Annotated in this window: 68 protein-coding genes and 2 pseudogenes (1 of these 70 running past the window's edge); 35 read left to right on the top strand and 35 right to left on the bottom strand. The window is 70.8% G+C overall.

Annotated elements, in window-relative coordinates:
• Positions 1–101, bottom strand: a 101-nt coding sequence (locus AMK33_RS45135; protein ID WP_443030904.1) for a transposase domain-containing protein, incomplete at its 3' end; no start/stop codon positions are given.
• Between the two features lie 111 nt (positions 102–212).
• Positions 213–1,550, bottom strand: a complete 1,338-nt coding sequence (locus tag AMK33_RS05110; protein ID WP_073931442.1) for a 6-phospho-beta-glucosidase — start codon at positions 1,548–1,550, stop codon at positions 213–215.
• Positions 1,551–1,651: 101 nt separating this feature from the next.
• On the opposite strand from AMK33_RS05110, the gene AMK33_RS05105 reads away from it, so the two are divergent.
• The 11 genes from AMK33_RS05105 to AMK33_RS05060 all read left to right on the top strand — a co-directional run bounded on the left by AMK33_RS05105 (position 1,652) and on the right by AMK33_RS05060 (position 15,151).
• Positions 1,652–2,422: an IclR family transcriptional regulator gene (locus tag AMK33_RS05105; protein WP_073931441.1), complete on the top strand. Its 771-nt coding sequence runs from the start codon at positions 1,652–1,654 to the stop codon at positions 2,420–2,422.
• A 527-nt stretch (positions 2,423–2,949) separates the two neighbouring features.
• Complete coding sequence (locus tag AMK33_RS05100; protein WP_073931440.1) at positions 2,950–4,146, top strand: sensor histidine kinase; 1,197 nt, start codon at positions 2,950–2,952, stop codon at positions 4,144–4,146.
• Positions 4,143–4,814, top strand: a complete 672-nt coding sequence (locus tag AMK33_RS05095; protein WP_073931439.1) for a response regulator — start codon at positions 4,143–4,145, stop codon at positions 4,812–4,814. Before AMK33_RS05100 ends, AMK33_RS05095 begins: the two co-directional genes overlap by 4 nt.
• Before the next feature lie 128 nt (positions 4,815–4,942).
• Positions 4,943–7,051, top strand: a complete 2,109-nt coding sequence (locus AMK33_RS05090) for an MMPL family transporter (RefSeq protein WP_073931438.1) — start codon at positions 4,943–4,945, stop codon at positions 7,049–7,051.
• A 462-nt stretch (positions 7,052–7,513) separates the two neighbouring features.
• On the top strand, positions 7,514–8,932 hold the full coding sequence (locus AMK33_RS05085; protein WP_073931437.1) for a glycoside hydrolase family 16 protein: 1,419 nt from the start codon (positions 7,514–7,516) through the stop codon (positions 8,930–8,932).
• A 368-nt stretch (positions 8,933–9,300) separates the two neighbouring features.
• Positions 9,301–9,480: a hypothetical protein gene (locus AMK33_RS42110; RefSeq protein ID WP_143203807.1), complete on the top strand. Its 180-nt coding sequence runs from the start codon at positions 9,301–9,303 to the stop codon at positions 9,478–9,480.
• Positions 9,477–11,099: a glucose-6-phosphate dehydrogenase gene (zwf, locus tag AMK33_RS05080; protein WP_073931436.1), complete on the top strand. Its 1,623-nt coding sequence runs from the start codon at positions 9,477–9,479 to the stop codon at positions 11,097–11,099. Before AMK33_RS42110 ends, zwf begins: the two co-directional genes overlap by 4 nt.
• Complete coding sequence (gene opcA, locus AMK33_RS05075; protein ID WP_073931435.1) at positions 11,096–12,031, top strand: glucose-6-phosphate dehydrogenase assembly protein OpcA; 936 nt, start codon at positions 11,096–11,098, stop codon at positions 12,029–12,031. Before zwf ends, opcA begins: the two co-directional genes overlap by 4 nt.
• On the top strand, positions 12,024–13,670 hold the full coding sequence (gene pgi, locus AMK33_RS05070; RefSeq protein WP_073931434.1) for a glucose-6-phosphate isomerase: 1,647 nt from the start codon (positions 12,024–12,026) through the stop codon (positions 13,668–13,670). Before opcA ends, pgi begins: the two co-directional genes overlap by 8 nt.
• A 6-nt stretch (positions 13,671–13,676) precedes the next feature.
• Positions 13,677–14,561 carry a phosphogluconate dehydrogenase (NAD(+)-dependent, decarboxylating) gene (gene gnd / locus AMK33_RS05065; RefSeq protein ID WP_073931433.1) on the top strand — a complete coding sequence of 295 codons (885 nt, stop codon included), beginning with the start codon at positions 13,677–13,679 and terminating at the stop codon, positions 14,559–14,561.
• A 5-nt stretch (positions 14,562–14,566) separates the two neighbouring features.
• A complete protein-coding gene (locus tag AMK33_RS05060) occupies positions 14,567–15,151 on the top strand; it encodes a histidine phosphatase family protein (protein ID WP_073931432.1) in 585 nt (194 codons plus the stop codon).
• 52 nt (positions 15,152–15,203) lie between these two features.
• Here AMK33_RS05060 and AMK33_RS05055 read toward each other — a convergent pair whose 3' ends face one another.
• Together AMK33_RS05055 and AMK33_RS05050 are read right to left on the bottom strand one after the other, a co-directional pair.
• A complete protein-coding gene (locus tag AMK33_RS05055) occupies positions 15,204–17,000 on the bottom strand; it encodes a bifunctional sugar phosphate isomerase/epimerase/4-hydroxyphenylpyruvate dioxygenase family protein (protein WP_073931431.1) in 1,797 nt (598 codons plus the stop codon).
• A 51-nt stretch (positions 17,001–17,051) separates the two neighbouring features.
• On the bottom strand, positions 17,052–17,939 hold the full coding sequence (locus AMK33_RS05050; RefSeq protein WP_107425010.1) for a shikimate dehydrogenase: 888 nt from the start codon (positions 17,937–17,939) through the stop codon (positions 17,052–17,054).
• A 146-nt stretch (positions 17,940–18,085) separates the two neighbouring features.
• Here AMK33_RS05050 and AMK33_RS05045 point away from each other — a divergent pair, with 146 nt between their 5' ends.
• The 3 genes from AMK33_RS05045 to AMK33_RS05035 all read left to right on the top strand — a co-directional run bounded on the left by AMK33_RS05045 (position 18,086) and on the right by AMK33_RS05035 (position 22,928).
• Positions 18,086–18,754 (top strand): TetR/AcrR family transcriptional regulator, encoded by a 669-nt coding sequence (locus tag AMK33_RS05045; protein WP_073931429.1) that lies wholly within the window; start codon positions 18,086–18,088, stop codon positions 18,752–18,754.
• Between the two features lie 285 nt (positions 18,755–19,039).
• Entirely contained in the window at positions 19,040–20,398 is a 1,359-nt protein-coding gene (locus tag AMK33_RS05040; RefSeq protein ID WP_073931428.1) for an MFS transporter, read from the top strand.
• A gap of 136 nt (positions 20,399–20,534) precedes the next feature.
• Positions 20,535–22,928, top strand: a complete 2,394-nt coding sequence (locus AMK33_RS05035) for an ATP-binding cassette domain-containing protein (RefSeq protein ID WP_073931427.1) — start codon at positions 20,535–20,537, stop codon at positions 22,926–22,928.
• A gap of 31 nt (positions 22,929–22,959) precedes the next feature.
• On the opposite strand, the gene AMK33_RS05030 is transcribed toward AMK33_RS05035, so the two are convergent.
• Positions 22,960–23,406, bottom strand: coding sequence for a PPOX class F420-dependent oxidoreductase (locus tag AMK33_RS05030; RefSeq protein ID WP_073931426.1), 447 nt, complete (start codon positions 23,404–23,406; stop codon positions 22,960–22,962).
• Between the two features lie 57 nt (positions 23,407–23,463).
• Between AMK33_RS05030 and AMK33_RS05025 the strand changes: the two genes are divergently transcribed.
• Positions 23,464–24,693: a serine hydrolase domain-containing protein gene (locus AMK33_RS05025; RefSeq protein ID WP_073931425.1), complete on the top strand. Its 1,230-nt coding sequence runs from the start codon at positions 23,464–23,466 to the stop codon at positions 24,691–24,693.
• A 13-nt stretch (positions 24,694–24,706) separates the two neighbouring features.
• Here the strand turns inward: AMK33_RS05025 and ribA are convergent, their stop codons facing one another.
• Positions 24,707–25,375 (bottom strand): GTP cyclohydrolase II, encoded by a 669-nt coding sequence (ribA, locus tag AMK33_RS05020; protein ID WP_073931424.1) that lies wholly within the window; start codon positions 25,373–25,375, stop codon positions 24,707–24,709.
• Positions 25,376–25,416: 41 nt separating this feature from the next.
• On the opposite strand from ribA, the gene AMK33_RS05015 reads away from it, so the two are divergent.
• On the top strand, positions 25,417–26,229 hold the full coding sequence (locus tag AMK33_RS05015) for a creatininase family protein (RefSeq protein ID WP_073931423.1): 813 nt from the start codon (positions 25,417–25,419) through the stop codon (positions 26,227–26,229).
• A gap of 230 nt (positions 26,230–26,459) precedes the next feature.
• On the opposite strand, the pseudogene AMK33_RS05010 reads toward AMK33_RS05015, so the two are convergent.
• The 5 genes and pseudogenes from AMK33_RS05010 to AMK33_RS04990 form a co-directional block, all read right to left on the bottom strand.
• A pseudogene (locus tag AMK33_RS05010) lies at positions 26,460–27,305 on the bottom strand (lysylphosphatidylglycerol synthase transmembrane domain-containing protein); the annotation flags it as partial.
• Complete coding sequence (locus AMK33_RS05005) at positions 27,302–28,276, bottom strand: class I SAM-dependent methyltransferase (RefSeq protein WP_073931422.1); 975 nt, start codon at positions 28,274–28,276, stop codon at positions 27,302–27,304. The pseudogene AMK33_RS05010 and the gene AMK33_RS05005, both read right to left, overlap by 4 nt.
• A complete protein-coding gene (locus AMK33_RS05000; protein ID WP_235617966.1) occupies positions 28,273–29,490 on the bottom strand; it encodes a glycosyltransferase family 4 protein in 1,218 nt (405 codons plus the stop codon). The genes AMK33_RS05005 and AMK33_RS05000 overlap by 4 nt, the downstream gene beginning before the upstream one ends.
• Positions 29,487–29,885: a 6-pyruvoyl trahydropterin synthase family protein gene (locus AMK33_RS04995; RefSeq protein WP_073931421.1), complete on the bottom strand. Its 399-nt coding sequence runs from the start codon at positions 29,883–29,885 to the stop codon at positions 29,487–29,489. The genes AMK33_RS05000 and AMK33_RS04995 overlap by 4 nt, the downstream gene beginning before the upstream one ends.
• 132 nt (positions 29,886–30,017) lie before the next feature.
• The gene (locus tag AMK33_RS04990; RefSeq protein WP_073931420.1) at positions 30,018–30,995 is read right to left on the bottom strand and encodes a zinc-dependent alcohol dehydrogenase; all 978 of its coding nucleotides are present in this window, start codon (positions 30,993–30,995) and stop codon (positions 30,018–30,020) included.
• A 108-nt stretch (positions 30,996–31,103) separates the two neighbouring features.
• On the opposite strand from AMK33_RS04990, the gene AMK33_RS04985 reads away from it, so the two are divergent.
• Positions 31,104–31,868, top strand: coding sequence for a CDP-alcohol phosphatidyltransferase family protein (locus tag AMK33_RS04985; RefSeq protein ID WP_073931419.1), 765 nt, complete (start codon positions 31,104–31,106; stop codon positions 31,866–31,868).
• A gap of 258 nt (positions 31,869–32,126) precedes the next feature.
• Here the strand turns inward: AMK33_RS04985 and AMK33_RS04980 are convergent, their stop codons facing one another.
• Positions 32,127–32,666 carry a hypothetical protein gene (locus tag AMK33_RS04980; protein ID WP_073931418.1) on the bottom strand — a complete coding sequence of 180 codons (540 nt, stop codon included), beginning with the start codon at positions 32,664–32,666 and terminating at the stop codon, positions 32,127–32,129.
• A gap of 311 nt (positions 32,667–32,977) precedes the next feature.
• On the opposite strand from AMK33_RS04980, the gene AMK33_RS04975 reads away from it, so the two are divergent.
• The 3 genes from AMK33_RS04975 to AMK33_RS04965 all read left to right on the top strand — a co-directional run bounded on the left by AMK33_RS04975 (position 32,978) and on the right by AMK33_RS04965 (position 37,861).
• Positions 32,978–35,833 carry an ABC transporter substrate-binding protein gene (locus AMK33_RS04975; protein WP_073931417.1) on the top strand — a complete coding sequence of 952 codons (2,856 nt, stop codon included), beginning with the start codon at positions 32,978–32,980 and terminating at the stop codon, positions 35,831–35,833.
• A 28-nt stretch (positions 35,834–35,861) separates the two neighbouring features.
• The gene (locus AMK33_RS04970; protein WP_073931416.1) at positions 35,862–36,461 is read left to right on the top strand and encodes an HD domain-containing protein; all 600 of its coding nucleotides are present in this window, start codon (positions 35,862–35,864) and stop codon (positions 36,459–36,461) included.
• A gap of 485 nt (positions 36,462–36,946) precedes the next feature.
• A complete protein-coding gene (locus AMK33_RS04965) occupies positions 36,947–37,861 on the top strand; it encodes a YceI family protein (RefSeq protein WP_073931540.1) in 915 nt (304 codons plus the stop codon).
• 37 nt (positions 37,862–37,898) lie between these two features.
• Here AMK33_RS04965 and AMK33_RS04960 read toward each other — a convergent pair whose 3' ends face one another.
• Positions 37,899–38,339 (bottom strand): hypothetical protein, encoded by a 441-nt coding sequence (locus tag AMK33_RS04960; protein ID WP_073931415.1) that lies wholly within the window; start codon positions 38,337–38,339, stop codon positions 37,899–37,901.
• Between the two features lie 109 nt (positions 38,340–38,448).
• Between AMK33_RS04960 and AMK33_RS04955 the strand changes: the two genes are divergently transcribed.
• Positions 38,449–38,784, top strand: a complete 336-nt coding sequence (locus AMK33_RS04955; RefSeq protein WP_235617965.1) for a hypothetical protein — start codon at positions 38,449–38,451, stop codon at positions 38,782–38,784.
• Positions 38,781–39,002, top strand: coding sequence for a hypothetical protein (locus tag AMK33_RS04950; RefSeq protein ID WP_073931414.1), 222 nt, complete (start codon positions 38,781–38,783; stop codon positions 39,000–39,002). The genes AMK33_RS04955 and AMK33_RS04950 overlap by 4 nt, the downstream gene beginning before the upstream one ends.
• 51 nt (positions 39,003–39,053) lie before the next feature.
• Here the strand turns inward: AMK33_RS04950 and AMK33_RS04945 are convergent, their stop codons facing one another.
• The 4 genes from AMK33_RS04945 to AMK33_RS04930 form a co-directional block, all read right to left on the bottom strand.
• Positions 39,054–41,156, bottom strand: a complete 2,103-nt coding sequence (locus tag AMK33_RS04945) for an Hsp70 family protein (RefSeq protein ID WP_073931413.1) — start codon at positions 41,154–41,156, stop codon at positions 39,054–39,056.
• A complete protein-coding gene (locus tag AMK33_RS43655) occupies positions 41,153–41,806 on the bottom strand; it encodes a hypothetical protein (protein ID WP_235617964.1) in 654 nt (217 codons plus the stop codon). Before AMK33_RS43655 ends, AMK33_RS04945 begins: the two co-directional genes overlap by 4 nt.
• A gap of 49 nt (positions 41,807–41,855) precedes the next feature.
• Positions 41,856–43,556, bottom strand: coding sequence for a hypothetical protein (locus AMK33_RS04935; protein WP_073931537.1), 1,701 nt, complete (start codon positions 43,554–43,556; stop codon positions 41,856–41,858).
• A 130-nt stretch (positions 43,557–43,686) separates the two neighbouring features.
• Positions 43,687–43,941 carry a hypothetical protein gene (locus AMK33_RS04930; protein WP_073931412.1) on the bottom strand — a complete coding sequence of 85 codons (255 nt, stop codon included), beginning with the start codon at positions 43,939–43,941 and terminating at the stop codon, positions 43,687–43,689.
• A gap of 107 nt (positions 43,942–44,048) precedes the next feature.
• On the opposite strand from AMK33_RS04930, the gene AMK33_RS04925 reads away from it, so the two are divergent.
• The 6 genes from AMK33_RS04925 to AMK33_RS04900 all read left to right on the top strand — a co-directional run bounded on the left by AMK33_RS04925 (position 44,049) and on the right by AMK33_RS04900 (position 56,559).
• Positions 44,049–44,912 (top strand): hypothetical protein, encoded by an 864-nt coding sequence (locus AMK33_RS04925; protein ID WP_073931411.1) that lies wholly within the window; start codon positions 44,049–44,051, stop codon positions 44,910–44,912.
• A 69-nt stretch (positions 44,913–44,981) separates the two neighbouring features.
• Complete coding sequence (locus AMK33_RS04920) at positions 44,982–46,106, top strand: hypothetical protein (RefSeq protein ID WP_073931410.1); 1,125 nt, start codon at positions 44,982–44,984, stop codon at positions 46,104–46,106.
• Positions 46,103–47,608, top strand: coding sequence for a hypothetical protein (locus AMK33_RS04915; RefSeq protein WP_073931409.1), 1,506 nt, complete (start codon positions 46,103–46,105; stop codon positions 47,606–47,608). The genes AMK33_RS04920 and AMK33_RS04915 overlap by 4 nt, the downstream gene beginning before the upstream one ends.
• A complete protein-coding gene (locus tag AMK33_RS04910; RefSeq protein WP_073931408.1) occupies positions 47,605–48,954 on the top strand; it encodes an AAA family ATPase in 1,350 nt (449 codons plus the stop codon). The genes AMK33_RS04915 and AMK33_RS04910 overlap by 4 nt, the downstream gene beginning before the upstream one ends.
• A 182-nt stretch (positions 48,955–49,136) precedes the next feature.
• Entirely contained in the window at positions 49,137–55,811 is a 6,675-nt protein-coding gene (locus AMK33_RS04905; protein ID WP_073931407.1) for a DUF3320 domain-containing protein, read from the top strand.
• A 178-nt stretch (positions 55,812–55,989) separates the two neighbouring features.
• A complete protein-coding gene (locus tag AMK33_RS04900; RefSeq protein ID WP_143203806.1) occupies positions 55,990–56,559 on the top strand; it encodes a hypothetical protein in 570 nt (189 codons plus the stop codon).
• Between the two features lie 73 nt (positions 56,560–56,632).
• Here the strand turns inward: AMK33_RS04900 and AMK33_RS04895 are convergent, their stop codons facing one another.
• Positions 56,633–58,840 carry a DEAD/DEAH box helicase gene (locus AMK33_RS04895; protein ID WP_073931405.1) on the bottom strand — a complete coding sequence of 736 codons (2,208 nt, stop codon included), beginning with the start codon at positions 58,838–58,840 and terminating at the stop codon, positions 56,633–56,635.
• Positions 58,840–60,189 carry a BREX system ATP-binding protein BrxD gene (gene brxD / locus AMK33_RS04890; RefSeq protein WP_073931404.1) on the bottom strand — a complete coding sequence of 450 codons (1,350 nt, stop codon included), beginning with the start codon at positions 60,187–60,189 and terminating at the stop codon, positions 58,840–58,842. The genes AMK33_RS04895 and brxD overlap by 1 nt, the downstream gene beginning before the upstream one ends.
• 196 nt (positions 60,190–60,385) lie before the next feature.
• Here brxD and AMK33_RS04885 point away from each other — a divergent pair, with 196 nt between their 5' ends.
• From AMK33_RS04885 to AMK33_RS04875, 3 genes are all read left to right on the top strand, one after another.
• Positions 60,386–61,105 (top strand): DUF4839 domain-containing protein, encoded by a 720-nt coding sequence (locus AMK33_RS04885; protein WP_073931403.1) that lies wholly within the window; start codon positions 60,386–60,388, stop codon positions 61,103–61,105.
• Positions 61,106–61,256: 151 nt separating this feature from the next.
• Positions 61,257–63,074, top strand: coding sequence for a DUF262 domain-containing protein (locus AMK33_RS04880; RefSeq protein ID WP_073931402.1), 1,818 nt, complete (start codon positions 61,257–61,259; stop codon positions 63,072–63,074).
• Entirely contained in the window at positions 63,071–64,123 is a 1,053-nt protein-coding gene (locus AMK33_RS04875; protein WP_073931401.1) for a CBS domain-containing protein, read from the top strand. Before AMK33_RS04880 ends, AMK33_RS04875 begins: the two co-directional genes overlap by 4 nt.
• Before the next feature lie 132 nt (positions 64,124–64,255).
• Here AMK33_RS04875 and pglZ read toward each other — a convergent pair whose 3' ends face one another.
• The 5 genes from pglZ to AMK33_RS43650 all read right to left on the bottom strand — a co-directional run bounded on the left by pglZ (position 64,256) and on the right by AMK33_RS43650 (position 74,363).
• Entirely contained in the window at positions 64,256–67,177 is a 2,922-nt protein-coding gene (gene pglZ / locus AMK33_RS04870; RefSeq protein ID WP_073931400.1) for a BREX-2 system phosphatase PglZ, read from the bottom strand.
• Positions 67,174–71,055 carry a BREX-2 system ATPase PglY gene (pglY, locus tag AMK33_RS04865; RefSeq protein WP_073931399.1) on the bottom strand — a complete coding sequence of 1,294 codons (3,882 nt, stop codon included), beginning with the start codon at positions 71,053–71,055 and terminating at the stop codon, positions 67,174–67,176. The genes pglZ and pglY overlap by 4 nt, the downstream gene beginning before the upstream one ends.
• A gap of 351 nt (positions 71,056–71,406) precedes the next feature.
• A complete protein-coding gene (locus AMK33_RS42770) occupies positions 71,407–72,375 on the bottom strand; it encodes a hypothetical protein (protein WP_073931398.1) in 969 nt (322 codons plus the stop codon).
• 503 nt (positions 72,376–72,878) lie between these two features.
• Positions 72,879–73,280, bottom strand: coding sequence for a DUF6281 family protein (locus AMK33_RS04855; protein WP_201262953.1), 402 nt, complete (start codon positions 73,278–73,280; stop codon positions 72,879–72,881).
• A 9-nt stretch (positions 73,281–73,289) separates the two neighbouring features.
• The gene (locus AMK33_RS43650) at positions 73,290–74,363 is read right to left on the bottom strand and encodes a peptidase M10 (RefSeq protein ID WP_235617963.1); all 1,074 of its coding nucleotides are present in this window, start codon (positions 74,361–74,363) and stop codon (positions 73,290–73,292) included.
• A gap of 395 nt (positions 74,364–74,758) precedes the next feature.
• Between AMK33_RS43650 and AMK33_RS04845 the strand changes: the two are divergent.
• Positions 74,759–75,091, top strand: a pseudogene (locus AMK33_RS04845) (Scr1 family TA system antitoxin-like transcriptional regulator); the annotation flags it as partial.
• 82 nt (positions 75,092–75,173) lie between these two features.
• On the opposite strand, the gene AMK33_RS04840 reads toward AMK33_RS04845, so the two are convergent.
• The 3 genes from AMK33_RS04840 to AMK33_RS04830 form a co-directional block, all read right to left on the bottom strand.
• Complete coding sequence (locus tag AMK33_RS04840; protein ID WP_073931395.1) at positions 75,174–76,052, bottom strand: hypothetical protein; 879 nt, start codon at positions 76,050–76,052, stop codon at positions 75,174–75,176.
• A 245-nt stretch (positions 76,053–76,297) separates the two neighbouring features.
• Entirely contained in the window at positions 76,298–76,501 is a 204-nt protein-coding gene (locus AMK33_RS04835) for a DUF397 domain-containing protein (protein WP_073931394.1), read from the bottom strand.
• On the bottom strand, positions 76,498–77,331 hold the full coding sequence (locus tag AMK33_RS04830; RefSeq protein WP_073931393.1) for a helix-turn-helix domain-containing protein: 834 nt from the start codon (positions 77,329–77,331) through the stop codon (positions 76,498–76,500). Before AMK33_RS04830 ends, AMK33_RS04835 begins: the two co-directional genes overlap by 4 nt.
• Positions 77,332–77,523: 192 nt before the next feature.
• On the opposite strand from AMK33_RS04830, the gene AMK33_RS04825 reads away from it, so the two are divergent.
• Complete coding sequence (locus AMK33_RS04825) at positions 77,524–78,087, top strand: ATP-binding protein (RefSeq protein ID WP_073931392.1); 564 nt, start codon at positions 77,524–77,526, stop codon at positions 78,085–78,087.
• Here AMK33_RS04825 and pglX read toward each other — a convergent pair.
• Together pglX and pglW are read right to left on the bottom strand one after the other, a co-directional pair.
• A complete protein-coding gene (gene pglX, locus AMK33_RS04820; RefSeq protein WP_073931391.1) occupies positions 78,014–81,610 on the bottom strand; it encodes a BREX-2 system adenine-specific DNA-methyltransferase PglX in 3,597 nt (1,198 codons plus the stop codon). The genes AMK33_RS04825 and pglX overlap by 74 nt on opposite strands.
• A complete protein-coding gene (pglW, locus tag AMK33_RS04815; protein ID WP_073931389.1) occupies positions 81,607–86,283 on the bottom strand; it encodes a BREX system serine/threonine kinase PglW in 4,677 nt (1,558 codons plus the stop codon). The genes pglX and pglW overlap by 4 nt, the downstream gene beginning before the upstream one ends.
• Positions 86,284–86,515: 232 nt before the next feature.
• On the opposite strand from pglW, the gene AMK33_RS42375 reads away from it, so the two are divergent.
• Positions 86,516–86,659 (top strand): hypothetical protein, encoded by a 144-nt coding sequence (locus AMK33_RS42375; RefSeq protein ID WP_158075111.1) that lies wholly within the window; start codon positions 86,516–86,518, stop codon positions 86,657–86,659.
• 173 nt (positions 86,660–86,832) lie between these two features.
• Positions 86,833–86,961, top strand: coding sequence for a DUF6408 family protein (locus AMK33_RS43645; RefSeq protein ID WP_107425008.1), 129 nt, complete (start codon positions 86,833–86,835; stop codon positions 86,959–86,961).
• 54 nt (positions 86,962–87,015) lie between these two features.
• Here AMK33_RS43645 and AMK33_RS04810 read toward each other — a convergent pair whose 3' ends face one another.
• The 6 genes from AMK33_RS04810 to AMK33_RS04785 all read right to left on the bottom strand — a co-directional run.
• Positions 87,016–89,130, bottom strand: a complete 2,115-nt coding sequence (locus AMK33_RS04810) for a DUF2075 domain-containing protein (RefSeq protein ID WP_073931536.1) — start codon at positions 89,128–89,130, stop codon at positions 87,016–87,018.
• Positions 89,131–89,340: 210 nt separating this feature from the next.
• Entirely contained in the window at positions 89,341–91,227 is a 1,887-nt protein-coding gene (locus AMK33_RS04805) for a DUF2075 domain-containing protein (RefSeq protein WP_073931388.1), read from the bottom strand.
• 207 nt (positions 91,228–91,434) lie between these two features.
• Positions 91,435–93,330 carry a DUF4041 domain-containing protein gene (locus AMK33_RS04800; RefSeq protein WP_107425006.1) on the bottom strand — a complete coding sequence of 632 codons (1,896 nt, stop codon included), beginning with the start codon at positions 93,328–93,330 and terminating at the stop codon, positions 91,435–91,437.
• A 108-nt stretch (positions 93,331–93,438) separates the two neighbouring features.
• Positions 93,439–99,513, bottom strand: a complete 6,075-nt coding sequence (locus tag AMK33_RS04795) for a hypothetical protein (RefSeq protein WP_073931387.1) — start codon at positions 99,511–99,513, stop codon at positions 93,439–93,441.
• Between the two features lie 64 nt (positions 99,514–99,577).
• Positions 99,578–101,815: a hypothetical protein gene (locus AMK33_RS04790; RefSeq protein ID WP_235617983.1), complete on the bottom strand. Its 2,238-nt coding sequence runs from the start codon at positions 101,813–101,815 to the stop codon at positions 99,578–99,580.
• A gap of 5 nt (positions 101,816–101,820) precedes the next feature.
• Positions 101,821–107,329, bottom strand: partial view of a DEAD/DEAH box helicase gene (locus tag AMK33_RS04785; protein WP_079194732.1) — the 3' portion only. It continues 431 nt past the right edge of the window; only the last 5,509 of its 5,940 coding nucleotides appear in the window; its start codon lies off the right edge, out of view — the gene reads right to left on this strand; it ends in the stop codon at positions 101,821–101,823.

Here is a 107,329-nt window from a genome sequence, read left to right as displayed (position 1 = left end):
ACCACCACCCGTGCCGGCAGCAGCCGCGTCCGCTGCTCAACCCTGCCGCACTCGGCGACCACCTCGTCGATCAGCTCCGGCGGAAACACCCGCGTCAGCACCCCCAACGCGATCCGATCCGAGAACCGATCAACCCCCGACGGCTTCACCTGACCCGGTCTTGGCACAACCCATCCAACGACCGGAACCCACCAAAGTCACCGGTATTGGGCCTAGCCGAGGTAGGCGAGGCCGGGGTGGACGGCGGTGTAGCCGTCGACGAGACGGCGGGCCACGTTCACGGAGTCGACGAGCGGATGCAGCGCGAACGCCTTGACGGCCGTCGCGCGGGAGCCCGACCGGGCGGCGGCGAGCACCTCGCGCTCGACGGCCTTGACGGCGCAGACCAGACCGGTGGCGTGGTCGGGCAGCGGGTCGACGGAGACGGGGTGCGCGCCACTGGCGTCCACCAGGCAGGGGACCTCGATGACGGCGTCCCCGTCCAGGGGTGACAGGGTGCCGCGGTTGCGGACGTTGAGGATCAGGGTGGTGCGTTCGTCGCGGGCGATCGCCCGCATCAGGGCGAGCGCCACGTCCTCGTAGCCGCCGGACAGGTCCTCGGCCTCGCGTTCGCCCGCGCCGGCCGCCTCCCGGTTCTCGGCCATGTAGGTGGCCTCGCGTTCGGCGCGGGTGCGGTTCCACAGGTCCAGGGCGGGGACGTCGGGGCCGGTCACCCCGGCGTAGAACCGTGCCTGCTGGTCGTGCAGGAACGCGCCCCGCGTCCGCTTCGCCTCCCGGTAGGCGCGTACGGCCTCACGGTTGAAGTAGTAGTAGTGCAGGTACTCGTTGGGGATCGCGCCCAGGGACCGCAGCCAGTCGGTGCCGAAGAGCCTGCCCTCCTCGAAGGAGCCGAGCAGGACGGGGTCGGCGAGCAGACGCGGGAGTTCGTCGCGGCCGGCGACCCGCAGACCGCGCACCCAGCCGAGGTGGTTGAGGCCGACGTAGTCGATCCACGCCTCCCGCGGCCGCGCGCCGAGCGCCCGGGCGACACGGCGGCCGAGGCCGACCGGTGAGTCGCAGATGCCGATGACGCGGTCGCCGAGGTGGCGGGACATGGCCTCGGTGACCAGGCCGGCGGGGTTGGTGAAGTTGATGACCCAGGCGTCGGGGGCGAGGCGGGCCACCCGCCGGGCGATGTCGACGGCGACGGGGACGGTGCGCAGACCGTAGGCGATGCCGCCCGCGCCGACCGTCTCCTGGCCGAGCACGCCCTCGGCGAGGGCGACCCGTTCGTCGTTCGCCCTGCCTTCGAGGCCGCCCACGCGGATCGCGGAGAAGACGAACGCGGCGCCGCGCAGCGCCTCGTCGAGGTCGGTGGTGACGGTCACCTCGGGCGCGTCGGGCACATCGGCGGCCTGTTCGGCCAGCACCCGGGCGATCGCGCGCAGCCGCCCGGCGTCCACGTCGTGCAGGACGACACGGGTCACCCGGCCCTCGGCACGGTCCCCGAGCAGTGCCCCGTACACCAGCGGCACGCGGAATCCCCCACCGCCCAGAATCGTCAGCTTCACATCCGCACCTTCCCACCACGACGAACCGGGACGACCCTACTCGCGGCGCGACCGCGCCGGGGTACGCTCCGCCGACCCGACCCGCTGGAGGACAGCCGGACATGACCAGCCGCTCCGCGCCCGACCGTCTGCTGTCCGTGCTCGCGGCCTTCGACCACGCGCACCCGGCGCTGACGTTGACGGACATCAGCCGCCGGGCCGGGCTCACGCTGACCACCGCGCACCGGCTCGTGGGCGAGCTCGCCCGGTGGGGCGCGCTGGAGCGGGACGCCTCGGGGACGTACCACGTCGGGCTGCGACTGTGGGAACTGGCCGCGCTCGCCCCGCGCGGGCCGGCGCTGCGGCAGGTCGCGCTGCCGTACCTGGAGGACCTGTACGAGGCGACGCACGAGAACGTGCAGCTGGCGGTGCGCGACGGGGGCGAGGTCGTCTACACCGAGTGGCTGTCGGGGCGCTCGTCGGTCGGTGTGCACATACGGGTCGGCGCCCGCTGGCCGCTGCACGCCACCGGGGTCGGCCTCGCCCTGCTCGCGCACAGCGACGCCGGCTTCCAGGAGGAGTACTGCGCGGGCCCGCTCGCCTCCTTCACCCCGTACACGATCACCGAACCGGAGCCGCTGCGCCGGGTACTGGCCGAGGTGCGGCGCTCGGGCGTCGTGGTGAGCGACCGCCAGGTCACCCCGGACGCGCTGTCGGTGGCGGCGCCCGTGCGCGGCCCCGACGGCACGGTCACCGCCGCGGTGTCGGTCGTCGTCCCCCACTCCGACGCCCGCGTCCCCACCCTGACCCCGGCCCTGCGCCTCGCGGCCCGCGGCATCTCCAGAGCCCTGGGCTGGCGCCCGCCCACTCCGGCCCCCGCCGGAGACACCTGATTCCCCACTCCCGGCCCGGCGCCCGGCCGCCCCGGCGCACACGGAGACACCTGCCGCTTCTCTCCCACGGCCCGACACCCGACTCCCGCCCGCGGGTCACCGACAGCCTCGGACCGGCAGCCGGGCCCGGGAAAACGGACGCGGCTGAGGAGCCAGCTCGTCACGTTCCCGCAGCCTCAGGACGGCAGTCGGGCGAGCCGGAGTCCGGGACGGCGTCCCTCCCCTCGGCCAGGGCAGCAGGTCATCCCGCCCCGCGCATGTCCGGACGCGGCTGAGAAGCCGGCACCTCACATTCCCGCAGCCCTGCCCCGGCCGGCCCCGCGGTCTCTCGCCCGCCGTTTCTCCGCAGCCCCGGAGCGGGAGTTGGGCGAGCCGGAACCCGGGACATCGCCCCTTCCTTCGGCCCGAGCGGTGGATCGTCCCGCCCCGCGCGTGTCCGGAGCCGCTCCGAAATCCCTCTCACCGGTGAGGACCAGGCTCCCGGTTCCTCGTGATACTGGTACGGCCCCCGCCCCGAGGAGCCGCTCATGTCCCTCCGGTCCGCCTTCGCGCCGGTCGTCGTGCGCTGGCGTACGGCGAGTCCGTACGCCCTCGACACGGCGCTCGCCGCGCTCGTGCTGTTCGCCGTCTCCCTGCAGTGGGTCTTCCCCGACGAGGGCGACGACCGGCTGACCTGGCAGGGCTGGCTGCTCGGTGCCGCCACGGCCGTACCGCTGGTCTGGCGGCGGCGGGCACCCTGCACGGCCGCATGGGCCGTGTCGGTCGCCACCCCGGCGCAGGCGCTGTACCACGCTCCCCCGCCGGACGTGATGTACGGCGGGATGGTCGTCCTGTACACCCTGGCCGCCCTGGGCAAACCCTGGCAGCGCCGGATGATGCTCACGGGCTGGGTGATCGGGGTCGTCGTGACCATGCAGCACCAGGCGGACGACGAGCCCTTCGAGTACGCCTTCCACCTGATGGGCCTCGTCTGCGCCTACGCCCTCGGGGTGCTCGCCCGGGTCCAGCGCGCGTACACCACCGAGCTGGAGGACCGGGCCCGCCGGCTGGAACGGGAGCGGGCCGCGGACACCGCGCGGGCCCGCGCCGAGGAACGCGCCCGTATCGCCCGGGACATGCACGACATCCTGGCGCACGCCGTGAGCCTGATGGTGGTGCAGGCGGAGGCCGGGCCCGTGGTGGTGCGCAAGGATCCGGAGCGCGCGGAGGCCACGTTCGACACCATCGCGGCGACCGGACGGGACGCGATGGCCCAACTACGGCGCATCCTCGGCGTGTTGAAGGAAGAGCGGCCGGACGGCGAGGCCGCGCGGCGGCTGCCGCAGCCGAACCTGGCGGCGCTGCCCCTGCTGGTCGGCCAGGTGCGGGACTCCACGGGGCTGCGCACCGAACTGCGCACCACGGGCGTACCCTGCCCACTGTCCTCGGACACCGAGGTCGCCGCCTACCGTGTGGTCCAGGAAGCTCTCACCAACACCGTGAAGCACGCCCGTGCCTCCCGCGCCGTGGTGCAGCTGGACTGGGCGGAGGACCAGGTGACCCTCACGGTGACGGACGACGGGCGGGGCACCCCCACGCCGGTCGGCGGACACGGGCTGATCGGCATCCGGGAGCGGGCCGCCGCCTGCGGGGGCAGCGCCGAGACCGGCAGCGGCCCGGACGGCGGCTTCCGGGTCGTCGTACGCCTGCCGGTGGCCGCCGACCGGGAAGGGGCCCTCGGATGAGCATCCGGGTGGTCGTCGCCGACGACCAGGAGCTGGTCCGGGCCGGCTTCGGCATGATCCTCGACGCCCAGGACGACATCGAGGTGGTCGCCGAGGCCGGGAACGGCGAGGAGGCCGTCGCCGCGGTGCGCCGGCACGCCCCGGACGTACTGCTGCTGGACATCCGCATGCCGGTCATGGACGGCCTGGAGGCGGCCCGCCTGGTGTGCGCGCAGTCGGGCTGCAAGGTGGTCATGCTGACCACGTTCGACCTGGACGAGTACGTGTACGAGGCGCTGTACGCGGGTGCCAGCGGCTTCCTGCTGAAGGACGTCCGCAGGGACGACCTCGTACACGCGGTGCGGGTGGTCGCGGCCGGTGACTCGCTGCTCGCCCCGGCCGTGACCCGGCGGCTGGTCGCGGACATCGTGCGGTGCCGCCGGGAACGGGCCGCCGCCGAGGCCGCCACCCCGCAGCGGCTGGACGCGCTCACCGCCCGCGAGGCGGAGACGCTGCGGCTGCTGGCCCGGGGACTGTCCAACGCGGAGATCGCGACGACCCTGTTCGTCAGTGAACACACCGTCAAGACCCATGTGAGCAACGTGCTGAGCAAGCTCGGTCTCAGGGACCGGGTGCAGGCGGTGATCTGCGCGTACGAGACGGGCCTGATCGCCCCCGGCTCCCCCTGAGGAGTGAGTGAGGGGGCCGTCTCCCCCGTACGGGCGAGGGCCGCAAACCGCTCCCTTGGGCGATCCGGCGCACCGCCCCACGGCACGAGTCTGGAAGGCGACGGAGAACCAACTCGCCGGGAGGGACCGTGCTTTCCGCACTCGCCCGGGCGGCCACCCGCCGCTCCTTGACCGTGATGCTCCTGTGGGGACTCTTTCTGCTGCTGGGATTCGGGCTGGGGACGGGCGTGTTCGCGCGGCTCTCCGACAACGTGCCCGAAGTGCCCGGAACCGAGTCGGAGTCGGCCGCCCGGTACCTGGACCGGGTGGACCCGGCGGGCGAGTCGATCACCGGCGTGGTGGCCGGCACCACCGTCTCGGACCCGGAGCTGCGCGCCGAGGTCGAGCGGGCCGTGGCCGACGTGCGGACGGTCGCCGGGGTCGCCGCCGTGCCCGACCCGTACACCACGCGCGGTCTGACCGCCGAGGACGGGCGGGCGCTGATCATCCCCGTCACGCTCGAGGGCGGTCTGGACGACGACGCCGAGGAGCGCACGCTGGACGCGGCGGCCGAGCGGATCAGGGAGATCGACGCCCCCGACGTCCATGTGAGCGGGGGCCCGCTGCTGGGGCAGCAGATCGGTGAACGGGCCCAGGAGGACGTGAAGAACGCGGAGTTGATCTCCCTGCCGGTGGTGCTGGCGCTGCTGCTCGTGGTGTTCGGCGGACTGCGCTCCGCGCTGCTGCCACTGGTCGTCGCGGTCAGCGGAATCGCGGGGGCGTTCCTCGCTCTGTTCCTCTTCAGCGAGGTCACGGACATCTCCGTGTACGCGATCCAGGTGACGACGATGCTGGGGCTCGGGCTCGCCGTGGACTACGCCCTGCTGATGCTGGTGCGGTTCCGGGAGGAGCGCCGGCACACCGAGGACGTCGTGGAGGCGGTGCACCGCACGGTCGCGGCGGCCGGGCGGACGGTGCTGTTCTCCGGGCTCACGGTGGCCGTCAGCCTGACCGGGCTGCTGGTCTTCCCGAGCGTGTTCCTGCGCAGCATGGGTCTCGCGGTCGCCGCCGTGGTCGTCATCGACATGCTGGCCGCGCTCACCCTGCTGCCCGCGCTGCTGACCCGGTTCGGCGGGCGGATCGCCCCGGCGAAGGACCGGCCGGAGGACGAGGAGGGCCGGCTCTTCGCCCGGATCGCCCGCTTCGCGGCCCGGCGCCGGATCGCCGTACTGGCCGTGGCCGTCCCGGTGCTGCTGGTCCTGGCGGTGCCGGCGGCCGGGATGAAGATCGCCCTCGGGGACGCGCGGCAGCTGCCCACGGACACCGAGGCCCGGCAGTTGCACGACATCGTGGGCGGCCACTTCCCACCGGGCACCGGGGTCACGCCGGTCACCGTCGTCGTCCGGCCCGGCGCCGACGGCGCGACCGTCGACGGGATCCGCGCACTGTCCCCGGCCACCGCGGTCCGTGAACTGCCGGGCGGCGCCACGGTGCTGGAGATCCGGCCGCCCGGCGCGGCCGACGGCGAGGAGGCGACCGGACTGGTCGAGCGGGTGCGGGAGGTACGCGGCGACGAACCGGTCGAGGTCACCGGGCCCGCGGCCCGGCTGGTCGACTTCCGCGAGATGCTCGCCGAACGGGCTCCGTGGGCGGCCGTGACCGTCCTGGCCGGCATCTTCGTACTGCTGTTCGCGTTCACCGGTTCCGTGCTGCTGCCGCTGCGCACCATCGCGACGACGCTGCTCAGCCTGGGCGCCGCGCTCGGTGCGGTGGTGTGGGTCTTCCAGGACGGTCATCTGGCCGGGTTGCTGGGCGCCGAGGGGCTGGGCGCGCTGAGTCTCACGGCGCCGCCGCTGATCGTGGCGATCGCGTTCGGACTGGCCATGGACTACGAGCTGTTCATCCTGGCCCGGATGAGGGAGGCCCGGGAGCGCACCGGTGACGACGCGGAGGCCGTGGTGGACGGGCTGCGCCGCTCGGGCAGGGTGGTCACCTGCGCGGCGCTGCTGCTGGCGGTCGTCTTCGCCGCGTTCATGACGGGCGGTTTCTCGCCCATCCTGCAGATCGGTCTGGGGCTCACCCTGGCCGTCCTCATCGACGCGACCGTCGTGCGCATGCTTCTGGTGCCGGCCACCATGTCCCTCCTCGGGCGCCGCGCCTGGTGGGCTCCGGCGCCGTTGCGGCGGGTCCACGAGCGCTTCGGACTCCACGAGGAGTCTGCGGAGGCGCCCCGGCCGCGGGTGCCGACGGGGGTGTGAGCGTCCGCCCACACCGACCGGCGCCGCCCACCCGACGGAGCGCCGGGAGTTCGCGCCCTCCGCCCCTTCCCTTCCCGTCCCTGGGGGCTTCGCCCCCAGACCCCCTTCGCGCAGTTCCCCGCGCCCCTGGCTGCAGCACCCCTGGAGGGGCGCGGGGAACTGCGCGAACAACCACGACTCACCCGCGGCCGCCCCACAACCACCCCTGCGTCCCCCTCCCGCCCCCGCACAGTCGAACGGATCGATGGGCTCGTCGCCCGGGACACTCCCCGGCGACGAGCCCATCCGACGCCCACACATCCTCTTGCCCGGATTCGCGTCAATTCGGAACGTGAACTCTTCCCGCCCGTAAGGACTTTCCCGGTTACACCTCTTGACGGCGCCCGAGGCGCAGAGCACATTGGCGTCACTTTGAGAGCGCTCTCAAGCCACAGGCATCCGAACCCGAGAGGGCATCCCCACATGAGTGACACCTCCGGCATCCCCCGCACGCTCCGCAGACCCCGCCCGCTGCGGCGGGCGGTCCTCGCCGTCGTCAGCACGCTCGCCCTCGCGGCGGGCGCCGCGACCGCGGCCGGTCCGTCCGCGAGCGCGTCCGTGCCACCTCCGCCGTCGGGCTGGACCCAGATCTTCGCCGACGACTTCAACGGTTCCGCGGGCAGCGGTGTCGACACCTCCGACTGGCAGTACGCGACCGGCAAGGGCTATCCGGGCGGCCCCGCCAACTGGGGCACCGGTGAGATCGAGACGATGACGTCCAACGCGGACAACGTCTCCCTCGACGGCAACGGCAACCTGCGCATCACCCCGCGCCGCGACGCCTCCGGCAACTGGACCTCCGGCCGCATCGAGACCAGGCGCACCGACTTCCAGCCCCCGGCCGGCGGCAAGCTCCGCGTCGAGGGCCGCATCCAGGTGCCGAACGTCACCGGTGCCGCCGCCAAGGGCTACTGGCCGGCGTTCTGGATGCTGGGCTCCCCCTACCGGGGCAACTACTGGAACTGGCCCGCCGTCGGCGAGCTGGACATCATGGAGAACACACAGGGCAACAACACCGTGTTCGCCACGATGCACTGCGGCACCTCACCGGGCGGCCCGTGCAACGAGACCAGCGGCATCGGCGGTTCGACCACCTGCCAGGGCACGACCTGTCAGGCCGGCTTCCACACGTACCGGATGGAGTGGGACCGCTCGACGAGCGTGGAGGAGATCCGCTTCTACCTCGACGGCAACAACTTCCACACCGTGCGGGAGAACCAGGTCGACGCGACGACCTGGACGAACGCGACGAACCACGGTTACTTCATCATCCTGAACGTGGCGATGGGCGGCGGCTTCCCCGACGCCTTCGGCGGCGGCCCGGACGCGGGCACCCAGCCCGGGCACTCGATGCTCGTCGACTACGTGCAGGTGCTGACCTCCGGTGGCGGAGAAGACCCGGGTGACCCCGACCCCGGCACCCCCGGCAGCCGCGACGCCTACGGAACCATCCAGGCCGAGTCCTACGACGGCCAGGGCGGCGTGATGACGGAGAACACCTCGGACTCCGGCGGCGGCCAGAACGTGGGCGCGCTGGCAGGCGGTGACTGGCTGCAGTTCAAGGGGGTCACCTTCGGTTCGGACCCGGCCCGGCAGTTCTCCGCGCGGGTGGCGAGCGGTGCCGGCGCCGGCATCAGCGGACTGGTCGAGGTGCGACTGGACAGCCGGAGCAACGCGCCCATCGGCAGTTTCGCGGTGGGCAACACGGGCGGCTGGCAGTCCTGGCGGACGATCCCGGCGAACATCAGCAACGTGACGGGCACCCACGACGTCTATCTGACCTTCACCAGCGGCCAGCCGTCGGACTTCGTGAACGTCAACTGGTTCACCTTCGGCCACTGATCCCACCCCCACACCGGCCCTCCCCGGCCGGGAACGAAAGAGGGCCCCGCGCGCGTGGGGCCCTCTTTCGCATGCCCCGGCCAGAGACCGCATGGTCATGGCGGTTCCGCGGTACCCGGCGCCGCGCGAGGAGTGGGGGGCCGCCGACACCGAGGGCGCCCCGCCGACCGGGAGGGGACCCGCCATCAAAAAGATCATACTTTTAAACTTGAACGCATGACGGCATCGATGTTGCCTAAACCGAGGACTTCTTGAAGTGATGCGGCGTGCCACCCGCCTCGTACGGCGTCACCCCGGCAACGTGACCGCCAGGGAATCACCGACCGCCGCGCACGGTTGACGTGACCGCGAGAAAGAAGATGAGCACTGTGAGTGAAACAGCCGTGAGGGTCCTCTCCGGTGAGCGCCGGGCGTCCGCCGGGGTGAAGGACCCGGCGGACGAGGACACCCTGGACAACGAGGGCGTCGCGAAGTCCGAGGACGCCTGGCAGGCGCTGCTCGACGCGGTGACGAAGTCGCTCGACAGCAAGGGAGCTGACGCGGAATGACCGACGAGACGACCGAACCGACGACGGACGCCCCGGAGGAACAAGAAGAACAGGAGGAACAGGAGGAGACCCTCGTGGCCCTCCCCGCGCCCCCGGCCGACTGGGCCAACCCGCTGCGCGACCCGCGGGACCGGCGGCTGCCCCGGGTGGCGGGCCCCTCCGGCCTGGTCATCTTCGGGGTGACCGGCGACCTGTCCCGCAGGAAGCTGATGCCGGCCGTGTACGACCTCGCCAACCGGGGCCTGCTGCCGCCGGGCTTCTCGCTGCTCGGGTTCGCCCGCCGGGACTGGGAGGACCAGGACTTCGCCCAGGTCGTGCACGACGCCGTCAAGGAGCACGCGCGCACCCCGTTCCGCGAGGAGGTCTGGCAGCAGCTCGCCGAGGGCATGCGGTTCATCCCGGGCGACTTCGACGACGACCACGCGTTCGACCAGCTGCGCAAGGCCGTGGACGAGCTGGACGCCCATCGGGGCACCAGCGGCAACTACGCCTTCTACCTCTCCGTACCGCCGAGGTTCTTCCCGAAGGTCGTCCAGCAGCTGAAGAAGCACGGGCTGACCGACGCCCCCGAGGGGTCCTGGCGGCGCGCGGTGATCGAGAAGCCGTTCGGACACGACCTGAAGTCGGCACAGGACCTGAACGCGATCGTGCACGAGGTGTTCGACCCGGAGCAGGTCTTCCGGATCGACCACTACCTCGGCAAGGAGACCGTCCAGAACATCCTGGCGCTGCGCTTCGCCAACCAGATGTTCGAACCGATCTGGAACCGGTCCTTCGTGGACCATGTGCAGATCACCATGGCCGAGGACATCGGCATCGGCGGGCGCGCGGGCTACTACGACGGCATCGGCGCCGCCCGTGACGTCATCCAGAACCACCTCCTCCAGCTCATGGCGCTCACCGCGATGGAGGAGCCGGCCTCCTTCGACGCGGCCTCGCTGCTGACCGAAAAGCTGAAGGTGTTCCGGGCCGTGAAGGTCCCGGACGACCTGGGCCGGCACACGGTGCGCGGACAGTACGAGGGTGCCTGGCAGGGCGGCGCGAAGGTGCGCGGTTATCTGGAGGAGGAGGGCATCGACCCCTCCTCGAAGACCGACACCTACGCCGCGATCAAGCTCGGCGTGGACAACCGCCGCTGGGCGGGCGTCCCCTTCTACCTGCGCACCGGCAAGCGGCTCGGCCGCCGGGTCACCGAGATCGCGGTGGTGTTCCAGCGGGCGCCGCACTCCCCCTTCGACTCCACCGCCACCGAGGAACTGGGGCAGAACGCGGTCGTCATCCGGGTCCAGCCGGACGAGGGCATGACGGTCCGGTTCGGCTCCAAGGTGCCGGGGACCTCGATGGAGCTGCGGGACGTGACCATGGACTTCGCGTACGGCGAGTCGTTCACCGAGTCCAGCCCGGAGGCGTACGAGCGGCTCATCCTGGACGTCCTGCTGGGGGACGCCAACCTGTTCCCCCGTCACCAGGAAGTGGAAGAGTCCTGGAGGATCCTCGACCCGATCGAGGAGTACTGGGCGTCGCACGGCCGGCCGGCGCGGTACACCTCGGGCAGCTGGGGACCCGCGGAAGCCGACGAGATGCTCGCACGAGACGGACGGAGCTGGCGCAGGCCATGAAGATCGACCTGACCGACACCACGGCAAGCAAGGTCAACAAGGCGCTGGTGCAGGGCCGCCGCGCCATCGGCACACCGGCCGTGGGCATGGTCCTGACGATGGTGATCGTCACGGACGAGGAGAACGCCTACGACTCGATCAAGGCGGCCGAGGAGGCCTCGCACGAGCACCCCTCGCGCACCCTGGTCGTGATCAAGCGGCACACCCGCAACCCGCGCGAGCGCACCCACCCCCGGCTGGACGCCGAGGTCCGGGTCGGCTCGGAGGCCGGCACCGGCGAGACGGTGGTGCTGCGGACGTACGGCGAGGTGTCCGACCACGCCGACTCGGTGGTGCTGCCGCTGCTGCTGCCGGACGCTCCGGTGGTGGTGTGGTGGCCGGCGGACGCGCCCGAGAACCCGGCGAAGGACCCGCTGGGCGCGCTGGGACAGCGCAGGATCACCGACCTGTACACGGCCGAGAACCCCATGGAGGTGCTGGAGGCCCGGCGGCGCACCTACGCGCCCGGCGACACCGACCTCGCCTGGACCAGGCTGACGCTGTGGCGCTCCATGCTGGCGGCGGCGCTGGACCAGGCGCGGGCGACGGTGACCTCGGCGACCGTGGAGGCCGAGGCCGACAACCCGGCCGCCGAGCTGCTGGCGCGCTGGCTTCAGGCGCGGCTGCGGGTGGCCGTCGACCGGGTGGTGAGCGCGGGGCCCGTCGTCACGGCGGTCCGCCTCGGCACCGCGGACGGCGAGGTCGTCATCGACCGCCCCGAGGGCCCGCTGGCCACGCTGACCCTGCCGGACCAGCCCCCGCGCCGGCTGGCGCTGAAGGTCCGTCCCACCTCCGAACTCATCGCCGAGGAGCTCAGGCGCCTCGACGCGGACGAGATGTACGCCGTCGCCCTGCGCGGCGAGGCCACCGAGGAGGTCCCCGCCCATGTCTGACGTCCCCGAGCCGACCCGGCGCCCCGAGTGGGCCGCCCTGGTCAACCACCGTGCGGACGCGCTGCCGCAGCCGGACCTGCGCGAACTGTTCGACGCCGACCCGTCCCGCGCGCAGCGGTACGTCGTACACGTGGGCGATCTGCGCATCGACTACTCCAAGCACCTGGTCAACGACGATACGCTCGCCCTGCTGCGCGAACTGGCCGAGGCCACCGATGTGTTCGGGCTGCGCGACGCCATGTTCCGCGGTGAGCGGATCAACGTCACCGAGGACCGGGCCGTGCTGCACACCGCCCTGCGCGCCCCGCGGGACGCGGTGCTCGAGGTCGACGGGGAGAACGTCGTCCCGGCCGTGCACGCCGTCCTCGACAAGATGGCCGACTTCGCCGGCCGCGTCCGCTCCGGGGAGTGGACGGGCCACACCGGCAAGCGCATCCGCAACGTCGTCAACATCGGCATCGGCGGCTCCGACCTCGGCCCGGCGATGGCGTACGAGGCGCTGCGCGCCTACAGCGACCGCTCGCTGTCCTTCCGGTTCGTGTCGAACGTGGACGGCGCCGACCTGCACGAGGCGGTACGCGACCTGGACCCGGCGGAGACGCTGTTCATCGTCGCGTCCAAGACCTTCACCACGATCGAGACGATCACCAACGCCACCTCCGCGCGCACCTGGCTGCTCAAGGGTCTGGGAGGCGACGAGAAGGCGGTCGCCCGGCACTTCGTCGCGCTGTCGACCAACGCCGAGAAGGTCACGGACTTCGGCATCGACACGGCGAACATGTTCGAGTTCTGGGACTGGGTCGGCGGGCGCTACTCCTACGACTCGGCGATCGGCCTGTCGCTGATGATCGCCATCGGCCCGGACCGCTTCCGGGAGATGCTCGACGGGTTCCGGATCGTTGACGAGCACTTCGTCAACGCCCCCGCGGAGGCCAACGCCCCGCTGCTGATGGGCCTGTTGGGCATCTGGTACAACAACTTCCTCGACGCCCAGTCGCACGCGGTGCTGCCGTACTCGCACTACCTGTCGAAGTTCACCGCCTACCTCCAGCAGCTCGACATGGAGTCCAACGGCAAGTCGGTGGACCGCCGGGGCCGTCCCGTCGTCTGGCAGACGGGGCCGGTGGTGTGGGGCACGCCCGGCACCAACGGGCAGCACGCCTACTACCAGTTGATCCACCAGGGGACGAAGCTCATTCCGGCCGACCTGATCGGCTTCGCCCGCCCGGTCGCCGAGCTGAGCGACGAGCTCGAGGCGCAGCACGACCTGCTGATGGCCAACCTGTTCGCGCAGGGCCAGGCCCTCGCGTTCGGCAAGACCGCCGAGGAGGTGCGGGCGGAGGGCGTGCCCGAGGAGCAGGTGCCGCACCGCACCTTCCGGGGCAACCACCCCACCACCACGATCCTGGCCACCGAACTGACCCCCTCGGTGCTCGGCCAGCTCATCGCGCTGTACGAGCACAAGGTGTTCGTCCAGGGCGCCGTCTGGGACATCGACTCCTTCGACCAGTGGGGCGTCGAACTCGGCAAGGTCCTCGCCAAGCGCGTCGAGCCCGCCCTCACCGAAGGCGCGGACGTCCCCGGCCTCGACCCGTCCACGGCCGCCCTGGTGGCCGCCTACCGCGAACGCAGGAAGTGAACTGACATGCAGATCGGTCTTGTTGGGCTTGGCAAGATGGGCGGCAACATGCGCGAGCGCCTCCGCAACGCCGGCCACACCGTCATCGGGTACGACACCAATCCCGAGCTCTCCGACGTCGACCACCTGTCCGACCTCGTCAACCGGCTGGAGAGGCCGCGCGCGGTGTGGGTGATGGTGCCGGCCGGCGCCGTCACCCAGCACGTCGTCGACCAACTGGGGAGCCTGCTCAGGCCCGGCGACACGGTCGTCGACGGCGGCAACTCCCGCTGGACGGACGACGAGAAGCACGCCAAGGAGCTGGGCGCCCGGGGCATCGGCTTCGTCGACGCGGGCGTCTCGGGCGGGGTGTGGGGCCTGAAGAACGGGTACGCCCTGATGGTCGGCGGCGACGAGGAGCACGTGGAGCGGCTGAAGCCGATCTTCGACGCGCTCAAGCCGGACGGTCCGTACGGTTACGTCCACGCGGGCAGGGTCGGCGCCGGGCACTTCGCGAAGATGGTCCACAACGGCATCGAGTACGCCATGATGCAGGCCTACGCCGAGGGCTGGGAGCTCCTGGAGAAGGTCGACTCGGTGGACAACGTCCGGGAGGTGTTCCGCTCCTGGCAGGAGGGCACCGTCATCCGTTCCTGGCTGCTCGACCTCGCGGTCAACGCCCTCGACGAGGACCAGCACCTGGAGCGGCTGCGCGGATACGCCGAGGACTCGGGCGAGGGCCGCTGGACCGTGGAGGCGGCCATCGACAACGCCGTACCGCTGCCCGCGATCACCGCGTCGCTGTTCTCGCGGTTCACCTCGCGTCAGGAGGACTCGCCGCAGATGAAGATGGTCGCGGCGCTGCGCAAGCAGTTCGGCGGCCACGCCGTCGAGTCGGCGGAGAAGGCGTAACGGCCGTGGGGGATCTGCTGCTGGCGCGGCACGGCGAGACGGAGTGGAGCAGGGCGGGCCGGCACACCGGCCGGACCGATCTCCCGCTGACACCGGCCGGTGAGGCCCAGGCCAAGTCCCTCGCGCCGCTGCTGGCGGGGCGGACCTTCGGGCTGGTCCTCACCAGTCCGCTGGTCCGTGCCCGGCACACCGCCGAGCTGGCGGGCCTGACCGGGGCGGTGGAGGAGCCGGACCTGCGGGAGTGGGACTACGGCGGCTACGAGGGGATCACCACCGCGGAGATCCACCGCACCCGGCCCGGCTGGGACCTGTGGACCGACGGGGTGCCGCCCGGCCGGGAGTTCCCCGGCGAGTCCCCGGAGCAGGTCGGCGAGCGCGCGGACCGGGTGCTGTCCCGGGTGGCCGGGGCGCTGGAGGAGGGGGACGTGATGCTGGTGGCGCACGGCCACCTGCTCCGCGTCCTGACGGCCCGCCGCCTGGGCCTGCCGCCGTCCGCCGGACGCCTGTTCCGCCTGGAGACGGGCACCCTGAGCCGCCTGTCGCTGGAGCACGACAGCCCGGTGATCGCGGAGTGGAACACGCGGCCGTGACCCATGAGCCGGCCCCTCCGGCAGGGCGACGGCCCGGCGCGGACCCGGGCGCTCAGCCGCCCGCGCGTGTCTGTGCCGCGTGCTGGGCGGCCAGGCGGACCGGGGCGTTGCGGGCGCCGTAGCCGCGGTGGGCGCCGTCGCGCTGGAGGAGTTCGAAGAAGACTCGGCCGACGGTGAGGGTGTAGCAGTGGCGCAGGGTGCCGTGCTCGTCGGCGTCGTAGAGGATGCCGAGGTCGCGGTAGGTCTCCAGCTCGCCGTCGGCGAACTCGTGGCGGGCGGCGAGGTCGTCGTAGTAGTTCGCCGGGATGGGCAGCAGCCGGCCTCCCGCGGCACGGAAGCGGCGGGCCGCGGCGACCACGTCGTCGGTGGCGAGCGCGATGTGCTGGGCGTGCACGGTGTCGTCCGTGGGCGCGGCACCGACACCGAGGGCGATGCGGACACCGCCGTCGGCGGTGCCGACCGCGCGGCTGCGCTGCAGGCCGTAGGGGTCGGCGAGGTCCACGCTCTCGTCGGCGCGCAGCCCGAGCACGCTGCGGTGGAAGAGGGCCGCCTCGTCGAAGTGGTGCCAGGGCTGGGTGAGGGCGAGATGGTCGATGTGCCGTACGGCCGTGGCGGCGGGGGCGTGCTCCACGTCCGCAAAGTCGGACCGCCAGTCGCCGCCGGAGGGCGGCCGGGTGTCGCAGAAGAACAGTTCCGTGCCGTCGGGCGCGGCCACCGCGTCGAGCGGGGCGTCCTCGGGGGCGCGGAGGCGCGGCAGTACGGGCGCCAGCAGGGCCTCGGCGCGGCGGGCGGCACCGGCGGCGTCGGGTGACTCGAGGCCGACGGCCGCGAGCCGGGTGCCGTCACGGCGTACGGCCGCCCCGGTGTTGACGAGGATCCGGGCCTCGCCCTGCTGCCACAGGTCGACGGGTTTGCTGCGGTGCCGGGCGGTGCGGGCGAAGCCCAGCGCGTCGAGCAGCCCCGCGAGGGGGTCCGCGTCGGGCGTGACGAGTTCGGCGAAGGCGAACCCGGTGGGGACGACGGGGGCCGGGAGTTCGGCCGCGCCCACCTCCTCCTGGAGCATCAGCAGGGAGCGGCGGGCGTCCACGGCGGTCGGTCCGGCCTCGGCCTGCCGGACGACGTCGTTGAAGACCTCCAGGGAGAGCGGCCCGGCGTAGCCGGTGCGCAGCACGTGCCGGACCAGTCCGGCGACGTCGAAGCCGCCCTGGCCGGGGAAGCAGCGGTGGTGGCGGCTCCACTGCAGCACGTCCATCGCGGGCAGCGGGGCGTCGGCGAGCTGGAGGAAGAAGATCTTCTCGCCGGGGATGTCCTCGATGCCCTCGGGGTCGCTGCCGCGCGAGAGGATGTGGAAGCTGTCCAGACAGGTCCCGAGCGCGGGATGCCCGGCCGCCTCGACGATGCGCCAGGCATGGTCGTACGTACTGACGTGCCGCCCCCAGGCCAGCGCCTCGTACGCCACCCGGATGCCGAAGTCGTCCGCCAGGTCGGCCAGGTCGCTCAGCTGCCGCGCGGCGAGGGCGTCGTCGTCGACGGCGGACGGGTCGACGCTGGAGCAGACGAGGACGGTGTCGGCGCCCAGCCTGCGCATCAGTTCGAACTTGTGCCGGGCGCGGCGCAGATTGCGGGCGAAGAGGCCCGCGGGCACGGCCTCGATGTCCCGCAGCGGCTGGTAGAGGTCGATGCCCAGGCCGAGGTCGGCGCAGCGGGCGCGGATCTCCTCGGGGGTGAGCGGCGCGGTGAGCAGGTCGTTCTCGAAGATCTCCACGCCGTCGAAGCCGGCCCGTGCCGCGGCCGTGAGCTTCTCGGTGAGGGAGCCGCTGAGGGAGACGGTGGCGATGGACGTACGCACGTCGGTACCTCTTGCTTCCGTGGGGCTTCTCGGTCTCTCGGGCTTCTCGGTCTACTTCGGCGCCCCGACGGCGCCGCCGGTCAGCTCGGTGAGGTCCGCGAGCATCCGCGTGCTGTCGGGTTCCCGGCCGGTGAACAGGCGGAACGCGTCGGCGGCCTGGAAGGCGGCCATGCCGCCGCCGTCGAGGGTGGCGCAGCCGGCCGCGCGGGCGGTGCGCAGCAGCTCGGTCTCCAGCGGGCGGTAGACGACCTCGGCGACCCACAGTCCGGGGTGCAGCAGTCCGGCCGGCAGGGGCAGGCCGGGGTGGGCGGCCATGCCGGTGGGGGTGGCGTGCACGAGTCCGCCGTGGCCGTCGGCGGCGCCGAGCAGCTCCGGCAGCCGGCCCGGGGGCGCGGCGGCGGCGCGGCCCGGTCCGAAGTTCCGGTTCAGCGCGGCGGCCAGGTCGGCGGCCCGCTCGGGCAGCGCGTCGACGACGGTGACCCGCTCGGCGCCGAGGGTGAGCGTGGCGTGCGCGACGGCCGCGCCGGCGCCGCCCGCGCCGAGCTGCACGACCCGTTCCAGCGGGGCGTCGGGCAGACCGCGGGCGAAGGCGGCGGCGAAGCCGGTGACGTCCGTGTTGTGGCCGACGGCGCGCCCGCCCTCGAACACGACGGTGTTGACCGCGCCGAGCGCCTCGGCCCGCGGATCGAGGGCGTCCAGGTGCTCGACGACGAGGCGCTTGCACGGGTGGGTGATGTTGAGCCCGTCGAAACCGAGCAGCCGGGCGGCGCGCAGCAGCTCGCCCACCGCCTCGGGCGGGACACCGATCGTGTCGAGGTCGAGGAGCCGGTACAGACAGCGCAGGCCCTGCCGGCCGGCTTCCCGCTCGTGCAGCGCGGGGCTGAGCGAGGGGCCGATGCCGGAGCCGATCAGCCCGACGAGATACGAGTCCTTGAGCACCGCGGACCTCCAGAGGCGGCTCACTAATGTACGAACCAGTACGTTAGCTATATCAGCCGTTCCGGGCCCGCGGGAAGACCCGCCGGGCCGGACGAGGGGCTGCTTCTAGAATCACCGGCACCGCACCCCCGGCCCGAAGGGACCCGATGACCAGCGTCGAAGAACCGGCACGGCCCGGCGAGCGCATCCGTGACGCCGCCCGCACCAGGGCCGAGATCCTCGACGTGGCGACGCGGGAGTTCTCCCGGGCCGGCTACGACGGGGCCCGCGTCGACGAGATCGCCGCCCGCACCCGCACCACCAAGCGGATGATCTACTACTACTTCGGCGGCAAGGAGCAGCTGTTCACGGCCGTGCTGGAGCGGGCGTACGGCGTGATCCGCGAGGCCGAGCAGCAGCTCGACGTGGACCACCTGGACCCGGTGGCGGCCATCCGGCGGCTGGCGGAGCTGACGTTCGACCACCATGAGCGGCACCCGGACTTCATCCGCCTGGTCGGCATCGAGAACATCCACGGCGCGGAGCACATCGCGGCCTCCGAGGAACTGGGCCGGATGGGCTCGCCCGCGCTGGACGTGATCCGCCGGATCCTGGCGGCCGGACAGGAGTCGGGGCTGTTCACGGCCGACGTCGACGCCGTGGACCTGCACGCGATGATCAGTTCCTTCTGCTTCTTCCGGGTGTCCAACCGGCACACCTTCGGCGCGCTGTTCGGCCGCGACCTGGTGGACCCGGGCCGGCGCGAGCACTACCGGGCGATGCTGGGCGACATGGTGATCGCCTATCTGACGGCGGAGCGCGCGGCGGACCGGTAGCCCCGGGCACCGCGGTCCGGTGACCCCGGGCACCGCGGTCCGGTGACCCCGGGCACCGCGGTCCGGTGACTCCGGACTTCGGACCGGTGCTACCGGCCCAGGGCAACCGGGCCGGGGCCACCGGGCCTGAGTCCGTACGACGCGACCCCTTGACAGTGCGGGCGGCCGGGCGCAGCATCCCTACCCAGCCGCTACTAACTACCCAGTGGGTTAATTAGCACATCGGCAACTCCCCTCCGCTCGTCCTCCGCGTACCGTCGTGGAGTCCCCCCGAAGGAGCACGCCGTGACCGTCCCCGCACCGCCCCGCGACGCCTCCCCGCCCGGACAGCCGAAGAAGGCGGCGGCCGCCGCCTGGATCGGCAGCGCCCTGGAGTACTACGACTTCTTCATCTACGGCAGCGCGGCCGCGCTGATCTTCCCGGAGATCTTCTTCGACGACTCCGACCCGGCCACCGCGACCCTGTTGTCGCTGGCCACGTTCGGTGTCGCGTACGCGGCCCGGCCGATCGGCGCGCTCTTCCTCGGGCACATCGGGGACCGGCTCGGCCGCAAGAAGATCATGGTCTTCACGCTGATGCTGATGGGCCTGTCGACCTTCCTCATCGGCTGTCTGCCCACCCGCGCCCAGGTCGGCTCCCTCGCCCCCGTCCTGCTGGTGCTGTGCCGGGTGCTGCAGGGCATCTCGGCGGCCGGCGAGCAGGCCAGCGCGAACTCGATGACGCTGGAACACGCGCCGCCGGACCGGCGGGGCTTCTTCACCAGCTTCACCCTCAGCGGCACGCAGGGCGGCCAGCTGCTGGCCACGCTGGTCTTCATCCCGATCGCCGCGCTGCCCGAGGAGCAGCTGCTCTCCTGGGGCTGGCGGGTGCCGTTCTGGCTGAGCGTCGCGGTCGCCGTCGTCGGGTGGGTCATCCGCCGCAGGCTGGACGAGACACCGGCGTTCGAGCGGCAGACCGCCGGCGAGGGGGTCGTGAAGCTGCCGCTGATGGTGCTGCTGCGCGAGCACTGGGCGGACGTCCTGCGGGTGGTCGCGGGCGCGCTGATCGCCTCGGTCAGCACCGTCTTCACGGTGTGGGCACTGGCGTACGCCACCAGTGACACGGTCGGCATGTCCCGCTCGTCGATGCTGTGGGTGGGCGCGCTGGCCAATGTCGTCGCGCTGGCCGCGATCCCGCTGTGGGCCGCGCTCTCCGACCGGGTGGGCCGCCGTCCCGTCTATCTGATCGGTGCCGTCGGCAGCGCGGTGACGATGTTCCTCTACCTGTGGGCGATCTCCACGGGCGACTACGCGCTCACCCTGCTCCTCGGGATCATCGCGTTCGGCGTGGTCTACAGCGCCGCGAACGGTGTGTGGCCGTCCTTCTACGGCGAGATGTTCCCGACCAGGGTCCGGCTCTCGGGCGTGGCGATCGGCACGCAGATAGGCTTCGCGGTGGCCGGGTTCGCGGTCACGTTCGCCGCGCGGATCGCGGGTCCGGACGGCGACGACTGGACGGCGGTGGCCCTCTTCACGGCCGCTCTGTGCGTGCCCCCGGTCATCGCGGCGGTCACGGCTCGCGAGACCCATCGTCTCCCCACCGGACAACTCGGCGAACGTGCCGTCGGGGAGAGCGCGGAGCGGCCGGCGAAGGTGACGGCCTGACCCGCGTCGAAGGCGTTCCCCGACCGGTCAGGAATCAAGAAGCGCAGGTGGGCACGGGCCGCCTAGCCTAGCCTTGCCGCGATGGGGACGCCGGCGGGGACCGCGCACGCGGTCCCCGCCCGACGGATGGAGAACGATGAACATGGCCACGAGGACAGAGCAGCAGCCGGCCGGACCGCACACCGCCGACAGCCACGATCTGATCCGCGTGCACGGGGCGCGCGAGAACAACCTCAAGGACGTCAGCATCGAGATCCCCAAACGCCGGCTGACGGTGTTCACCGGTGTCTCCGGCTCGGGCAAGAGCTCCCTGGTGTTCGACACGATCGCCGCCGAGTCGCAGCGGCTGATCAACGAGACGTACAGCGCCTTCCTCCAGGGCTTCATGCCGAACCTGGCCCGCCCCGAGGTCGACGTGCTCGACGGCCTGACCACCGCCATCACCGTCGACCAGCAGCGGATGGGATCCGACCCCCGCTCCACCGTCGGCACCGCCACCGACGCCAACGCGATGCTGCGCATCCTCTTCAGCCGGCTCGGCACGCCGCACATCGGCCCGCCCGCCGCGTACTCCTTCAACGTCGCCTCGGTCTCGGCGAGCGGCGGCTTCACCGTCGACCGCGGTTCCGACAAGACGAAGACCGAGAAGGTCAGCTTCAGCCGCACCGGCGGCATGTGCACGCACTGCGAGGGCCGGGGCACGGTCTCCGACATCGACCTCACGCAGCTGTTCGACGACTCCAAGTCGCTCTCCGAGGACCCCTTCACCATCCCCACGTACACCGGGGACGGCTGGGTCGTGCGGGTCATCACCGAGTCGGGCTTCTTCGACAAGGACAAGCCGATCCGCGAGTACACCAAGAAGGAGCGGCACGACTTCCTCCACCGCGAGCCGACCAAGGTGAAGATCAACGGGGTCAACCTCACCTACGAGGGACTGATCCCGAAGCTCCAGAAGTCGTTCCTGTCCAAGGACCGCGAGTCGATGCAGCCGCACATCCGGGCCTTCGTGGACCGGGCGGTCACCTTCGCCCAGTGCCCCGACTGCGACGGCACCCGGCTCAGCGAACTGGCCCGCTCCTCGAGGATCGACGGGGTCAACATCGCCGACGCCTGCGCCATGGAGATACGCGACCTGGCCGAATGGGTCCGCGGGCTGACGGAACCGTCGGTGACGCCGCTGCTCACCAAGCTCCAGCACACCCTCGACTCGTTCGTGGAGATCGGCCTCGGCTACCTCTCCCTCGACCGGGCCTCGGGCACGCTCTCCGGCGGCGAGGCGCAGCGCACCAAGATGATCCGCCACCTCGGCTCCTCGCTCACCGACGTCACCTACGTCTTCGACGAGCCCTCCATCGGCCTGCACCCGCACGACATCCAGCGGATGAACAACCTGCTGCTGCGGCTGCGGGACAAGGGCAACACGGTGCTGGTGGTGGAGCACAAGCCGGAGACGATCGCCATCGCCGACCACGTCGTGGACCTCGGCCCCGGCGCCGGCACGGCGGGCGGCACCGTCTGCTTCGAGGGCACCGTCGACGCCCTGCGCGCGAGCGACACCGTCACCGGCCGCCACCTCGACGACCGGGCCAGGCTGAAGGAGAAGGTCCGCGAGGCCACCGGCACGCTGGAGATCCGCGGCGCGAACGCCAACAACCTCCAGGACGTCGACGTCGACATCCCGCTCGGCGTGCTCTGCGTCGTCACCGGCGTCGCCGGCTCCGGCAAGAGCTCCCTCGTCCACGGTTCCGTACCGGCCCCCGAGGGCGTGGTCTCGGTGGACCAGACCCCGATCCGCGGCTCGCGCCGCAGCAACCCGGCGACGTACACGGGGCTGCTCGACCCGATCCGCAAGGCGTTCGCCAAGGCCAACGGCGTCAAGCCGGCGCTGTTCAGCGCCAACTCCGAGGGCGCCTGCCCCACCTGCAACGGCGCCGGCGTCATCTACACCGACCTGGCGATCATGCAGAGCGTGGCCACGACCTGCGAGGACTGCGGGGGCAAGCGGTTCGACGCCTCGGTCCTTGAGTACCGCTTCGGCGGCCGGGACATCAGCGAGGTGCTGGCGATGTCGGTGACCGAGGCCGAGGAGTTCTTCCGCGAGGGCGAGTCACGGATCCCGGCCGCGCACCGGATCGTCGAGCGGATGGCGGACGTCGGCCTCGGCTACCTCACCCTCGGCCAGCCGCTCACCACGCTGTCCGGCGGCGAGCGGCAGCGGCTGAAGCTGGCCGTCCACATGGCCGACAAGGGCGGTGTGTACGTCCTCGACGAGCCGACCACCGGTCTGCACCTCGCCGACGTGGAGCAGCTGCTCGGTCTGCTCGACCGGCTCGTGGACTCCGGGAAGTCGGTCATCGTCATCGAGCACCACCAGGCGGTCATGGCGCACGCCGACTGGATCGTCGACCTCGGCCCCGGGGCCGGTCACGACGGCGGCCGGATCGTCTTCGAGGGCACCCCCGCCGACCTGGTCGCCGCCCGCTCCACCCTCACGGGCGAGCACCTCGCGGAGTACGTAGGCGCCTGAGGCACTCGCTGTACGCGCCGGGGTGTTTCTCCTACGCCCCGGCGCGACGCGGGATGCCGTACGCCCGTTCCACGCGCAGCCGCAGCACCAGGCGCCGGTCGCGGACCATCGCGGCGCGGTAGTCGTCCCAGTCGGAGTGCTCGCCGTTGACGTCGCGGTACAGCCGGATCAGTTCCTCCACCGTCTCGTCGTACAGGTTCCCGGCGACGGGTGACAGGTCGGCGACGCCCTCGGCGACCGTGTAGGCCCACCGGTCGTCGCTGGTGACGTGGTAGGAGGCGCGGGGGTCGCGCCGCAGGTTGCGGGTCTTGGCCCGGTCGTCCGTGAGCGAGACGCGGATGACCCGCTCGTCGGGGTAGTAAGCGTGCATGACGTTCGACAGCTGGGGCCGTCCGTCACGTTTCAGGGTGACGAGCACTCCCCCGTGCCGCTCGGAGAGCAGGGCGAGCAGTGCGTTCTGTTCGGCGTCCTGGGTCATGACTCGTTCAACGGTCCGCACCGGGCCGGTGTTCCTCCGAGGGGAGCGAGGAGAACGATGACAGTGCTGCGGCAAGAGGCAGATCCCGCCGAGGCCGGACTGGACACGGGGGCGCTGGAGCGCCTGGACCGGCATTTCGCCCGCCGGGTCGACGAGGGGAGGCTGCCCGGTTTCCTGGTGGCCGTCGCCCGGGACGGGCGCGTCGCGCACCTCACGGCGTACGGGGCGCGGGACGTCGCGGCGGGCCTGCCCGTGGAGAGCGACACCTTGTGGCGGATCTACTCCATGACCAAGCCGGTGACGGCCGTCGCCGCGCTGATGCTGATGGAGGAGGGACGCCTGTCGCTGGACGACCCGGTCGGCCGCCATCTGCCGGCGTTCGCACAACCGCGCGTGTACGAGAGCGGATCGGGCGACGGGGTGCGGACCCGCCCTCCCGCCGGCCCCCTCCTCGTGCGGCATCTGATGACGCACACCGCCGGCCTGACGTTCGCCTTCTACCACTCCCACCCCGTCGACGCGCTGTACCGCGCGGCCGGACTGGAGTCGTCGGTGGCGCCGGGCGCGGACCTCGCGGGGACGACGGAGGTGTACGCGCGTCTGCCGCTGCAGTTCGATCCGGGTACTCAGTGGAACTACTCGGTCGCCTCGAACGTGCTGGGGCGGATCATCGAGGTGGTGTCGGGCCGCCCGCTCGACGTGTTCCTCGCCGAACGGATCTTCCGGCCGCTCGGTATGACGGACGCCGGTTTCGAGGTCACCGACGAGCAGGCGGAACGGCTCGCGGAGATGTACGGGGAGTCCGACGACGGCGGCATCGAGCCGATCGCCGGACTGCCGCTGCGGGGCCGGCCCCGGTTCCTGTCCGGCAGCGGCGGCATGGTGGCCTCCGCCCACGACTTCCACCGCTTCATGGAACTGCTGCGCCGGCGCGGCGAACTCGACGGTACGCGCCTGCTCTCCCCGGCGACCGTGGACCTGATGACCCGCAACCACCTCCCCGGCGGCGCCGACCTGCGCGCCTTCGGCAGCCGCCCCGCACACGACGTCCCCGGCAACGAGGGCGTCGGCTTCGGCCTCGGCGTCTCCGTCGTCGTCGACCCGTCCCGTACGCAGGCCCCGTCCGCTCCCGGCAGCTACGGCTGGAGCGGCGTGGCCACGACCACGTTCTGGGTCGACCCGGGCCGCGACCTGACCGTGCAGTTCTACACGCAGGTGCGGCCCGGGTCCTCCCACACCGTCTTCCGGGACCTCAAACGGCTGGTGCACGAGGCGGTGACGCGCTGACCGCGGGGCCGGGTCAGGACAGGTGCGCCACGGCGTCCAGATGGGGCAGGTGGTGGTCGAGCCGCTCCCGCTTGGTGCGCAGATAGGTGATGTTGTTCTCGCACGGCGGTATCAGCAGCGGCACCTGCTCGGCGACCTGGATGCCGTGCCGGACCAGCGCCTCGCGCTTGCGCGGGTTGTTGGACATCAGCCGCACCGAGCGTACGCCCAGGTCCTGGAGGACCCCGGCGGCGACACCGTAGTCGCGGGCGTCCACGGGAAACCCGAGCGCCAGGTTCGCCTCGACGGTGTCCAGGCCCTCCGCCTGCAGGGCCATCGCCCGCAGCTTGCCGAGGAGCCCGATGCCGCGGCCCTCGTGCCCCCTCAAGTAGACGACGACGCCCGCCCCTTCGGCGACGACCGCGCGCAGCGCCGACGCCAGCTGGTCGCCGCACTCGCAGTGCTGGGAGCCGAAGGCGTCCCCGGTCAGGCACTCCGAGTGCAGCCGGACGAGGACCTCGTCCGTGCCGATGTCGCCGTACACCAGGGCGACCTGCTCGTCACCGCGGTCGTGGTCCAGGTAGCCGACCGCCTGGAACTTGCCGTACACGGTGGGCAGCGGCGCATTCACGACGCGTTCCACGCCGGTCCGCCGCTGGGGCCGCTGGGGCTTCTTGCCGAGTACGCCTACTTTTTCTGTCATGATTCCCGAGTTCCTAAGCAGAGACGAAAGGCCGTGACGATATGGGTGGTTCACAAAAGCGGTCGGCGGCATACGGCCCGGTGCACGGTCTGTTGCCGGCGGATACTACTGAGGATGTACGGACGCGGGGAGCCGGCGTCTCACGGCAGATCGCGGTACTTCCGGTCGGGAGTTTCGAGCAGCACGGTCCGTTCCTGCCGTTGGCGACCGACACGCTGGTCGCCTGCGCGATCGCGCGGGAGATCGCCGACGCCTTTCCGGTGCACCTCCTCCCTCCGGTGACGATCTCCTGCTCCCACGAGCACGCGGCCTGGCCGGGGACCGTCTCCCTCTCCTCCGTCACGCTCCACGCGGTGATACGGGACATCGCCGACTCGCTCCGCAGGTCGGGCGTGGACACCCTGGTGCTGGTCAACGGGCACGGTGGAAACTACGTACTGGGCAACGTCGTCCAGGAATCCTCCGCCCGCGGTGAGCGAATGGCACTGTTCCCGGCCCCGGAGGACTGGGAGACGGCACGTGTACGGGCCGGCGTCGCCACGTCCCTCCTCACCGACATGCACGCGGGCGAAATCGAGACCTCCATTCTTCTCCACACACATCCCGAATCGCTCCGCCCCGGTTATGAGACCTCCGACCACACAGCGGACGACCGCCGTCATCTCCTCACTCTGGGCATGTCCGCCTACACCGATTCGGGCGTCATCGGCCGCCCTTCTCTGGGCTCGGCGGAAAAGGGCAAGGAAATCCTGGCGAGTTTGGCGGATTCGTTCGCGACGTACTTCTCGTTGCTGACGTCGGCGGACGGCGCCCTTTCCGGCCCGCCCGGCACATCCAGCCCGTCCGGCGTTTGAGGACGAGGCCGAAGGCCGACAGGAGGTCCGGGGGCAACGCCCCCGGGGACGATGGGGGTCCCCCCGCTCGAACGAAGCCGAGAGTGGGGGAGGGAAGGGGCGGCGGGGGCGAGAACACCAAGCCCCCCGCCCCGCACCCCCGCGTACCACCGACCGACCAGCACCACCACACCCGGCAGGCTGGCCACAAGACTGAGCACCCCGTAGACGACCGCGACGGTCAGCCCCCGCCCGGCCCCGAGCCCCGCCGCCCCGAACGCCCAGGCGGTGACCCCCTCCCGAGGCCCCCACCCGCCCACGTTCAGCGGCAACCCCATGGCCAACAACGCCAGCACGGCAAGCGGCAACAGCTCAGCCACGGACGCGTCCGCCCCCGCGACATCCGCAGCGAGAACGAACATCCCCACATACCCGGCCAGTACGACGACGGACGAAACAAGAACACCGGGCGCGTTACGCCGCGACAACAACCCCTCACGCACCCCGGCGAACACCCCACGGCCGGCCCCCCGCCCCGGCGCCCGATTCATCCGCACCGCCAGCACCACCGCACAGGCCCCCAGCACACCGAGCCCCACCACCGGCGCGGCCTGCCGCACTTCATCGAGCACCGGCGACGGCATGCTCACCAACACCACCGCCCCCACGGCGAACAGCGCGAGCTGCCCGGCGGTCCGCTCCAGCACCACCGCCCGCACCCCCCGCCCCATGTCCCCGGCGCTCTGCCCGTGCCGCACGGCCCGGTGGACGTCACCCAACACACCACCTGGCAACGCCGCGTTGAGGAACAGGGCACGGTAGTAATCGGCGACAGCCGCCCCCAGCGGCAGCCGGATCCCGATCCCCCGCGCCACCAGCGCCCACCGCCACGCACTGAACACGGTGGTCACCAGCCCGATCCCGAGCCCCGCGAGCAGCGCAGGCCCGTCGATACGGCGCAGCCCCTCCACCAGGACCCCTGTGTCGATGCGCCACAGCAGAACCGCGAGGATCACGACACCGCCGAGCGTGCCGAGACGGGTGCGCACGACAGGGGTGCCGATCCGGGCCGGAACACCGCGGAACCGCGCACTCATGCGGCCCCGTCCACCGGCCGGCACAGAGCGAGCAGATCACTGTGCTGGACGACGGCCCGCAACTCCCCCGCCGCACAAGCATCCAGCCGCTCGGCCAGATAACCGTCGGCACGCGACGCCAGTTCCGGCCGCTCCTCCACCGCCGCACCGACCCACCCCCGCAGCCACTGCTCGGTCAACGCGGCCTCCCCGGGACCCAGCCGCCAAGGGCTCGGGTTGATCCGTACCGTCGCACCGTGCTCGGCGAACGCCTCGGCGGCCACCGTGACCGCGTCCGGCCCGAGCAGCCCGCCACTCCGCTGGTGGGCGTTGAACGCCTCCGTGATCTCGCGGTCCAGCGGATGCGGCTCGGTCAGCTCCACCCGTCCGGCCACCGACAACGTCAGCAGGGCCGGACAGCCGGCTCCCGCGCAGGCGGCGGCGAGGGCGCCGACCTCCTCGCGGGTGAGGACGTCGAGCAGCGCGGACGCCGTCACCAGGGAGGCACCGGCCAGCGCGTCCGAGGTGATCCTGGCGACGTCACCGCGCCGGGTCTCGACGGTGACATGGCTGCCGTCGGCGGCGGAGCGCGGGGAGGCGACGGCGGCGAAGTGCAGCAGGTAGGGGTCCCGGTCGTGCAGGACCCAGTGCTGGGCGCCGTCGAGACGGGGGGCGAGCCAGCGGCCCATCGAACCGGTGCCGCAGCCGATGTCGTGGATGACGAGACCGTCCGCCCGGCGCGGCAGGTTGGCGAGCCGGACGCGCAGCGGATCCAGCAGATCGTACGACCGGGCGGCGGCGTCGGCGGGTTCCCGCAGTTGCAGCCACTCGGGCGCGTAGCGGGCCGGTTCGTCGTCGCCGGTGTCCCGCAGCCGCAGGGTGGCCCGCTCCCCGGGGCGGGGCGCGGGGCCGGCACCGGGAATGACCTCCCGGCTGCCGGGCGGGACCGGGATCGTCCCGCCGTGCTGGGTGGTGGTCGCCGATTCGGTCATGCGGCCCTCCGGGGTTCGGTGGGAAGCCGGCGCAGTACCGCCGCCAGGCTCTGTGCGGTGCTCGCCCAGCCGCCGAGTGCGGCCCGCCTGCTGCGGGCGGCGGCCTTGAGCCGGCGCCTCACGTCCGCCTCGCCGAACCAGCCGCGCAGTTCGGCGGCGATTGCGGCGGGGTTCTCCGGCGGGACGAGGATGCCGGGCACTCCCCCGTCGGGTGCGCGGCCGACCGCCTCGGGCAGCCCGCCGACGTCGGTCGCCAGCACGGGGATGCCGCGCGCCAGCGCCTCGGTGACCGCCATGCCGTACGTCTCCGCGTACGAGGTGAGCACCATGAGGTCGGCGGTGGCGTAGCTGGCGTCGAGTGCGGCGCCGGTCTGCGGACCGGTCAGCTCCAGCCGGTCCTCGAGGCCGTGCTCGCGGATGAGTCCGCGCAGGTGGGCGACGTACTCGGGATCGTGTCCCAGCCCGCCGACGAGCGCGCAGCTCCACGGCAGGTCGGCCACCGCCGCCAGTGCCTCCACGAGCCGGTGCTGTCCCTTGCGCGGGGTCACGGCGGCCACGCACAACAGCCGGGAGACGCCGTCGGTGCCGGGTGCGAGGGGCGCGATGTCGGCGCCGGGGGCGGCGACGTGGACGCGGTCGGGGGCCAGGCCGTGGTGGGAGACGAGACGGCGCACGGCCCAGTCGCTGGTGGCGATCACCGCGGGCACCGCCCGCAGGACCGCGCGTTCGCGGGCGTCCAGTTCGGCGGCGACGGCCGCGTCGAGCCCGGTCTCGTCGCCGAGCGGCAGATGCACGAGGACGGCCATGCGCAGCCGGCCTTCCTCCGCCTGGGGGACGACGATCTCGGGCACCCCGCAGGCGACCAGCCCGTCGAGCAGGACGACGGCGCCGTCCGGCAGTTCGCGCAGGGTGCGGGCGAGTTCCGCGCGGGCGGCGGCGTCCGGCCGGGGCCAGTCACCGGCCACGGCGTGCCGGTGCACCTGCCAGCCGAACCCGGGCAGGTCCAGGCACACGCGCCGGTCGTAGGCGTTGCCGCCGCTCGGCGCGGCCGGGTCGTCGACACCGCCCGGCATCACGAAGTGGACGGAGCGCAGCGACATGGGGATGATCCCGCCGTTCCTCGGAAAGGTCGCCTGCGACGGAACATAGTCCAGGCGGGCGGCCCGGGCCCGGTCGACGGTCGTGCCGGTCACCTCGACGGTCGTGTCGGTCACAGGGCACGCTCGTAACTCGCCCAGGCGATGTGCGACTCGTGCAGGGTGACGGCGATGCCCGCGATGCCCTTGGCTCCCTCGCCCAGCGCGCCCTTGTGGATGCGTTCGGCGAGCCGGTCGGCGATGACCTTGGCCAGGTACTCCGTGGAGGTGTTGACCCCCGCGAAGTCGGGTTCGTTGTCGAGATTGCGGTAGTTCAGCTCGCCGACGACGGCCCCGAGTTCCTGCGTGGCCAGGCCGATGTCGACGACGATGTTGTCCTCGTCCAGCTGTTCGCGCCGGAACGTGGCGTCCACGAGGAACGTGGCTCCGTGCAGGCGCTGGGCCGGTCCGAAGACCTCGCCGCGGAAGCTGTGGGCGATCATGATGTGATCGCGGACGGTGATGCTGAACAACGGACGACCCTCCAGGTGCGGCGCGTCTGCTCCCCGGCCGATCTCCGACGGGGATGCCGTGTAGTACGGCTGACTGCCTTCCCCTGTTCAGCGTCCCCTACGTCTTTTCTCAGGTCAGGCGTGCCGGCCCCGCTACGGGGTGTCGTAGCGCACGCGGTGGCACAGGGCCGGTGTCTCCCCGGAGGCGAGGCGGGGCATGACGTCGGGCAGTTCCTCGAAGGCGGACTCGCCGGTGACGAGGGCGTCGAGGGCGGGGTCGGAGAGCAGGTCGAGGGCGAGGGCCAGCCGGTCGGCGTAACCGCGGTTGGCGCGGGCCGGGGAGACGGTGCCGACCTGGCTGCCGCGGATGACCAGTCGCCGGGAGTGGAAGGCCTCGCCCAGCGGGAGGCTCACCTTCCGGTCGCCGTACCAGCTCAGTTCGACGACGGTGCCCTCGGGGCGGAGCAGTTCGAGCGCCCGGCCGAGTCCCTGCTCGGTGGCGCTGGCGTGCACGACCAGGTCGCACTCGCCGAGCGCGTCACCGGGCAGCGCGAACCCGACGCCGAGCGCCGCCGCGGTCCTGGCGCGCGTCGGGTCGGCGTCGACGAGCTGTATCCGTACGCCGGGGAACCGTGCCAGCAGCGCGGCCACCGAGCAGCCGACCATCCCGCCGCCGACGACGGCGATCCGGTCGCCGACCAGCGGCGCGGCGTCCCACAACGCGTTGACGGCGGTCTCCACGGTGCCGGCGAGCACGGCCCGTCCGGCGGGCACACCGTCGGGCACGGGTGTGACGGCGCCCGCCGGGACGACGTACCGCGTCTGGTGCGGGTAGAGGCAGAACACGGTGCGTCCGACGAGCGCCTCCGGTCCCTCCTCCACCACCCCCACGTTGAGGTAGCCGTACTTCACGGGGGCCGGGAAGTCACCCTCCTGGAACGGTGCCCGCATGACGGCGTGCTGGCTTTCCGGCACCCCACCACGGAAGACGAGCGTCTCCGTGCCCCTGCTCACCCCGGAGTACAGCGAGCGCACCAGCACCTCGTCCGCGCCGGGGGCGGGCAGGCCGACCTCATGGATCGCCCCTCGGCCAGGCGAGTCGAGCCAGAACGCACGTGCGGTGCGGTTCATCGAATTCCTCCTGAACGATCGGGAAGCTGCGCGCGTACCGAGTGGTGCACAGGCCGCGCACAAGGTAGCGGCGTTGATCGACTCTGTCACACGGCCGGAGGGTGTTCGGTGACCCTGAACAACAGTTACGACGCGAGGCTCGTACAGCAGGAGACCGCCGTGGGGGCGGGTGTACAGGTCCTGTTGCTGGTCCTGATCGGTACGGCGATCGGCATGGGCCCCGCGGGCTGGCTGACCGGCCTCGCGTTCGCGTTCGCCACCTGGGCGGTGCTCTCCCGGGCCCTGCACCGGTCCCGGCTGCGCTCCTTCGGCGCGGCCAACCGGGTCACGCTCGGCCGCGCCACCCTCGTCGGCGGGGTCACCGCGCTGGTCGCCGACTCGTTCCAGGACTCACCGCCCGTCTCGCTCTTCGTCGGCCTGACCGCCGTGGCCCTGATCCTGGACGGCGTGGACGGCAAGGTGGCCCGCAGGACCGGTACGTCGACCCCGCTGGGCGCCCGCTTCGACATGGAGGTGGACGCGTTCCTGATCCTGGTGCTGAGTGTGTACGTGTCGACGGCGATGGGTCCATGGGTGCTCCTCATCGGCGGTATGCGGTACGTCTTCGTGGCCGCCGCGCGTGTCTGGCCCTGGCTGACCGCCCCGCTCCCGCCGAGCACGGCCCGCAAGACGGTGGCCGCGCTCCAGGGCGTGCTGTTGCTGCTGGCCGGGGCGGCCCTGCTGCCGCACGTGGTCAATGTCGGTGTGGTGGTGCTGGCGCTGGGGCTGCTGGTGTGGTCGTTCGGCCGGGACGTGCTGTGGCTGTGGCGGACGTCCCGGGTGGAGACGGCTCCGGCCGGGCCCGAGGTGCGGCGGGAGCTGGTCACGAGCTGACGGCCGGCCGGGGGTGCGGACCCGCTGTTCCAGGGGCGGGCGCTTCACGACCGGGTGTCGCGCGACCATGGCGGTGCGGTCCGGTCCGCCCTCCGTGCCGACCATGTGGCCCGAGCCGGCCGGCCGGCTGCCGCCTCGCACCGTGGGCGGCAGCCCCGCGGGCGGCAGGGTGCCGGTAGCCGAGTTGCCGGGCCGGATCTCCGGCGGCCCACGGTGTGACCTCGGGGCCCCCGTCCCCCTCACCCCGCCGCCTGCTCGTTACTCGACACCCGCCGCGTCGAGGAGCCGGACCAGGTCCTTGCGCCCGTAGCCGAGCACACGGGCCCGGTGGATCGCCGTCAGCATCAGGTGAGCGGCGATCACCCCCGCATGGCCGTTCCGGTCGGCTCCGTACCACTCGTCCGGCTTCTCGACACCCAGGCTGTTCATCACCAGCCCGTGCTCACGGCGGACCTCCGCGACGGTACCGGCGACCGCGTCCAGCAGCGTCTTCCCCGGCCGCTCGCACTCCAGGGCGAAACAACCCCGGTCGACCGGTGCGCACCCCTCCGGTGGGCGCGCCCTCAGCCCCGCGTACCGCTCGTCCCCGAACCCGGTGTGCTCGAACTCGTCGTGCACCAGGGCGAACCGGTGGAACCCCGGCGGGACAGGAGGCGGTGGCGGCGTGTACGCCCACCCCGCGTCCTCGTACAACTGCCGCTTCACCTCCTCCTCTTCGGTGTGTGTCACGGTGAAGCCGGTGGCCTCGTTCCGCCCGGTCGTCGTGCCGTCGGGGTTGCGGTGGAGATGCAGGCTCATGATGTCCTCCGGTCGTCCGTGTCGTATGAGGACGGGAGATGTTCCCGTCACCGGATCGAACGGACCGCCCGCCCCGCACGTGCCCGCATCGCACAGCACCACCCGATCGTGTGACGCTGCCCGCCGAAGGCGACACCACCGGCCACGGCATCACCGCACCGACGGACCGCCGTTGCGCCGGGGGCGGTTGTCAGGGGTGGGAGTTATCCTCACAAGGCGCTTGCGACACATGTGTCTTACGACCACGGGGGGTGTCCGTGCACGGCCGTGACCAGAATTTCCCACAGGACTGCCCGGGCGGTCACCCGGGCATGTCGACCGAGGCGGGCATCGACGTCCAGCGCCAGCTGGAGTCCCTGATCCAGGACTTCCGGACCAGCGATCCCCCGATGCCGGTGATCGTGCTGCACGCCGAGGACTCCGCCGACGACGACCGGGTCACCGGACTCGTCGACGAGCTGAGCGAGGGGCAGCAGCGTCACGGTACGCGCCTGGCCGTCGCCTCGACCGAGCCACAGCCGGGGGACCTCGATCCGACCGCCCGGGCCGCGCGGCTCCTGGTCGACCTCGGTGACTCCAGGAAGTGGGGCGACCGGTCCGCCTCCTACCGCCCCTACTCCTTCCCCCGCCTCAACCTGGTGCGCGCCCTCCAGGAGGCCACCGACGACCCGGAGATGCGCGAGCACTGGCCGACCGCCCCCGGCGGCACTCCGGACGGGAACGCCCAGCGGGAGCGGGCCCAGACACATCTGCTGCGCATCCTGGCCAAGCAGCGCTGGCGCCCTCGCAGACCCTCGCGCCGGCACCGGCAGGTACTGCTCAACGACGTGCAGCAGTTCCTCCCCATGGGCGTCCTGGGTGCCTTCACCGCGCTGCTCACCCGCCCCGAGTGGTACATCGCCGTCCTGGCGGGCATCGGGCTGATGATCCTCCTCGCCGGCCTCAACCACGTCCCCGGGCGCGCTCCCCTCTTCCTGTGGCTGCGCAGGGAGAGCCGGTGGTTCCTGACCACGACGTTCCTCCAGTCCGCCGCCCGCCGCCAGTCGACCAGCGTGCGGCTGCTGCGGCCCGTCCGCTCCTGGCGGGCCATCGCGGCCCGCGCCTACGACGTGGCCGAGGCCATGCGCGAGGGTGGCCCGTTCCCCCTCCAGCTGTACGTGCTGGCACTCTTCGAGGACCTGCGGGACAACCACCGGCGCGGCAGCTGGGACCTGCGGGGATTCAAGCGGACGCGCCCGCCGGTGCTGTTCCTGCGCCGGGTGGGCCGGGAGAACGGCGGCATAGAGCTGATCAGGGCGGTCAGCGACGTCCGCAGCCGGCGCAGCGAGCTCGACCCGCTGCTGATCGTGGCGAGCGTGGCGGCGGGCGACGCGCCCCTGCTCGACCGGGGCGCGGACGCGAACCCTTCGCTCAACCGGCCGCAGCAGCCGCCCTCCCAACCCTCGCGTCTCCCCCAACGACTGCGGCACTGGTACGACGAATGGGCCGGGAACCTCCGGGCCGATCAGTCACCGAGCAGGACGAACGCCCTGCCCTGGGTGCTGAGGATCCCGCTGCCCCCCGGCGAGCTGGTGCAGCTGCGGCAGACGGACTGGCGGTGCGTCAGGGCCGGGCACCGGCCGCCCGTGGCCCGCCTGGTGTGGTCGGCGCACAGTCTGCTCCTCGTCCTCGCCCTGGTCGTCACCGCGGGCGTCGTCCACGCCCGCGAACTGCACCGGACGTACTGCTCGGCGGGCCTGCTGACCGCCGACCGCGACACCGAGCGGCGTCCCGCGCCCGGCGGCGGCACGGAGTGTGTCGGCATAGCCACCGGAGACGTCCGGTTCGGCGCGCACCTGAGCGGTGGAACGGCCGGGGAGGGAAAGCGGCTGCAGGAGCTGGAGAGACTGGTGCGCGTCGAGAACACCGAAGTCCTGCGCGACCACCCCGACGCCTACGTCACCGTGGTGTACGCGGGACCGCTGAGCTCCTCCTCGGTGGACCCGTCCCTGGTCAAGGGCGCCGAGGAGCTGACCGGCGTGTACCTCGCCCAGCGCGTGGTCAACGAGAACTACAGGGTGAAACTGCGGGTGCTGCTCGCCAACGGCGGCTCGGACATGGGCCACCAGCGGGTCACGGCCGACGCGATCGCCGAGTACGCCGACCGCGACCCGACCGTCGTCGGCGTGGTCGGCTTCGGCCGCGACCTGCAGAGCAGCCCCGACGTCACGCGCCGGCTGCACGCGGTGGGGCTGCCCATCGTCTCCGGCACCAACTCGGCGACCTACCTGCCGAAGGAGTTCTCCAACTGGTTCAGCCTCGCGGCTCCCGACGAGCACCAGGCCGAGGCACTCGGTCTCATAGCCCGGCAGCTGCGCGCCGGGGACAGGGCCCCGCACGCCCTGGTGCTGGCCCGCGACACCAAGGAGTCGCAGGACCGTTACACCAGCGAACAGGCCCTGTACGGCGGGGAGATGCTGGACCGGGAGGGTTTCCGGATGCTGCCCGCGCGGCGCTACCGGGTGGCGAACGGCAAGCCCGAACTGCGGTCGCACGCGGAGAGCATCTGCCGGGGCGAGAACGTTCCCTCGGTGATCTACTTCGCCGGACGGGTCGAGGACATCGGACCGCTGATGACGCAGCTCACCACCGAACCGGGCTGCGCGAACCGGCAGATCTCGATCCTCACGGGTGACGACCTGAGCAAGGCCAGGTTCTCCGGCACGGGCGGCCGCGACGGCGTGGCCCCGCGGATCACGCTGTACCACGCGGCCCTGGCCGAGCTGAAGGAGGCCTCGTCCAGGACCGCCTTCTACGAGGGCGCCGCCAACTACCTCCCCTGGCTGGAGGACGGAAAGGCCACGTACGACGCCGCCGACTTCGCGAGCGGGCAGACGGCCCTCTCCCACGACGCCACCCGTGCCCTGTACTGGGCGGCCAGCCTCGGGGACGTACGCCAGAGCCGCTCGGCGACCTGGGTCAACCTCAGAAACGTCAAGCTCGACGGCATGGCCACCGGAACGATCGACTTCACCGACGCGCCCCTGTACGAGGAACGCCACGGCCACAGCATCGTCCTCAACCGGGTCCGCAGAACGACCGAGGGCATCTCGAAGGCGGAGGTCCTGTGCAGCAGAACGGCCGGCAGCACCGAACCGCTCACCGTGCGGGAATGCTCGATCGAGTGAGCGGAGCACCGGTTGTTACGCTCCCCGCGTGAGGATTCCGGGACCCGAAGAGATCCGCGCGCTGCACCAGAAGCACGCGCCCACCGCCGAGGCGTTCGCGCTCGTCCACACGCACTGCGAGATCGTCTGGAGCGTCGCCGAGCGGCTCATATCGGTCTCACGCCTCGACGTCGACGCCGAACTGGTCCGTGCCGGCTGCCTCCTCCACGACATCGGCGTCTACCGCCTCTACGGCGACGACGGCAGGCTGGACCACGGGAACTACGTCCGCCACGGCCTGCTCGGCCACGAACTCCTCGCCGGGGAGGGCTTCCCCGAGCCCCTGTGCCGGTTCTGCTCCCACCACACCGGCGTAGGACTCACCCGCCACGACATCGCGACCCAGCGCCTCCCGCTGCCTCCCGCCGACTACCTCGCGGTGACGGCGGAGGAGCGGCTGGTGATGTACGCGGACAAGTTCCACACCAAGTCCAGGCCCTCGGTGTTCCTCACCCCGGACGAGTACGCCGCCCACGTCCGCCGCTTCGGCGAGGACAAGGTGACCGCGTTCGAGGCCCTGCGCACGGAGTTCGGCGACCCGGACCTCGACCGGCCGGTGCCGTACGGGGATGCGCCCGCCCGCCCGTGAGCGCTGCCGGGCGCCGACCACACCGGCGTCGCTGTCGCCCTCACCCTCGCCCGTACGCTCACGCAACGTACGGGCTTTCTCCTTCTGCGCGGACGGACGAAGCCGACCGACGCGGCGGCGCGGCCCGCGCTATGTGTGGACCGCGTGATGTGTGGACCGCGTGACGGGACCGCGAGCCGCGTGTGAATCTTCCGCTGTTTCAGATGACGTTCGCCACAGCACCGGAGCAAAGAATCACCATCGGCGGGCGCGATACGCCCCCTCGAATGGCCGGGATGACGGCGGTTCACACCGATCCGGCACACGGACAAGCCGTGCCGCACGCCGACCCCGGCGACGAACCACTCCGCTCCACCTGCCCTATGATCGTTTAATACTTGACTTCATCGCGTCTGCAATCCCTCACCGGCGGCTCTCGACGACCGCGAACACGTCTTTCGGTGCGGGTCACGCGGTGGTGACACGCAGGAAGAAAGGTGAACCGCATGGCCCTCGGACTGCTCCGGCGTCGGCGTTCCCGCGGCGGCCCCGGCGCCGCACCGGACCTCTCGCTGCCTCTGCCGGCCGGCGCCGGCGCGTACGGTTGCGAGGTCGTCGATCCCCTGGGACAGCCCTTGGGCGGTGCCGAGGTCACGGTGACCGCCCTGGACAGCCACCGGGTCGCCGCCCACGGCACCACCGATCCGTACGGTCTGTTCGTGGCGGCGCTCCCGCCCGGCTCCTACAGCGTGATGGTCGCGGCGGAGGGCCTCACCCCGGCCCGCAGCAACGTCGACATAGCCGCCGGCACCGCCCTCCCCCCGGCGCGCGTCGCGCTGCTGCCCGCTCGCCAACTGGAACTGCCGCCGCCCGGCACCTGGCTGTTCGACCCGCCGCACACCGCGATCCGCTTCATCGCCAAGCACGTGGGCATGGCCCACGTCCACGGACGCTTCACCCGCTTCACCGGCGGCATCCACATCACGCCGGACATGGACGACTCCCGGGTCTCGGTGCGCATCGACGCCGCCAGCATCACCACGGGCAACAGGACCCGCGACAACCACCTGCGCTCCGCCGACTTCCTCGACGTCGAGCACTACCCGTACATCGACTTCACCAGCACCCGGTTCGTCTACCGGGGCGGCTCCAGGTGGACGCTGAACGGCACGCTCACCATGCACGGCACCAGCCGCTCCGTGGGACTGGACACGACGTACCTCGGCACGGTGAACGGCGGTTACGAACAGGAGCTGCGCTGTGCGGCCCTGGCGAAGGCGGAGCTGCACCGCGAGGACTTCACCCTCAACTGGCGCTCGATGCTGGCCCGCGGCATCGCGGTCGTCGGCCCGACCGTGCAACTGGAGCTGGACGTCCAGGCGATGTACCGCACCCCCGAGACCCCCACGCCCCCGGAGTAGGCCGGCGCGGACGGGATGGTCCTCGATCGGCCCCGGTTCACGCGTAGGGGTCGGGGATCACCTCGGTCGCCGACTCGAGGACCTTCTCCACCCGCAGGACCGCGCTGCGGACGGCTCCCGCCTCCGCGACCAGCACGTCGGGAACATGGGACTCGTAGAAACGGAGGTACCCCACGGTGCCCACGGTCGTCGTACGCGCGCCGAGCCACAGCACCATCCTGCGCAGATCGTCGAACTCGTCGGGATGCGCCTCCTGCCGCACGGTCAGCGCCCACTGCGGCCCGTCGGAGCACAGCTCCCCGACCAGCGCGCCCCCGATCCGCAGCGCCGGCCCCCGGTCTCCCCAGAGGGGGTACTCGTACCCGTCGTCCTGCCGGCCGCCTTCCTCTCCCAGATGCCAGCGGAGCAGGGCGAGGTCCTGCGGCGGGAGCGAGCCCGGCAGGTCGAGCGTGAGCTGGAGTTCGTAGATGTCGGCCATGATCAGAAGGCTACGAGTCCCCGTGCCGTGTCCTCCACGGCGGTCCGGGCAGGGCGCCGAAAGCGGCAAAGGTCCTGAACCGTCACGTCCGTTGATCTACTGTGACCGCATGACGACGAAGTCCCTTCCCAGCCTCACCCCGACCGGCACCTGCTGGTGCGGCTGCGCCAAGAAGGTCGGAGCCGGATCGTTCTTCGCCCCGGGCCACGACAAGGTGGCGGAGGCGGCGCTGCTCGCGGTCGAATACGGCTCCTCCGTCGTCCAGTTGCTGCACGGACACGGGTACGGCCCCGGCCACTCGGTGAGCGCGCGTGCGGTGTCCGAGGGCGTCTGGCGGGAGTGCCCGGCCTGCGACTACGTCGGTGCGCCGGCGAGCATCGCCAACCACACGAAGAAGGCACACACCGCCGCCGTCTGCGAGCAGGCGCAGGGGGCAGAGCGTTGACCGAACCGGACTCCACCCAGCGCGCCGACCTCGAGAAGGCCGTGCGCGCGTACGGCGGCTGCTGGGACACCGAACGCGGCCTGCGCGCATTGCGCGACGCGGGGCACGACCCGCAGGACAAGCACACCCGGCAGATCCTCCGCGATCTCGCGAGCGAGGGTCTGCTGGTGAAGGTGGAGGACCGGCCGGTCCGCTACAGCGCGGTGCGGGCCGACTGAGGCGCGCCGACCCGCATCACCGTTCCTGCCGTCATCCCGGTCAGGGCGTCGTCAGTGGCGGCGCCCCGCGGAGCCGACGGCATTGGGCCTGCGTGGGTTGAAGACCCAGACACCCTGGGACTGGGTGGCGCCCAGCACCCGGCCGTTGTCCAGGAGCCAGGGATTGGCCTTCTGGAAGGGGGCGAAGTTGTCGTTGGAGACGATCACTCCGCCCACCTCTTCGGCGATGCTGATGACGAGGGCGTCGCCCCGGCCTTCGGTGCCCGCCGGCGGTTGCACCACGGTGCCAGCGGCGATCGCCTCCTCCACCGACGGACGCTCGTCGGCGGCGACATCGTGCCGCAGTGTCGCGTCGACGACGACGTGGATGTCCCGGTCAGGGTTCTTGAACCGCAGCGACTTGATCGCGGCCTGCAGTGCCTGGAAGCTCGGCCGCCCGCCCGCGGAGCGTGGTGGACGGCCGTTCCACGCGAGGTTCGAACCGTCCACCACCAGGGCCGCCGCAGGCTGCTTGGCGGCCCTGACCGACTGGGCCATCGACGCGGGAGTGGGCCGGACCACCGTCCCCGCCGCTGCCGCGCCGTTCGGCCGGTCCTGCGCCGATACCGCCGGCACGGGCTGGGGATGCGTCGGCCGGGGTGCCTCGCGGCCGGTCGTGCGCAACGAGAAGAGGTCGTTGAGTTCGTTCTCGATCTCCGGCGGGACGGTGCTGTCGCCGAAGACCCGGACCTCGCCTTCGAGGACGGGTTCCCCCGTCTTCTGCAACGTGGCCCTGACCGCCAGCAAACCTTCCTTGCTGTAGGTGTACTCCAGGTCGAACGCCCCGTCCTCGGCCGCCCGGGAGTGCTGCTGCGGGTACTTGAGCACGAGTTCGGTGAGCTTGACGTTGTCGGGGTGGTCGACGGGCCGGTCGGGGTCGCCTTCCCACACCTCGACGGTCAGTTTGGACACGCCGTCCCTGGACGGCTGGTAGGACTTCTTCCGCTGCTGCGGAAGGCGCTGGTTGCGGTCGATCAGCGCGCTGAACTCACGCTTGCCGTACTGGTCCTTGGTGACCGTGCCGAGTGCGTGCGTGTTGACGACGCGGATGATGCTCTTCAGTTCTCCGTCCATGGCGGCAGCGCAGATCGCGGCGCCCTCGGCGACCGCGGTCAGCGGCTGGCAGAGGTCCGCGCTCACGAGTTCGCAGTCCAGCGCCTCGGCCACGGCGTCGCGCACGGCGGGGATCTGGCTGCTGCCGCCGATCATCAGTACGGCCTTGAGCTCGCCCGGATCGATGCGAGCCTGGGCAAGGCACTCCTCGACCGGATCGAGTGCCCGGCTGATGAGGTCTTGGATCGCGGCGGAGAACTCGTCCTGGCCGACCTCCACGGCGTTGCCGTCCGGCGTGGTGATCCGCACGAACTCCTGGGAGGACAGGAGAATCTTGCTGCGCTCGATGTCGAGGGCGAACTGCCGCTGTTCGGACTCGGACCACTTCCTGCGCGCCGGCGCCCGGTCGAGCACCATGCGCCGCAGCCGGGCGTCGATCTCCAGACCGCCCAGTTTGTTGACACCGCGGCTGGCCTTCTCGTCGAAGAACCCGTCGTCGTGCAGCAGCAGGGTGGCGTCCATGGTTCCGCCGCCCCAGTCGAAGACGAGGAACTCCCCGTCCTCCTCCATGGTGTGCGCGTAGGCGATGGCGGCGGCGGTGGGTTCGTTCAGCAGCGTCTTGACGGCGATGCCCGCCGCCCGCGCCGCTTCCCGGGTACGGAAGCGAGCCGCTCCCGTGGCGTTCGCCGGCACGGTGATCACCGCCTCGCCGATCTCCGTCGCGGCTTCCTCCTCGGCCGCCGTGGCCATGGAGCGGAACACGCCGGCGGCGGCAGTGGTGGCGGCGAACCGCCGTCCGCCGACCGTCACGAGCGGCTCTTCGCGCAGCAGCCGCTTGCACGCCTCGACGGCCTGCTCGGACCGTAGTTTGGCCTCCCAGCCGAACAGCGCTCCGGTACGGAGGGAACTGGTGCCCACGACCGAGGGGTAGAGCTTTTCGAAGCCGGGCCGCTCCCAGTCCGCGTCGAGTCCCTGGCCACCGAGTTCCAGGATCTCGACGTACTCGCCGTTCCACTGGGCGGCGACCGAGTTGGTGGTGCCGAAGTCGATGCCCGTCGTCATGCTTCCTCCCCCACTGCAGGACCGGGCACCCGCCGGAGGTGTCCGGCCAGAATGACCTTTCCGGTCACTTCGTCAACGTATGCCGGGCGCAGCACCTCGAACGTCTCGCCTTCTCCCTCGGTGACGACGAACCGGTCACTCTCCTCCGGCTCGGTCACCCTGAGGATGCGCAGTGATCGCAGGTGTTCCCGCATGGCCCCGCCCAGCAGCTCACCACCGTGCGCCGCCTGCGCCCATACGAGGGCGTCGATCTCCGCGAGACGTCCCGCGAACTGGGTACGGGTGCGGAACTCGTCGAGGACCGCCTTGCGCACCGCCACGTTCAGAGCGGTGGACGGCGGGACCTCGCCGGCGTTCGCGTCCGCCAGGGCAGCGGGTACCCGCTCGACGACTCCCTGGATGACCGTCTTGGCGTCGATGGGCTCCGGCGGCTCGGGGACGGCCTGCGGCCTCGCGACGGCGGGCTGCTCGACCGATTGCTGCTGCTTCCCCTTGCTGCGCTTCAGCCCGCCGGGCTTGTGCGGCGCGGCCGTGCGGCTCTTGCCCGGCTGTATGTGACCGCAGTGCGGGCAGGGCCGATGAGGACGCTCATTCTTGGGGACTCTGATCTTTTTCCCAGGGCGTGCCGTGGTCTTCTTCTTCGCGGCCATGGACTGGTTGCGCCTCGCTCACCGTCGTGCGTTCTGTCGGGAAGGACCGTCAGCGGGTGGACCCGTGCCGGTCGAGATGCGGTGGTGTGCTGCGGAAGTCGTCGAGCAGTTCGACGGCCGCCAGGGCACGGATGGACTCGAGGTCCGCGCCGCTCGTGAGGGCGGTCCGGCGTGCCATCGGCTCCAACGGCGGCACCAGTCTCCTGGGGACCGTGTCGGGCAGCTCGTACCGTGCCCGGTCGAGGGGCACCCGGAAGAAGACGTCGTATCCGGACTCGTGCCGCGCCGCCTCGTCGATCCGGCCCTCCGTCTGGTTGAGGCGGGCCTGGGACGACTGGTCCTTCTCGTGTTCGTACCGGCGGAAGAGGTCGCGGCAGTGCCGCTCCCAGTCTTCTGCCCCGTGGTCGAGGCCGAGTTCGAGGAAGGGGTTGGTCATCGGCCCGCGCCTGTTCTTCGGTGTGTCCCTCCAGGTGCGCACATGGCTGAGATTGCGCTCGGCGATCGGATCACCGTTCTCCGCCGCCTTCACCGCGTATGTCTCCGCCAGCACCAATTGCTCCCTCGCGGCCCTGTCGCTTCCGGCCTCGGGCGAGGTGACGGCGGTGGTGTACGCGGCGATGGTGTACGCCTCGTCCATGATGCCGGTGGGCAGGGCCGACTCCTTCTTCCGTTCCCGCACGAAGGACTCGGCCTGACGGCCCGCCCCTTCGAGGTCGCCGGACTTCAGCAGGTCATAGGCCCGGTTGAGCGCGACCAGGGCGTAGAAGTCACTGCGTCGGGGATCGACCGGAGCGGTCGGCCGCCACAGCGCGGCCATCAGCTTCCACAGTCCTCGGTCGCGGACGGTGTCGCCGTCCCACTGGCCGACGAGTGCCCCGGACCTGAGGTCGCGCAACTGGATCTGCTGGGCGCGCGGCAGTGCCGCGTCCAGAGCGTCCAGGGACGACAGCTGACCGTCCCTGACCACGTCGTACAACAGGTCCCAGACGTCCTCGGGTTCCTGCCTCATGATCGTCTCGTCGGCCAGGAACGCCCTGCGGCGCAGCATGCCGTGCCAGCCGAGCCGCTCGGCCTCCTGCGGGCCGACCGAGTTCGGGGTGAGGCGGGCCCTCAGGTAGAGCGCTTCCTCCTCGTCGCGTGCCTGCCATGGCTCGTCCTCGGCCAGCAGACCCCCGTGGTCCACGAGGTCGTCGAGGACGGACAGCGGAGCCCAGGGGAGAACGTGGGCCAGGACCGCGTTCGGCACAGGGATCGCGCCTCGGGTGGCCGCGGTGGCGAACAGAGAGAAGGCGGGCCCGCCCGAGACCGCGCGGAACCTCGTGCCGACCAGTTCGAGGCCGGGAGCGGTCGAGCACAGGATCCGGCACCGTTCCGTTCCCGGCTCGTTGAGCCAGCGCACTTCGGCGGCCCACAGACTTCGCAGGTGTCCGAGGACGCTGCGCGGCTCCAGAGTGGCGAGTCCCGCCCGGACCGCCGGGAGCAGGGTCTCGCGGTCAGGTGTCCCGGTGACGGCCCGGTCCAGCGTCTCTCGCTGGTCGTCCGTCAGCGTGGACGCCTCCACGATGTCCCGCAGTACCGCCAGTACCGCGTCGACGGCCTCGCCGCCGTTGACGCCGAGCCAGCGCCACTTCCGCTGGGCGAAGCCGGTCGCGCCGGCCTGGCCCTGGCTCGACCGGCGCTCGCGCGCTCTGGCCAGGCGCTCCTTCTCGGCGGCTATCGCCGCGCGGCGGGCGGCAACCGGGTCGGTCATGTCGTACACGCCGACACTGTAACCGTGCACGAAAACTTCACCCACCCCTCCCCTGAACAGCGAATCCGCAGGTAGCATCCCCGCCGAGTCCCGGAGTGCGGTGCCGGACGGAAACATGTCGCACCCTGCCTCAGCCGTCCCTCTTCCACTCCTGGCACCGGTTGGTCCTGAAGTACTCGCCGCCGACGCCCTTGGCCCGTTCCCAGCAGTAGCCGAACTCGTCCGTGCGGAAGGCGGACGATGTGTCGGTCCACGGCATGGTGTGGCAGGCGGCGATGCCGGTCCCGACGAGCACCGCGGGTGCGGTGATGGCACCCCGTGCGGTGAAATGACGGGCATGGAGGGCGATCAGCCGCCCCAGGACCGGTACGACAGCGGCCTCCATCCGCTCGGCCGACGCCTCGGCAGTGAGGCAGGACCGAGCATAGCGCAGAAACTTGGAAATGTTTGGAGCATCTTGGAATTCAATGGCCGAGACGATACGCTGCCCGCATGACCGCATCGCTGGAGGAACTGGAGGAGCGTCTGGCGGAGTTGCGCGCCAGGCTGCGTGAGGCACGCCGTGCTCGTGACACCTCGGCCGCTTCCGGCATCCGACGTGAGCTGCGAGTGGTGGAGGAGGCTTGGGAACGGGCACTGGACGCGGAGGAGGCAGCCGCGCCCGAGCCCGGCGAACAGCGGTCCCCGATCCGCGCGGCCGCCCCTCGGCCGGCTCCACGAGAGAAACGTTCCACTCAAGGCGCCGTCCCCATCCGGGAACAGGTCCATCAGTCACTCACACTGCTCGGCGCCCCGGCAGCTCCCAAGCTCATCTCCTCCGTGTACGAGGCCTTCTTCACCGAACCGCTCGTCGCCACCAAGCTGGCCTCGCTCCGCCGCGACGAGGAACGCTCGTTCAGCGCGCAGGGGTACGCCCGCCCGTACTACATCTGCGCGGCCCTCACCCACGACCGGCTCACACCCGCGCGCGGTCTGCTGGCCGTATCGGTGTGGCCGCTGGAGCGGCGCGTCATCGCCCCGCTCAGCCCACGCGCCGACTTCCTCACGCATGCCGTCGGCACCGCCGAGCAGATCCAGCGGCTCACCACGGCCGGCCACCCCCCGTCGGACACCGCCTGGCAGCTGCTGCGCCGTTTCGCGCTCAACATCCCCGGCGCGTACGAGAGTGACGACATCGATCCCGCCCGGGTGATCTCCGCCGCCCGCACCGAGGCGGCGGTCCACCAGGAGTCCGACACCGCCGAACGGCGTGCCGCCGCAGACCGCGCGCGGGCCCGGCTCACCGACGTACAGCAGCTTTTCGGTGCCGCACCGCTGCACAACGCACTGCGTGACGCGGGCGGCGCGAGCAACTGACACGCGACCGGGGCCGCCGCGTCCCGCCACCGCACCATGCCGTGCCACAACACCCGGTAAGAAGAGAAGATGCCTCCGCAGCACCCCTTTGAGCCCTCCGACAGCCGGCTCGCCACCCTGCGCGGACCACGTTCCCCTCAGCCGTACACCGCGCGCAAGATAACCGCCCTCACCGCCAACCCAGCCTGTTCCCGCCGCGCCGTGCTGGACGCCGCCGGGGTCGACAAGGCCGTACTCGCCCAGCGCATGGGGTACGAACCGCGTTTCGGCCAGTCACCCTTCGCCATAGCGCGCGAGCAGGCGTTCGAGGCACTGGTGAAGTGGGGCGGTTACGCGGAGCTGATCCGGCTGCTCCGTGAACAGCTCGGCATCCCCGTGGAAGAGGCCGCTGTCACCGACCTGAGCGAGGTGGGCGGCGACACCTCTCTGAACCGGCGGGCGACCGAGACCCGGCACTTGCTGAAGCGCCTGGCCTCCGGCAGCGACGAGCGCCTGATCCTCGACCGGCCGCTGCTGACCCTGGAGGTCGCCGGGCAGACGGCCTACCTGGAACCCCAGGCCCTGACCCACCGCGTCGGCGGCCTGTTCTATCTGGCCGAGATCCGCTCCTTCCCCGCCATCGACGGACAGGCCAATCCGACTGCCGTCGCGCAGACCGCGAAGCAGGCCGCCGTGTCCGTCCTCGCCCTGCGCCGCGCCTTCGCGGATATGGACCTCAACCCGGAGCAGATCGCTCACGAGTTCCTGCTGATCTGCCCCAAGGACTTCTCCAACCGTCCCTACGGCCGCATGGTGGACCTCCGTCAAGAACTCGACGCGCTGCTCTTCCAGTTGACCCGGTTGCGCCGCGCCGACGACCTTGCGCTCGGCCTGCCGCCGTCGGCGACCCTCGACACCGACCGCGACGAGGCCGAACTGGACGCGTCGGTCGGTGCGCTGGACGCCGCCTACACCCCCGACTGTCTGTCCTTCTGCGAGATGGCTCGTTACTGCCGGGACGAGGCCACCGCCTGTGCCTCCCCGACCCGCCTCGGGGGCACGGTCCGCAACACCCTCCCCGGCATCGACTCCACCCGCACCGCCCTCGCCCACCTGGAGGGTGTGCATGCCCCGGGGCCCGCCGAGGCCGCCGCCATCGACCATTTGCGCGCCGCGGAACGGCTGCGGCGACTGCGCCGGGGTGGTGCCGCATGAGTGCGCTCACCGCCGTGGCCACCCTGCGGGCCACCGAGACCGGCCACGCCGAGCGGCTGACGACGGTACGACACGACCATCTGGACGACCGCCCCTTCGTACTGGTACCGCTGAGGCTCGCCGGCGAGGCCTGCGCGCCGCTGGCCGCCCTCGCCGGCACCGATCCCGCCGACCCCGTCCTGCTGACGGTCCGGCAACCGCGCGACCGCGGCGAACGGTTCCTCTTCGTGGAGCGCCTCGCCGCGCTGCTGCTGCCGTACATCGAGGAGTGCCGTACGGCGGAAACGGAGACGTACACCATGGGCCGCGGCCCGGACAAGGAGGAGCGCCGGCGCCCTCTGCGCGCGCCACAACTCCTCGTACCCAACGGGGACGGCATCGCGTACGTCCGGCTGCTCGGCCGACTGACCCGGCTGCGTGCCGTCGAGGGCCCGTACGCCGTGGACCCGGCCGTGCCCGTCCTCGGCAAGTGGCTGACCTGGTTCGCCGACCGGGCCGAGTTCCCGGGCTCCGGCCTGCTGCAGGCCATGACCCGGCTGCTGGCCGCCCACTGGGCCACGGGGCAGAGCGCCGCGGAGGACTCCCACCTCGCCTCGCTGCTCGCCTGGATCGACCCGCCAGGAGGGCACACCGGCGCGGAGGCCGCCCGGGAAGCGGAGGACCCGTTGTTGTACCCGCCCGCGGGACCGGCGACGGACGTCGTCTTCGACCGTACGCTGGACGAGCTGATGTCCCGCTACGACGAGGCCGGTGACGACCGCGGCCGGGAGGCCGTCGGGCGTCAGATCGACCGCGAGCTGCGCGGCCAGATGCTGCCCACCTGGGAGCTGATGTGGCGCGGAGTGGAGCTGTTGCGCGAGCTGCCGGAGGGCGGACACGTGTCCGAGCGGTGGGCGTACGACCGCCGGCTGTTCGCCGAGTACGCGGTCTACCTGGACGAGGACGGCCGCCCGCAGGCCCGCCGCGACCACGCCGTCGGCGCGGCCCGCCGCCTGGCGCGCATGGAGGAGGCGATGGCGCGGTACGACGCGGAGCGGGCGTTCGACGATCCACTGGTGATGGCGGAGTACGAGCTGACGGGTGAGGCGTTCACGGGGGTGGTCGTGGCCTGCGACGAGGACCGCTTCCTGCCAGGGGCGAGAAGTCCGAAGTGGCGCCCGACGATCACCGTGCGCAGCGAACTGCCCGTACGCCTCCGCGCGGGCACGGAGATCAAGTGCCCTGCGCGTCCGGGCCAGAAGGCGGAGATCGTCGAGGTGTCCCCGGACGGCAACGGCCACACCGTACTGATCCAGTTGAACGGCGGCTTCAACAACAAGCGCAAGCCTCCGGCTCCGCCGGGCACCCTGGCCGAAGTGGACGAGACGGTCACCTACACCTCCGTCGACCCCAAGTCCATGCCGTCCGTCCTGCCCGCCGAGGAGGACACCCCGTGGACCCACGGAGGGCCGCCCGAACCCTACGAACCGACCGATGAGGACGCAGAGGAGATCTGGGAATGACCGCCGCTCCGGAGACCGGCCCAGCCACTCCCGGCGTCCTCGCGGACCGGGCGGTGGCGGGCATCCTCACGGCGCTGGACACGACCACCGGCCGGGGCGTGGTGGTCGACTCCCCACCCGGCGCGGGCAAGTCCACGCTGGTCAAACGCGCCACCGGCCACCTCACGGCGGCCGGCCACCAGCTGATGATCGTCGCGCAGACCAACGAACAGGTCGACGACCTGGTGGACAACATCGCCCGCGAGTACCCGGACCTCGCGCTCGGCCGCCTTCACGCGAGCGCCTTCTCACTCCCGGAACGGGTGCGGCGGCACGCCAATGTGACGGGCAGCAAGGACATATCCGATCTGCGCGACCTGCCGGTCGTCGTCTCCACGGCGAAGAAGTGGTCGTACGTGAAGCCCGACAAGTGCGACCCGTGGCGCTGGGCGATCGTCGACGAGGCCTACCAGATGCGGTCGGACGCCCTGCTCGCCACGGCACCGCTCTTCGGCCCGGAGGACTCACAAGTGCTTTTCGTGGGCGACCCCGGTCAGCTGGACCCGTTCGCCACCGTGGACACCGACCGCTGGCACGGCCTGACCTGGGATCCGCTGCGCAACGCGGTCGACGTCACCCTGGCCCACAACGCGGACCTGGAACGCCATCAGCTGCCGGTGTCCTGGCGCCTGCCGGAGATGGCGGCATCGCTGGTGCAGAAGGCGTTCTACCCCTTCTACCCCTTCACCTCGGGTACGACGGCCGCCGACCGCGTCCTCGGCTACAGCAGCGAGGCACACCGTCCCACCCCGCAGGACGCGGTCCTGTCCCGCGCGGCGGAGTCGGGATGGGGTCTGCTGGAGCTGCCCGCCCGGCACACCCTGGACGACGACCCGGAGGTCGCCGAGGCGCTCGCCGCGACGGCGGCCCGCTTCCTGGAGCGGGGCGCCCTGGTCAATGGTGAGCCGCTCACCGCGTCGCGCATCGCGATCGGCGCGGCACGGACCGTCCAGGTGGAGGCGGTACGGTCCCGGCTGGCGGCGCGCGGTCTGACGGCCGTCACGGTGGACACCGCCAACCGGCTGCAAGGCCGCGAGTTCGACGTCACCCTGGTCTGGCACCCGCTCTCCGGCCGCCAGGACGCCTCCGCCTTCCACCTGGAGACCGGCCGTCTGTGCGTCCTGCTCTCCCGGCACCGCTTCGCCTGCGTGGTGGTGGCCCGCGCGGGAATCACCGACCTGCTGGACCGGCATCCGCGCAGCAGCCCGGTGTATCTGGACGTGCCGCCGAAGTTCCCGGACGGGTGGCGGGCGCACCAGGTGGTGATGGAGCACCTAGAGAACCGTGACCACAAGGTCCACTTCTGATTTCCACACCGTCACCATAGAATCCGTCCGTCCGTGGGGGGGCGAGTGCGACAAGACGAACATGTCACACAGGGGGGATCAGATGGACAACGCCGGGCCCGCCCGCGTTTCCATGTCCCTGACATGAAGTCCGTGCTTTCCCTCTCCGGTATGAGCAGCGCGACGCGAGAGCAGGGACAACCGTGACGACCATTCCGGGTGCATTCGGGGGCGGCAGCGATCTGGAACGCCTCAAGGCAGTCCTGGCGAACTGGCGCACGTCGCTCGTGGACCTCAGCGGACGCAACCGGCTGTTGAACTTCCGACACACCCGCACCTCGACACTGGAACTGTCGGCCCCCTTGCCGTCGGAGCTGGTGAGGCTGCTGGAGAACCACGCGCTGCGCTTCGCGCCGCTCCCGGACGAGGTGCCCGCGGAGGATGAGGAGCAGGAGTGCCCTCCTCCCGGTGAGGACGACATCGTCACGCAGAAAACCACGGCCCCCGCGCTGCAGAGGGCGCTGCGCTCCCTGCGCTCCAAGGCGACTCAGGTGTTCAACGACTACGGTCTGTGGACCCTCCACCTGGGCGTCGGCATGCTGCACTGGCGTGAGGACGGGGCCACCACCAGCAATCAGGCGCCACTGATCCTCTTCCCGGTGGAAATCGTGCGGACGCCCACCGGACAGGTACTCCTCCAGGCGAACGAGGACGAGGACCCACAGCTCAATCCCGCACTGCCCATCAAGCTGGAACAGTTCGGCATCGACTGGGCGCCCGTCGCGGAGACCGACTGCCGTGACGTGGACGCGGTGGTCGAGGCCGTGCGCGGGGCGGTGGCCGGCAAGTCCCAGTGGGAGGTGGAGGAGCGGGTCGTCATGGCACTCTTCGCCTCCCACAAGGAGTCGATGTATCGGGACCTGCTGGAGAACGAACACCGGCTCCTCGCGAGCGACCTGGTGCGCGCGGTGGCGGTGGGACCCGGCGACGCTCTCGCCTCCGACCGTTTCGACTTCGAGGAGGTGCCGGCGGAACGGGTCGACGAGCTGGCCCCTCCGGAGGACGCTCCGCTGGTTCTGGACGCGGACACTTCGCAGCGGCAGGCAGTCGCGGCAGCCGTTGCGGGCCGGTCCTTCGTGCTCGATGGTCCTCCGGGGACGGGCAAGAGCCAGACCATCACCAACATCATCGCCGGACTGATGCACGCTGGCCGCAGCGTGCTGTTCGTCAGTGAGAAGGCGGCGGCGCTGGACGTCGTGCTGCAGCGGCTGAGGTCAGTGGGTCTGGACTCCTACTCCTTCGCCCTGCACAGCCGCAACACCAGTCGTAAGGCCGTGGCGCAGGAACTCGGCCGTGCGCTCTCCGAGCAGCCCCAGGCAACCGGGCTCCCCGACCAGGAGAGGGTCCAGGCGCGCCTCGACCGCGAGGCACTGTCCGCGTACGCCGCCGCGATGAACGAGGTGCGCCGCCCCCTGGGTCGCACCCTGCACGACGTCATCGGCCAGGTGGGCCGTCTCGACGACGCCCCGGTCGCCTACCTCTCCGCTTCCGATGACGGTTCGTCCCGACTGTTCGCTCCCTCCTCCCTGACCGCGGCCGACCTGGCCGACGTGCTCAAGGCCGCCGACGCTGTCGGTGACGCCTGGCAGGCGGTGGCCGACCCGGGCTTTCCGTGGCGGGGACTGCGCACGGACCGGCCCCACCCCGGCCCCGCCCTGGAAGAGGCGCGCACGGCCCTGAGCGGACTCCTGTCCGCCCTCGACGGCTACGGGGCGCTCGCTCCGGAGGGCGCGCAGTTCACGACGTCGGACCAGGTGGACCGTCTCGTCCGGCTGCTCCGTCTGCTGGACGAACGGCTGCCTGTGCCCGAGTGGTGGCTCACCGAAGCCGACATGGCTCACGCCGTGACCGATCCGGTCGAGTCCTTCCTCGACGCACTGCGCCGCGTACGGCGTGCCCAGCAGACCGCGCAGGACCTGGTGGGCGACCGCTGGCAGGAGGTGTCCCCGCGTCTTCGCCCCGAGCCGCCGGCGGCGGAGCGGGCTCTGGTCTCCCTCGAGCCGCGGGGTCTGGATCTGACCGGCCTGACCGAGCGGCAGGCGGAGAACCTGAGCAGGGACTTCGAGAAGGCGGCCGACCTGCTGGGCAGCGCCACCTCCTCGGCCCGCGAGCTCGCCCGGGACCTGGGCGTCGACGAACCACATTCGCTGGCTGAGGCGACGGCCCTGTGCGATCTGGCGGACCTGTCCGACGTCCCGCACCGCCCACTGGAGGCGTGGCTCGCCCCGGAGGACTTCGCCGCCGCCCAGCGAGCAGCCCTCGGTCTCGTGGCGACCTCTGTGAGGGAGTTCGAGGCCTGTCGTGACCGCACGACCGCAGCACGGGCGACAGCGCGGGAGCACGCGGGGCCTGGCTGGGCGGACCTGCCGTCCCACCTGCCCCGAGAGCCGGAGGCAGCGGAGGCCGCGCTCGGATTCATGGAGCCGTCCGGTGCCAACCTCACGGTCCTCGGCCGGGACGAGGCCGACTCGCTCGCCTCCCGCTGGGGCACCCTCGCCGACATGCTGGAGGGCACCGCCAAGTGCGCGGTGAACGTGGCGGAACTGCTGGGCTGCGAACCGCCGGACACCGCCTCCGCGACGCGGTCCGTGACCGGGCTGGCCGCGCTGGCCGGCCCCGTCCACCGCGCTCCGGTCTCCTGGTTCGATCCGGCCGTGCTGCCCCGGGTACGCCGAGCCGTTGACGAACTGCACCGCCTCATGGACGTCCTCGACCGGGCCCGTCAGGAAGCGCAGGACGTGTTCGGTCCCGGTACGCCCTACACCGAAGGGCTGACCGACGCGGTGCGCCGCCTCTCGGAGAACGGCCGGCGCTTCGCGGCGGCTCTGTCCTCCCAGGTCCGGGCCGACCGGAAACTCGTCGGCGGAGTCAGCACCGGCGGATCCTGGAACAGCGGCCTGCAGGCGGAACTGGGCAAGGCGGCGGCCTGGCAGCAGGCACACCGGGCCGTGCGTGCCGCGGTGACCGAACACGCGGAACTGCTCGCCGCGTACGCCGGTGACGACCTGCCCGACATCAACGCGCTGGACGGCGCGCTGCGCCAGGCCGAGGATGCTCACCGGCTCGCCCCGGACGTGGTGGCCGACCCGGTCCGTCGCAACCGTCTGGCCGTGCAGCTGGCCCACGGGTCCGTGTCCGACCCCGCGCTGTCCGAGTGGGTCAAGCGGCTGGAGGACGACCTGAGCACGTGGGGCTCGGCACTGCGGGAGTCACGGCTGCGCGAGCACGGCACGGACCTGGGCCGTCTTGGATCGGCGGCGACCGCCGTGTGGCTGCGCGCCCACGTGCCGGCGTTGGAGGACGCCGTGAGACTCATCGACACGGTCCAGTCCGTCGGTCGCCGGGAGTTCCCCGGGACGACGGGCCACACCCTCGCCTCGGCGCGCGCGGCGGTCGCCGCGGCGCACTCGGCGCAGCGGGAGGACGCGGCGTTCGCCGCCCGGGAGGCCCAGGACCGGGAACTGCTGTGCGCCTGGTACACGGGCCTGGACACCCGTCTCGACGACCGGCCGGACACCGGCGGCGGCACGACGGTGGAGAGCGACCTGCTGCGCCAGGCCATGCGGCTGTCGTTCACCAGCGACGGGCCTGAGACGGGATCTGTCCCTGTCCGGACCGCTGAGCTCCTGGGCGAGTACGCGCCGGACGGCCGTCCCCGCACCGCCGCCCTGGCCGCGGCGCTCGCCGCGGCGTCCGACGCCCACCGGCTGGCCGGCCCGGTCCTGGCGGACCCGGTCCGGCGCAGCGGTCCCGTCCGCGCCCTCTGCGCTCACCAGCCCGCCGTTCCAGGGCTACTGGAGACGGCCGCCCGCCTGCGGGCGGAGTGCGCCGACTGGGAGACCTTCACGCACTCCCCCGCGCTGGCTGCTGCCGCCCCCGGTCTGCGGGCCCGTTCCCTGCCCGAGGGCGCGGCCTGGCTGCGTGCCCACCTCGATCCCCTCGACGAGGCCGCTTCCCTGATTCACTCGGTGGCCCGTGCCACGGGCTCCCCGGGCGGGGGCGCCGACTGGTTGTCCCTGGGCGGCGCCCGCTCCTCCGTGGCGGCCGTGGTCGCAGCCCGCGCGGCCGAGGAGGATCTCCTGAGCTCTGAGGCTGACCACCGCTGTCTGCTCGGTGACCTGTACGAGGGAGTGCACACTTCCCGGGAGGCCGTCCACCGCGCCCTGGACTGGACCCTCGGTGTCCGGCGCACCGCTTCCGTCACCGGCTCGGCCGCCCCTCTGGAGCCCGAGGCCGCGCGCCTGCTGCTGCACGCGGCGCCCGACTCGTCGGTGGAGCGCCGCAACCGTGACTGGCTGGAGCGGTCGGAGGTCCTCGTCGACTACTTCGTACCGGCCCGGGCAGCGGAGATCCGCACCGAGTTGGAGGCCGGGTTCCCGTCCGCCCGGACACTCCTAGACCGCATGTCCGACGATCCCTACGGCCCGGACGCCTGGCTCCGCTCGGCCGAGGCCCACGAGGTGCTGAGCCGGTACGGGCTGGAGAATCTGCCGACGCAGCTCGCGGACCGCGAGGTTCCGGCGTCGCTGTTCCCCGTGGCCGTGGAGCGCACCGTGCTGCGTGCCTGGGTGGAGCACCAGTTGGCGTCCGACAGCCGTCTCGCGGTGGTACGGGCCGCCGACCGCGACCAGGTGGTGGAGCGCTACCGCCGACTGGACCGCGGGCTGGTGCAGGCCGCCCACGCGACGGTGATCGATGCCTGCAACGCACGACGTCCGCGCCGGGCGACGACGGGTCAGGCCGCGATCCTGAGCCGTCAGGCGAAGCTGCAGCGGCGGCACATGCCGGTGCGGCGGCTCCTGAACGAGACCCGGGACGTCGTACAACGGCTCAAGCCGTGCTTCATGATGAGCCCGCTGACGGTCAGCCAGTACCTGCCGCCGGACTTCCGCTTCGACGTGGTGATCTTCGACGAGGCGTCCCAGGTCCTTCCGCAGGACGCCGTGAACGCCATTTACCGCGGTGACGCCCTGATCGTGGCGGGCGACCCGCGGCAGCTCCCGCCCACGTCGTTCTTCAGCGCCGGCGGCGACTCCGACGATGACGACGAGTGGGACGAGGAGGTGCCCGATTCCTTCGAGTCCATTCTGGACGCCTGCAAGGCCAGCGGGGTGCTGCGTGAGCTGTCGCTGCGCTGGCACTACCGCAGCCGCCATGAGAACCTGATCGCCTTCAGCAACCACGAGTTCTACGACGACTCCATGGTCGTGTTCCCGGGCGCGGTCACCGACGGCCACGACGTGGGCGTCGCGTTCTACAAGGCCGACGGCGTGTACGACCGCAGCGGCAAGCGCGACAACGTCCGCGAGGCCGAACTGGTGGCCGAGCGGGTCGTCCACCACTTCTCGACGCGACCGCACCTGACCCTGGGCGTCGTCACGCTCTCCAAGGCACAGGCGGACGCCGTCGAGGACGCCGTCACCGAGGCCCGCAGGTCCCGGCCCGACCTCGACAAGTACTTCACGGAGGACCGTCTGGGCGGCTTCTTCGTGAAGAACCTGGAGACGGTGCAGGGCGACGAGCGCGACGTGATCGTCCTGTCGGTCGGATACGGCCCCGACGCTCAGGGCAAGCTGCGTTCCTCCTTCGGCCCGATCAACCGCGAGGGCGGCTGGCGGCGGCTGAACGTGGCCGTGACCCGGGCGCGGCACCGGGTGGAGGTCGTGGCGTCCTTCCACGGCGCCGACCTGCCGGACAGCGCGAACAAGAGCGTCCAGCACCTCAAGCGCTACCTGCAGTACGCGGAACAGGGCCCCGCGATCCTGGCCACGGCCGCCCCCGACGCGGACGCCGCGCCGGAGAGCCCGTTCGAGGAGGACGTGCTCGACACCCTGCGCGGGTGGGGCTACGAGGTGCAGCCCCAGGTGGGCGTGGCGGGCTTCCGGATCGACATGGCGGTCCGGCACCCCGGCGCCCCCGGCTCCTACGCGCTCGGCATCGAGTGCGACGGCGCGATGTACCACTCCTCCCGCGCGGCCCGCGACCGCGACCGGCTGCGCGAGGAGATCCTGCGCGGCCTGGGGTGGAACCTGCACCGGATCTGGGGCACGGACTGGTACCGCAACCGCAAGGACGCGCAGCGACGGTTGCGCGAGGCGGTGGAGACGGCCTGCGCGGCCGACCCGTACGCGCCCGCGTCGGAACCTGCTCCGGCTCCCGCGCCCGAGAAGGCCCCGGCGGAGATAGCGATCGTTCCGGTCACCGAGTCCGACCGCTCCGAGTGGAGCCGGCCGTACCGCGCCCTGGGCTGGGAGGAGCTGTACGACCTGAAGGACGCCTTGTCCGCGGCCGCCCGGCTCCCGGGCATCGACCTCCGCGACCCCGCCGCCCAGAAGGTGGTTGCTGAAGTGGCCCTCCACATCCTCACCATGGAAGGTCCCATCGAGGAGGACGTGTTGATCGGCCGGGTCCGCAGTGCGTGGCTGCTCGACCGCTCGGGTCAGATCGTGCAGGGCAGCGTCCGCGACGCGCTGGCACGACTGCGCCGGAAGAAGAAAGCGGTCCAGTCCGGGACCGTCTGGGACGTACCCGGACGGGCCGTGACGATGGCCCGGACTCCGAGCCCGGACTTCGACCGCAAGAAGGTCTCCCAGGTTCCTCCCGCGGAGCGTCAGGTCGCCCTGCTCGGCATCCTGTCGGAGTCACCGGGCATGCGCCGCGAGGAACTGGCCAGGGAGACGGCCCGGTTCTTCGGGTGGCTGCGCTTGGGGACGGACATCCGGGCCGCGTTCGACCAGGACATCGAGGAGCTGATCACCAGCGGGCTCGTCACCACGGGTCCGTCGGGGCTCGTGCCGGTGGACGACGTCACCGGGTGACGACCGTGCGCTGGTTCAAGGGAGGGACCGATGACGACCGGCGACCCGCGCGAGCGGAGCAGTCCGCTCACCGACCGGTCGCCAGTGGCGTGGTGAGACCTCGATGACGGTGAATCCGGTGTGTTGGCGGGTGATGTCAGGAAGAATGCCGTGAAGTCCGTGAACGAGGGGGCGAGTGATGGGTGCGGCTCTACTGGCACTTGCGGCTGCAGTGATCGGAGGCGGGGTCTCCCTGGCTTCGGTTCTCCTGACGCAGCGCAGTGCGGAACGCGGGTGGACCCGTGAGCACGAGCGGATCGAGCGTCATCGTGAAGAGGACCGGATCCGTGAGCGGGACAGCCGTCTGCTGGAGGAACGGCGGGCCGCATACACGCGGTTGAACGCCACGGCGCGAGCGGCCCGGGATGCTCTGGCCGGGTGCATGCACGATCTGCGCCGGGGCGGCTCCTTCGACGAGGCGCGACGGGCTGAACTGGAGGAGCGCTGGAGTGCCTACGTCGTCCAGCACGCGGAGTCTCACATGATCGTGTCCGATGCCGTGCTGCCCGTTGCGGGCGCCGCCAACGGTTCGCTGCGGAAGATCTACGGGCTGGTCCAGCGCCTGGATTCGGGGCAGTCGGACCGGGAGGAGGAGCTTCAGGAACTGAGTCGACGGGTGGACGACCTCTGGGACCGGCTGACCGCCCTGAGGGATGAGATGCGCCGGGATCTCGGCATCACTGCGTGCGTGGAAACCCCCAGTAGGTAGACGCGTGAGGTCGTTGGGCTGGAGTTCAAATCCGCTTCACACGCCGTTGGACCCATGCCTCAGGCCTCAGGCCTCAGGCAACATCGTTCGAGTAGACGAGACGGACAGGCTCGGTAAGAACGGCGCGGGCGCTCTCGAAGTCGGCCAGGCGGGCCGCGACCGTGGCGACGGCGAGGCGTTCCGGGAGGGCGGCGGAGAACTTCAGGCCGCGTACGGCCCGGGGGTCCACGTCGGGCAGGACCAGGCTCTCGCCGACGTTCTCGCGGGCCGCGCGCCAGTCGGCCGGGGTGAGGTCCTCGCGCAGGCGCAGCCAGCAGTCGGTGGGACGTTGCAGGGGGTCGGCGACCGACGAGAGGGTGGCTGCGAGGGTGGCGTTGGCGCGGTAGCCGGCCCAGGTCCACCAGCGCACGTCGCGGCCGACTCGGGTGATCAGTGTGCCGTCCGGCTGCACGGTGTCGGGTGCGTCGGTCTCACGCTGTTCGGTCAGGCACGACTCGGCACGCCGGGTGAGGGAGACGGGCGGGTTCGCACCCAGCAGTACTTCACGCATGGCGCGGGTGAGGGCGTACGACAGTCCGGCGATGCCACCGTTCATCCACTTGGCGACACCTCCGCCGTCGGCGGGTTCGACGAAGACGCGTTTGCGCGTCCAGTCGATGTAGGTGACCTGCCAGCTGCGTCCGCCGAGCAGTAGGCGGCGCGGGCCCGGGCGTTCCTCGGTGAGCACGCTCGGGTCGGTGCGGCCGATCTCCGTGCGTCCGGACAGGACGGTGAACTGCGGTGGCGCGGTGAAGGACGCGGTGAGTTCGATGAAGTGCCGCTTGCCGAAGCGGCGTTCCGCCTCGGGCCCGACGAACAGCAGGCCGCCGTCGCTGTCGAGGAAGCCCTCCTCGGTGAGGTGGCGCAGGATCGGGGCGGCGGACCGGTCGAAGGGGGCGAGGCCGTTCCACTGCTGTTCCCACAACTGGTCGCCGAGCTTGTGCTGCTGCAGGGTGGCGGCGAGGAGCTGCTGGGCCACGAGGTGGCGCGGCTCGGGCGGTGGGAGGACCGGTTCGACCCAGCCGCGCGACCAGAGCAACAGCAAGCCTGCCGCTTGGAGCAGCGTGTCCTTGTGAGTGGTGAGGAACAGGCAGTTGCGTACGGTGCCGGGCCGTCGCCCGGTGCGGCCGATGCGCTGCAGGAAGGAGGCGACGGAGGCCGGTGAGTCGATCTGGATGACGCGGTCCAGGTCACCGACGTCGATGCCGAGTTCGAGGGTGGAGGTGGAGACGATGACGCAGTCGCGCGCTTCGGCGAAGGCCTGCTCGGAGCGCGTGCGTTCGTCGACGGAGAGGGAGGCGTGGGACAGGAAGACGGTCACCTCGCGGGCCCGGAGCGCGGCGCCCAGTTCCTCGACCTGACGGCGCGAGTCGCAGAAGACGAGGCGTTTCTCCCCCCGGTGCAGGGCGGCGATGAGCTTGGCTGCGTTGTCGAGGGAGCCCACGTAGTCGAGCTCCACCTCGCCCGCGGGCCTGCGGGACGGGTCCGCAGCAGCCTGCTCCCCGTGTCCGGCCGCACCGGTGGCGGGCAGGTGGACGCCCGGCGCGACGACCTGCCCGGTACGGCTCCCAGTACCAGCTCCCTGCAGCCAGCGCAGCAGGTGCTCGGGGTTGCCGACGGTCGCCGAGAGTCCGACGCGCTGGATGGGCCGGCCGGTGACCCGTTCCAGCCGTTCGAGTACGGCGAGCAGGTGCCAGCCCCGGTCGTCGCCCGCGAAGGCGTGCACCTCGTCGACGACGACGGTCCGTACGCTTCCCAGCAGCCGGGCGTGGTCGGTCTTGACGCCGATCAGCATCGCCTCGAGCGACTCGGGCGTGGTCAGCAGGACGTCCGGCGCCTCGGTACGGATGCGCTGCCGCTGCGACTCCTTGGTGTCGCCGTGCCAGAGGGCGGCGCGCCGTCCCAGCCACTGGGCGTAGGTGTCGACGCGGCCGACCAGGTTGTTGAGGAGTGCCTTGAGGGGGCACAGGTACAGCACCGAGGTGCCGGTCCACCGTTGTCCGGCCATCGCCGACAGCAGCGGGAAGCAGGCCGCCTCGGTCTTGCCGCCGGCCGTCGGCGCCAGCAGGACGGCGTCCTCGCCGTCCATGAGCGGGGTGATCGCCGCCCGCTGGAGGGGGCGCAGGTCGGGCCAGCCGAGGGTGTTGACGATGTGGTGCAGGACGACGGGGTCGAGCCGGTCGAGTACGTCGGCCCCTCCCCCGGCCGCCTCCGCCCCGGCCGGGCCATCGGTGTCCGCCATCACAGCTCCAGGTCGATGTCGTCGGCGGACGTGGAACCGCCGGTGACCGTGGCGGCCAGGTTCCGCTCCACGTCGGTGAGCTCGCTGCTCGCGACCGTCAGCTTGTAGTGCTGTCGCGGGTCGAAGTCGTCGAACTGGTCCACGCGGTCGAGGACGTCCCCGACGAGCTTCTTCAGGAACAGCCGGGGAGCCACCCCGACCTTTCCGCCCAGGGCTCCGCCGACGGCCCGCGCGAGGTCGGCGACGTAGACGTCGTCGACGACCGTCCGCACGCGCTCGGGCGACGTGGCGGCGTCGGCGTACAGGTCCCGGATGGTGACGCCGAGGCCGACCAGTGACTCCTGGATGAAGCCGGGCAGCCGGATCTGCACCGCGCGGGGGTTGTCGAAGCGCGGGTCGGTGGTGAAGTCGGTGGCGAGCCGCTGGGCGAGCGGGGCCAGGCGCTGGACGCCCTGCTGGCCGTCGTAGAAGGCCGGCGTGCCGGTGATGACGAGGTACAGGCCGGGGAAACGGCCGGAGTGCACCTCGTCGATGAGCTGCCGCAGCGCGTTGAGCGCCTTGTCGCGGGCGTCGGAGCGGACGCGCTGGAGCGTCTCCACTTCGTCGAGGACGACGAAGAGCCCGGTGTGGCCGGAGTCCCGCAGCACGGTGAGCAGGCCCTGCAGGAAGCCGAGCGCCCCGAAGTGGTCGAGGTCGCCGCGCACCCCGGCGGACCGGCGTGCGGAGGCGGCGACGTGCGGCTGGCCGCCGAGCCACGCCAGTACGGCCGCGGCGGTCGCCTCGTCGCCGTCGGCGAGGGCGGCACGGTAGCCGCGCAGGGCGGTGGCGAAGGACGGGGCGTGCCGGGACACCTCGGCGAGCCGCGCGACGAGCAGCTTCTCCACCTCACCGGGCAGCTCCTCCTCGGTCGCGCCGGCGGCGAGGGCGTCCTCCTCCAGCGCGTAGAACCAGGCGTCGACGACCGGGCGCAGAGCACTGGGCGGGAAGCTGGAGGTGGTGAGGCGCTCGGTGAGCCGCCGGTAGACCGTCTCCAGCTTGTGCAACGGCGTCTCGTTCTCGGAGATCTGGATCTCGGCCACGGCGAAGTTGCGACGCTTGGCCCGCTCCCCCAGCCAGCGGGTGAAGAACGTCTTGCCGGACCCGTACTCACCGCGCACGGCCTTGAACACGGACCCGCCGGACGCCACCGAATCCAGTTCCGAGTCGAGGGCCGCCTCGAACCGGTCGAGCCCGGTGGCCAGCAGGTCGAGCCCGCTCTCGGGCACGGCCCCGCGGCGCAGGGCATCGACGACGGTACGGCGGCGGGCGGCGCTGACCTGGGCGGGACGCTTGGATCCGGTGGTGCTCACGGGGAACAGTGTTCCATCTCCTCACACCTCAGCGCCCGGGCGAAGGGCCACAGTGTCCGGTTCGTAGACAAGTGCCCGTTGGTTCGACTTCCGTGCTCGAAGCCGATGGTGAGTCGACGATGTCGGGGTTTCCCCCGCCGTCCCTTATGCTCGCGAGGCAGTTGGTGTGAACAGTGCATTCGGGGGCGCGCGGCACATGGCCGACGAGATCAAGTACGAGTACAAGACCGTGCAGACCATTCGCGGCACCGACGGCTTGGTGATCTCGAAGATGCAGAAGGACGGCTGGGAGTTCGTCGAACAGTCCCAGGGCACGCTTCGCTCCACCCTCGCCTTCCGCCGGCCGAAGAAGCCGCTGCCGTGGCCCCTGATCGGCGCGGCGGCCGCCGGCCTCGCGGTCTTGGCCATCATCATCGGCACTGCCACCGCACTCAGCGATGGGGACGAGAAGAAGGACGAGGTGGCCAAGCCAGAGGCCGCCGCGAGCGAGGAGCCTTCCGCTACGCCGACTCCGAGCGCCGCCGAGTCGGCTGCCATCGAGGTGATCACGCCTGAGAACAGCCCGGAGTTCGCGGCTCTGCTGAAGACAGCGGACGACTGCGATGCCGCCAACGCGGACTTCGCAACCAAACACGAGGGCCGGACGGTCGCTTTCAACGGCTCGATCGTGCACATGGCACGCTACTCCACCGGCTACGACTTCCTCTTGGGCCCGGGCGACAAGGGACCGAGCACCACGGTCGGCCCGGCCTTCAAGTACGAGGGAGTCAACATCTCGGACTTGAAACTGACCGGCAAGGAGACCCCCGCCGCCGTCGGCGCAGGTGACAAGTTCCGCTTCATCGCCGAAGTTGGCGAATTCAACGCGGTCCAGTGCCTCTTCCACCTCGACCCGATCTCGACGGAAACCCGGTAGTCAACCCTTCTCCCCCAGGGATACCGCGGAACTCCTCGGTGGGTAGGCGCTCGCTGATGGTCTTGTTTATCTTCGAACCGGCTTGACCGTCACCACAGAGCGCTGCTGGAATCACTCTCCGTACAGGTAACAGGGCGGGGAGTGGAGTCACATGGCAGCCCTCGACAACGTGAAGCTCAAGGACGTTCTGGCGGATGTCGCCTCGGGTTCCTTACAATTGCCCGACTTTCAGCGGAACTGGAAGTGGGACGACGACCGGATCCGGGCGATCATCGCGACGGTCACGCTGGACTACCCGCTCGGCGTCGTGATGACGCTGCAGACCGGAGGCGCCACCCGGTTCCGTTCCCGGACCCTCACCGGCGCCCGGCCGGAGGGGGACCCGGAGGCCGATCTCCTGTTGCTGGACGGGCAGCAGCGCCTCACCTCCCTCTTCCAGGCCCTGTGGCTGGACGCTCCGGTGGAGACGGCGGACGCCCGTGGCAAGCCCATCCAGCGGTGGTACTACGTCGACATCGCGAAGGCCGTCGGGCCGTCCGCGGACCGCGACGAGGCCATCGTGTCCGTCCCGGCCGACAAGGTGCTGCGGACGGACTTCAACCGCACCGTGGTGCTGGACCTGAGCACCACCGAGGCCGAGTGCGCGGCCGGCCTCTTCCCTCTCCACTTCGTCTTCGACGCCCAGCGCGTCAACGAGTGGAAGAAGGCGTACATCAAGGCGGACGAGGACCGGAACTGGGACCTGTGGGGCCAGTTCGACGAGGCGGTCCTCCAGCAGGTCCGCGCCTTCCAGGTGCCGATGATCCGGCTGGCCGCCTCCACCTCCATGGACGCCGTCTGCGCGGTGTTCGAGCGGGTCAACACGGGCGGTGTGCCCCTGAACGTCTTCGAACTGCTCACCGCGACGTACGCCGGGGACCGTGACTATGTGGAGCGGACCGGGGACTACTACCAGCTTCCGGTGGTGTGGCGGGAGATCAAGCAGGCCCTGGCGAGTAAGTACCCGGTCTTCGGCCGCCTGGAGAGCGGTCTCGAGAACGGGCTGAGTAGCATCGACTTCCTACAGGCCATCGCACTGGTGCGTACCTGGGAGCGGAAGCAGGAGGGCCTCGGGACCACGGTGTCCTGCAAGCGCCGTGATCTGCTGGACCTCCCCCTGGCCGACTTCGTGCGCCTGGCGCCCAGGCTCGCCGACGCCTTCGCGTGGGTGGGCGACTTCCTGGAACGGCAGTGCATCGTCCGCCCGGCCGACCTGCCGTACAGAACGCAGCTCATCCCGCTCGCGGCAGTCCGCGCCATCCTCGACACGGGGACGGACGGCCTGGGGGCGGAGGAGAAGATCGAGCAGTGGTACTGGTGCGGGGTCCTCGGGGAGATGTACGGCGGCTCCACGGAGACGCGCTTCACCAAGGACGTCGAACAGCTCGTCCCCTGGATCGCGCAGGACGAGAAGGCGCCCGAGACGGTCACGGAGGCGTTCTTCTTCGCCGACCGCCTCGACACCCTCACCACTCGCAACAGCGCCGCCTACAAGGGCATCTACGCCCTGCTGATCAAGCAGGGGGCGGTGGACTGGCACTACACGAGCGCCCCGCTCAGTCCCGGTCGGCTGGACGAGTACGGCGTGGACGTGCGGCAGATCTTCCCCAGGACGTGGTTCCGGCGGGGCAACAGCAATGGTCTGCCCACCAGTTCCATCGTGAACAAGACGCCCTTGTCCTACCGTGCCGCGATGGACATGACGGGGGCACCGTCGTCGTACCTGTCCACGATGATCGCCGCGTCCGACATGCGTCCCGAGTGGTTCGACGATCTCCTGACCACCCACCTGATCGATCCGGACGCGCTGCGCGAGAACGACTACGAGCGCTTCTACCGCGACCGCTCCAAGCAGTTGCAGGACCTCGTGCACTCCGCCATGGGCAAGAGGACGATGCTCCGTGACCTGCCGGAGGGCGACGTCCGATGACGACCAGGCCGGACGAGCGGGACATGGCCTCGCTCAAGGGCAGGACCGTGTCCGTGCAAGAGATCCTCGACCTGTTCCAGGTCAGGGTCCGCGACCACCGGACGGTGCACCGCATCTCTCAGGCGTTCACGGACGCCGGGCTGACCACGCTGCCGGACTTCGCCGTCTGCGGTCTGCGCAGCACCGTGGACGTCGTGCCGCTGGCAGCCGTTCCCGCGCAGCGCACGCCCGCCGAACCGGAGGGTGAGGCCGACGAGGCGGACGAGGCCCTGCCCTCGCACGCGCTGCCGCAACGTCTGCTGCTCGGCGACATGCCGTCGGCACGGCGCGGCCTGGTGTCCGTGGGTCCCGGGACGCCCCTGTCCCAGACGACCTTCCTGATGCGCACGAAGGGGCTCTCCCAGGTGCCGGTGACCACCGGCATAGCGCAGGTTCACGGGGTCGTCACCTGGGGGTCCGTGGCCAAGATGTACGAGGCGGGGAAGGAGGCCACCCTCGACAACGCGATGGAGAAGGACTCGTTGCCCGTCGCCGACGCCCGCCAGGAGTTCTTCACCGCCCTCCCGGTCATCCGCGAACACGGCTATCTGCTCGTCCGCGGCGACGACGGCTGTCTGGCGGGCATTGTCACCGCCGCGGATGTCACGGAACGCTTCGAGGGGGCGGCGCGCCCCTTCTTCATCGTGGGTGAGATCGAGTCGTTGCTGCGCCGCTGCCTGGGCGCGGCACTGGACACGGAGGCCATCAAGGCGGTCCAGACGAACAAGAAGGCGGAGCATCGCACCGGTCAGGTGTCGGACCTGATGTTCGGCGACTACCTGAGGCTCCTGGACGGCGACCAGACGAAGCAGTCCCTCGCCGAGCGGGCCGACCGCAACTGGGAGGCGCTGAAGTGGCCCAACATGCCCCGGGAGCAGTTCATCGGCCTGCTGAAGCGGGTGAAGGACATCCGCAACCGGATCGCCCACTTCGATGAGAAGCCGCTCCCGTCGGAGATGATCGACGAGCTGACGACCTTCGCGAAGGTGCTGCGGGCGTTCGCGTCGTGAGGTGGCGGGGCAGGGTCGGTCCCCGGGAGCAGTGGACCGCGTTCACTGCCTACGCGGGTGAGATCACCGCCTGACGACGGACCCGTTCGGGGTGCCTCGGGACCAAGGTCCGAGGCACCCCGAGTCGTGTCGTCAGCCCGCTCCGAGGGCGAACTGCTCGCGTAGCAGCGCCTCGTGGAGCCGCAGGGTGCGGCCGTCCGGCAGGGTCTCCAGGACCTGTACGCCGTCGTAGTTGAGGAGTTGCCGCAGGACGGCGGCGAAGCCGTCGCCCCGGGTGACGGGCATGCCGGCGCGCTGGGCGAGCGCGGTCACCGGCAGGGTGCCGCCCGCGTCCAGCAGGGCGGCGAGCGCCTTGTGGACCTGCTCCTGCTGCGGCTTGCGGGCCAGGCCGCCGAGCTGCGCCTGGTACGTCTCCGAGTCGAGCAGCGCCGTCACCAGCGTCTCGGTGCGGGAGACGAGGGTCGGGGTGAGGAGGGCGTCGTCTCCCCCGGTGGTCAGCGCCACGTCGAAGAGCGTTTCGTGCGTCCGGGCGACTTCTGCCTGGTCCTTCTTGGCCTTCGCCGTCGGCTTCCTGGGAGCGGGAGCCGTCGCGGTCACCGGCCGGGCGGTGTGCTCGTCCGGCAGCGATGCCTTTCCGGTCTCCTCCGGGGCCCACCAGGCCGGCCGCTGGTCGCCCAGTTCCCGCCATCCCTTGGGGGGTTCCGCGCCGAACGGCAGGAAGGCGAGCACCGGGATGGTGACCTCGGCGAGGGAGGTACCTCCGTGGTAGCCGGCCTTGAGGGCGGTGTAGCGGGAGTCGGCGTCCCACAGGGCGACGACGGACGCGCCGGGCTCGGGCCACACCACGCGCGGTCCGGAGAGGGCGGTCTCCCGTTCGGCGAGCGGGCCGTCGCCGGGCAGGCGGTGGCGGGCGGACGCGGGGTCGGTAGCGGGGTCGACCTTCGTGCCGTGCCGGTCGACGACGTGGCCGTGGTCGCTGGTGAGGACGACCGCCATGCCCTGGGTGGCCGCCACCCGCAACAGGTCGCGCAGGCCAGGCACGTCGTCGATCCGCCAGGCGCCGTCGCCGAGCTTCTGCTCCTTGGCGAGCCGGTCGTCGATGGCGTTGAGGACGACGGCGACGTGGGTCCTGCCGTCGCCGAGCACCTCCGTAAGTGCCGGGCCGAAGGTGTCACCCGCGGTCTCGGTGCGCAGGTCGTCCTTGTGGAACACGGCGGCCGGGGCCCCGCCCCACAGCTTCAGCGCGGGGAAGAGCCGCTTCTCGTCGGCCTGGGTGCCCTTCATCAGGGTGCCCGCGAAGAGGGAGGTGCGGGACACGGCCGTCACCGTGGGCAGGGCGGCGGCCATCGCCCGCCGGTGCGGGGTGTCACCCTCGGGCAGCGGGTCGAACTCGGCCCAGGAGCGGCGCAGTTTCTCCCCGAGTTCGTTGGCGATGGCCGCGCTCATGCCGTCGAGCACGAGCAGCAGTACCCGCCGTTCCTCCGTGCGCCGCACGACCGGGCCGACCACGCGGTCGAGGAAGGTCTCGACGGTGAGCATGGAACCGGGCTGGGTACCGGCCTGCGTCCAGGCGGCCAGGGAGCGGGCGAAGGACGCGTCCATCTGCCGACGCCGGTCCCGCACGCGCGTGCCGAGGGTGTCGTAGGCGGCCTTGAGGACAAGGTCCGGGTCGCCGCCCGCCTCGATGTGCTCCAGGGCGAGGTCCACCCAGCCGGTCTCGGCGACGTGCCGCTGTAGGGCGTCGGCGACGGTGGGGGCGTCAGCGGGCGGGTCGGTGGCCAGCCAGCGGGCGAGGCGCTGGCCCATGCGGGCGCGTTCGATGCGGGCGGACTCCTCCGGCTCGGCGGTGAGCCGGTGGTCCTCCAGGCGGCGGACGGCGTCCGCCACCGCGGCCGTGTCGCCCGCCGCGAGGGCCCGGCCGACGGCGGTGAACCGGGCCTCGAGTCCGCCGCGCAGGACGGGGCTCGCCGCCACGGCCTCCTCCGCGCCGAACTGGCGGGCCAGCGCGGCGGCCCGGTCGAGCACGATGCCAGTGGTACGGCGTGCCTCGCGAGCCTGGTCGGCGTCGGTGCCGCCGGTGCGGTGTCCGGCCGCCAGCAGCGTGGTCACGTACTCCTCGGCGGCCCGCCCGAAGACGGTCACCAGGGTGTCGAGCTGGTCGCCGGCCGCCGGGGGCTGGTCGCCGAAGTAGCGTTCGGCGCGCCCCCGGGCCCGGTACGTCTCGGGGGCGGGTTCGGCGTGCTGCCACAGCGCCGCGCACACGAGGCCGAAGGCGGCGGCGTCCGCGCCGCGTTCGGCGTCGACGAGGGCGAGCAGTGCGCGTCCGGCGAGGCCCGCCTGGTCCTCCTCTCCGAGGAAGGCGGTCAGCCCGGCGCGTTCAGGGCCGCGCAGGGCGAGGAGCCGTTCGGGGGCGCCGGGCCGGGTCGACCAGTGCAGCAGGGCCTGGGCGTCGAGCCGGTCGTCGCCGGGGCGGCGCATGCCGCCCTCGGTGTCGTAGCGGCCCAGGCGCAGGCGGCGCTGGGCGAGCGCGGTGAGGGCGTACTGGCGGGACAGCCAGCCGCCGGGCACGGCCGGCCAGCCGCCGGGCGGGGTGGCGTCGAGCAGGGCCTCGGCGGCCCAGTTGACGTCCTTGAGCCGGGGGTCTATCTGCCGGGCGCCGAACGCCTCGCGGACGACGTCCCAGCTGTCGACCGTGTCGATGCGCAGCTTGTGGACGCGGGCGAGGATCGCCGGGTCGAGTTCGTGCTGCTCGCGGTCGGTGAGGACGACCAGGACGGCGGGGCCGGGGCGGCGGCCCCCCAGGTGGTCGAGGACGAGTTCGTGGACGGCGAGCGGGGACGGCGCGACCGCGACACCGGCCGTACGGCCGTCACCCCAGACGGGTTCGGCGGGCCCGTCCCACTGGGGAGCGGACCGCAGCAGCACGACCCGGCGCCTGCCCTCGCCGTCCCCCGTCAGGGAGGCGGCGAGGGAGGACTGCGAGGACAGGTACTGGGTGACGGTCGCGGTGTTCAGCCGGACCGCGCCCGGTGCGACGGTGGCGGTGTCCGTCATTCGATGACCTGCCAGGTGATCTCGATGGTCGCGTTCGGGTGGCGGGCGGCCAGTTCGGACAGCTCCGCCTGGAGGTCGGAGGCGGCCCGGGACACGGTCGTGCTGCGGCGCCCGGACGTGCGCGCGGTGCCGCCGCCGCTCACCGGGGAGGATGTCTCCTGCGGCGGGGTGTAGGGGATGCGCGGGTCACTGGTCGGCGTGTCCAGGGACTGACCGTCTGCCGTGGGGGGCAGGGGCGCGGGCGGCGGGGTGGCGGCGGCCTGGGCCCGCTTGATCAGGGCAACGACCTCGCGCTGGGTGCGGGCGAGGGCGTCGCGCAGGTCGGCGGTGCGCTGGTCGTCGCGGGCGACGTTGCGCAGCGAGTCGAGCAGTGCCTCGCCCTCGGGGCCGAGTCCGGCGGCGAGCTCCAGGGTGGTCCAGGGGGCGGAGGCGACGGCCTCCGCGACCGCGCGGGCCTTCTTGATGGAGGTGCCGTACCGGTCGGCGCTGGTCTCGCCCAGGTCGAAGGAGGCGAGGGCCTCCACGGTCTTCTTCGCCCCGGCCGCGCCCTTGCCGGCCTCCGCTGTGAGGACGTCCAGCAGTTCCAGGGAGCGTCGGGCGAGGGCGAGCCGTCCGGTGTCAGCGGTCTGGTCGAGACCGAGGAAGGTGGTGTGGGCCTCCAGCTGGTGCACCAGGTCGGCCGCGTGGTCCCGGTGGTCACGGGCGGCCTCGATGATCTGGCGGGCGAACTGGTTGACCATCCGGCCGCGCCGCAGCGCGGGCGGCTTCGCCCCGAAGACCGTCTCGAAGCGCTGCCGTGCGGTCTCCCAGTCGGACTCGGCGGGCAGCGGCTGGCTGCGCAGCGCGTCGTGGTCCTTGATCGCGGACAGTTCGGGCGCGGGGTCGAGGACGGTGCCGCCGCGCACCCACACCCGGTCGTCCATCTCGGCGAAGGAGGCGACGACGAGCCGGGCGAGGAAGTCGGGCAGGCCGCGCGGGTCGGGCCGGTCGGTCCAGTCGGTGAGGGTGATCAGGGACAGGTCCCCGGTGACGCCCTGGGAGCTGGCCTGCTGGCGGAAGTGGTCGGCCCAGTAGCGGGACAGCTCGAAGTACGCCTCCTTCTGCTGTCCGAGGCGCAGCGGCCCGGCGATGCGCTGCATGAGCTTGCGGTCGGCGGCCGGGACCTCGATCCGCCCGTCGCGGGCCTCGGCGGCGGCGCGGACGTGGGTGAACACCTTCTTGGTGTCGGCGGGCTTGACGGCGGTGCCGGTGGCGTCGGGGTCGAGGTCGGGGTGGGCCGGGTACTGGTGGGCGAGCAGCTTGCCCGCGACGTGCCGGATGCCGTCGTGCAGGCTCTGCCCGAAGGACAGGGTGAGCCCGTCGACGTCGGGCAGGGCGACGAGGTGGTCGTCGAAGTCGGGCACGACGTCGGCGGCCTGCTTCTGGGCGAGGCCGTACGCCTGCTTGAAGGCGCCCTTGACCTGCTTGAGCAGAGCCTCGCGCTGGGTTTCGAGGAGGCCCTTGGCGCGGCTGCGGTTGTCGGCGTTGAGGTGGCCTGCGTACTGGGTGTCGAAGCGGTGTTCGTCGGCGAGGGCCTTGTCGATGACGACGAGGCGCCGGAAGTCGGCGAAGCGCGTCGCGGACAGGTGGGCGGGCAGCCAGGCGACGGTGCGGGACCGCTCACCCTGCTGGCGTTCGCGCAGCCGCCGGATGCGGTTGACGTCCTCGACCGGGCCCCATTCGCCCTCGTCGAAGGGGAGGTCTATGGCGATGCGCCAGCGGCCCTCCTCCTGCGGCATCAGGTCGTGGTCGGGCAGCTCGTCCTCGTCGGCGACGTTGCCGAAGACGATCTCGGCGGTGCGGGCGGTGCCGCGCCAGGTGAAGCCGAGCTGGTCGCTCAACTGGCCGTGCTCGACACCCAGTTCCTCGGAGAGCAGGCGGCGGGCGAGGGCGACCCGGTTGCCGGGGTTGTCGTTGACCTGGGCGTTGGCGATGACGGAGTCCACGTCGACACCGGAGAGTTCGAGACGGACGCCGGGGTTGGCGTCGGTGCCGGTCTCCTTGATCTCGGGGAACCTGGCCGCCCATTCGGCGACCTTGTTCTTGATGATGCCGACCTCGGCGCCCGGGATGGGCGCGAGGACCGACCCGTGGTTGAGCGCGCCGAGCCGCCGGATGGTCAGCTCGGACAGCGCGGGCACGCTGGGCGCGAGCGCGGACAGCAGCAGGGTGCACACGAGCCGGTTGTCGCCGGTGAACATGCGGCAGCCGTTGAGCTTCTTCGGGTCGGTGAGGGACTCGGGCCGGTTGCGGTACTGCTCGACGTCGTCCTCGGTGATGTCGTACGAGCTGAGCAGGTAGGGCCGCAGCTTGGTCTTGTAGAGCTTGTCGGCGGCCTCGAAGACGACCTTCAGGCTGTCGGTGAACGGCTTGTCGCCTCCTTGCGCGATCACCGGGTAGAGGTCGCCGACGGGGACGAGCTGGCCGAGGCGGATCTCGTCGCGGTGGTCGGCTAGGAGCTGGCCCATCAGCTTCAGACCGGTGCGGGAGCGCTGCAGCGCGGACGAGATGTGGACGAGGGTGTCCATGAACGCCGGAGAGAACGGGTACGTCAGCCGGAACGACTCCGCGTCCGCGCCGGTGGTGCCCTTCTCCGAGCCGAGCAGGGTGTCCCAGACCTGGGGGCCGACCCGCTTGGTCTGCTCGAAGGCGGCGTCGACCTGCTGGGCCGCCTCGGCGTCCTTGGGCTTGAGGAGGCGGGCGTGGGCGATCTGCGGGAGGTTGCGGTCCTCCAGGGTGATCTTGTCGAACCGGCCGGAGGCCAGGTTCAGGGTGTCCTGGATGGACGACTCGGCCGCGCCGGACACCTCCTCGCCGACCAGCTCGCGCAGGTCGCGCTGACGGGCGATGAACGACACGACGGGAATGGCGCGGCGGGCGTCGCCGCCCTCCACGAAGTTCGTGATCTTGCTGGCCTCGCGGGCCACGAACTTCTGGTCGTGGATGAGGGTGGCCAGCCACAGGATCAGCTCGTCCATGAACAGGATCAGGCCGTCGTAGCCGAGCGACTTGGCGTGCTCGGCGATGACGGAGAGACCCGCGTCCAGGGAGATGAAGCCGTGCTCGTCCTCGGCGGCGTTCTTGGTGAAGCCGGGGAGGAGGTTGGTGCCGGCGTCGTTGACGAGCTTGGCGCGCAGTTCGGCCGGGGTGGAGGGGTTGGTGAGGTTGAGGTGGACGCCCGCCTCGTGGTTCTCCTCGGCGGCGAGCGCGGTGTCGAGGAGCTGCGGGGTCCAGGCGAAGCCCTCGCCCCACTCGTCCTCCTCGCCGTCGTCCGCGTCGCTGGTGCCCAGGCCGCGGATGACGGCCTCGTCGCCCATGTTGGCGCGCATGGCGCGGATGTCGGCGAAGAGGGAGTCGGTCCGGTACACCTGCGGGGTCGGCGCCTCGGGGTGCAGCTTCTTGACGTGGTGCACGTACCCGCCGAGCACCCGCTGTTCCAGGGCCTTCGCGCCGAGCATGTGGTACGGCACCAGCAGGAACTTCTTGCCGTCCGTGCTCAGCCACTCGTGCCTGGTCAGCACCGGGTCGAACTCGGTACGGGAGCGGGCGGCGGGGTTGCCGCTGAGCAGCGCGTACAGCACCGCCATGAAGTGCGACTTACCGGAACCGAACGACCCGTGGAGGTAAGCCGCCTTGGAGCGGTGTCCGTCCAGCGCGGACTTGATGAGGGCCAGCGCCTCGTCGAAGTTCTCCAGCAGCCGCTCGGTGACGACGTAGTCCTTGAGCGCGTGCTGGGCGCCCTCGGGTGTCGTCGCCTCGGCGAGGGACAGCACAAAGTCCGAGGTGGAGATGGACTCCTTGATGTCGATGACATCGCGGAGGAGGGGCGGCTGGGCCATTGCGGGTTCTCGCTCTCCCTGACGGTGATCGGTGCTGCTGCTCGTACACGGTGTCGTACGGGGTCCGCCGCCGAGGCCCGGGGCCGGTCCGAGGAGCGGGGCGGGGATCAGAGGTACGAATGGCCGATGCGGCGGGCCGACGGTAAGGACGAATCCGGCCATACGGTAACGGGACGGGCGCGACGCTCACGTCGTCGGCCGGTTCAGGTCTGACGGGTTCGCGGCGTCTGCACTCTTCGTCCCCCTCGTACTGAACGTCACCCGTACGGCCTGCGCATAGCACCCTACATCGGCACTCCCACCGGCCCCGTGCCGTATCCCCTCGCGACCGCCCGTACCGGCCGCGAACGGTCACTCCGCGTCGACGTGGGTCCGGCGGGCGGAACGGGTCCGGAGCCAGTACGAGCGGGCAGCGACGATCAGCGCGACTCCGTAGACGGCGAATGCGGCCATGCCTATCCAGGCGACCAGCATTGCGTCGCTCGAGGAGGGGAAGTCGCCTCGCCTCATCGTCACCACGCCGGCCGTCGCCAGAGTCACGTAGCCGACGCCGAGCACTCCGTACGGAGCCAGCGTGGCGGCGCCGATCAAGGCCGGAGCCAGAGGGAGCCAGCGGGGGACGCGCCGGCCGCGCAGCCACAGCGTCCAGCGCGGGAAGACCTGGCCCCATGGGCGGACCAGGCCCCACAGCAGGAAGATGCCGAGCGCGGCCAGCAGCACGGTGCCGTCCAGGCCCCAGGACTCCAGGGTGAGCCAAATTCCCGACGCACCGTTGCGCTGGGAGATCGTGAGCATCTCCTCTCCGGTCATCCCGGCGAAGGTGCCGCCGGACGCCCAGACGAGTTTCATCGCCGCGTAGGGGAGAAAGGCCGCGGTGCCGGCGCAGGCGGCGAGCTGGACCGGCCTGGATGCGGTGGAAGGGGCCTGCACGACGGGCGCGGCGGGTGGGCGGCGGCCGGACCGGGCAGTGGCCGCGAGCAGCAGCACCCCGGTCGCCGCCAGCGCGTGATGTGCCGCGGCCACGCCGTCGTCCACACCCTGACCGAATACCAGGGTGATGACGTCCATCAGCAGACCGAACGCGGCGATCCCTGCCAGCGCGCAGACCACCCACAGCAGCACCCGCAACGCCGGCCGCAGTCCGTACAGCATCACCGCGCCACAGGCCAGGGCCGCCAGTGCCCCCACCCCCGCGACCCCCCAGCCCAGCGTCGAGGGTCCCGGGTCGCTGCCCAGGTAGAGCGGCGGCGTCCCGCTCAGCGCGCATGCCAGGCCGAAGCCGGCGTACACCACCGCCCACGCCGTCGTTGCCCGGCCCACCCAGTACGGCCACCGCTGCCACCATGCGCGCCGAAGCGCCCTCGTCGTCCCTGTCGCACCGACCATGCACCGACCCTCGCATCGACCGCAGCAGCGCGACATCAACTGTCGAAACGACCTCCATCCGCCTACAGGGGGAGCACTCCCTACGCCTGACGTATGCCTTACGCGGTGTAATGACACGGCTGACCACACAGGGGATCGCGCCTTCACCGCCGTCCGACCGCCAGGACTTCTCGGTGTCGAGCTCGACCACCCGGTCCTTCCTCCAGCAGCGTTTCCGGCAGGGCTCCACCGCGTCCAGCGGTGAGTGCGGGTGAGAAAGATGCACGCCGCACAGCGAAAAGCCCCGGGGCACTCTCCCCGGGGCTTCGCATCAACTCATCGGTCAGCGCGCGCCGGGACAGGTTCCGGCGTCGTTGTGGAGGTCGGCTTGGCGCGCTCCGTGGGGGAACCGTGGCAGGGAGGCGCGGGCCGGGCGAAGCCCATTTCCACGCCTCACCTCACGATCCGTCGATCAACTCTTGTACCTCGGGTGGGATCTTCTTGTCGGAGCGGAGGACCCTGAAGGCTTCCGCCTGTTCAGGAGATGACCCGATCGCTATGGCCAGGTCCGGAGAGATGCCGCTCACCGCATAGGCGTTCTCCGAGGTCTCCGGCACTTCGGCGCCTTGGTCATTGGTGTCACGGCACGGCGGACTCGTGGCGGTACCGATCTTCTGTCCGGCCTTGAACTCGACGTTCGAGAGCCTTATATACGTGCGACCTTCGTAGATGACGTCGCTCGCGCACACACTCTCGCTGTTCGCGCCGGCACCTTCGGACCCTTCTGATCCACACCCGACCGCGGTGAACGCCACGGCTGCCAATCCCGCCGCAATCGCACGTGGTCCGACCCAGCTCACGGAGTCCTCCTAATAGATGCTGCGAAGTCCCATAACGTCGCCCTTACCGAGTGTCCTCTTCTTCACTTCGCAGCGGTCCGCCTTGGTGTACATGGTGAGATTCGAGTGTCCGGAACCCACGTGGCCCAGCCCGAAGATGTGACCGGCCTCGTGCGTGCCGGTGTTGAGTACATCGTGGTACCTGCCGTTGCAGGTGCTCGTCGGATTCCTCGTGAAGTCGAAGTCCGCGATGTTGAACCTTACGTCCGCTTCCCGGAGGTCGTTCTTGCCAACCGGGTTGGGCCATGTCCACGCGCATGTCGAGGCGACGGCCCCGGCGGCCAGGTCACCGGCGTCCCACGTGCTCTTCCCATCCCGGGCGGTGCACGTCCCGCTGGCGCTCACGTCCGCTTCATACGTGGTCGTACCCGCGTAGTGACTCTTGGCGGGTACCTGGTCGGTCAGGCCACAGTTGTTGGTGCTGGCCGTGATCCGTCCGATCGAGCCTTCGAAGTACTCCAGCGCTTGAGAGCGTGTCATGCCTGCGGGATAGGCCCCGTCCCCCAGGTACCAGTTGTAGATGCCGTACTCTTTCCGGTCCAGTGTCGAGTAGGCACCGTCCTGGCACTCGCCGGGGGAACTCGCGGCGTCCACCTCGGCCACTTCGAGGCCGTCGGGTGTGGGCGGCTCGGACACCGGTAAGTCCGATTCCTCTGTCAGATCACCCGCCGTCAGCCGCGGGCTCATGACATCGGCACGGTCCTCGCCTGCGCTGGGCGATTCCGTGTTGGCCTCGGACAGGTCATAGGAGACCTTGCCGTCCGAGGTGACGATCAGCGTGAATCCGTGCTCCGTACCGTCTTCGGCCAGCATGTCGATGCTTACCGCGGTGTCGGCCTCCGGCATCTCTATTCCGGTGCCGTCATAGGTGACGACGAGACCCTCCACATCGCAGGTGTGCACGTTCAGACCAGTCGGCAATTCGTATACCGATAACTCATCCGTGGTCGGACATATCGGTATTGCGCTTGTGTCGGCCTGCGCGTTGCCCCCGGCGACAGCAAGCGATGCGGCCAACGCGAACGCCACGCTGGTTCTACCCACGAGTCCTGGACGGCGTCCAGCCACTCTCCCACCCCCTGTGATTCGGCCCCATTGCACGGGACGGTAATCGAACAGACATTCTTACATCTGTGATCGGATCGTGAGAGGGTGATTTCCGGTCAGTGATCCGGATTCGCACAGGCATGCTTTGCCGCGTGACGAGTCGTCATTGTGCCTGTGTGGCAGTCGGTTTCCTGTCCCAGGTGGCGCCTTCACCAGCAGTCCGCACAGCCGGCCCTGCCGTCGAAGCCCGCAAGGCTGAAACAACTTCCCGGTACCACCCAGGGCCTCTCGCCACGATCGAGATCCGTCCGGATTCATCCGGTGAGACCGAGGGCGGTCAGGGGTCTTCGGCGACCGCGGACGCCTCGCGGGTCGGGCATCAGATCCAGGAAGCCGGACAGAGCGACCGCCTCAACGGCATGATCGGCATGGACACGGTCGAGCTGGCTGTCATCCCCTTCACGGCACCCGTCAAGATCGTGCCTGCCAACGGCTTCTGGGTGCTCGACGACCGGCTGGTCGTCGCCGAGGACTGGCACGCCGAACTGTGGTTGGACGACACCGACAACATCACTTTGTACAAGAAGGTCTGGAAGACACTCAGCGAGTCGGCGGTGTACGGGGCTGACGCCCACAGCGTCATCGCATCGGCCCGCCGCTCCCTGAACCCACGGTGGTGTCGCTGCGGGCGTGTGTCCTGGGCAGAACATCACGAGCAGCCGTAGCGCCGGCGAACCCGGCCCGCACCTCCGCCGAAGACCGAAGGCCGCCCCCTTGAGTCGGGCGGCCAGGAGGGCTTCCGCGGCGTCAGAGCCTGGGGTCCTCCAGCTTGACGGCAGTAATGTCCGGGGCGTGCAGTTCGGCGTCCGCTGAGGCGAACGCTTCGTGTTCTTCCACGACTTCGCCCTCCACGACGTCCCCCTCCTCCATCACTCGGTGCGAGGGGTCCGCCAGTGGCAGGCCGGCGAGGTGCTTCTTGAGTCTCTTGGCCATCGGAAGGTAGGTCGAGAGAGTCAGCCCGCCGGACACGACGGCCCCGATGACGGGGATGGCCTTGGAGACGCCCTTCGCGAAGGACTGCTTGGTCATCTGGACGCCGAGGTAAGCCGCGGACTTCTTCACGATCGGGTAGATGACACCCTTGGTGAGCGCCTTCTGGGGCAGCTTCTTCGCGACCTGCTTCGACATCATCCCGGCGACCTTGCCCACGGCGGCGTTCGCCGACTGGGTACCGAACATCACGCCGAAGAACAGCGTGAGCACGCCCATCGTCGCGTCATCGACGCCCTCGCCCTCCTCGTCAAACAGGTCGGGCCAGCTATAGAGATAGGCGAGCTTCTGCGCGATGCGCAGCATGTGGCCGACGTACTGGGCCAGGTCGGCGGGCACGGTGGCAGGCAGGGCGAAGATGCCGGGTATCCCGGCTGCGGCCGAGAGAGCGCTGACTTTGGCGGTTTCGTAGCGGATGGAGTCGTTGGCGACCTTGTCGAGGAGGTCAACAGCGATGCCCGCAGCAGCGGGAGTCTCCTCTATCGCTCGTCGGATCTCTTCCTCGGAGCAGTGGCGAGCGAGCGCACTGCGGAGGTACGCCTCCCTGTTGATCCGCACACCGGGGAGCTTTGCCGCCGCCAGCAGCACCGCGAAGAAACGCGACTCGGGGTTCTCGACCTCTTTACCCTGCTTCATGGCAGGAACTTACAGTGCCTCCGAGTTGCGAGGGTCAGCATGGATCAGCTTCGTTGAGACCTCGTTACGAGAGTGGCGGTGGCGTGAGGGTCGGCTTCCTGTGCGATGCGGATCGCCGCCCGGGAAGGCGACCGCGGGCGAGCGAGGCGTCGGGTCTGCTGAAGGTGTGCCGTAGGGGTGGGATGCGCAGGGCCCTCCGGCAAGCACATGCTTGCCGGAGGGCCCTGCGATCGGCGCCACCTCTGTCAGCGTGCCGCGAACTCCACGAAGGCGGCCCATGCCGTGGCTTCTACGGCGAGTGCGGCGCGGGTTGTGTCCTTCGAGTCGCGGACGTGGACGGTGGCGGGGCGTGCGGCGACCTCAACGCATTCGCCGCCTTCCTCGCTGCTATAGCTGCTCTTGCGCCATACCAACTGGTCTATCTGTGGTTGATGTACGTGCGCGTTCATGACTCTCCCAGCAACTTCTCTACGTACGCCAATGATTCACGAGGAGTCAGGGCCTGCGCCCGGATGATCCCGTACTTGGCCTCCAGCGCACGGACGCGGTCCCGCTCCGTTTGCAGGCGACTGATGTTCTGTACCTCGGCGTACGCGATCCTCCGCCCTTCCTTCGTTTCGATCAAGGTGAAGGGACCAGCCATGCCCGCGTTCTCCTCGCGGTCAAGCGGCATCACCTGAATCTCGACGTTCCGACGCTGCCCCATCAGGAGAATCTGCTCAAGCTGGCCACGCAGGATGCCTCGACCTCCGATGGGGCGTCTCAACACTGCCTCATCCATGACAAAGCTGGCGAGCAGCGCGTCATGGCTGGACAAGATCTCTTGTCGGTCCAGGCGGGCGCCCACCCTCTGTTCGATCAGTTCGTCGCGCATAGGTGGCCGCATCATCATAAAAATGGCCCGCGCATACTCCTCCGTCTGTAGGAGTCCGGGCACCGCCTGGTTCGCGTACACATGCACTTCGACGGCCTCCGCCTCCAACCGTGCCGCGTCCCGGAAGAACGCCGGATACTGAGCCCGAGCCACCTCCTCCTTGCTCGCGCTCAACACCCCACCTGCACCCAGCACTTCATCCGCCTGGTCGATGAACCTGGGCTGCGGAATACGTCTCGCCTGCTCGAACGACGCAATCGTCGAGGCCGAGTACCCGGTCAGGGACCCGAGCCCCGCGCGGTCCAGGCCCGCCCGCTCCCGGAACAGCTTCAACTGCCTCCCGAACACGCACAGCATGCCCGTCCCGACCTCATATTCTTCCGGCTGCTGAACCTCGTCGTCCACGCCGCAGCTCCTCTCGTACAACCGCCCAGTCAGCCAACTTCGGGGCCTGGGAACCGGTCACGCCCAACACCAGGTACAAGCGCGCCGACGGCGTGTACAGCCCGTACCCGTCAGCGCATCGCTCCTGGTCAACGCTACGCAGAGTCCGACACCGTTGACCCTATGAAGTCAGCAACTCCCCCGAATGGGCATATGCAGCAGCACCCCGCGCCCGAACACGAGTTCACCATGCGCTTCACGTCAACGCCGCGCGGTGCCCGCCTCGCTCGCAGACTCGTCTCGCACCGCCTGAACGACTGGGGCCACCCGTACGCGACCACGGTCAATGAGACGCTCACCCTCATCACGGCGGAACTCACCGCCAACGCCGTCCGCCACGGCCACGTCCCCGGCCGGGACTTCCACGTCCACCTCACCCTGGCCGAGGGCACCTTCCGTATCGAGGTGACCGACACCCGCGATGAGAAACAGCCCTCGGCCGCCAGCCCTTCGGCGACCGACTCGCTGTCCGAGTCCGGCCGGGGCCTGCTTCTGGTCGCCGCCCTCGCGGACGACTGGGGCGCCAGCCCTCGCGAGGCCGCCCCAAGAAAGACCGTATGGGCGGAGCTGCACACGCAGACAAAGGGCCACCCGCTCACGCACCGGGTGGCCCTTGAACCGACGGATGTCGATCTGCTCCTGGCTACTGCTTCGCTGCTGCGCGACGACCTCGGGTCGCGGCCGGAGGACGCCAGCCACGGAGGTCGTCGTCCGTGAGTCCGTGCTCGCCCTGCTTCTGCTGGCGGTAACCGGCGAAGAAGTCCGCCGGGGAGCCGCTGTAGAACATGTCGAACTCGTTGTGCCACTGGTACAGCCACGGCTGCAGTTCCAGCAGGCCGGCGAGGAACGGTGTGATCTCCTCGGCGGACAGCGCGGCGTTGGTGAAGTACGTCGCCAGCGCCTGCGCCTGCTCCTTGTGATCCCAGCCGGCCCACCCATACAGCTCGGGGGTGGCAGCATTGGTCTGCCCGTAGGAGATGAACCGCTCCTTGGGCACGTCGAGCTTGCCGCGCGCTCGCCAGTAGGACGGGCGGAGGAAGTCGGCCGAGGTGTACTTCGGCGGCACGGGGATGGAGTCCCGGATCTTCCGCTTAGACGGCTCGTCGGGCGCGGCGTCCTCCTTGCGCTGGAGGTCCCAGACCTCTTCCCAGTCGGCGCGCTTCTTCATCCCGGAGGGCTTGTAGCGCAGAGCGGAGAGGAACGGCACGTGCTCGTCGGTGATCAGCTCAGCGACGGCCTTCGCGAGTTCCTTACGGGGCGCGTAGAGGTTGGCGACCGACACGAAGTCCTCGTCACGGGAAAGCGCGTCGGTGAGACGGGTCAGGGTGAGGATGGTGGGCTGACCGTTCTCGTCGAACCACAAATCGCGGTTCTCCATGCGGTCGAGCAGCCAGGAGCGCAGAGCCTTCTCTTGGAGCGCGTCCCAGCCCTCCGTGGCCCAGCGGCGCTTGTACTCGGGCCGCTCGACCATCCCGATAGCGTGGTTCGATTCGATGGCGTCGATTCGCTTCTGCACGATCTCGCGATAGGGAGCGGGCCAATGGGATGGGATTTCCGTGACGGTTTTTCTGCCATGGTGGGTGAACCACTTTGTGTTCACCTCGCCGTTATCAATCTTCCGTGCGAGAATGATTTCAAACGCGCGCTCCCCTGCGGCAATTCCGGGCACGTCGGACCCTGGAGTACGTAGATCCTCAGAGTGCAAGCCATAGATTGAGTAAACTTGCCAGTCCAGTTCCTCCTGGAGGGCAATCATGCGCGCTCGAGTGGACTCCCAAGTCTGACGAGCCTTGCGGAGGACATCAGTGGTGGGCGTGGATTCGGCAAGAACACGCCACGGACTGACAGCACTGAGTTTCTGAGCGAGGACATCGAGTGCAGCAGCGAGATCGACAGGGCGATCAACGGGAAGCGGAAACTCCTCCAACTTTGTGCCGGTGATCTCAAAGTTCCATGACCATGGCTGATCAGGCATGCCACTGGCAGCCGTCGCATTACCCTTACTATGGCTCACTTGCTTGATCCAGAATCCAGCAGTGGAGCTATTGAGCAACCCGAGCAGACCTAGGTAATCCTCTTCCGCACTACTCTCCCGCAGCTTGATGACCGGAGCCGAGTGGTTAAGCACACTTCCCCTGCGCTCTAGAACGAAGTGGTTGTGCGTGGCCATGAAAGAAAAAGCGATCAAATGGGGAGCTTCAATCCGATCCTTCCTAGAGAACGTGTAGTCGGACCATGGGATTCCACGCTGCTCCTTGGTCTTCGAGAACATGAGGCCGGTGCGAAGTAGCTGCCGTCGCGCCCATAGATACCTCCCTTCAAGTACATGGCGCTCAGCGGCGGAGGCATCAAGCGGATAGATCGCATCAGCACCAGAAGAGCTTCCCCAGTCACGAATTCCGTCACCTACGAGGAACGGTCGGAGGGTCACATTGCGCTCAGGAATCCAGCGGGCAAGCGGCCGCGAATACACGAACTGATCATCATCGCCCGTAATTACAGAGAATCCGATCGGATCGACAATCGATTTAAGCTTCTGAGATTCTGCTTCTTTGAGCTGCTCGAGCATTTCCCGGCCACCTGCAGCAAGCACCCAAGGATGCCCACCAAAGTACCGCGCCCGCTCCATATCGCTTACCGACACCCACTCGCCGACGGATCCGGGAGTGTCGATCTGATCGATAATTGCTCGCCAGACCAAACCCTTTGCAGGGTTCTCTGGCACCCCCGGCTCCCCTTGTACGCTGCGAACCGTACGAATAGTCGCCGCGCGCCGGCTTCCCTCCCGTCGCTTGCCGACCAGGATCACTGTCGGGGTCCCGTGACCCGGGATGTAAGCTCCGGACGTGTCGATGACCTCGGTCAATTCCACATCGTGCGCAAAGTAACTCTCGATCAGCTTTGCACCGAACTCTCGCTTCATGAAGGAATTTGCCGTGATCTGTCCAACTATTCCGTAGCCGCACCCATCAGCAGTTCCTCGCCTGGCCAGCTCGAAAAATCGCTGAGCGAACGGAACCGAAAGTGCATACTTCCCAGCGCACGCATCGTATAGATCACGATAAAGCTGATTCAGCCCCTTATCCTTCACCGTGATATACGGCGGATTTCCCACCACCACGTGGTAACGTCCCTGCAGCAGGATGTCCGGGTGCTCGTGAACGTCCTCGGTCGCATACTTGAAGTCCGCGAGTTCGTCCGCCCCCACCTCTTCAGAGCCGTCGAACAGGTTCCCCTGCCGATACCGGTGCTTGATCAACGAGTCCCCCACCGCAAGTCGAATGGGCCACTCGTACTTCCCAGCTTCTGCCATGCTAGTAACGTCGCTCGCTGCCATAGCCGCAACGAGCAACCGAAACCGCGCAATGGCCACCGCGAACGGATTGATGTCCACGCCATGCACGGCTTCCAGCGCCGCCCGCACCCGCTCGTGCACGTCCTTCCCCGGATGCCCCTCCGCCCACAACCGCACCAGCCGCCGAAACGCCCCCAGCACAAAGTGCCCCGACCCACACGTAGGGTCGATCATCTTCAGTTCCTCGTACCCGAACTCCCGCACCGCCGGGTTCATCGTCCGGTCAAGGATGAACTCCTCCACGAACTCCGGCGTCTGGAGCAGCGCGTACGTCTTCCGGGCGGCCTCACTCAGGTCCTGGTACAGGTCCCCCAGGAACCGCGTGTCCCACCCCTCCGTGCCGTCCTCGTTCAGCGGGTCGGTGAAGTCGTGGACGAGGACGCCCGCCTCGTCGCGCTGACGCCAGAACTCGACCAGCTCCCGCGCACCGTCGTGCGACAGCGGCACCTGATACAGCGGGTTGTGCCGCTTATCGAACAGCAGCCGCCCCGCCTGCCCCTGACCCAGCTCGTCGAACGCCTTCTCCAGCCACCCCCGGTACGTCGGGTCCTCGTCCGACTCCACGTACGCGTCGTACCGCGACTCCGCCAGCTCGCGCCGGTCACCGTCCGGCCCCGTCAGGTACGGCTCCGGGATCAGCCGGTTGTCCTCGCAGAACCGCACGAAGACAGTCCCCAGCACCCACGCCACCGCGACCTGCGTGACCCGCTCGTCCAGCCACGAGGTCCACGTCGCCGCCGTACGCCCCAGCTTGCGCGCCTGGTCGTACTCGGCCCGCAGCCGCGCACCGACCTCACCGAGCGCCTTCACCTGCTTGTCGAGGTCGGCCTCGACCGCCTTGACCTGCTGCTTCAGGTCGTCCAACAGAGCCTTGCGGTCGATCACTTCGCGTCTCCCTCGACACCACTTGCCACAACCTCGCCGGACCCGCGATGGGCGTTGCCCACCCACGTGTCCGGAAGCTGGATCCACTCCCCCAGGCCGGCCTGGTACGGCACGGCCGCCTGCCCGAGCCGGGGCTCGCGCGAGGGGTCGTTCTGCGGGACCAGGAGCCACAGCCCCCGCCCGCCCCGCCGGGCCGCCGATGCCAGCCGGTCCAGGACGCCCATCGCGTCGTACCGGGCGAACACCCCGGCCTCCGTTAGCAGGACCGGACCCGCACCGCCACCACCGCCGTTGCCCAGCAGCTCGGCGATCCGGGGCTCGACCGAGCCCCATGCCGTCCGCGCGTACTCCGCGAACCGCACCGCGCCCTTCGAGCCCGGCTCGGCGGCGTCCGCCTTGAGCAGGGTCTCCCAAGTCGGCTTGGTGCCTGGCGTGACCTGACCGTGCAGGGCCTCCAGGAACAGCTCGGTCACCGATACCGCCCGCGCGCCCAGCCGTTCGGCGCTCAATTCCCGTACCGCGTCCCGCACGAGCTGCTGCCGTACGGTCAGCACCCGGTACCCGTCCCGGTGGGCCGAGGCGAGCAGCCGTTCCTCCGCGCGCACCGCGCCCGCGAGCTGTGGGTCGTCCGCGTACCGCGTCACCGTGCCCGTGCGCGTCGACTGCCGCCACGCGCCCGTCGTGAGGTAGCTGGAGGCGTCCTCCACCCGCGTCGGCAGGTAGCGCAGCGTGCCCGTGTCCTCGCGCATGCTAAGCGACAGTTCGAAGCCCGCGTCGCGCAGCGCCTTGGTGAGCGGGCCGCCGGTCGGCAGTTCGTGGGTCGTGCCGCCGCGCCCGTCCGGGACGCCCAGCTCGGGGAAGCGGGCACGCACCCGCTCGTGTACGTCCTCACCGGTCAGGCCGGGCTGCCGACCCTCCGGAACGCCCGGGATCCAGCGGACGAGGCCGGCCTGGGTGAGGCGCAGCGCGCGGACGAGCGACAGGTCGCGCGGGTAGATCTCCAGGCGCGGAGTGGCGGCGGCATTCACCGACGCGGCGGCGGCCAGTTCCACCATGCGCCGCTCGTCCCAGTCGACAGCGCCGGGCGGGACCGTCAGCGCGCCCAGTTCGGCCAGGACGGTCGCGGCCGTCGGCAGGGTGTCCAGCTCGGCCAGCCGACCGGCCGTCCTGCCGAGGCGGGTCGCGTAGTCGAGCAGGCCGGGCGCGGTCGGGGTGTCCGGAGCGTCGTTCTCGCGGACGTCGAGGGCGAGCAGGCCGGCGCCCAGCGACTCGTCGGTCGCCTTGCGGTTCGGCTGGTGCTGGAACTCGGCCTCCTGCGGCACCAGTTGCTCGACCTCGACGACGGCCCGCACCGCCGCCAGGGCCATCGCGCGCCGCTGTTCGCGCCCGGCGAGGTGCGTGCCGCGGCGGACGGCGAGGGCGTCGGCGATCTCCACGGCGGAGGCGACGCGGCCCATGCTCTCCAGCAGATCGATGATCTCGTCCCGCAGCGCCCGGACGGCGGGCTCCGCCTTCCAGCGCTTGCGCTCGTCCTTGAGCATCTGCGGGATACGGCCGTGGCTGAGGCCGAGCGCGTCGGCCACGTCCTTCTGCTTCGGCCAGACGCCGATGTCCGGCAGGACGCCGTGCTCGTCGGGCAGGCGCAGCAGCAGCCGCACCACCTCCGCCTTGTTGCGGTTGGAGCCGTTGTTGTTGACGGCCGGCACAAAGACGGTGGCGAGGGTGTCGAGGCTGACCGAGCGCAGGGTGCGGGCGGACAGCGCGCCCGCCGACTCGCCCGTCGCGAGCTGTCCGACGAGGGCGGACTCGGCGGCGGTGAGCTGTTCCAGCTCCTCCTTCGCCTCCGCCCGGCCCTTCGGCGTGAGCGGGGAGACGGGGATCTCGCGCAGCCGCTCGCCCCACTCCCGCTGCCGCTGCTGGATCTCGTTGCGGGTCTTGGCGCCGAGGCCGGGGGCGTTGACGAGCTTGCGGCGGCTGTAGTCGAGGAGTTCGCCGACCGTGGTGAGGCCCAGGCCGTAGAGGAAGGACTGGGCGGCGGGCGTGAGGCCGGAGACGGTCAGCGGGGTGTCGCGGGTGACCTCGGCGGCGAGGCGGTCGCGCTGCTGCTCGGCGGTCTCCGGCTCGGCGTCCGCGATCCCCGCGGCGGCGCCCTCGGCGGGTGTGGTCCCGTCGGCGGGGGCCGTGGGGCGGGTGCGGTGGCTGGAGGGGACGGTCTGCGAGGCGTCGAGGAAGACCTTGCGCCAGGCGTCCCGCATCGGCTTCAGCTCGGGGAACCGCTTGCCCGCGTCGCGGTGCAGGGCCTTCTGGAAGAAGGCGACGAGCCCGTCCCGCACGGCCGGGTCGAAGGCCTCGGCCGCGATGGTCGGGTACGGCCACTCCTTCGGGTCGGTCATGCGCGGCAGGACGCTGCCGTCGCCCCACTTCGGCAGCTCGCCGGAGGCCATCTGGTGCAGGGTGACGGCGACGGCGTACCGCTCGGCGTGCGAGTCGTACGAGCCGCGCGTGATGACGTCGACGAAGGGGTCGAGGTAGCCCTCGGTGCCCGCGTCGGTGTTCTTCGCGGGGTAGCCGGCCAGCGAGAAGTCGATGAGGACCAGCTCGCGGGTGCGGTTGGGGCGGATGCGGACGGCGATGTTGTCGGGCTTGATGTCCCGGTGCCAGACGCCCTCGCCCTCGAGGAAGTCGACGGCGCCGAAGAGATAGTCGCCGTACGCCTCCAGCTGGTCGACCGGGAGGCGGCCGTGCTCGCGGAGCTGGCGGGCGACGGTCTCCTCGCGGCGGCGCGGGCGGGCCGCGCCCTCGGCGCCCTGGGCGTCGTCGTCGCGCTCGTCGCCGACGTACTCCAGCGCCAGGACGGTGCGGCCGGCGATGAGCAGCGGCTCGGGCTCGACGAGGCGGATGATGCCGGAGTGGGGGCGCAGGCGGCCCATGGCCTCGGCCTCGCGGACGAGGATCTCGCCTCGGCTGTCGGAGAGGGCGACCTTCAGCACGGCCAGCGGGCGCGTCCTGCGGGTCTCCGCCTCCAGGTCGCGGACGAGGAAGGCGCGGCTGGTGGAGCCGGTGCCGAGGCGGCGGCGGACCTCCCACCGGCCGGCGAGCACGTCGCCGGCAACGGCCTCCAGCGGGTCCTTGTCGGCGCTCGCCCCGGTCTCCTCCTCCGCGTGCCCGTCGAGGGCGGCGGCGGGGGCGGTGAGGGAGTCCTCGACGACCTCCAGCAGCTCCAGGAACTCGTCGACGCTGGAGAGGCGCTGGCCGGGACGGTAGGCGGTGGCGGCCTGCACCAGCTCGTCCACGTCCTCGGAGAGCCCGTCCACCAGGGAGCTGGGGCGCAGGCCCTCGCCCGCCTCCAGGCGGGCCAGCAGCTCGGCCTGGCTGGCGGCCGGGGCCTTGCCGGTGACCAGCAGGTAGGTGAGGACGCCGAGCCCGTACACGTCGAGGTAGACCGGGTCGGGGCTGAGGGCGGTGAGTTCCGGGGCGAGGTAGGCGTCGGCGTCGTCGGACAGGTGCATGGCGGACAGGGCGGTCGGCGCGAACCGGGTCATGCCCTGGCCCTGCGAGGAGTCGCCGCTGCGCTGGGTGGCGATCTGCCAGTCGGAGATCTGCAGCTGCGGGGTGAGCCAGGCGGTCTCCTCCCCGACGGCCTGCCCCTTGCGGCCGCGCGGGCGGGGGACGACGTGGACGGAGCGGGCGGCGAGCGCGCGGTGGTGGATGCGGCTGGCGTGCGCGGAGCGCATCGTCTCGGCGAGCTGGCGCACCAGCGCCATCCGGCCGAGGATGTCCAGCTTCTCCCCGTACTGGACCAGGTACTCGTCCAGCTTCAGCGTGTCCGGGTGGTAGTCGAAGATCAGCGCGGGGCCGGCGGCGTGCCCGGAGGGGAAGTACTGCTTGAGCTGGACGACGCCCGGGTGCTTGAACCGGCCCAGCACCGCGGCCTCACGCCGGGCGGCGTTCTCCACGGACTGGCGCAGGGAGGCGTCGGAGCCGCGCTCGCTGAGGTAGATCCGCACGCGTGCGGCCTCGGGCAGGTCGCTGTGGCGGGCGAGGTAGTCGGCCCAGGTCTGCCCGGACTCGAAGGACTTCCGCTCCAGCTCGTACGGGCCGACCTTGTACTGCGCGTCGCTCTTGCGGATGCCGATGTTCGCCAGGGCCGCCGCGACCTCGCGCGAGCCGATCGCCGTGATGCGGCGCCGCTCGTCGGCCGGGGGCTGCTTGAGCATGTCGACCAGTTCGTCGACGGTGTACACGCCGTTCTGGTCGTGGGCGGGCAGCCGGACGCGGAGGCCGTTGTCGGTGAAGCAGACGGCCTCGGCGACCCAGACCCGCCTGGCGCCGGGCTGGGCGAGCAGGCCGGCCAGCTCCTTGGCCTTGCGGTTGACCAGGTGCAGCGGGTTGCCGTGGGTGCGGCGGTAGCCGCCGGGGGTGGTCTGGACCCAGGTACCGTTCTCGGAGGTGACCGAGCCGTGCCAGTCCTTCAGCTCGATCATGCACAGGCCGCCGGGGGCGACGACCAGCAGGTCGACCTCCCGGACGTGGCCGGTGTTCGCGGTGAAGGTGAAGTTCGACCAGGCCCGCCAGGGGTCGCCGTCCGGCAGCTTCTCCCTGATCGCCTCCAGGCCGCGGCGTTCGTGCTCGAACTCGGACTCGGTGACCGTGACCCACCGGCCTTCCCGCATGCCTGTCCCCACTCGTCGTTCTTCCAGGGCCACCGTTCCCCATGGTCGGGCCCTGCGTGCAGATCCTAATGGGTGGCTACGACATGAGAAGAGGCGGTGAAGGACAGGACTACGGGATAAAACACCCATTACGTTGCATAGTAGGCGAGTTCAGCCAAAGAGAGCGTCTGCTTCAGGTTCTTTTCGTCGTGAATCTGGATGTTCACCCGGTATTGGTGATTTTCCTTGGTGAGTGGACAGGCGTCCGGCGAGCGGTCTCGCCCGCGCCAGGCTGCTGGCGGACGAGCTCACGGACCGCCTCGGACGCGTCGAGCCCGACGGTCCGGGCCGAGTGCGTGTCCTCGGCCAGGGGACCGTACAACTGTGCGTGAAGTAGAGTGACTTGTGCTGCGCATCCTCCCGGAGGGGTACGAGTGCGGAGTTCATGTGCCCCTCGGCGGCATGTGAGCAGTGGTGGTGAATCGCCGTGCGCGTGCGTGCGGTGTGTGAGCGGATGCCCGGTGGGCCGTCCCCCCACCATTCCTGCTCACCACCAAGGAGTGGTCACCCATGGACCCTGTCGAGTACCAGCCTGCGCGTTACGCCCGGTTCCGCAAGATCCTGGCGGACGTCGCCGTCAACGTGGTCGCCAACCTGTTGGTGGCCGCCATGATGTCGGCAGCACACCTGCTCTTCTGAAGCAGGCCGGTGGCGGGCTCCCGGGGGCCCGCCACTCCACTTCGAGCCGAGGGCTCAGAACAACATCATCTCGTTCTTCCGCTTCGCCTTGTTCCGCGCCCGCCGTGCCCTTCGGCCCCGCGCTCCCCCGCCGTGCCGGGCGATCCTCAGCTCGGGCGGGATGGACTCCTGGGTAGGCCGGAGCCCGTGCACGTCGGTCTCCCCGACCAGTTCCCTGAGGTGGCGCCGAGTCTCCTCGTCCGTGGAGTAGAGCACGGTGGCCCGGCTCGCCCTGGTCAGCAGGACGTGGTAGGCGTGGCGGACGCAGCGGGCGAAATCGTCGTCGTCGAGGGTGCTCGTGCGCACCTTCGGGTCGAGCGATCCCGGTTTCGCCACCCGCATCACCCCGGCCTCCGGGTCCTTGCGCTGCCTTCCCCGCTGGAACACCCAGCGGTCGGTGCGCCAGACCATGTCGGCGCCCATGATCACCCCGCACCAGTCCCACTCGAGCCCCTGCGCGGTGTAGACACAGCCGATCTGTCCGATACCGGCGTCGTGCACGGGCCAGATCCTCGACGGTGGTTCGCCGTTGGCGCAGAAGGACTCGCTCGAAGCGTTCCACGGACGGTGCCAGTCACCGATGCGCACATCGTTCTCGAGGTTCTTGCCCTTGTCCGGCTTGCTCCAGGGCCAGCAGTATCCCGCCACCACCCGGGCGGTCGCGCCGGCGTCGAACTCGGTGCGGACGATGTGCTCCATCTCGTCGGGTGTGTCGACGACCTCGATGTGCATGAGTCCGTCCGGGACCCACTGGTGCGCCTCCTGCGGCGAGACACCGAGCAGTGCACGGACCCAGCGGATGTAGGCGTCACTGCCTCCGCACCGGTACTGCTCCACCAGACCGTAACGACGGAAGACGGCACCATGCCGTTGCGCGGCGTCCTCGATGAGCTCCGCCGTGCCCACCTCGTACGGGCGCACGGTCTGGGCTCCGTCGAGGAAGAACACGGTCAGGCGGGACGCCTCGATGAGTTCGTCCACCTGTGGCTTGGTGCCCTGCTTCTCCGCGGGCAGACGCCAGTTCTTGGACATGTCCCGCAGCCGGTGCGCCTCGTCGCAGATCAGCACGTCCAGCGGTGGCTCAGGCGGGTTGACGAAGCTGCTGAAGTACGCGAAGCGCTCCCGGAACTCGGTTTCGGTGTATCCGACGTTCTCCTTGACGGCGGCGTTGAAGGCCCGCGATCCGCTCGCGTACTTCACCGTTCGGCCGGCGGCTTCAAGATCGGCTCGCAGTTGGAGTCCGATGGCACTCTTCCCGGTGCCCGCTCCCCCGGTGACCAGGAAGACCGCACGCTGCGGACGGGGGACGAGCGCCTCCCGGTCCGGGGCGTCCAGGATCAGTTCCGAAGCCTCGAGCACCTCGTCGGCGACCTGCTTCTGCCGGCCTCTCAGGGTGAAGACCGTGTCCTCACCGTTCGACTTGACCATGGCGTCGAGCAGCGGTGTGTTCCGGAGGTTCATCCGGTGCAGGATGTACTCGGCCGCCGAGTAGTCGTCCTCGTCGGTGAAGTGGCGCTGCAGATCCTTGAGGAGCCTGGCCCGGGTGTCGCTCGTGTACATGCGGGCGTAAGGCCCCGTGGGTGCGTCGACACCGAGCAGCGGCCGGACGGACTCGTCCGTGGCGTTGTGCAAGTAGGCGAATCCGCCGCATTCGAACTGCAATCCGTTCAGCGGGCCGGTGGGACCGGTGAACAGTGCGTGGTACTCACCGAGCTGCAGGGCGGGGTGGGTGACGGGCTCCTCGATCCCCGGTACGTACACGAGATCGGCCGTCGCGGCCTCCACCCTCGTCACCGACGACCACTGTTTCAGCTCGACGAGCTGCACGGAGAGGGTCCCTTCCGTGGGATGCCTGCCCACGAGGACCACGTCGATCTGTCCGTGTGTGGTCGCCGACCCTTCGGACGCGTCCACGGTGGGCGAACACTCGACGATCATCTCGACGTTGCCGCGTTCGGCGGCGACCAAATCTTCCGCCAGCGAGACGAGACTGCGCGCCCACGCCGAGCGCTCGCCGCCGGAGGACTCGCCTCGTTGGAAGTGCACCCAGCGGGCCGCGAGGTGAGGCACCAGACGGCGCCGTGCGTTCAGAGCGAGCAGGTCCCGTGCCGCTAATCGCAGCAGGAGCATGGACACGAGGAGGATCCCCCAGAGCACGAGTGACTCGTGCGGGTGGGGGCGTGTCCACGCAGGAAGCCCGTCGGGCCGCAACCGGTATCGGGGATCTTAGGCACGCACCGGCTCGGCCCGGTAATCACGAGCGGAAATCGGCCCGTTCAGGCGAACCGTGTGGCTTGATCATGGCCAGTTGGGAGGACCCGGCCGTATGGGTGGGAACGGTCAGGCCAGAGCCGGCTCCCGCGTCGAACCCCCCGCGAGTTGTCGCAACTTCGCCCGTGTCTCGGCATCCGTCGAATAGACGACCGTGCCGACCATGCCTCTCGTCAGCAGCACCTTGTATGTGTTGCGGATCAGCCGGTCCACGTCGGCGTCCGGGGTGGACTTCTTGAACACCGGGTCCTGGGAGGCCGTTCGGTCCGTGACCCAGCGGTCGCCGCGCCACAGCAGGTCGGGGCCGATGATGACTCCGGACCAGTCGTACTCGAAGCCCTGAGCGGTGTAGACGCAGCCGACCTGTCCGAAACCGGCCGGATCGGTGGCCCACAGGGCCGCCGGGGGCGCGCCCGAGACCGAGCGTTCGCCCCGCAGGTTCCACGGGCGGGCCCAGTCGCCGATGACGACGTCCAGCGGGAGCGGGTGGCCCGGCTTGGGCTCAGGGGACCAGCGCCAGCAGTAGCCGGCGGACATGCGGGCGCCGTAACCCTGCGCCCGGCGGGACTCGAGGAAGGCTTCCATCTCCTGCGGGCCATCGGCGACCAGCAGTTGCATGCGGTCGTCGGGGTCCCAGACGACCGGACCGCCGGGTTCGAGGCCAAGAAGTCGGACGACCCAGCGCAGGTAGGCGTCGCTGCCGCCGCAGCGGAACTGACTCTCCAGCGGGACGACGTGGCAGGGGATGTCCCGTTTGGCCGCTGCCGCCTCGATGTCGGCCACGGTGCCCATCTCGCCCGGCCGCACCACCTGATGCTCGTCGAGGAGGAAGACGGGCACATGGGCGACATCGATGAGTTCGTCGATCTGAGCCTTGCCGGTCCGGTGCTCGGCACGCGTATAGCGGTTGGCCGATGTCTCCCGGATGCGGTGGGCCTCGTCGCAGATCAGCACGTCCAGGCTGTTCGCCTCGGTGGTCATGAAGCTGTTGAAGTACTTGAACAGGTCCTGCACCTCACGCTTACGGGAGCCGGCGACCTTCCTCATCGTCTTGGTGAACGACTGGGAGCCGGTGGCGTGCAGGGCCGGCATCCCGCGCCGGTACAGCTCACCGAGCAGTTGGAGGGCGATCACGCTCTTGCCGGTGCCGGGGCCGCCGGTGACGACGACGACTTCCTTGCGGTCGGCGCGCTTGGCCTTCTCCACCGCGTTGAGCACCATTCGGTAGGCGACCTGCTGCTCGTCGAGCAGCACGAACTGCTGGCGTTCGCGCACCTCCTCGGCGGCCACGGACATGAGCTGCTTCGACGGCACAGTGACGCCCGAGAGCAGTTCGTCCGCCGCCCGGACACCGGAATGCCTGTCGCTCAGCTTCGAACGGAGGTGGTCGAGGAATTCGCCACGGCGTTGCCCCGTGAACAGCAGTCCGCGGCCGTCGCGCTCGATCTCCCGCAGGCCGACGACGTCGAACTCCGTGGCGTTGTGCAGGAACGCCACCCCACTGACCCGGTGCCCGTGCTCGGCCACCGCTCCGTTGAAGTTCACCAGGTAGTCGCAGTAGCGGCGCACCTGCTCGATGGGATTGAGGACGGGGTGGGTGTAGCGCTCGACGTGGCACAGGGTGGGATCGTCCTCGTGGGGCAGGACCTCGCTCCACTGCTTCAGCTCCACCACGACGTACGACGGCTCCCCGGTGGAGGGATGCACGCCTGCGAGGACGACGTCGGCACGCTTGCTGTTCAGCGGGAGGGCGTACTCGAGCATCATCTCCACATCGCCCAGACCGGCGTCGTTGAGCGCGGCGGCCAGGACGGGAATGCTGCGCTCCCAGGAGCGCGCCTCCGAGGTGCCGGGCCGGTAGCCGTGCATGTGGACGAACTGGTCGGTGAGGTGCAGGAACAGCGAACCGTCGAGCGCCATGACGGCGACCGTTTTCGCGGACGCGCGGAACAGCAAGGACTTCCCCCAGGCAGCACGAAGTTACTCGTGCGGGTGGGGGCGTGTCCTTCGAGACTCCACCGGGGTGGAGCGGAAGCCCGTCGGGCCGCGTTGACGATGTGCTCGAGATTACCTGGTGTCACTGGCAGACGCCTTTGGTGGCCACTGGGGCGGCCGGGGAACCTCGTATCCGGTGTCCCCGGCCGCTACCCGGTCGTGTCCTCGTCAGCCGTGCGACCGTGCCGCGGCGATGCTCGCGCGCCACTCCGGTGCGTCCGGTTCCTCGTGGAACTCCAGGAGGTGCTGGCCGGCGTGACGCGCGAGCGCGTCACGGACCTGCGTCGGGGTGGCGTGGAAGAACTCGCGGCGCGCGTTGACCCGGTTGACCCTTCGCGCCTCGAAGTCCTGGTGCAGGGCGCGCTCCAGGCCGACGGCGTCATCGCTGTAGATCAGGGCGTGGACGTCGAAGCGGAAGGGTACGGACGCGTCGCCGAGTTCGTTGACCCGGTCCATGGGGTCCAGGCGCCGGGTGAGTCCGATCTTGACCATCGACTCGCCGAAGGCCCCGATGTTGGAGATGACGTACACGTACCCGGCACGGCGGTTGGCCTCGCGCCGGTCGATGGCTTCCTCCTCCGCGTCGATCTCGCCGAGCTTCCGTTCCAGTTCCGCGATCTGGGCGGCGTCCGCCTGGCCCGCCGAACGAGCCCGGTTCAGCGCCAGGACCAGGCGGTTGCGCTCCTTGTCGAGCCGGGCGCGCTCGCGTGCGATCTCCCGCTCCAGGCGTTCCTCCTCGCGCTGACGCGCCCGCTCCTCCCGGCGTTGCTCCTTCTCCTCCTCGACCTTGGCCAGGTGGTCGGCGGTGAGCTCCAGCTCGCGTACGCGGAGTCGGTGGTACTCGTCGGTGACCCGGATCTGCATGGTCTTGCCGAGCCGGGCGATGGTCTCCCGCGACTTGTCCAGCCTGTCGATGAGGGAGGTGAGACGGTGCGGCTTCATGCCCCGCACCGCCGCGTCCGCCTCGGCGTTGTAGGCGCGCAGCATCAGCTTGGAGAAGTCCCGCACCATGCGGCGGCCCTCGGCGGCGGATCCGTTGACCGTCCACTCGGTGACTCCGACGACGGCTCGGCCGTTCTTGGTGAGGAGCTTGTACTGATCCTTGGTGCGGTCGAGTTGTGCCTTGTAGGCGACGGCATCGGCGAGCGGGTGGCGGTACTCGTAGATGCCCGCCTCCTGCATCAGTGCCAGGTCGTCGGTGACGACCAGGCCGGTCCTGGCCGCGGTCAGCTGGCGCTCGGCCTCCTGTGCTTGCGTCTCCATCTCGTGCAACCGCTGCCGGGTGCCGTGGAGTTCTCGCTCCGCGCGTTCGGCGGCGGCCTCCACCTTCGCGTCGAGTACGGCGTCGATCCGCTGCAGCTCGGCCAGGTGCTCGGCGTGCGTGCGGCGGATCCGTTCGGTCTCCTGGACCAGTCGGGCCGCGTCGGCACCGGTGACGGCGGTCAGCTCGGCCAGCAGCCGCTGGTTCTCCGCCCGCAGGGCGTCGGCGTCGGCGGCCCTGGCATTCAATTCCTCGCCGAGTCGGGCGGCTTCCGCCTCCGCTTCTCTGCGGCGCCGGCCGAAGATCCCTCCGCCTCCGGTCGACTGCGAAGGCACGGGGGCAGGAGCGGTGGCGGGCTGAACCGGCTGAGCGGGTACGACCGGTGCCGGCACGGGCGTACCGGACTGTCCCGCGTACCACTGGCGCCACTGCTGGATGCGGTCGGCGAGGTTCTGGCCGTCCCGCTTGTCCATGTTCTTGAACTCGGCCGCCCATCCGGCGACGAACAAGGTGAGCACGCCTTGGCTCAGACCGCCCGCCCAGCGCACGTCGGTAACCTCGCCGAGGACGTGCGACACCAGCCGCTGCCCCGTCCAGCCTTGTGCCCGGAACAGTACGCGGCGGTCGGTGAGGGCGAGAACGCCCAGGACGCCGTCGTGATGAGCCACGGCGAGGGCCTGAACCGTCTCATCGGGTGTCAGCACCTCCGGGAGGCTCTTCACGGTGCCCCTGACCGGGAACCAGATGCCCTTGATCGCGGTGGCTGCCGCCTCCACATCGGGCCGGGAAGACTGCACGGACACGGGAATGTCACTTTCTCTCGGTCGTTGTCGTCAGCACCGGGTCGGGCCGGTGCGAGCGGACCGGTCCGTGGGGCCGGGCCGTGGCCCGGCCCCACGGACCGGGGTGGGTCACTCCTTCGCGTCCAGCACGCCCAGCGCCGCATGAAGGACCGGCTCGACGCGCACCTGGTTACCGTCGCGGTCCAGGATCTGGAGGGTTTCCAGGCAGGTCAGCGCCCACCGTGCGTCGTCGACGGCGAGGCCCGCGAGTTCGGCCGCGGTCACGCAGTCGGCGTCGGAGTTCCATCCGGTGCCGAGCTGCTCGACGATGGCGGTGTAGCCCGCCCGGACCGTCTCGTCCTCCAGCAGGCCCACGGCGTCGGCGAACTCCTCCGCACTGTCCGCCCGTCCGAGCCACTGCTCCAGCTCGTGCAGGGCGCGATCCTGGTCCTTGCGCTGTTCGCGCAGCTCCAGGACGCGGTCCAGCAGGAACGGCCAGCCGCCGGTAGCCGCGGCCAGTCGGGCCAGCCGCTCCTCGGACTCGTAGGCGCCGTGGTCCTGCGTCCAGTCCCGCAGGGCGCGCCGGTCGTAGCGGCGCAGGACCACCACGGTGTCGTTCCCGTCGGCTCGGCTGGCCTCGCCGTCGTGCAACAGCTCGCGCCAGAAGGCGAGTTGCGCGGCGCTCGAGACCAGGACCACCGACCGGGTGGCCTCGGCTGCGGTGGGCAGGACGGTCCTGGCCAGTTCCAGGGACTCCCGGCAGGGCTTGTCGCCGCGCTCCGTCAGGTCTCTGACGACCAGCTGCCGTGTGCCGGACCGGCCCTCCGCGAGTGCCTTGCGGTAGGCGTTGGCGCCGCCGATCGGCGGCAGGATCCAGCCCGTCACGCGTCCGGTGGCGTCCCGCAGGGTGCGTTCGACGTCGCCGATACCCGTGGCGCGGGTGCCGAGCACGACGCGGACCTGGTTGCCGCCCTCGCCGAGCAGGTAGTCGATCTGGTTGATCGTCAGCGGGGCGGAGCGGCGGTCGCCGTCGAGCCCGGGGCGGCTCTCCAGGACGACGGTCTCCTCCAGCCGCGACTCCTGCTCGGCGCTCCAGAGGCGTGCCTCGATCTCCTGGGCGGTGCCGATCATGCGGAGCGCGTTCGGGCCGCGCAGGTGCCAGCCCTGCCCGTCGTGGTTGGGTGCCAGGACGCCGAGTCCCACCATCTCCTGGAGGTAGGCGCGGAAGCCCTCGCTGTCCAGCTTGTCGAAGCCCTGCGGCCACCAGCCGGCGCACTCGTCGCGCAGTTCGCGGTCGCTGAGCCTGGTCTCCAGGCCGTTGTCGCGGGCATGCTGGGCGAGGACGTTGGCGATGACGTTGTAACGGTCGTCGAGGGCCAGGGTGTCCTTGAACGCCGCGGTGATGTCCGAGCGCAGTGAGGCGTCCTGCTCGACCTCGTCCACATCGGCCGCCTCGATGGTGTACGGGGGCGGCAGGAGTGGCTGGCGGGCCCGCTTGTCCTGCATGACCTGCACCATGCGACTGCCGAAGATCTGCAGCAGGAAGGGCTGGTACGAGCAGAAGCCGAGCACCCGGTTGACCAGGTCGACGTCGGCGAACTCGAAGCCGAGGGCCCGCATCGGGTGGACGATCAGGTCGGCGGCGAACTGCGGGGTGAGCGGTCCGACGACGGTCGGCGTCTGCGCGAGATGGCTGAACGGGCTGTTCCTGGCGAGGCGGGTGAACCGCTGCACGGAGTGCAGGCCGGCGAAGACCACCTTGGCCCGGCCCCGGGAGTCCTCGCCCAGGCCGCGCAGGCGACGGGTCTCCGTGCAGTCGGGCACGTCCGCCTCGAAGAAGCTGTCGCACTCGTCGAGGAGGATGAGCAGCCGCCGGTCGGCGTCCTGCGCCAGCCACTTGGCGATGCCGTCGGTGACCCGCTGCCAGGGTTCCCTCTGCGGCCCCCTGCGACGGGGTTCCTCCAGGACGCCCGCCCTGGTCAGTTCCTGGTCCAGGGTGGTCCAGATCGCCGCCGCGCCGAGGGCGATGCCCTTGCCGATGCCGATCTTGTCGAGGTTGAGGTAGAGCTTGCGGTGGGATCCGGGCCGCTGTTCCACGAACCGGTCGCCCGCGTCGGCGAGCAGCGCGGACTTGCCGAGGCCGCGGCCGCCGTAGATGATCTGCGTCCCGGCCGGGTCGAGGATGTTCTTGCGTTCCCGGTCGCGACCGTAGAACATCTCGCGGCCGATCTGCCCCCGCTTCTCCTTGATGTACGGGTTCACGCCGGAGAACGGCAGCAGTGTCTCGGTGGCTGCGTCCACCCGCCGGTTGCCGTGCGCGGTGAGGTAGGCCAGGGCCGCGTCGTCGACGACGAGGATGGGCTTGCTGCCCTGGGAGGCGGCGGCGAGTTCGGTGCGCGTCCTGCTGTCGAGGGTGCCGAAGTGCACGACGAGCAGGCTGCTCTCGTCGGGGTCCTGGGAGATGCGGCTGATCAGCAGCTTCGCCGGCGGGCATCCCCAGATCAGCAGGGCGCGCAGCTTGTTGCCGCGGTCCTTGATCTGCGATCCGAAGGCCGGGGCCCAGGCGCGGCCGGTGACCTCCGTCTCCCCGAGTTCGAAGAACCGGTAGTCCTTGCCGTACCGCAGCTCGCGCAGCGGCAGGGCCTTCCTGGCCTCGAAGCCGAGCAGGGAGAGGGCCGGGGTCAGGTCGATGCGCGGGTTGATGTTGGCCCGGTCGCGGGTCGCGGCGAGCTTCGCCCACCGTTCGAGGGCGTCGGCGGCTCGTTCCGCCTCGCCCTCGGACAGGGACGAGTAGTCAAGCACGGCCGGCCTGCGCAGGCGTTCGCGGGACCGGACGGCCTGGATCAGTTCGGGGGTGATGCCTCCGGGCAGCGCGTCGGGCACGGCGGGGAAGAACATCTCCAGGTGCGAGTCCTCGGCTCTGATCTCCGGGACCGGCTCGCCCAGTTCGAGGAAGTAGACCAGTTCCGCGGCCGTGGCCAGGGTGTCGTTGTCCAGGTTGCGCCGGACGCGTTCGCGGTCGTCCTCGCTGATGTCGGTGAGGGCGTCGAGCCTGGCCCGGAGCCGGTCGGCCGCCTCCTTGCGGTAGTGCGGCAGCAGTTCGGCGACCCGGTCGAGGTTGCGCCGGATCAACGACAGCTCGCGGGGCTCACCGCTCTCGGTGCGCCCGGTGGCATCGGCGAGCAGTTCCTGGAGGTTGACGTCCTGCTCGTCGGTGAGGGCACCGTCCGCCTGGGCGCGTCGCAGGTCCGCGCCGAGCGAGCGGGCCTGTTCGGCGAGTACGCCGTGCCGCTGCTGCTCCGCCTGAGTGAGCCGGGCGAGGCGGTCGTCGGAGAACTCCAGGTCACCGGCCGCGGGCAGGACCCCCGCCTCCGCGAGACGCAGGATGGCCCGAGCGGCGGCGAACCCGTCCCGGTCGGTCTGGAAACCGATCGCGTCGTCCCAGGTCCGGTCCACCGCCGCGAGCAGGCCGGAGACCGTGGGAGCCGTACCCGGCCAGTCCGGCAGCTTGTACAGCTCGGCGTCGAGCAGCTCGGTGACCTCGGTCTCGGTCGCCTTGACCGCCGGGGAGATCCCGTTCTCCAGCTCGCCGAAGATCGCTTCGAGCATCTCGCCCGCGGCCCGCGCGGCGGCCCTGGCCACCGGACGGCTCCGGCCGCCGGCGGACGCCAGCTCGGCCAGCGCTCCCTTGCGCAGCCCGAGCAGGGACAGCCGCAGACCGGCGACCGAGTCCGCGGCCCACGCCGACTCCTCCGACCTCGCGATCCCCAGCTCGCGCTGGACGCTGTGCCACTCCCACACCGCGGCGCGCACCCGCTCGACGAAGTGCCGCACGTTGTTGCGGCCGGACCCGTGGATGACCTGTCCGCCGCTGCCGCGCAGCTCGCCGTCCATCCGGTCGATCTCGTCCTCGATGTGCGCCGGCCGGTCCAGCTTCTTCAGCAGGGCGTCCGCCCGCTCCTCCGCGTCCCCGGCGCCGTTGACCACGGCCGTCAGAACACCACCCAGCAGCCCGTGGGGTGCCAGCCACTGCTTCACCATCTGGGAGGCACGCTGGAAGCGCATCCGCGGCGGCACGAGCAGGTTCCGGCATGCCTCCACCAAGTCCTGCAGGCGGCTCTCGGTCTGCGAGGCGTCCGCGACGACGGTGTGCAGTGGAGCCAGCAACAGCGCACTGTTCAGGGTGCGTTCCGCCACATCCGTGGCCACTTGGTGCAGCGAGCCCGGCAGATGCTGTGACAACGCCCGCAGTTGGGCGCCGACGACCGGGGCGCCGGTCACCAGGGCGGCTCGTACGAGGACCGGCAGCAGAAGCAGCTCCAGTCCCCCGGCCGCGGCGTCTTCCTGGGCGTCCCACTCACGCAGTGCGTCCTCGACGAAACGTGCGGCGCGGTCGGAGCGAGGGTTCAGCAGGACCGACGCGGCGGACAGACGCAGCACGGCGGCCTCCGCCTCCGGCCGGCCGGCCGTGTGCGAGAGCTGTGCGGCGAGCCCGAACCGCTGCTCGACGATGAGACGGGCGAGGGTCGGCTCCACGTCGTCCGACTGCCGGTCACCGGGAGCCGCCGGGATTTCCGCGGGCACGGACGCGGTGCCGGTCGGGGTGTGGTCGACAGCGGCCGCGGCCGTCCCACCGGTGACGGGTCCGGAAGACGGGGCGAGGCCGGCCACCGGTGATTCCGAGTGTTCGGCGGGCGGTTCGGGCGCCTCCGGTGGCTCGGGCGTGCCGGACACGGACGGTTCGGGTTCGGCGGGCGGTTCGGAAGCCATGGGCACGCCGGTCGGCGCGTCCGGTGGTTCAGGCGCCGTCACGGTGGCGGGCGGCTGCCCGTCCGTGGCGGGTGCCCCGCTCTTCTGCGTGGGCACCGTGACCTCGGTGTCCCGGTCCGTCGCCACGGTGATCTGCTCGTACAGCACGGCCGCCACGGCATACGGCGGGTGAGCCGCCGAAAGCTGCCGCTGCGTCTCGGTGACCGCCGCCCCCGCGTCGGTCCGTTCCCTCAGCTCGACGAGACGTACCAGCAGGCCGAGGTAGTGCGCGCAGGTGTCGTCCTGTTCGTCCCAGGTGTGTTTGGCGAGCAGTTCCCCGGCACGCCGGCGTGCGTCCGCGATCACCTCGCTCACCTCGGTCACCGCGCTGTCCTGCCGGCATCCCAGGGTCAGCACGGTCGCCAGGACGCGGCGGGTCCGCTCGTTCCGCTCGTTTCTCTCGGCGGTCTCCCGGGAGGTGTCGATCGCCGTCATCAGGTCCGCGAGGCGGTCGGTGACGTCGGTGGCACCGGCCGCCGAGAGCGCGTCCCGGACTCGGGCGAAGGCCGGTGCGACGGCGGTGAGCACCGCCAGATCGGAGGCGTCCGGGGGACATCCGTCCAGCAGAGCCGTCCTGACGCGTTCCACGGCGTCCCGTGCCTCGTCGACGGTGTGCCGTAGCGCCTCACCTGCCAAGGCGGGGTCCTCCAGGACCGTCCGCTCGCTCCCCGGCATCTGTTTCCCCTTCTGTACGGGCTGTACGGGCTCCATGGGGGCCTCCGCCGGTGCCTCGCCGCGGGTCTGCCCAGGAACCGGAACAGCCGTCGGGTCACCGCCCTCCTCACCCCTCACGTCCTCCTCCGGGACGGGCGGACGGCCGAATTCGGGCGTCGCCTCGATCACCCGCTGCGCCGCCTCGGCCACCGCCTTCCGGGCGGCTTCGTCCGCCTCGGCGCCGCACCAGTCGTGGTCGGAGACCCATATCAGCAGGCGGGCGTCGAACGCCGACGCCTGAAGGTGGGAGAACAGAGCGAGGCGCACGAGACGTGTTCCCCAGCGCTCCACCGGACCGGTGCCCTGCCGTGAGGTCGTCTGCCCCATGGCAGCGCCGACGACGTCGTTGATGATCCGCACGGTCAGGTGGGACACGGCGTGCCTGCGGTCCGGAGCCTGCTCCAGCCGCTGCGCCCGCTTGAGCACCTGCTCGCTGAGCGCGCGGCCGAAGCGACGCGGTTCGACCTTGCGGAAGCCGAGGCCCCGCATGATGGCCTGGCGGTCCAGGGGCCCCAGGGAGTTGAGCGCGCGTTCCGTCTCCTCGACGGTGAGCGCGGCGAGGGACGACTCGAGGACCGCGCCCAGTCCGTCGAGTGCGGCGGCCAGGTCCTCGAGCAGGTCGAGGGGTGTGCCCGGCGGGGAGAGCGGAGGTTCCGCGACCACCGGATGGCTGAAGGTCATACAGTGTCGGCTTTCTCGTGGAGATGTGAGGGGAGGGCTGTGGGGGTGGTGGCCGGGAGACCGGTCAGCGGCGGCGGGAGTGCGCGGTGACGAAGGTGTAGCCGCGGGGCAGTTCCCAGCCGTCCGCCTTTCCGATGCGGCGGCAGTACTCGCGGTAGGCAGCGCGTTGCACGTCGGTCGGCCGGCAGTCTGCGGGCAGCCGCCGCAGGAAGCCGTGGACGAAGTGTTCGGCCCCTGTGCCCCGTGCGGGTCCGTGGCCGCCCGTACCGGGCCGTGGCAGCACCACGGGGTTCGGCGCGTAACCGATCAGCGGGATGGCGGCCTCCCCCTCGCGTGCGGGGTAGTGGGGTTCGCCATCCGCCCCTCGGCTTCCAGTGGCCGCGTACAGGTGGTGCTCGCCGAGCAGTTCGTCCACCGCTTGTTCCAGCGCGGTGGCCTGGTGTGCGGCAGGGTCCGTGGCGTAGATGCCCCTCGGCAGCGCGGCGCGGTCGAGCAGGGCGTGCCCGTCGGGTGTGAGCCGGCCGAATCGGCGTACGGCGCGCAGGACGAGGCGCCGCGTGTCGAGGCCGTCGGACGAGTCACCGTCCCGGCCGCTTCCGGGTGCGCCGTCTCGGGTCAGCACCTGGGGGTCGTAGCGGTGGGTGATGAGCTGTCCGTCCACGTCGACCGGGTCCTCGAGTTCGGCCGTGGAGAGCCGGAAGACGGTGCCGCCCCGAGGCCACTGGACGTAGATCCGAAGCCCCGGGAAGAAGTCGACGGGCCACTGGATGCCGCGCAGCATGCCGGTCTCACCGGTGAGGTCCAGTGTGACCTCCTGTACCTCTTCGGACGCGTCGAGCATGCCGCCGGGATGGCCGAGTTCCAGCCGTACGGGGAGGGTGTCGGTGCCCGGACGGCGAAGTCGGTCGCGGACCATCCCGTTCAGCGGCAGGCGGTCCTCCATGAGGTGGGCGAGGCGCAGGGGTGCCTGCCAGCACAGTTCGCTGTCGGTGATGCGGAGGTAGTTCCGGATGCCGATCGTCTCGTCGGCGAGGGCGTCGTCGGCGAGCGGGGCTTCCGGGACCTCCTCCGTGTCAGTGGTACGACGTTCGGAGAATTCGCCGGCCGGCACCTCGTCCGCGCCGGGGTGGTGGGACCTCCAGACGCCACCGCTCTCGAAGCGGTCGTCCAGCGTGATGCGTACTCCGCTGCCCGTGCGGAGACCGTTGTCCGTGTCCCTGCGGACGAAGTCCGCGACGGCGAGGTTGGCCCGGCACACCGAGACCGCGTATTCCACACCGGTCAGCAGTGGCCCGGCACCGTCCAGGTCACGCAGCCACGGGCCGATCGCCGTGTGGACCGTACGCGGGCCCCGCATGCCGTGGCGGCGGCGGGTGACCGGGGCGGCGACGCGTTCCAGCGAGCCGGTGAGGGCATACAGGTCCGCCTCCCCCAGCGGTCCGTCGTGGCACAGTCCCGACCCGATGCGTGTGCGGGCCAGCGCGTAGTGGCCCCAGCTACGCAGGGCGTCGCTGGTGCGCAACGCCTCCTCGACCGCGTCGAGGAGGCCGGTGAGCGCTTCCCTCAGCCACTCCTCCCGCGCACCGCCTGCCAGTTGGACGACGGACACCGGAACGAGAGGGCTCAGCAGGGACTCCCGCTGGCAGGTGAGCAGGTGGTGCACGAATGCCGCGGAGTCGTCGAGTGCCGCCTCGTGGGCGGAGGCGTAACGGGCGTCCACGACCACGTGGCCGTCCTTGTTGAGCCACTTCTGGCGGGCACGGAACCGCTTGAGTTTGGCCTCGGGCAACTGGAGTGCCGAGCCGAAGGCCGTGAGGTCCGGAACGAGGAGCTCCCGGCGTACGGGGCTCGACATGTCATGTCGCTCGCCCGGCCCCTCGACGTCGGCCGGCGCACCGGACGCCCAGGCAGGGATGTCAACCCCGTCCGACGCGGCCGGAGGGCGCCCCTCCTTGTAGACGATCTCGGCGTACAACGGATCGGAGCCCGTCTCGATGCGGACAAGCGCGCCCACGGGCAGGGCGGGTGTCTCGCCCCCCAGGGTCAGGCTGGGAAAGGCGTCGATGTCGAAGGCGCCGTTGCCGTATCCCTCGCCTCCGGGCTCGTATCCGAAGTAGGCGGCGTTGAAGGCGACCGCGGTGTGCACCGGGCCGCCCCTGCGGTCGTGGACGACGGCTTCGAGATATCTGCGGAGCCTGTCCATCTCCTCGGGCGGCGTGGCCCGGTGCCCGCCTGTCATCGCGGGGGTGAGCACGGGTTCGTGCTCGTACGGTCGCCAGATGTCCGCTCCGGCGGTGCTCATCGTCGTCACGCGCCACTCCTGTTCCGTTCCGGTCCGCTTCCCGCGGGCCGCGCCGTGCGGACCGCGCGCCAGAGGCCCCGCTCGTCCTCGGTGACGGCCCCTCCGGCGGCGAGCCGGGTCAGGCTCTCGCCGACGGCGGAGTAGGCCAGGTCGGCGCGGCCTCCGAAGTGGCGGCTGTCGCGCAAGGCCGCCGGCAGGGCGATCATCCTGCGGTCTCTGGGGTGGTACGAGGACTCGTCGCCGCGCAGTGCGTGCCAGAGCCTGCGCGGGTGCATGCCCTGCGGCTGGAGTTGCAGCAGCCGGTGGACCTGGAGGTCGACCCGCCGGTCACGCAGCGAGGTATCGGCCCGGCCACCGTCCCGGGGCCGGGGACTGTGGAAGGCCTCGGCGACGGCGGGCCGCCGCTCGTCGGCCGTCCCGCGGCCGGTGTCCCAGCAGGCGGAACAACGGCAGCGCGCCGTGCCGCAGCAGCCCTCGGGAAGGTCCGCGACGCCGAAGTAGTCGGCGAACAGGCGCTGGGAGCACACCGTGTGGGCGTCGAAGAATTCTCTCAGCCTCGCCAGTTCCTCCGCGGTCCGCCGACCGCGTCGGCCGAGCAGCCCCAGGTAGCCGTCCGGCAGAGTGCGCCGGCGCACGGTGAGGCCCGTGACCAGTCGGCGGCTGGGTGCGGCCGAGACGTCGAGGAGGCCCCGGTCGTGCAGGTCCGCGAGCAGCTCCCACGTAGCCGCCGGCCCGTCGGCGTACGCGGGGTAGTCGGCGCAGCGGTCGCCGAGTTCCCGGTGGAGGAGGCGGACGTCGACCCGTGCGGGGGTGTCCCAGGACAGGGCGGTGTCGATGACGGTCCGCTCGATCCGTATGAGCTCGGTCTCCTCCTCCCCGGCGGGGTGGTCGGCCCGCTGTGCGCTGTACGGCGCAGGTCGCAGGTCACCGGGCTTGACCGCACAGTACGGGGGGTGGTCGCCGTGGTCCTCGACGGCGCCGAGGTCGGCGAGGGCGCTGAAGGCCCGCATGATGCCGCTCCGGTAGCGCTCCTGGGTGTGCCGGTCCTCGAGTTCGGACTCGCTCAGGATGCCGGTAGCGGCGTCCTCGGCCATGAGGATGCCGGCCAGGAGCACCGGGTCGAGCGTGCCCTTGTGCTGGGTCAGGACGAGGCCGCCCATGCGCCGCAGCAGGGAGGGTGGCAGTTCCTGGCCGGTCATGAAGTGGACCATGCGCAGTCCACGGCTCGTGGCCAGGGCGAGGCCACTGTTGACGGGGCCGTCCGCGGCCGTGCCCCGGCCCGCGCTGTCGCGTCCGGCCCGTCCGATCTGCTGGTACAGCGCCGCCAGGTCGGTGGGCGGCGACACGCACATCACGGTGCGTACGTCGGGCCGGTTGACTCCGAGCCCGAACGCGGAGGTGGCGACCACGACGACGGGAGCGAAGGTGTCGTCGTCCTGGTGCGGTGCCTCGCGGAACTCGGTCATGACGGCCGACTTCTCCGCCTCGGTGAGCCGGCCGTGGAAACGCAGCACGCGGACGCCGACGTCCCCGAGGTACTCACGCAGGTGGGTGTAGAGCGTGTTGACCTCCTTGACGGTGAGGCAGTAGAGGATGGCGTGGCCGTCCAGCGCGTCGACCACGCGTTCCACCAGCCCGGCCACACCGCTCTGTCCCAACCGGTCGAGGGAGCGCCGGAAGACGGCCAGTTCGGGCCGGATCGGGTTCTCGCGCACCGTCACGAGCCCACCGACGGCACCCGGCCGTTCCGCTTCGGCGCGCGCCTCGGCCGAACCGGGTTCCGGGACCGCCGCGGGCAGGGCGAACAGCCCCTCGCGCAGGGCTTCGTGGACGGCGCGGTTGGCGGTGGCGGTCACCGCGGTGACCGCCACGCCGTGGTCGCGGCGGAGTTCGTCCAGGAACCGGCCCACCCGGCGCATACTCGGCCGGAAGTCCTCCCACTGGGCCAGGGTGTGTGCCTCGTCGACGGCGACGCGGGTGACCCTGCCCGCCTGCGCCGCCTTGCGTACGGTCTCGCGGAAGCGACGCTGGCACAGGCGTTCCGGGCTGACGTACACCAGTCGGATGCCGTGCTCGGCGCGACCGAGCAACTGATCCGCCACTTCGGTCTTGCCCGCTCTGCTGCTGGACTCGCGCAGTGGGGAGATCAGGGCACGGACCGCTCCGCCGATGGAACGGTTGAGTTCGAGTGCCTGGTCGTGCATGAGGGCGACGAGCGGGCTGACCACGAGGGTGACGCCGGGCAGAACCAGCGCGGGCAACTGGAATGTGAAGCTCTTCCCGAAGCCGGTGGGCAGCAGTCCGAGGACGTTGCGGCCCTCGGCCGCGGCGGTGATGACGGCCTGTTGGGCGGGCTTGAGGTCCACCGGTTCGTCGGAGAGGCGCAGCAGGCCGCCGATACGGGCGCAGCGCTCGAGTACCTCTTCGGCGAGTGCGCCCTGGTCCCGCAGCTTTCCGGCTTCCTCAGAAGTGAGGGCCAGGTCTCTGATGCGTCGGGTGTGGGGCAGCAGGGTGTGCCGTTCGAGGGCTTCGTCGGTGCACAGTTGGTCGGCACGAGCCGGGTCGAGAGCTCCGTGGTCCGCCATGAACCGCCAGATACGGCGCCATCCACCGGCCATGGTGGTGACGTTGCCGCCGCCGGTCTCGCCCGTGTCCGGGTCGGGCCGCTCCAGCCCGTCATCGAGGCTGCCGAGGAAGGCGCGCCGGTAGGAGCGGCGCAGACTGCTCTGGCCGCCGAGTTTGCGGTCGCTGATGACGACGACGCCGCGGTGCCGGTCGGACCGTATGAGCCGGCCGACCGCCTGACGGAGCTGGAGCGCCGCAAGCGGCAGGTAGTAGTGCTCGGTGGCGACACCGTCCGGATCGGGATGGCCTGCCTGCGCCGCCCGTGCGGCGACGGCCGCACGCCTGGCCTCGATGACCGGGGCGGCGAACGGCGCGAAGGGCAGCTTGTTGATCCAGACCAGGCGCAGTCGTCCGGCGCCGGAGATGTCGACGCCCTGCCACAGTCCCTTGGTTCCGACGAGGAACCCACCGCCGTCCTGAGGATCGGTGAAGGTCTGGTAGGCGCGGGCGTTGCCGAGTGGGACGGCTTCGACGACCGGGGCCTCCAAGGCGCGGGAGCGCAGCTCCGTCACGAGATGGCAACCGATGCCCGCGGCGGTCGAACGGGCGGTGGTGAGGATCAGGCCACCGCCGTCGAACCCTTGGCCGTCGGGGCGCCGGTGGGTCATCTCATCGGCGAATCCGGCCACTTGGTGTGCGACGGTGCGCAGCGCTCCTTCTTCCTGTTCGGCCCAGGACGGGAAGTCGGAGAAGCACACCACTTCGGCCTGGTTCCGCAGATCGAACGGTGAGGGCAGGGCCAGGGCCGGAAGGTCCTTCGGCAACCCGAGCCGGTTCCGTACGAAATCCCACTCCCCGGCGACGCGGAGAGTGGCGGAGACATAGTGGACTCGGTCGAACGACTCCAGACAGCGCTGCCATTCCGGGTCGGCGGGCAGGTCGACGGGGCTGGTGGCGATCCGGAACCGGTAGGACCGGAGTTCCGCCTTCGGTTCGGCCAGCTCCTCCAGGTGGACGACGCGCGAGGGGAGCGCGTCGTCCAGTGTGACGGCGGGGTCGAGAAAGGCACCGATGTCGGCCGTGATGCGGTCGAAGGCCGTGGTGAGGGCGTCGGTACGCTGCGCGAGCGCGGTGAGGCGTTCCTGGACGAGCACGTCGATCCGGCCCGTGTGCTGTGCGACGTACCGTTCCAACGTTGTGCGGCAGGACGAGAGCGCCTTGGCGACACGCTCCAGCAGCCGGGACAGCCGGCGGGTGTCCCGGCTTCCGGCGGTGCCCGAGTACGGACTGGCGAGCGTGGTCGCCCGGCTGCCGACGCGTACACCCACTCCCTTGGCGTGGGCGTCGAAGGCCTGGGCCGCAAGGCGGGGCAGTCGTTCGTCGTCGAGGAGCCGGTCCAGCTCGCCGATCGCCGCGGCGGCCCGGTCATGCTCGATGCCTGGGAGCGCTTCGGCGAGCCATGCCTGATGCTCCACCAGGGCTTCTTCCAGATCCTGGTACTCGACGGCGGTCGTCAGAGCCGACGTGGCGGCGTTCTCCAGTTCGTGCGCCTCATCGAGCACGAGGAGCACATCCGGGCCGACGGCGCGCAGATCGTCCAGGTGGGAGAGGACCAGCGCGTGGTTGGTGAGGATGAGACGGTGCCCTCCGATGGCCTCCCGGACCGTGTCCGTGTGGACCGTCAGGGGATGACCCGCGCCGAGGACGTAGTCTCCGTCCCGCTGGGACAGCGATTCCAGCCAGGAGGGCAGGCCGGGGCCCATGTACTCGGTGAAGAAGGCGGGCAGGTCGACCGTGTCCACGGACCGTGCCGTCCATGACTGCGGTGGTTCCTTCGCGGCGATCAGCCGCAGGGCGAGGAAGACGACCAGCTCCCGGAAACGGGTCTGCCCGGCGAGCCTGGCTCGGGCGGGGGCCCGTGGGGTGTCCGGGCGGGTGGCGTCGGCGAGTGCTTTGGTGAGCGCTGCCAGGGAGAGCCGGTTGGACTGGCCCTTGACCAGGTCGGCGACCCCGAGGACACCGGGCAGGGCATGCTCCAGATCGCGGAGGTCCCGTGCCATCTGACTCTGCAACTGCTTGGTGTACGTGGCGATGACCGCCGTACGGTTCTCGCCGCCGGCCAGCCAGTCGAACGCGGCGGCGAGCACGGCGTAGCTCTTACCGGTGCCCGTGGGTGCTTCCAGCAGGCCGCTGACACCCCGGTCGGTCCACTCGTGCAGCGTCTTCGTCATCCGCTGCTGGGCAGGTCGCGGCTCCACGTGAGAGCCGTGCACCACGCGTGCGAGAGCAGTCGGGTCGACCCGGCCGTCGTCGTCCCGGAGCACGTCCGGGACGACGACCGCGGCACGCCCCGGAGGCCGGGTGTCAGGAGTACGGCGAGGCGGGTGCTGTGCGAACCCGGTGCCCAACAGTCGGGCCACGTGGCTCTGTTCCCGGACGAGGGGCTCTCGTGCGTCGGCCGACCGTCCCTCGGTGAGTTCCCACAGCAGCCGCCAGGCGTCGGAGTCCGGGCAGACGTCGGCGACGAGATCGCGCCATCCAGGCGTTCGCCTCCCGAGCTCGGCGGCGGCCAGCTCCAGCAGACGGACGAGCAGGACCGCGTCGCCGTGCGCGGTGTGGGCGCGCAACCCACTCATGGACGCGCCCGGTTCGGGTACCAGGTCGTGGAGTCGATGTGACGGAGCTGCCGGCCACAGAGCATGGGCGAGGTACAGCGCGTCGACCGTCCGTACGCCGGCAAGCGGGTCCCGGACTCCCGACCGCTTCGCCGCCTCGCTGATGACAGGGAAGTCGAGCGCTGTGCCGTTGTAGGCGACCACGACGTCGGCGTCCTCGAGGAAGGCACACAGTTCCGTCCACACCTGTCCAGCGGGAACCCCTTGCTCCACTACGGAATCCCGCACCGCGGCGTCACGCAATTCGTCGCTGTCCCCGGGGAACCTGAGGTAC

Source organism: Streptomyces sp. CB02400 (genome assembly GCF_001905725.1).
GTDB classification, from domain to species: domain Bacteria; phylum Actinomycetota; class Actinomycetes; order Streptomycetales; family Streptomycetaceae; genus Streptomyces; species Streptomyces atrovirens.
The sequence above is the reverse complement of the archived record's forward strand: the minus strand, read 5'-3'. Positions and strand labels throughout refer to the sequence as shown.

What these genes read in the sequence shown, in the direction of transcription:
- AMK33_RS05105 (WP_073931441.1), top strand. Translation starts at nt 1,652, where the DNA reads ATGACCAGCCGCTCCGCGCCCGACCGTCTGCTGTCCGTGCTCGCGGCC.
- AMK33_RS05100 (WP_073931440.1), top strand. Translation starts at nt 2,950, where the DNA reads ATGTCCCTCCGGTCCGCCTTCGCGCCGGTCGTCGTGCGCTGGCGTACG.
- AMK33_RS05095 (WP_073931439.1), top strand. Translation starts at nt 4,143, where the DNA reads ATGAGCATCCGGGTGGTCGTCGCCGACGACCAGGAGCTGGTCCGGGCC.
- AMK33_RS05085 (WP_073931437.1), top strand. Translation starts at nt 7,514, where the DNA reads ATGAGTGACACCTCCGGCATCCCCCGCACGCTCCGCAGACCCCGCCCG.
- zwf (WP_073931436.1), top strand. Translation starts at nt 9,477, where the DNA reads ATGACCGACGAGACGACCGAACCGACGACGGACGCCCCGGAGGAACAA.
- opcA (WP_073931435.1), top strand. Translation starts at nt 11,096, where the DNA reads ATGAAGATCGACCTGACCGACACCACGGCAAGCAAGGTCAACAAGGCG.
- pgi (WP_073931434.1), top strand. Translation starts at nt 12,024, where the DNA reads ATGTCTGACGTCCCCGAGCCGACCCGGCGCCCCGAGTGGGCCGCCCTG.
- gnd (WP_073931433.1), top strand. Translation starts at nt 13,677, where the DNA reads ATGCAGATCGGTCTTGTTGGGCTTGGCAAGATGGGCGGCAACATGCGC.
- AMK33_RS05045 (WP_073931429.1), top strand. Translation starts at nt 18,086, where the DNA reads ATGACCAGCGTCGAAGAACCGGCACGGCCCGGCGAGCGCATCCGTGAC.
- AMK33_RS05035 (WP_073931427.1), top strand. Translation starts at nt 20,535, where the DNA reads ATGAACATGGCCACGAGGACAGAGCAGCAGCCGGCCGGACCGCACACC.
- AMK33_RS05030 (WP_073931426.1), bottom strand. Translation starts at nt 23,406, where the DNA reads ATGACCCAGGACGCCGAACAGAACGCACTGCTCGCCCTGCTCTCCGAG.
- AMK33_RS05025 (WP_073931425.1), top strand. Translation starts at nt 23,464, where the DNA reads ATGACAGTGCTGCGGCAAGAGGCAGATCCCGCCGAGGCCGGACTGGAC.
- ribA (WP_073931424.1), bottom strand. Translation starts at nt 25,375, where the DNA reads ATGACAGAAAAAGTAGGCGTACTCGGCAAGAAGCCCCAGCGGCCCCAG.
- AMK33_RS05015 (WP_073931423.1), top strand. Translation starts at nt 25,417, where the DNA reads ATGGGTGGTTCACAAAAGCGGTCGGCGGCATACGGCCCGGTGCACGGT.
- AMK33_RS05005 (WP_073931422.1), bottom strand. Translation starts at nt 28,276, where the DNA reads ATGACCGAATCGGCGACCACCACCCAGCACGGCGGGACGATCCCGGTC.
- AMK33_RS04990 (WP_073931420.1), bottom strand. Translation starts at nt 30,995, where the DNA reads ATGAACCGCACCGCACGTGCGTTCTGGCTCGACTCGCCTGGCCGAGGG.
- AMK33_RS04980 (WP_073931418.1), bottom strand. Translation starts at nt 32,666, where the DNA reads ATGAGCCTGCATCTCCACCGCAACCCCGACGGCACGACGACCGGGCGG.
- AMK33_RS04975 (WP_073931417.1), top strand. Translation starts at nt 32,978, where the DNA reads ATGTCGACCGAGGCGGGCATCGACGTCCAGCGCCAGCTGGAGTCCCTG.
- AMK33_RS04965 (WP_073931540.1), top strand. Translation starts at nt 36,947, where the DNA reads ATGGCCCTCGGACTGCTCCGGCGTCGGCGTTCCCGCGGCGGCCCCGGC.
- AMK33_RS04960 (WP_073931415.1), bottom strand. Translation starts at nt 38,339, where the DNA reads ATGGCCGACATCTACGAACTCCAGCTCACGCTCGACCTGCCGGGCTCG.
- AMK33_RS04955 (WP_235617965.1), top strand. Translation starts at nt 38,449, where the DNA reads ATGACGACGAAGTCCCTTCCCAGCCTCACCCCGACCGGCACCTGCTGG.
- AMK33_RS04945 (WP_073931413.1), bottom strand. Translation starts at nt 41,156, where the DNA reads ATGACGACGGGCATCGACTTCGGCACCACCAACTCGGTCGCCGCCCAG.
- AMK33_RS43655 (WP_235617964.1), bottom strand. Translation starts at nt 41,806, where the DNA reads ATGGCCGCGAAGAAGAAGACCACGGCACGCCCTGGGAAAAAGATCAGA.
- AMK33_RS04935 (WP_073931537.1), bottom strand. Translation starts at nt 43,556, where the DNA reads ATGACCGACCCGGTTGCCGCCCGCCGCGCGGCGATAGCCGCCGAGAAG.
- AMK33_RS04930 (WP_073931412.1), bottom strand. Translation starts at nt 43,941, where the DNA reads ATGGAGGCCGCTGTCGTACCGGTCCTGGGGCGGCTGATCGCCCTCCAT.
- AMK33_RS04925 (WP_073931411.1), top strand. Translation starts at nt 44,049, where the DNA reads ATGACCGCATCGCTGGAGGAACTGGAGGAGCGTCTGGCGGAGTTGCGC.
- AMK33_RS04920 (WP_073931410.1), top strand. Translation starts at nt 44,982, where the DNA reads ATGCCTCCGCAGCACCCCTTTGAGCCCTCCGACAGCCGGCTCGCCACC.
- AMK33_RS04915 (WP_073931409.1), top strand. Translation starts at nt 46,103, where the DNA reads ATGAGTGCGCTCACCGCCGTGGCCACCCTGCGGGCCACCGAGACCGGC.
- AMK33_RS04910 (WP_073931408.1), top strand. Translation starts at nt 47,605, where the DNA reads ATGACCGCCGCTCCGGAGACCGGCCCAGCCACTCCCGGCGTCCTCGCG.
- AMK33_RS04900 (WP_143203806.1), top strand. Translation starts at nt 55,990, where the DNA reads ATGGGTGCGGCTCTACTGGCACTTGCGGCTGCAGTGATCGGAGGCGGG.
- AMK33_RS04895 (WP_073931405.1), bottom strand. Translation starts at nt 58,840, where the DNA reads ATGGCGGACACCGATGGCCCGGCCGGGGCGGAGGCGGCCGGGGGAGGG.
- AMK33_RS04885 (WP_073931403.1), top strand. Translation starts at nt 60,386, where the DNA reads ATGGCCGACGAGATCAAGTACGAGTACAAGACCGTGCAGACCATTCGC.
- AMK33_RS04880 (WP_073931402.1), top strand. Translation starts at nt 61,257, where the DNA reads ATGGCAGCCCTCGACAACGTGAAGCTCAAGGACGTTCTGGCGGATGTC.
- AMK33_RS04875 (WP_073931401.1), top strand. Translation starts at nt 63,071, where the DNA reads ATGACGACCAGGCCGGACGAGCGGGACATGGCCTCGCTCAAGGGCAGG.
- pglZ (WP_073931400.1), bottom strand. Translation starts at nt 67,177, where the DNA reads ATGACGGACACCGCCACCGTCGCACCGGGCGCGGTCCGGCTGAACACC.
- pglY (WP_073931399.1), bottom strand. Translation starts at nt 71,055, where the DNA reads ATGGCCCAGCCGCCCCTCCTCCGCGATGTCATCGACATCAAGGAGTCC.
- AMK33_RS04840 (WP_073931395.1), bottom strand. Translation starts at nt 76,052, where the DNA reads ATGAAGCAGGGTAAAGAGGTCGAGAACCCCGAGTCGCGTTTCTTCGCG.
- AMK33_RS04835 (WP_073931394.1), bottom strand. Translation starts at nt 76,501, where the DNA reads ATGAACGCGCACGTACATCAACCACAGATAGACCAGTTGGTATGGCGC.
- AMK33_RS04825 (WP_073931392.1), top strand. Translation starts at nt 77,524, where the DNA reads ATGCAGCAGCACCCCGCGCCCGAACACGAGTTCACCATGCGCTTCACG.
- pglW (WP_073931389.1), bottom strand. Translation starts at nt 86,283, where the DNA reads ATGCGGGAAGGCCGGTGGGTCACGGTCACCGAGTCCGAGTTCGAGCAC.
- AMK33_RS43645 (WP_107425008.1), top strand. Translation starts at nt 86,833, where the DNA reads ATGGACCCTGTCGAGTACCAGCCTGCGCGTTACGCCCGGTTCCGCAAG.
- AMK33_RS04810 (WP_073931536.1), bottom strand. Translation starts at nt 89,130, where the DNA reads ATGCTCCTGCTGCGATTAGCGGCACGGGACCTGCTCGCTCTGAACGCA.
- AMK33_RS04795 (WP_073931387.1), bottom strand. Translation starts at nt 99,513, where the DNA reads ATGACCTTCAGCCATCCGGTGGTCGCGGAACCTCCGCTCTCCCCGCCG.
- AMK33_RS04790 (WP_235617983.1), bottom strand. Translation starts at nt 101,815, where the DNA reads ATGAGCACCGCCGGAGCGGACATCTGGCGACCGTACGAGCACGAACCC.